Raw genomic sequence first — 115,343 nt, forward strand, 5'->3', positions numbered from 1 at the left:
GGCGTGGTGACGAAGACACAGCCCACGGACTCGAGCAGCTCCGCGGGCAGGTCGTCGGCGTGCAGCGGATCCTCCTCCAGGGGCACCAGACCCAGGCGGTTGCCGCGCAACAGGTCGGCGATGTTGTCGAAGGTGGGGTGGACCAGCGCCACGGAGTCCGTGACCGACGCCAGGGCGCGGGAGAGGATCTCCATGGCCACCGACGAGGAGTAGCAGCTCAGCACACGGCCGGGTGCGGACGGGTAGCGGTGCTGGCCGAGGGCCTTGAAGAAGGCCGCGTGGGCCTCGCGTTCGAGCTGCTCGACGGGGCGCTTCTCGCCGTCCTCGAAAAGCAGCGGGAGATCATTGACGATCTTGCTCTGGCCGGGAGTGAGCGGCTGCCGGGCATGCCCGTCGGCGATGTTGAACTCGCTGTTGAGTGCGAGGAATTCCAGTTGGGTGAGGTTCTCCGCGCCTGATCCGGCGTGCGCAGCGTGGGCCTTGCTTTGCAGTGTTCCGGACACAGGTATGCCTCTCTGGGATGTGAGGGTTTCCAGAAGCGGAGCGGACGTAAATGAGCGGCCCACTCTACGGCCTTCGCCCTCCGGCTGAAATGCCTCTTCTTTTCGGCACCGTGTTCAACTGCGGTGGTGCGGCAGTCGAACGAGCCGTCTCGCCCGCCGTATCGGCCGGACATCGCGTTCCGACGGTGACGCGCGTGCGGTTCCCGTGTCCAACTGACCTGAGGGCGCAGTTGGACGGGCCACCGGCACACGGCCGCCCGATCCTTGTCGGACGGGCCCGGGCACGCGAAAGTGGACGTGCGGGATCTGTGTTCCGCCGCCGGTGTCTCTTCGTAAGCCGTGAAGTGGGGCCTTGATGGAATTGTCGCTCGATGAATTCGCGTCGCTCGCCCGGGAACGGCTGGACCCGGCCGTCTGGGATTTCATCGAAGGCGGCGCCGGAGAGGAACGCACGCTCGCCGCGAACACCGCGGCATTCGACCGCGTCCCGCTGCGGCCGTCGGTGCTGCGCGGCGCGGGCAGCCCGCACACCGGCACCACGATCCTCGGGCGGACGTGGGACGCGCCCCTCGCGGTCGCCCCGGTGGCCTACCACACGCTCGCGGACCCGGCCGGTGAGGTCGCCACCGTCCGGGGAACGGCGGCCGCCGCCGGACTCCCGGTCGTCGTCAGCACCTTCGCGGGCCGCACGTTCGAGGACATCGCCGCCGAGGCCACCGTCCCGCTCTGGCTCCAGGTGTACTGCCTGCGGGACCGCTCCCTCACCCGAGGCCTCATCGAACGCGCCGAGAACGCGGGCTTCGAGGCCCTGGTCCTCACGGTCGACGCGCCGCACCTCGGCCGCCGGCTGCGGGACCTGCGCAACGGCTTCCGGCTGCCCGCCGGCACGGTCCCCGCCAACCTCCCGGTGGACGGATTCGCGGACCCCGCGGCGCACTCCCGCGCCGACTTCGACCCCGGCCTGGACTGGTCGGTGGTGGAGTGGCTGCGCTCGGTCTCCGAACTGCCGTTGCTCGTCAAGGGGATCCTCACCGGCGCCGACGCGGTGCGCGCGGCCGAGGCCGGGGTGGACGGCGTCATGGTCTCCAACCACGGGGGCCGCCAGCTCGACGGAGTGCCGGCCACCCTCGACGTCCTGCCCGAGGTCGCCGAGGCGGTCGGCGGACGCCTCCCCGTCCTCCTCGACGGCGGGGTCCGCCGGGGGCGGGACATCCTGGCGGCGCTCGCGCTCGGCGCCGACGCGGCCCTCGTCGGCCGCCCGGTGCTGCACGGCCTCGCGGCCGGCGGGGCCGGCGGGGTGACCGGCGTCCTCTCCGTCCTCCTGGAGGAGCTGACGGACGCGATGTCCCTTGCGGGCCTGAGGACCCTCGCCGACATCGGCCCCTCACTCGTCGGCCGGGCTCCTGACCACCCCCGCCGAAGCACCGTGGACGCCGGGAAGGGCGCGGGGAGCGACCGGCGCACCGCCGCCGGGGGAGGGGCCGGGCTGCGCCTCGCGGACCTGCACCCGAGTGTCGCCGACCCGGTCATGGACACCATGAACTTCCTCAACGAGGTGACACTGCGCTACCCCGAGGCGGTGTCCTTCGCCCCCGGACGGCCCTACGCGGAGTTCTTCGAGACCGAGCAGGTCTTCCGCCATCTGCGCCGCTACCTCGACCACCTGGCCGAGCAGGGCCGTTCGCCCGCGCAGGTGCGCGACGCGCTGTTCCAGTACGGTCCGTCCGCCGGTGTGATCCGCGAGCTGATCGCCCACTCGCTGCGGGTGGACGAGGGCATCGACGTGTCGCCCGAGTCGATCGTGGTGACGGTCGGCTGCCAGGAGGCGATGTTCCTGACGCTGCGCGCGCTCATGTCCGGCCCGGACGACGTGCTGCTCGTCTCCAGCCCCTGCTACGTGGGGATCACCGGGGCCGCCCGGCTGCTGGACGTCGCGGTGACCGCCGTCGAGGAGGGCGAGGACGGCCTGTCGTGCGACGCCCTCGAGGCCGCCGTCTCGGCGGAGCGGGCGCGCGGCAGGCGGCCGCGGGCCGTCTACGTGGTCCCGGACCACTCGAACCCGTCCGGCGCGACCATGCCGCTCGAGGCCCGGAAGTCCCTCCTGGAGCTGGCGCAGCGGCTCGACGTCCTCGTCCTGGAGGACAGCCCGTACCGGCACGTCAGCCCGGGCACGCAGGTGGCGTCCCTGAAGGCCCTCGACCGGACACGGCGAGTGATCCACCTCGGTTCCTACGCCAAGACCGTCTTCCCCGGGGCACGCCTCGGGTTCGCGGTCGCCGACCAGCCGGTGCTGGCGCCGGACGGCGGCACGAGTCTGCTGGCGGACGAACTCGCCAAGATCAAGAGCATGGTCACGGTCAACACCTCGCCGCTCAGCCAGGCCGCGGTGGCGGGCGCGCTGCTGGAGTCGGGCGGCCGTGTCTCGGAGCTCAACGCCCGCAACGCCGCCCACTACGGGGAGGCCATGCGCTTCACCCTGCAGTGCCTGGAGCGGGAGTTCCCGGCCGCGCGGCGGACCCGGCTCGGCGTCCGCTGGAACGCGCCCAGCGGCGGGTTCTTCCTCACCCTCCAGGTGCCGTTCCGCGCGGACAACTCCGCGCTGGCCCGGTCCGCGCAGGACTTCGGGGTCATCTGGACGCCGATGTCGTACTTCTATCCGCAGGGCGGCGGCCTGCACACCCTCAGGCTCTCCACCAGCTACCTGACCCACGCCGACATCGAGAAGGGCATCTCCCGGCTGGCCGGGTTCATCGAGTTCGAGTGCGGGGACCCGGTGGCCTGAACCGCCGCGACGACGAAGGGCCCCGCCGCGCCGGCGGGGCCCTTCGTCGTCGCGACGCTCAGGACGGATGCGGCTCCTCCCAGAACATGCTGTCGGACGAGGCGACGAGACCGCCGTCGAAGAGCGGGACGTCCTCGCCGGCGTACTCTCCCAGCTGCGCCCGGGTCTGCACCTGCGAGCCCTCCTGCATCGCCCGGCTCACCGCCGACGACCGGAACAGCGGGGCCATGTTCTCCTCCTGCCGCCCGGCCATGTCGTCGACGGCGTCGGCGAACTCCGCCGACTGCTGCTTGAGCCGCAGGACGCTCGACTCGGCGTCGGAGAGGTCGAAGTCCGTGCTGGACATGCCCGCCACCAGCTCCACGAACGACTCCAGCTCGGCGTGGCTGCTCCGGGTGACCTTCTTCGCCGTCCAGAAGTAGGAGTCCTCGTCGACGTGCATGTCGTAGAACGAGGTCAGGAACTCGTAGAAGACGCCGTACTCCCGCCGGTACCGGGCCTCGAACTCGTCGAAGGCCCGCCGCTCGTCGATCCGCCCCGCCAGCACGCTGTTGAGGGAGCGGGCGGCCAGCAGCGCGCTGTAGGTGGCCAGATGGACCCCGGAGGAGAAGACGGGGTCGACGAAGCACGCCGCGTCACCGACGAGCACCATCCCCGGCCGCCAGAAGGTCGTGTGGTGGTACGAGTAGTCCTTGCGCACCCGCAGCTGCCCGTACTGACCGGTCGTGACCCGGGTGGCGTCCGCCAGGTACTCCTTGATCATCGGGCATTCGTCGATGAGGCCGCGCAGCGCGCTCTCCGGGTCGCCCTGCACCTTGGCCGCGTCCTCCCGGCGGACGACCGCGCCGACGCTGGTCAGCGTGGAGCTGAGCGGGATGTACCAGAACCAGCCGCTGCCGAACGCCACACAGAGGATGTTGCCGGCGTAGGGCGCCGGCATCCGCTTGCCGTTCTCGAAGTAGCCGAACAGCGCCAGGCTCTTGAAGAAGTCCGAGTACGTGCGCGAGCCGCCGACCCGCTTGTGGATGCGGCTGGTGTTGCCCGAGGCGTCCACCACGTACCGGGCCGACACCTCGTGCTCCGTGCCGTCCGGGTCGGTGTACCGCAGCCCGCGGGCCCGCCCGTCGGCGTCGTCCACGACATCGGTGACCGTGCGGTCCTGGCGGACCACGACACCCTTGCGGGCCGCGTTGTCCAGCAGGATCTTGTCGAATTTGCTCCGCTCCACCTGATAGGCGAACGAGGTCGGTCCGGAGACCTTGGACGAGACGGAGAAGGAGAAATTCCACGGCTTGGGGCTCGCACCCCACCGGAACGTCCCACCGCGCTTGTGCGGAAAACCGGCGGCGGCGAGTTCGTCGGTGACACCGAGCAGATGGCAGATGCCGTGAATGGTCGACGGCAGAAGCGACTCGCCTATCTGGTACCTGGGGAAGGTCTCCTTTTCGAGCAGCAGCACACTGTGCCCCTGCATGGCCACCAGGGTCGAGAGCGTCGACCCCGAAGGGCCGCCGCCCACGACCACGACGTCGAATTCCTCGTGCTGTCCTGTACTCATTCGGCCTCCCGGCACGCACTGATGCGGTCATCGCGCTGGTGACTCTTTTGTCAGGGTTCCACAGGACTCAAAGGGGCCAAAGGGTGGACGACATTCCGTGAATGGACAGCCGGGCCCGGGCGCGCGCACGCAAAGGCGCCGCCGGGGAATTCCCGGCGGCGCCCGGACCGGCGTCGGGTGAGACGGGGGTCAACTCACCCGGCGCCGGATCCGCCACACCCCGAACACCGTGAGGATTCCGCTGAGTGCCACATAGATCGCGGTCTCCAGCCACTGGAACGCCCAGTAGCGGCTGCTGGGGTGGTACAGGACGTCGACGTGCAGGTCGTGTTCGGCGAGGCACACCGCGGTGTCGCCGAACGTGCCCCCCGCGCCGGTCTTGGGCGGGTCGTCGAGGCAGCCGTTGAACTCGCTGGAGGCGAGGGTCCTGCCGTCCGCGGTGCGCAGCGGACTGGTCTCGGCGATCCACGCGTCCGGCGCGTCCGGGATCCGCACCCCGCCGATGACGGATCCGCCGCCGATACTGCCCAGGTTCTGCGCCGAGTTGATCGCCTCGGCCGTCATCGCCAGCGTCGTCCTGTCCGGCGGCATCAGGCTGGGCCGCACCACGTTCGGGAAGAAGAACTGGAAGGCGATGAAGACCACCAGCGTCACCGCCATCGCGGGCAGGGTCCGCCGCAGCAGGAGCCCGACGACGGTGCCGAACGTGAAGGCCAGCGCGGCGTAGCCGATCGGGGCGATGTTGCGCGCACCGAACACGAAGGTGTCGAACTGCTCCTTGACGACGTCGTCGAAGGGCCGGGCCGCCCAGGTGAGCAGGGCCGCGGCCGCACCGGTCACGATCACCGAGGCCGCGCCGATGAGCAGGATCTTGCTGAGCAGCCAGCGCGGCCGGGTGACGCTCTGGTTCCACACCAGCCGATGGGTGCCGTTCTCGAGTTCCCTGGCGATCAGGGGAGCGCCCCAGAAGGTGCCGATGAGCGCGGGGATCAGGGCCAGGCCGGTCGCCAGGAACAGCAGGGTGTTCTGGAAGGTGCTGCGGAACTGGCTCCTGGCCTGGGCGCAGTTGGCCGAGTTGTCGCAGTTGGCCTGGTAGACGTCATGGGCGTCACGGATGTCCCCGCCCAGGTAGAGCAGGTAGACGGCGATCACGGCCAGCGCGCCGGCGCCGAACAGGGCCTGGACGCGGAACTGCCGCCAGCTGAGCCACATCATCGGGTGGCCCCCCAGGCTGCGGCCTCGGTGCGGGCGGCGGGAACGGCGGCCGCCCGGGTCATGTAGGCGAGCACGAGTTCCTCGAGGGTGACCGGCTCGGACCGGTAGGGCAGTGCCTCGGTCGCGGCGCCGGTGCGGACGACCGCGCTGCTGTGCTTGCCGCTGTGCTCGACCGAGATCACCTCGATCCCGGCGGGCGGCTGGTCGAACTCGCCGCGGGCCGCGACCAGCCGGGCGTGCCCGGCCAGCAGCTCCCGGGTGTCGCCGGCGACCTGCACCCGGGCGTCGCACAGCACGATGAGATAGTCGCAGACCTGCTCCACGTCACCGAGGAGGTGCGAGGAGAGGACGGCGCTGGCGCCGAGCTCCAGCACGAACTCCATCAGGTTCTGCAGGAACCCCCGGCGCGCCAGGGGGTCCAGGGCCGCCGCCGGCTCGTCGAAGATCAGCAGCTCCGGCCGCTTGGCCGCCGCGATGGTCAGCGCAAGCTGCGCGCGCTGGCCACCCGAGAGCTGCCCGGCCTTCTGCCCGGCGCTGAGCCCCACCTGGCTGATGCGCCGCTCTGCCAGGACCGGGTCCCAGCCCGGGTTCATCTTCGCGCCGAACTTCAGGTGCTCCGCCACGGTGAACGCGCCGTACACCGGCGTGTTCTGCGCGACGAACCCCACCCGGGCCAGGTGCGACGCGTTGGCCGCCGGACGCGAGCCGAGGACGCTCAGTGAGCCGGACGTCGGTTCGGTCAGCCCGCAGGCCAGGTGCAGGAGGGTCGATTTGCCGGCCCCGTTCGGGCCGACCAGTCCGATGACACGGCCGGCGGGGACGCTGAGGTGCACGTCGCTCAGGGCGAGCTTGCCGCGGCGGCCGTACTTCTTCGTCAAGCCCTCCGCGTGAAGCACGGGAGGGGAGTCTGCGTGTGGCATGACTCCATCCTCGAATTCCGCCCCGTTCACGGCATCAGTCCAAAGCACGGTTCCCGTTGCCGGCGGCCGTACTTTCGGCCGGTCGGCCACGGCCCTGCTGGTGGGCGAACTGGGTGCGGTACAGCTCGGAGTAGAGACCGCCGCCGGCCAGCAGCTGGTCGTGGGTGCCCCGCTCCTGGATCCGCCCGTCGTCGATGACGAGGATCTGGTCGGCGTCCTGGATGGTGGACAGCCGGTGCGCGATGACGAGCGAGGTGCGCCCGGTCAGGGCGGTCTTGAGGGCCCGCTGGATGGCCAGCTCGGACTCGGAGTCCAGGTGCGCCGTCGCCTCGTCCAGGACGACGATCGGAGGCGACTTGAGCAGGAGCCGGGCGATGGCCAGCCGCTGCTTCTCACCGCCGGACAGCCGGTAGCCGCGGTCGCCGACGACCGTGTCGAGACCGTCCGGGAGCTGGGAGATCGTCGGCCAGATCCGCGCCGCCTCGCACGCCTGGACGATCTCGGGCTCGGAGGCGTCCGGGCGGGCGTACAGCAGGTTGGCCCGGATGGTGTCGTGGAACAGGTGCGCGTCCTGGGTGACCACGCCGACCGTGTTCTGCAGCGAGCCGAGGGTCAGGTCGCGGACGTCGTGGCCGCCGATCCGCACCGTTCCCGAGGTGGCGTCGTAGAGCCGTGGCACCAGGTGGGTGATCGTGGTCTTGCCCGCGCCGGACGGGCCGACCAGCGCCGTGAGCCGGCCGGCCGGGGCGTGGAAGCTCACGTCGTTGAGGACCAGCGCGCCGGGGCCCTGCTCGCTCTTGCGCTGCGGCATCAACTCCAGTGAGGGCAGGGACACTTCCTCGGCGCTGGGGTAGCGGAAGGCGACCTGGTCGAACTCGACGGGGGGAGCGGTGCCGTCGCCGTTCGCCGAGGCGCGGGCCGGCAGGGGGCGGGCGCCGGGACGCTCGGTGATCAGCGGCTTCAGGTCCAGCACCTCGAAGACGCGGTCGAAGCTGACCAGCGCGGTCATGACGTCGCTCTGGATGTTCGTCAGCTGGTTGACGGGGCCGTACAGCATCAGCAGCAGGGCGACCATGGCCACCAGCGTGCCGATCTGCAGCGAGCCGTCGATGACGAACCAGCCGCCGAAGCCGTACACCATCGCCGTGGTGACGGTGGTGAGCAGGGTGACGAGGATGAACAGCAGCCGTGCGTGCACGTCCATCGAGATCGCGATGTCCCGGACGAGGCCCGCCTTCTTGGAGAACTCGGCGGACTCGTCCTCCGGACGGCCGTAGAGCTTGACGAGCATCGCGCCGGAGATGTTGAACCGCTCGGTCATCATCGAGCCCAGCTTGGCGTCGTTCTGCATGCCGGCGCGGGCCAGCTTCTCCAGCCGCTGGGCGATGATCTTCCCGGGGATGAAGAACAGCGGGATCATGATCAGCGCCGCCACGGTGATCGGCCACGAGAGGTAGAGCATCGCCGCGAGCACCAGGACCAGCGTCAGCAGCGTCGACAGCGACTGCGACAGCAGCGAGGTGAGGGCCTGTTGGGCGCCCACGATGTCGGTGTTGATCCGGCTGACCAGCGACCCGGTCTGGGTGCGGGTGAAGAACGCCACCGGCTGCCGCTGGATGTGGGAGAACACCGCGGTCCGCAGGTCGAAGATGAGGCCCTGGCCGACCCTTCCGGAGAACCACGTCTGCGTGTAGACCGCCACGACGTTCAGCAGGGCCAGTCCGGCGACGAGCCCGGCGAGGCCGAACACGACGGACGTCTTCCCGGGGATGATGCCGTCATCGATGATCATTTTGAGGGTCAGCGGGATCGACACCGTGATCAGGGAGTCGACGATCGTCGCCACCATGACCATCGCCATGGCCCGGCGGTAGCGCATGGCGTAGGGAATGATCCGCTTGAACGTGCCGGACCTGACCGGCTGCGGGTCCACCAGTCCTTCGACCCGCAGTCCGATCGTGCCCATCGTCGGGTCGTGTCCCACGGTCACGGAGACTCTCCTCAGTGTGTGTCGCGTCGCTATGTGTCGCGTCGCTGTGTGGCGCGTCGCTGTGTGTCGTCGGGGCGTCGCGTCAGTGCTTGTCGAGGAACTCGACGATCGCCGCGTTGACCGCGTCGGGCCGCTCGAAGTACCCGAGGTGCCCGCAGTCCGGGATCTCCACGAGATCGCAGTCGGGAACGGCCTCGGCGACCTCCACGCCCAGGTGCGGCGGGGTGATGAGGTCGTCGGCGAAGGTCACGACGCGACAGGGGGCGGCCACCCGGCGCAGCGCCGGGCGGCGGTCGTCCATGATGTCGGCCCAGGCGTGCCGGGCCTGCGCCTCCCCGCCCCCGGACAGCTCGAAGACGTCCAGCCAGGCGGTCACCGCCTGGTCGTCGTTGAGCGTCGCGGGCGAGAACATCCGGAACACCGTCGACGCGGCGTCGTACGCGGCCGGCAGCCGCACCCCGCTCTCCACCAGTGCCGTCTCCGCCCGCGTCTGGGCCCGCCGCGCGGCGTCCGCACGGGCCCGGGTGGCGATGAGCACCGCGCACCGCACGAGTTCGGGATGCCCGATCGCCAGCTCCTGCGCGATCATCGCCCCCAGGGAGGTGCCCACGATCCGGCACGGCGCCAGATCCAGGGCCTCGATCAGGCCCTTGGCGTCGGCGGTCATGTCCAGCAGCGAGTACCTGCCCGGCGGCGCGTCGGACGGCGGGACACCCCGGTGGTCGAAGACGACCGTGGAGTAGCCCGCCGTGTGCAGCGCCGGCGTCTGGTGCAGGGTCCAGGCATGGCCGGCCGAGCCCGAGCCCATGATCATGAGCACCGGTTCGCCCCGGCCCGCACGCTGGTAGGCGATGCGGACGCCCCCCACGGTGACGAAGTGCGGGGCGCGCCGGCCCGCGGTGTGGTCCATGCCGCCTCTCCCTCCTCGTCGTCGCGGGGGCCGCCCGGTGGTACCGGCCGGCCCCGGGGGCGGCTCACTATCGCACGCGGCCACGGGGCGGGGCAGTGTGCGCGGGGCACGTCCATGGACACCCCCCGGCCCGCGTCCAACTGCGGTGATGCCCTCAGTTGGACACCGGCCGGCCGCGTCCAAGCAGGCCCGGCCGACGGTTGATCCGCTGTGTGGAGCTGAGCCATATTGGGCCGCCGTGAGCCACTGACGCCCACCAAGTCCCCGCGCTTCTTCCGCACCGGCCGCCTGGCGCGCCCGTCGCGCCGAGGGAGGGACCACCTTGTCAGCTTCCGACCTTCCAGCCACCCGGCTGACACCCGAGAAGATCCGGTCCTGGCTCGTCGACCGGGTCGCCTACTACGCCAGGCTGCCCGCCGAGGAGATCGGCGCCGACGTCCCGCTCGCGCACTACGGACTGGACTCGGTGTACGCCTTCGCCCTGTGCGGAGACATCGAGGACGGCCTCGGCCTCGTCGTCGAGCCCGTCCTGCTCTGGGACGTCGACACCATCACCGAGCTCACCGACCATCTCGCCGAACTGACAGCCGACTGAGGGCCTTCGAGGGGGAGGACGATGCGTCGAAAGGACCTGGAGAGGCTGACGTCCGGTCAGCTCGGCGTCTGGTACGCGCAGCAGCTCGAACCCCTGAGCCCCGTGTACAACATCGCCGAGTACGTGGAGATCCGCGGCGACGTGGACGTCGGGCTTCTGGTGTCGGCGCTGCGGTCTGCCCTCGACGAGGCCCAGACCTACCGGCTCCGCTTCCGGCAGGAGGACGCCGGCCCCGGACAGTACGTCGACGACTCGCTGGAGCTTCCCGTCCACGTCGCCGACCTCGGCTCCGCAGGGGACCCGCGCGCCGCGGCCGTGGAGTGGATGACCGCCGACCTGGACCGCCCCGCGGACCCCCTCACCGGCCCGCTGGCCGCCCACGCCGTGTTCCGGCTGGGACCCGGCCATGTCCTCTGGTACCAGCGTGCCCACCACCTCGTCCTCGACGGGACCAGCCTCTCCGTGTTCGCCGCCCGGGTGGCGGACCTCTACACGGCGTCGGCGTCGGGGCGCCCGCCCGCCGGCGGCGCACCGGGGCCGCTGTCCGTACTGCTGGACGCGGACCGCTCCTACCTCCGGTCCGAGGAGTACGCACGCGACCGGCGGTTCTGGCGCGAGTACCTGGCGGACCTGCCCGGCCAGGGCGCCGCACGCGGGGACCGCACCCGGTCCCTGCCCGGCCGGCCCCTGCTGCACACGCACCCGAACGACGCGTCCGCCGCCACCGAACTGAGGGAAGCGGCACGCCGGTTGCGCACCAGCCCCGCCGTCCTGTCCCTGACGGCCGCCGCCCTGTACCGGCACCGTACGACCGGGACACGCGATGTCGTCCTCGGCGTTCCCGTCACCGGGCGGACCACCGGACGGGAACTCGGCATCCCCGGCATGACCTCCAACGTGGTGCCGCTCCGGCTCTCCCTCGACCGGGGCGTCACGGTCGCCGAACTCCTGCGGCGCACCTCCCGCACCCTGCGCGACTGCCTGCGCCACCAGCGGTACCCGTACGGCGACATCCTCGCCGACCAGGGGCTCGTCGGCCGTGGCGCGCTGCGCGATCTGAGCGTCAACCTGATGTTCCTGAACCGGCCGCTGCGGTTCGGGGACGCCGTCGCCACCCGCACCGGCCTGTCGAGCGGCCCCATCGACGACGTGGCGATCGGCGTGTACGACCGGGGGGACGACGGCTTCCGGACGGTCGTGCAGACCAACCCCGGCCTGCACGACCCCGGGGCGGGAGCGGAGATCTCCCGCGCGTTCCGCACGGTGCTCGGCCGCCTGGCGGCGGCACCGGCCGACGCGTTCGCCGACCGGATCGACGCCCTCGACGAGGACCAGCGGCGGCGCGTGCTCGTCACCTGGAACCGCACCGTGACGAGCGGCGTCGCCCCCAGCGTCCTGAGCCGGTTCGAGGAGCACGCCGCCCGCACCCCGGACGCGGTCGCCGTGGTCTGCGGCGCGTCGGAGACCACCTACCGCGAGCTGGACGAGCGGGCCGAACGGCTGGCCGGAGTACTGCGCGGGCACGGCGTCGGACCCGAAGCGGTGGTCGCGGTGTGCCTGCCGCCCGGACCCGCCCTGCTGACCGCGTTCCTGGCGGCCTGGAAGGCCGGCGCCGCGTACCTGCCGATGGACCCGGGGCATCCCGCGGAGCGGGCCCGCCTCACCCTCGCCGAGAGCCGGGCGACCGCGCTGATCGCCACCGGCGAGCCGCTGCGCGACCTGGCAGGGAGCGGCATCGCCGCCCTCGACCCGGACGACCTGCCGGTCACCGCCCCGGCGGCCCCGGCGGCACCGGCCCCGCTGCCCGCCCAACTGGCCTACCTGATCTTCACCTCGGGCTCGACGGGCGTCCCCAAGGGAGTCGCCGTCACCCACGGCGCCCTGGCCAACTACACGGTCTGGGCGGCCGAGTTCTTCCGGATGCGCCCCGGCGACCACTCACCCATGCATTCGTCGACGGCCTTCGACCTGGCGGTCACCGGCGTCCTGGTGCCGCTGGTGTGCGGCGGAGCCGTGGACATCAGCCCCGAGGGCGGCGCGGCGGGGCTGGCCGCACTGACCAGGGCCCGAGCCGGAGAACCGTTCGGCCTGGTCAAGGTGGTGCCCGGACATCTGCCGCTGCTCACCGAAACCCTCACCGTCCCGGAACGGGCCTCGGCGACACGGCGCCTGGTGGTGGGCGGCGAGGCGCTGCCCGGGGCCCATGTACGGGCATGGCTGCGCGACGCGCCGGACACGGTGGTGGTCAACCACTACGGTCCCACCGAGACGACCGTCGGCTGCTGCGTGTTCGAGGTGCCCTCCGGACGACCGGTCGGCGACCGGGTGCCGATCGGCCGTCCGATCGCCAACACCCGTCTCTACGCGCTGGACGACGCGCTCAACCCCGTACCCGTCGGCGCACTGGGGGAGCTGTACGTCGCGGGCGCCGGACTGGCCCGCGGCTACGCCCGGCGCGCGGGACCGACCGCGGAACGGTTCGTGGCCTGCCCCTTCGGGCCGCCCGGACAGCGCATGTACCGCACCGGCGACCTGGTGCGCTGGACCGCCGGCGGCCAGCTCGAGTTCGCGGGCCGGGCCGACGACCAGATCAAGATCAACGGATACCGGGTCGAGCCCGCGGAGATCGAGGCCGTACTGTCCCGGCACCCGGCGGTCGCCCGTGCCGTGGTGGTGCCCCGCACCACCGACCGCGACGGCCCCCCGCAACTGGTCGCCTACGTGGTGCCCGCCGGGGGGAAGGAAGCCGACACCCGGGAAGTGCGCCGCTTCGCCGCACACGCGTTGCCCGCCCACATGGTCCCCGCGACGGTGGTGGCGCTCGACACCCTGCCGCTGACGGCGAACGGGAAGGCCGACCGGAGCGCCCTGCCGGCACCCGACCCCGGCACCTCGGACCGCGCGCCGCGCAGCCCCCGGCAGACGATCCTGTGCGAGCTGTTCGCCGAGGTCCTCGGCCTGCCACGGGTGGGCACCGACGACGACTTCTTCGCCCTCGGCGGCCACTCCCTGCCCGCCACCCGGCTCATCGCCCGCATCCGGGCCGGCCTCGGCGTCGAGGTGCCGATGAAGGCACTGTTCGCGGCGCCGACGGTGGCGGCCCTTGACACCTGGCTTGACGACGACGGCCCGACCCGGCCCCCCGTCCGGCCGGCGCCGCGCCCCGACCCCCTCCCGCTGTCCCCGGCACAGCACCGTCTGTGGTTCCTGCACCGCATGCGGGGCCAGTCGGCGACGTACAACGTCCCCCTGGGACTGCGCCTGACCGGGCCACTGGACCGGGAGGCGCTCCAGGCGGCACTGTGCGACCTGGTGGAGCGGCACCAGACACTGCGCACCGTCTACCCGGACACCGACGGGGTGCCCCGCCAGCGGATCCTCGCCCCCGAGGAGGCCCGCCCCCGTCTGGAGACGTCCGAGTGGGACGGACCCGGGGGACTGGAGCGCGCCGCGCGGTACGCCTTCGACCTCCGCCACGAGCTGCCCCTGCGCGCCGAACTCCTCACGGTGGGGCCGCGGGAGCACGTCCTGCTGCTGATCGTCCACCACATCGCCGCCGACGCCTGGTCGATGTCCCCGCTGGCGCGCGACCTGGCCACCGCCTACGCCGCCCGCAGCCGGGGCAGGGCACCCGATTGGCCGCGACTGCCGGCGCAGTACGCGGACTACACCCTGTGGCAGCGCCAGTTGCTCGGCGCGGCAGACGACCCGGGCAGCCTGCTCGGCAGCCAGATCCGCTACTGGCGCGAACAACTCGACGGGCTTCCGGCCCGGTTGGAACTTCCGGCCGACCGCCCCCGCCCCGCCGTGGCCTCCCACCGGGGCGCCAGGCTCCCGATCCGGCTGGAACAGGACCTGCACCAGGCCCTGACCCGACTCGCCCGACAGCAGGGCGCCACCCTTTTCATGGTGCTGCACGCCGCCGTGGCCGCACTGCTGACCCGGCTTGGCGCCGGCACCGACATCCCGCTGGGCGCGCCGATCGCGGGGCGTACCGACGAGGCCCTCGACGACCTCGCGGGCTGCTTCGTCAACACGCTGGTACTGCGCGCCGACACCTCCGGCAATCCCGCCTTCGACGACCTCCTCCAACAGGTCCGGAACACCGACCTGGCCGCCTACGAGCACCAGGACGTCCCCTTCGAGCACCTCGTCGAGGTGCTCAACCCCGAACGGTCCCAGGCCCACCATCCCCTGTTCCAGGTCGGACTCGGCCTGCAGAACGTCTCGCCCCCCACCCTTGGACTCCCCGGCCTCGACACCCGCCCGGAGCCGGTCGACACCGGCACCGCACGGTTCGACCTGATGCTCAACCTCACCGACACCCACACCGACGACGCGACCCCGGCCGGCGTGACCGGAACGGTCGAGTACGCGACCGACCTCTTCGACGCCGGCACCGTCCGCACCCTCGTCGACCGGCTCGTACGACTGTTGGAGCAGGTGGCGGACGACCCCCGGCGGCGCCTGGGCGACCTGGACCTGCTGACCGCCGAGGAGCGGCGCGGGCTGGTGGCCGAGACCACCGCCGCCGAGGGGTCCGAGGCGACGCTTCCTGAGTTGTTCGCGGTGCAGGCGGCGAGGACGCCTGATGCGACGGCGGTGACGGCGGGCGGGGTGGAGTTGTCGTACGCGGAGCTGGACGCGCGGGCGGAGGGGTTGGCGCGGGGTCTGGTGGGGCGTGGTGTGGGTCCTGAGTCGGTGGTGGGGGTGCTGCTGGGGCGGTCCGCCGATGTGGTGGTGGCCGTACTGGCGGTGGCGAAGGCGGGCGGTGCGTATCTGCCGGTGGATCCGGACTATCCGGCGGATCGTGTGGCGTTCGTGCTGTCCGACGCGGGGGCGGAGTGGGTGGTGACGTCGGCGGAGTTCGCGCCGGTCCTCCCCGCTGGTGTGGCGGCCGTGACGGTCGACGGGGCCGGTTCGGGGCCGGTGTTCGACTCGGTGCCGTTGCCGACGGTACGCCCGGACCATCCGGCGTATGTGATCTATACGTCGGGGTCGACGGGGCGGCCGAAGGGTGTGGTGGTGCCACACCGCAGTGTGGTGGCGCTGTTTGCTGCCACCCGGGGGGTGTTCGAGTTCGGTGCTGGGGATGTGTGGAGCTGGTTCCATTCGCTGGCGTTCGATTTTTCGGTGTGGGAGGTGTGGGGTGCGCTGCTGCATGGTGGGCGGGTTGTGGTGGTTCCGTTCGATGTGTCGCGGTCGCCGCGTGAGTTCGTGGAGTTGTTGGAGCGCGAGCGTGTGACGGTTTTGAGTCAGACGCCGTCGGCGTTCTATCAGCTGATGGGTGTGGGGGGTGGGCTGCCGGCTCTGCGCACGGTGGTCTTCGGCGGTGAGGCGTTGGAGCCGGGGCGGCTCGACGGCTGGTGGGAGCGGTTCGGGGAGGCGGGGCCGCGGTTGGTGAACATGTACGGGATCACGGAGACGACGGTGCATGTGACGCACCAGGATCTGCGCCCGGACACCGCCGCCGACGGCAGCGTGATCGGGCGGGGTCTGCCGGGGTTGTCGGTGTTCCTGCTGGATGAGTGGCTGCGGCCGGTGCCGGTGGGTGCGGTGGGTGAGATGTATGTGGCCGGGGCGCAGGTGGCGCGGGGCTATCGGGGTCGTGCCGGGTTGACGGGTGAGCGGTTCGTGGCGTGTCCGTTCGGTGCGGCGGGTGGCCGGATGTATCGGACGGGTGATCGGGCCCGGTGGTCGCGGGATGGCCGGCTGGTGTTCGCGGGGCGTGCGGATGAGCAGGTGAAGATCCGGGGGTTCCGGATCGAGCCGGGTGAGGTCGAGGCGGTGGTGGCGGGCCACCGCGACGTAGCGCAGGTGGCGGTGGTGGCGCGTGAGGGCGGTCCGGGTGGGCTGCGGCTGGTCGCCTACATCGTTGCTGCCGAAGGCACTGACGGACTCGCGGACCGGGTGCGCGTGTTTGCGGGGGAGCGGTTGCCGTCGTACATGGTGCCGTCCGCGTTCGTGGTTCTGGGCGGCCTGCCGTTGACGGTCAACGGCAAACTCGACCGCACCGCACTGCCGGAGCCCACGTACACCGCCGGTGGCGGCCGTGCCGCGGCGACGGCCGAGGAAGAACTGCTCTGCCAGGCGTTCGCCGAGGTGCTCGGCCTGCCGACCGTCGGCGTCGACGACGACTTCTTCGCCCTCGGCGGCCACTCCCTGCTCGCGACCCGGCTCATCGCCCGCGTCCGCGCCTCGCTGCGAGAAGAACTGCCGATCGAGGAACTGTTCGCGACTCCTACACCGGCCGCGCTCGCGGCCTGGCTTGCCGAGCACGGCGGCGGGACGCGGAGCACCAGGCCCGCGCTGCGCCCGATGCGCTGAAGGAAAGGGGTTCCACATGATTCCCGCGTCGTTCGCCCAGCGGCGGCTGTGGCTGCAGTGGCGGATCGAGGGGCCCAGCGCCACGTACAACAGCCCCACCATCCTGAGGCTGACCGGACGACTGGACCGGCAGGCACTCGCCTCCGCGCTCCGTGACGTCATCACCCGGCACGAAGCGCTGCGCACCGTCTTCCGGGAAGCCGACGGCGAGCCCCACCAGCGGATCGTCCCTCTCGCGGAACTGGACTGGGCACTGCACGTGGTCGAGGTGATCGGCGGCGCCCACCTCCCGTCGCACCAACGCCTGTACACCCACGAGGAGTTGCGCTGGGACGAGCCGGTCCTGGACCTGCCGACCGTCGAGCCGGCGAGCGACCTGCCGGCCGAACGGATCGACGCGGCGCAGCTGACCGGCGCCGTCGCGCGCGTGGCCGCCCACACCTTCGACCTCTCCACGGAAATCCCGATACGGGCATGGCTGTTCGCCATGGCTCCCGACGAACACGTACTGGTGACGGTCGTCCACCACATCGCCACCGACGGATGGTCGGCCGGACCCTTCACGCGTGACCTGTCGACGGCGTACACCGCCCGCAATCACGGCCGGGCACCGCAGTGGTCTCCGCTGCCGGTGCAGTACGGCGACTACACCCTGTGGCAACGAGAGCTCCTCGGCGACCGGGACGACCCCGGCAGCGTCCTCTCCCGCCAGATCGCCTACTGGCGGGAGAACCTGGAGGGAGCTCCCGAGGAGCTGACCCTGCCGTTCGACCGTCCTCGCCCCGTGGAACCTTCCCACCGCGGGCACGCGGTCACGATCGGACTGCCTGCCCAAACCCACGCCGCACTGGCCGCGGTGGCCCGACGGCACCGGGCCACTCTGCCCATGCTGTTCCAGGCCGGACTCGCGGTGACGCTGTCACGGCTCGGCGCCGGCCACGACATCCCCCTCGGGACGCCGACCGCGGGACGCTCCGACGAGGCGCTCGACGACCTGATCGGGTTCTTCGTCAACACCCTGGTGATCCGGGCGGACCTGGCCGGCGACCCGACGCTCGCCGAGGTGATCGACCGGGTGCGCACCACCGCCGTACGCGCCTTCGGCCACCAGGACGTGCCGTTCGAGCGGCTCGTCGAGGAGTTCGCCCCCACCCGCTCCCTCGCCCGGCACCCCCTGTTCCAGGTCGTCCTCGCCCCGCTCGACGACGGTGCCCGGCTGGACATCCCCGGCCTGCGCGGCGAGGTGCTCTCCATCGGCCGCTCCACCGCCAAGTTCGACCTCGAGGCGACGCTGGGCGAGGCCTTCGACGACGACGGCGAGGCTGCCGGGATACGCGGTGTGGTCACGGGCTCGGCGGACCTGTTCGACCAGAGCACGGTCGAGCGGATCGCGGGCTGTCTGGTACGGGTGCTCACGGCGTTCGCCGCCGACCCGGAGCAGCACGTCGGCTCGGTCGACATCCTGGGCGCGGACGAACGCTCGCGGCTGGTGGAGGGGTTCAACGCCACGGCGGTTCCCGTGCGGGACGCCTCGCTGCCGGAGATGTTCGCGCGACAGTTGGCGGCCTGCCCGGACGCACCGGCCGTGGTGTGCGGCGCGACCGAGCTGTCGTACGCCGAGCTGGACACGCGCTCGGACCGGCTGGCACGCGCTCTGGTGGCCGAGGGAGTCGGTCAGGAGTCGGCCGTCGCGGTCCTGATGGAACGCTCGATCGACCTCGTGGTGGCGCTGCTGGCGGTGGTGAAGGCCGGCGGAGCCTTCGTGCCGCTGGACACGGGGTGGCCCGAGGCGCGCAAGCGCGCGGTGATCGAGGACGCGGGCGCCTCCGTGATGGTCGTGGACGACAAGGCGGCCGGGCATGAGCAGTTCGGGGCCTCGTTGGTTGCGGTCGGGTCCGGGGCGGACTCCGACGTGGTGCTGCCCGCTTCGGTGGCTCCGGGTGCTGCGGCGTATGTGATGTATACGTCGGGTTCGACGGGGGTGCCGAAGGGTGTGGTGGCGACGCACCGGGACGTGGTGCGGCTTGCGAAGGACCGGTGCTGGGGTGCGCCCGCGCGGGTGTTGTTCCATGCCCCGCATGCGTTCGACGCGTCGTCGTACGAGTTGTGGGTGCCGTTGCTGTCGGGCGGCACGGTGGTTGTCGCCCCGGACGAGGCGATGGACGGGGCGGTGTTGCGGCGTCTGGTTTCGGACCACGGGGTGTCGCATGTGCATGTGACCGCAGGCTTGTTGAGGGTGCTGGCGGATCAGGACCCGGGCTCTTTCTCGGGCGTGCGTGAGGTGCTGACCGGTGGTGACGTGGTCCCGGCCGAGTCGGTGCGGCGGGTGCTGGACGCCAACCCCGGCGTGACGGTGCGGCAGTTGTACGGCCCGACCGAGGTGACCCTGTGCGCGACGCAGTACGAGGTCGCGGACGCCGCCGAGGTCGACGGTGTGCTGCCGATCGGGCGCCCCCTCGACAACACGCGCGTCTATGTGTTGGACGGTGCGCTGAGCCCGGTGCCGGTCGGTGTCGCCGGTGAGTTGTACGTAGCCGGTGCCGGCGTCGCGCGCGGTTACCTGGGTCGCCCGGTGTTGACGGGTGAGCGTTTCGTGGCCTGCCCCTTCGGGGCCACCGGTGAGCGGATGTACCGCACGGGCGACTTGGTGCGCTGGGACGCCGAGGGCCGGCTCGTCTTCATGGGCCGGGCCGACGACCAGGTGAAGATCCGCGGTTTCCGGGTGGAGCCGGGCGAGGTCGAGACGGTGGTGGCCGCCCATCCGGCGGTCGGCCAGGCGGCCGTCGTCGTACGGGAGGACACCCCGGGCGACAAGCGGCTGGTCGCCTATCTGGTGCCGGCCGGGACCGAGACGTCGCTCGCCGACGCGGTGCGCGCCCACACGGCCGAACGGCTCCCGGAGTACCTGGTCCCCTCGGCCTTCGTGGAGCTGGAGAACCTGCCGCTGACGCCCAGCGGCAAGCTCGACCGCAAGGTCCTGCCCGCACCGCTGTACGCCTCCGGTGCCGGCCGTGAACCGGCCACCGTACGCGAGGAGTTGGTGTGCCGGGCGTTCGCCGAGGTGTTGGGGCTGGCGTCGGTCGGGGTGGAGGACGATTTCTTCGCTCTCGGGGGTCATTCCCTGTTGGCGGTGTCGTTGGTGGAGTGGTTGCGTCGGCGTGGGGTGTCGGTGTCGGTGCGGGCGTTGTTCGTGACGCCGACGCCTGCCGCGCTGGCGGCGGTGGCGGGGCCGGAGTTGGTGGAGGTGCCCCCGAACCTGATCCCGGAGGGCGCGTCGGAGCTCCGTCCGGAGATGCTGCCGTTGGTGGAGCTGTCCGAGGCGGAGGTCGCCCGGGTGGTGGCCGCGGTGCCGGGCGGCGCGGCCAATGTCCAGGACGTGTATCCGCTGGCGCCGCTCCAGGAGGGCATCTTCTTCCACCACTTGATGGCGGAGCGGGACGGTGAGGACGTCTACGCGATGCCCTTCACCCTCCGGTTCGCGGAGCGGTCGGGTCTGGATGCGTTCCTGGGGGCGTTGCAGCGGGTGGTGGACCGGCACGACGTGTACCGCACGTCGATCGTCTGGGAGGGGCTGCGGGAGCCGGTTCAGGTGGTGTGGCGCCGCGCCGAGCTACCGGTCACCGAGGTGGTTCCGGACGCCAGCGGTGAGAGCGACGCGGCCGGGCGCCCCGCCACGCTGATGACGGCTGTGGGCGGCCGTATGGAGCTGGACCGCGCCCCTCTGCTGACGGTGCACATCGCGGCCGAACCGGACGGCGACGGATGGCAGGCCCTGGTACGGATGCACCACCTGGTGCAGGACCACACCGCCCTGGAAGTGGTGCTGGACGAGGTCCGGGCGATTCTGGCAGGGCGGGCGGACGAACTGCCCGCGCCGGTGCCGTTCCGGGACTTCGTCGCGCAGGCCAGGCTGGGCGTCTCCGAGGAGGCGCACCGGGAGTACTTCACCCGGCTGCTCGGCGACGTCACCGAGACCACGGCCCCCTACGGGCTGCTCGACGTGCACGGCGACGGCACCGGGATCGCGCAGGGCCGGCTGACCGTGGAGAGCGGCCTGGCCGCACGTGTGCGGAGGGCGGCCCAGTCGCTCGCGGTCAGCCCTGCGACGGTGTTCCACGTCGCATGGGGACGTGTGCTGGCGGCGGTGTCCGGGCGCGACGACGTCGTCTTCGGCACGGTGCTGCTGGGCCGGGCGACCGTCGGGGCCGACCGTGTGCCGGGGCTGTTCATGAACACCCTCCCCGTCAGGGTGAGGACCGCCGGCCGGACCGTGCGTGACGCGCTGGACGACATGCGCGAGCAGCTCGCCGAGCTGCAGGTCCACGAGCACGCGCCGCTGACACTGGCGCAGGAGGCCGCCGACCTGCCCACCGGCAGTCCCCTCTTCACCTCGATCTTCAACTACCGGCACCTCCAGGCCGACGTTCCCCGGTCCGGTACCGGCATCGAAGGCGTCGACGCCACTGCGACGAGGGACGCCACGAACTACCCCCTCGACCTCTCCGTCAACCAGAGCGGCTCCGGCTTCGAACTGGTCGTGGAGGCGACGGCACCGGTGGATCCGGCGGCGGTGTGCGGGCTGCTGCACGCCTCGGTGGCGAACCTCGTCACGGCGCTGGAGGACACCCCGGATCTGATCCTCGGGGCGCTGGACGTCCTCGATGCCGAGTACACCGCCTTGCTGCGGCAGGTCAACGACACGGCCGCGCCCGCTCCGGCCGGCCTTGTTCCGGCGCTGTTCACCGCGCAGGCGGCACGGCTGCCCGAGGCGGTGGCGCTGGTCGGCGCCGGCGTCGAGCTGAGCTACGGCGAGGTCGAGGCCCGTTCGAACCAGTGGGCCAGGCATCTGATCGCCGCGGGGGTGGGCCCGGAGTCGGTGGTCGCCCTGGTGCTGGAACGTTCACCGGATCTGCTGGTGGCGATTCTCGCGGTGCTGAAGGCCGGTGGAGCCTATCTGCCCATCGATCCCGATCAGCCTGCCGAACGCGTGGCGTTCATGATCGAGGACGCCGCACCGGTGCTCGTGCTCGACGAGTCCGCCCTGCAGGCGGGGGCCGGCGACCGTGCCGACTCCGCGGTGTCCGACGCCGACCGGCTCGCCCCGCTGCTGCCCACTCACCCGGCCTACGTGATCTACACATCGGGCTCGACGGGGCGGCCCAAGGGCGTCGTCGTCACCCACGAGGGGTTCGCCAATCTCTCGCTGAGCCACCGCCGGTTCGAGGTCGGACCGGGCAGCCGGGTGGCGCAGTTCGCCTCGGCGGGCTTCGACATGTTCTGCGAGGAGTGGCTGCTGGCGTTGCTGTCGGGGGCGGCCCTGGTGACCGTCCCCGCCGACCGGCGGCTCGGCGCGGACTTCGCGGAGTTCCTGGCCGAATCTGGGGTGACCCATGCGACGTTGCCACCCGCCGCGGTGGCCACGCTTCCGGAGGGCGCCCTCGACGACGGCTTCGTCCTGGACGTGGGCGGAGAGGCGCTGCCGGCCGAGACGGTCTCCCGCTGGGCGGCCGGCCGGAAGATGTTCAACAGCTACGGGCCCACGGAGACCACGGTGAACGCCGCCGTATGGCGCTGCCGTTCAGGTCTGGCAGCCGGGGCGGAGGTGCCCATCGGACGCCCGATCGTCAACACCCGGGTCCATGTGCTCGACGACGCGCTGCGGCCCGTACCGGCGGGCGTGCTGGGCGAGTTGTACGTGACCGGCACGGGCCTGGCACGCGGCTACCTGGGTCGCGCCGGCCTCACCGCCGAACGGTTCGTGGCCTGCCCGTTCGAGCCGGGACAGCGGATGTACCGCACCGGCGACCGGGTGAAGTGGAACGCCGACGGCGACCTGGTCTTCGCCGGGCGTGCGGACGACCAGGTGAAGATCCGCGGGTTCCGGATCGAGCCGGGTGAGGTCGAGGCCGTACTCGCGGCCCATCCGTGGGTGGACCGGGCCGCGGTCGTCGTGCGCGAGGACACCCCCGGCGACCCACGGCTGGTCGGCTACGTGATCCCCGCCGAAGACATCGATACCCATGAACTGCCCTCCCTGCTGACCGAGTTCGCGGCGCAGCGGCTGCCGGCGCACATGGTGCCGTCGGCCGTGACGACGCTCGACGCGTTCCCGCTGACACCGAACGCCAAGCTGGACCGCAAGGCCCTGCCCCGGCCCCGGTACACGGCTGCCGCCGGGGCGGGCCGCGCCCCGGCCGACGTGCGCGAGGAGACCATCTGCGCCGCCTTCGCGGAGGTCCTCGGACTGGACCGGGTGGGGGTCGACGACGACTTCTTCGCCCTCGGCGGGCACTCGCTGCTGGTCGTCTCACTCGTGGAACGGCTGCGCCGGCGCGGGGTGTCGGTCTCCGTGCGGGCCCTGTTCACGACACCGACGCCCGCCGGACTCGCGGCGGCCGCGGGCCCGGAGGCGGTCGACGTGCCGCCCAACCTGATTCCGCACGCGGCGAACGAGATCACCCCCGAGATGCTGCCGCTGGTCCCGCTCACCACGGCCGAGATCGAACGGGTGACGGCCGCGGTGCCCGGCGGCGCGCCCAACATCCAGGACGTGTACCCCCTGGCACCGCTCCAGGAAGGCATCTTCTTCCACCACCTGACGGCGGACCGGGACGGCACGGACGTGTACGTCACGCCGTCGACCCTTCGCTTCGACTCCCGCAGCCGACTCGACTCCTTCCTCGCCGCCCTCCAGAAAGTCGTCGACCGCAACGACGTGTACCGCACGGCGATCCTGTGGGAAGGGCTGCGCGAGCCGGTCCAGGTCGTCGTACGCCACGCGGAACTGCCGGTCACCGAGGAGCCGGCGGAGCGGCTGCTCGCGGCCGGCGGCGGCTGGATGGACATCGGACGGGCTCCGCTGCTCGACGTACGGACAGCGGCCGAACCGGACACCGGACGGTGGCTGGCCCTCGTACGCGTCCACCACCTGGTGCAGGACCACACGGCATCGGACGTGCTCCTCGACGAGGTGCGCGCCTTCATGGCCGGGCAGGCCGACCGCCTGCAACCAGCCGTGCCGTTCCGCGAGTTCGTGGCACAGGCACGGCTCGGCATGCCGAGGGAGGAGCACGAGCGGTACTTCACCGGGCTTCTCGGTGACATCACCGAACCCACCGCGCCCTACGGCCTCATGGACGTGCTCGGAGACGGCGGCGCCGCCCGGACGGGCCGACTGCCCGTCGAACCCGGCCTGGCCCGGCGCGTACGGGAGGTGGCGCGTGCTCGGGGCGTCAGCCCGGCGACCGTGCTCCACCTTGCCTGGGCGCGTGTGCTGGCGGCCGTGGCCGGCCGCCAGGATGTCGTCTTCGGCACGGTGATGTTCGGCCGGATGCACTCGGGCGAGTCCGCCGACCGGGTCGCCGGCCTCCTCATCAACACCCTGCCGGTACGGGTGAACACGGCGGGAGCGGGCGTCGGCGAGGCCCTGACCGGGCTGCGTGACCAACTCGCGGACCTCCTCGTCCACGAGCACGCCTCACTGGCACTGGCGCAGTCGGCCTCCGGCCTGCCCGGAGGCGGGCCGCTGTTCACCTCGCTCTTCAACTACCGGCATCTCCAGGGCACGGACGCCGGCGGGACGGAACTGGACGGCATCGAGGTGCTGTCCGTCCACGACCACACCAACTATCCGCTCACCGTCTCGGTGGACCAGAGCGCCACCGGCCTGGAGCTGGTGGTGGAGTCCGTGGCACAGGTGGACGCGACGGAGGTGTGCGGGCTGCTGCACACCTGCCTGGCGAACCTGGTCACCGCTCTGACCGATTCCCCGGACGTCCCCCTCGGCGCGATCGACGTCCTCGACGCCGCGTACGCCGCCCGCCTGTGCCGGAGCGACGAGGACACGGCGGGACCGGTGCCGGGGGCGTCGGTGCCGGAGCTGTTCGCCGCGCGGGCCCGGTTGTCACCGGATGCGGTGGCGTTGGTGGGCGGCGGTGTTCAGCTGAGTTACGGGGAGGTGGAGGAGCGGGCGAACCGTCTGGCGCGGAAGCTGATCGCGCGGGGTGTAGGCCCGGAGTCGGTGGTGGCTCTGGTGCTGGAGCGTTCACCGGAAGTGGTCATCGCCGCGTTGGCGGTGCTGAAGGCGGGCGGCGCCTACCTGCCCGTCGATCCCGGGCAGCCCGCCGAGCGCATCCGGTCCGTGATCGAGGACGCCGCCCCGGTCCTGGTGCTGGACCACCCGGACTTCCTGGCGGAGACCGCCGACTACGACGCGGCACCGGTCACGGACGCCGACCGCGTCTCCCCGCTGCTTCCCTCCCACCCCGCCTACGTGATCTATACGTCGGGGTCGACTGGGCGGCCGAAGGGTGTGGTGGTGTCGCACCGCAGTGTGGTGGCGCTGTTCGTTGCCGCGGGTGGGGTGTTCGAGTTCGGTGCCGGGGATGTGTGGAGCTGGTTCCATTCGCTGGCGTTCGATTTTTCGGTGTGGGAGGTGTGGGGTGCGCTGCTGCATGGTGGGCGGGTTGTGGTGGTTCCGTTCGATGTGTCGCGGTCGCCGCGTGAGTTCGTGGAGTTGTTGGAGCGCGAGCGTGTGACGGTTTTGAGTCAGACGCCGTCGGCGTTCTATCAGCTGATGGGTGTGGGGGGTGGGCTGCCGGCTCTGCGCACGGTGGTCTTCGGCGGTGAGGCGTTGGAGCCGGGGCGGCTCGACGGCTGGTGGGAGCGGTTCGGGGAGGCGGGGCCGCGGTTGGTGAACATGTACGGGATCACGGAGACGACGGTGCATGTGACGCACCAGGATCTGCGCCCGGACACCGCCGCCGACGGCAGCGTGATCGGGCGGGGTCTGCCGGGGTTGTCGGTGTTCCTGCTGGATGAGTGGCTGCGGCCGGTGCCGGTGGGTGCGGTGGGTGAGATGTATGTGGCCGGGGCACAGGTGGCGCGGGGCTATCGGGGTCGTGCCGGGTTGACGGGTGAGCGGTTCGTGGCGTGTCCGTTCGGTGTGGCCGGTGGGCGGATGTATCGGACGGGGGATCGGGCCCGCTGGTCGCGGGAGGGCCGGCTGGTGTTCGCGGGGCGTGCGGATGAGCAGGTGAAGATCCGGGGGTTCCGGATCGAGCCGGGTGAGGTCGAGGCGGTGGTGGCGGGCCACCCCGACGTGGCGCAGGTGGCGGTGGTGGCGCGTGAGGGCGGTCCGGGCGGGCTGCGGCTGGTCGCTTACATCGTGCCGGAACCGGCCGAGCAGGCTGAGGGTTTCTCGGAGCGGGTGCGGGTGTATGCGGGGGAGCGGTTGCCGTCGTACATGGTGCCGTCCGCGTTCGTGGTCCTGGACGGCCTGCCGTTGACGGTCAACGGCAAACTCGACCGCACCGCACTGCCCGAACCGGACAACGCGGTCGTGAGCGCCGGACGCGCCCCGGTGACCGCCCAGGAAGAGCTGCTGTGCGCCGCGTTCGCCGAAGTGCTCGGCTTGGACCAGGTCGGCGTCGACGACGACTTCTTCGCCCTCGGTGGCCACTCCCTGCTGGCCGTGTCGCTGGTCGAATGGTTGCGACAGCGCGGCGTCTCGGTGTCCGTGCGGGCCCTCTTCGCCTCCGCGACCCCGGCCCGCCTGGCCGAAGTGGCCGGGCCCGACCGGATCGAGGTGCCGCCCCGCCGCATCCCCGACGGTGCCACCCGGATCACACCGGACATGCTCCCCCTGGCCGAGCTGACGGAGGAGGAGCTGGCCCGCGTCGAGGCGGCCGTCCCCGGCGGCGCGTCCAACATCCAGGACGTGTATCCCCTGGCGCCCCTGCAGGAGGGGCTCTTCTTCCACCATCTGATGGCCGACCGGGACGGCACGGACGTCTACGCGACTCCGATGGTGCTCACGATCGCGACCCGGGAGAGGCTCGAGGACTTCCTCACGGCGCTGCGGCGGATGGTGGTCCGCAACGACATCTACCGCACCGCGATCGTGTGGGAGGGTCTGCGCGAACCGGTGCAGGTGGTCGTGCGTCACGCGGAGCTGCCGGTGGAGGAGATCGCGCCCGCCCCGGACGGATCGGACGCCGTCGACCGGCTGCTCTCGACGGGCGAGTCCGCCATGGACCTGACGCGGGCGCCCCTGCTGCGGGTGCGGGTGATGGAGGCCCCCGACGGTGGCTGGACGGTTCTCCTGCGCATCCACCACCTGGTCCAGGACCACACCACCTTCGACGTGGTGCTCGACGAACTCCGCGCGTTCATGAACGGGCGGGGCGGGACGCTGCCCGCCCCGGTGCCGTTCCGCGAGTTCGTTGCCCGGGCACGGTTCGGGGTGTCGCGGGAGGAGCACGAGCGGTACTTCACCGACCTGCTGGGCGACGTCACCGACACCACCGCCCCGTACGGCCTGACGGACGTCTACGGTGACGGAACGGAGGCCACGCAGGTCCGGCTCACGGTGGACGACACCCTGACCGGCCGGGTCCGGAGCCTGGCGCGGTCGCACGGCGTGAGCCCGGCGACGCTGTTCCACGTGGCGTGGGCACGGGTGCTCGGCACACTGTCGGGACGCGACGACGTCGTGTTCGGCACGATCCTGTTCGGACGGATGAACGCGGGCGCCGGCGCCGACCGCGCTCCCGGCCTCTTCATCAACACCCTCCCGGTGCGCATGCGTCCGGCGGGAAGGAGCGTGGCCGAGGCCCTCACGGACATGCGCGGCCAGCTGGCCCAGCTGATGGTCCACGAACACGCCTCGCTCACCCTGGCGCAGCGTGCCGGCGGCGTGCCGGCGAGCAGCCCGTTGTTCACCTCGGTGTTCAACTACCGGCACAACCTGCCGACCGAGCGGCACCCCGGTGCCGACCTCGACGGCGTCGACCTCCTCCTGCACCGGGACTACTCGAACTACCCGATGGTCGTGTCCGTCGACGACGACGGCACAGGCTTCGAGGTGGAGATCGAGGCCGTCGCCCCCGTCGATCCCGAGGGGGCGGGCGGACTGCTTCTCACCTGCCTGGAGGGCCTGGCGGCCGCGCTGGAAGACGCACCGGCCACACCACTCACCGGGATCGACGTACTCGGCTCGACCGAGCGCACACGGATTCTGACCGGATGGAACGACACGACGGCACCCGTGTCGGGTGTGTCGGTCCCCCGGGCCTTCGCCGCACGCGTGGCGGCGCATCCGGACGCGGTGGCCGTGGTGAGCGACGGCGTACGGCTCACCTACCGCGAACTGGACCTGCGATCCGACCGGTTGGCGCGGGCGCTGATCAGGTCGGACGCCGGGCCGGAGCCGGTTTTCGCCGTGCTGATGGAGCGCTCCGCCGATCTGGTGGTCGCCCTGCTCGCCGTGCTGAAGGCCGGCGGTGCCTTTCTGCCACTGGACGCGACATGGCCACAGGCCAGGATGCGGTCGGTCATCGAGGACGCGGCCGCGTGCCTCGTCGTGGTGAGCGAGACGTGGGCCGGGCATGACCTCGGGATCACCGAGGTCGCCGTGGACGCCGGCTCCGACGAGGGGCACCTCCCCGTCGTACCGGAGGCGGCGACCGCGTACGTGATGTACACATCGGGTTCGGCGGGCGTGCCGAAGGGTGTGGTAGCGGCACACCGGGATGTGGTGGCGCTCGCCGGGGATCGTTGCTGGGGTGCGCCCGCGCGGGTGTTGTTCCACGCGCCGCACGCCTTCGACGCGTCGTCGTACGAGTTGTGGGTGCCGCTGCTGTCCGGCGGCACGGTGGTGGTGGCGCCGGACGGGCGTATGGACACCACGGTGTTGCGTCGTCTGGTTCTCGACCACGACGTGTCGCATGTGCATGTGACGGCGGGACTGTTGCGGGTGCTGGCGGATCAGGACCCGGGTTGCTTCGCGGGCGTGCGTGAGGTGCTGACGGGCGGGGATGTGGTTCCGGCCGAGTCGGTGAGACGGGTACTGGACGCCAATCCCGATGTCAGGGTTCGGCAGTTGTACGGGCCGACCGAGGTGACCCTGTGCGCGACGCAGTACGAGGTCGCGGACGCCGCCGAGGTCGACGGTGTGCTGCCGATCGGGCGTCCGCTCGACAACACGCGTGTGTACGTCCTGGACGGTGCGCTGAACCCCGTACCGGTCGGTGTCGCCGGTGAGCTGTACGTGGCCGGTGCCGGTGTCGCGCGAGGCTATCTGGGACGGCCGGTGCTGACCGGTGAGCGTTTCGTGGCGTGCCCGTTCGGGGGTGCCGGTGAACGGATGTACCGCACCGGTGACCTGGTGCGCTGGGACGCCGAGGGCCGGCTGGTGTTCGTGGGGCGTGCGGACGAGCAGGTGAAGATCCGCGGGTTCCGGGTCGAGCCCGCCGAAGTGGAGGCGGTCCTCGGTGCCCATCCCGCCGTCGGGCAGGCGGCCGTCGTGGCGCGGGAGGACACCCCGGGGGACAAGCGGCTGATCGCCTACCTGGTCCCGCAGAACGAGGGCGAGACCCTCGACGGCCCGGTCCGGGAGTACGCGGCCGAGCGGCTGCCGGAGTACATGCTCCCGGCGGCCTTCGTGGAGCTGGATACCCTGCCGCTGACGGTCAACGGCAAGCTCGACCGGAAGGCGCTGCCCGCACCGCGGTACTCCCCGGACACGGGCCGGGCGCCCGCGACCGCTCGGGAAGAGCTGCTGTGTCACCTGTTCGCCGACACCCTCGGGCTGCCCCGGGTCGGCGTGGACGACGACTTCTTTCTGCTCGGCGGGCACTCACTGCTGGCCATGCGACTGGTGAGCCGGGTGCGCGAGGTACTGGGCGTGGAGATGCCGCTCCGGGCGCTGTTCGAGGCCCGTACACCGGCGGGGGCGGCCGCCCGGTCGGTCAGGGCGACACCTGGCCGGACGGCGCTGAAGGCCGGCGCCCGGCCGGAGCGGATTCCGCTGTCGTACGCCCAGCGACGGCTGTGGTTCCTGGGGCAGTTGGAGGGGCCGAGCCCGGCTTACAACATCCCGCTGGCCCTGCGCCTGACGGGGACGCTGGACCGGGACGCCTTCGCCGCCGCCCTGCGCGACGTGGTCGAGCGCCACGAGGTGGTGCGCACAGTCATCCGGACGGCCGACGGAGAACCGTTCCAGCGGGTGCTGTCGCCGGAGGAGGCGGCGTTCGAGCTGGAGATCGTCGAGGTGGCGACCGGCGAACTGGCCGGCCGGGTGGCGGGGGCTGCCCGGTACGCGTTCGATCTCGCCGCAGAACCCCCGCTGCGCGCGACCTTGTTCACGGCGGCACCGGACGAGCATGTGCTGGTCCTGGTGCTTCACCACATCGCCGGCGACGCCTGGTCGATGGAGCCGCTGGCGCGTGACGTGTCGGCGGCGTACACGGCGCGGCTGGCGGGCGACGCCCCGGTGTGGGAGCCGCTGCCGGTGCAGTACGCCGACTACGCGCTGTGGCAACGAGAGCTGCTCGGCGACGAGGCGGACCCGCGGAGCCTGCTGTCACGCCAGGTCGCCCACTGGCGGGAGACCCTGGCCGGCATACCCGAGGAACTGAACCTGCCGACCGACCGGCCCCGTCCCGCGGAGATCTCCCTCCTCGGCCGACGCGCCCGGGTCGAGATTCCCGCCGAACTGCACGGCGGACTGCTGGAAGTGGCACGCGCGGAGGGCGTCACCGTCTTCATGGCCCTGCAGGCCGCGCTGGCCGTGACGTTGTCGCGCCTGGGAGCGGGCACGGACATCCCGGTCGGCGTGGCCGTGGCGGGCCGTACCGACGGGGCGGTGGAGGACCTGGTCGGGTTCTTCGTGAACACCCTCGTCCTGCGGACGGACCTCTCCGGCGACCCCACCCTCACCGAGGTGCTGCGGAGGGTCCGCGAGACGTCCCTGAGCGCGTTGACGCACCAGGACGTCCCGTTCGAGAAACTGGTGGAGGAGCTGGCCCCGGCCCGCTCCCTCGCCCGCCATCCGCTGTTCCAGGTCATGATGACCCTGCAGAACACCGGCAACCCCGCCGACGCGGCCCTGCCGGGCCTGACGGCGACCCCTCTGGCCACGGACGGCACGGCGCTCAGGTTCGACCTCGACCTGAATCTCGGTGAGGCCTTCGACGAGGCCGGCGATCCCGCGGGCATCAACGGCTCGCTCATCGCCTCCGCCGACCTGTTCGACCAGAGCACCGTGGAACGGCTGACGGAGCAACTGCTTCGCGTACTGCGGACGATGACGGCGCACCCCGCCACCCGGATCGCCGACGTCGACGTACTCGGCCCGCAGGACCGCCGACGGGTGCTGACGGAGTGGAACGGCACGGCGGTGGCCGTGGCGGACGTGTCGGTGCCCGAGGCGTTCGCGCGCTCCGCGGCGGCCGATCCCGGAGCCCTCGCCGTTCAGTGTGATGACTTCCGGCTGCAGTACGACGAGGTGGACGCGCGGTCCGATGAGCTTGCTCGACGGCTGATGGCCGCGGGAGTGCGACCGGAGTCGGTCGTCGCGGTGGCCATGGAGCGGTCGGCCGACCTGGTGGTGGTCTTCCTCGCCGTGCTGAAGGCGGGCGGCACCTATCTGCCGCTGGACCTCGGCTGGCCGACGGCCCGGATGCGCGCGGTGGCCGAGGACGCCGACGCGCGGTGCATCGTCACCCATCAGGCCACCGCCGGACACGAGTTCGTCCGTACGACCGCGCTGAGCGAGGTACGGGTCGACGTCATCGCGGGGCCCGCCGCCGAGGTGACGCTGCCCTTGGTCGATCCGGGTGCCGCGGCGTATGTGATGTATACGTCCGGGTCGACGGGTGTGCCGAAGGGTGTAGTGGCGACGCACCGGGACGTGGTGCGGCTTGCGAAGGACCGTTGCTGGGGTGACCCCGCGCGGGTGTTGTTCCACGCGCCGCATGCGTTCGACGCGTCGACGTACGAGTTGTGGGTGCCGTTGCTGTCCGGCGGCACGGTGGTGGTGGCGCCCGGCGAGGCGATCGACGGAGCGGTGTTGAGGCGTCTGGTCTCGGTTCACGGGTTGTCGCATGTGCATGTGACGGCAGGCTTGTTGAGGGTGCTGGCGGATCAGGATCCCGGATGCTTTGCCGGTGTGCGTGAGGTGCTGACCGGTGGTGACGTCGTCGCGGCCGAGTCGGTGCGGCGGGTGCTGGAGGCCAACCCCGGTGTCGGCGTACGGCAGTTGTACGGCCCGACCGAGGTGACGCTGTGTGCGACGCAGTACGAGGTGGCCGATGCCGCCGAGGTCGACGGTGTGCTGCCGATCGGGCGTCCGCTCGACAACACGCGCGTCTACGTGTTGGACGGGTCGCTGAGCCCGGTGCCGGTCGGTGTGGCCGGTGAGTTGTACGTCGCCGGTGCCGGTGTCGCGCGGGGCTATCTCGGTCGCCCTGTCCTGACCGGTGAGCGTTTCGTGGCCTGCCCCTTCGCCGGTGCCGGTGAGCGGATGTACCGCACTGGCGACTTGGTGCGCTGGGACGTCGAGGGCCGGCTCGTCTTCTTGGGCCGTGCCGACGAGCAGGTGAAGATCCGCGGTTTCCGGGTCGAGCCGGGCGAGGTCGAGACGGTGGTGGCCGCCCATCCGGCGGTGGCGCAGGCGACCGTACTGGTCCGGGAGGACGTCCCCGGTGACAAGCGGCTGGTCGCCTACCTGGTGCTCGCCGGGGCGGAGACAGCGGCTGTCGATGCGGTCCACACCCATGTGGCCGAGCAGTTGCCGTCGTACCTGGTCCCCTCCGCGTTCGTGGAGCTGGAGACCCTGCCCCTGACGCCCACCGGGAAGGTGGACCGTGCGGCGCTCCCCGCCCCTCGGTACACCGCAGGCACGGGCCGGGCTCCCGCCGACGCCCGCGAGGAGTTGGTGTGCCGGGCGTTCGCCGAGGTGCTGGGGCTGGCGGCGGTCGGGGTGGAGGACGATTTCTTCGCTCTCGGCGGCCACTCGCTGCTGGCCGTGTCGCTTGTCGAATGGTTACGCCGGCGTGGGGTGTCGGTGTCGGTGCGGGCGTTGTTCGTGACGCCGACGCCTGCCGCGCTGGCGGCGGTGGCGGGGCCGGAGTTGGTGGAGGTGCCCCCGAACCTCATCCCGCCCGGAGCGGACGAGATCACACCGGAGATGCTGCCGCTGGTCCCGCTCACCACGGCCGAGATCGAGCGGGTGACCGCCGCCGTGCCCGGCGGCGCGCCCAATATCCAGGACGTGTACCCCCTGGCGCCGCTCCAGGAGGGCATCTTCTTCCACCACTTGATGGCGGAGCGGGACGGTGAGGACGTCTACGCGATGCCCTTCACCCTCCGTTTCGCCGACCGGTCGGGCCTGGATGCGTTTCTGGGCGCGTTGCAGCGGGTGGTGGACCGGCACGACGTGTACCGCACCTCGATCGTGTGGGAGGAACTGCCGCAACCCGTCCAGGTGGTGTGGCGCGACGCCGAGCTTCCGGTCACCGAGATCATCCTCGACCCCGAAGGCGGTGAGGACGCCGTCCGGCAGCTGCTGGCGGCGGCCGGAAGCTGGATGGAGGTCCACCGTGCGCCTCTGCTGACGGTGCACACCGCGGCCGAGCCGGACGGCGACGGATGGCTGGCCCTGGTACGGATGCACCACCTGGTCCAGGACCACACCGCACTCGACATCGTCCTCGACGAGATCAAGGCGATCCTCGCCGGACGGGCGGACGAGCTGCCCGCGCCGGTGCCGTTCCGGGACTTCGTCGCGCAGGCCAGGCTGGGCGTCTCCGAGGAGGCGCACCGGGAGTACTTCACCAGGCTGCTCGGCGACATCACCGAGACCACCGCCCCCTACGGGCTGCTCGACGTCCGCGGCGACGGCACGGACCTCGCCCAGGCCAGGCGCAGGGTGGACGAAGCGCTGACACGGCGCGTCCAGGCCCTCGCCCGCTCCCGGGGGGTCAGCCCCGCGACGGTCTTCCACCTGGCGTGGGCCCGGATGCTGTCGGCGGTGTCGGCCCGCGACGACATCGTCTTCGGCACGGTACTGCTGGGGCGTGCGACCGTCGGAGCCGACCGTGTGCCGGGACTGTTCATGAACACCCTTCCCGTCAGGGTCGATCCGGCCGGACGGACGGTCGGACAGGCGCTGGCCGGCCTGCGCGACCAGCTCGCCGAACTGCTGGCGCACGAGCACGCGCCGCTGACCCTCGCTCAGGCGGCCGCCGGCCTGCCGGCCGGCAGCCCCCTCTTCACCGCGCTGTTCAACTACCGGCACAGCAAGCCGCCCGTCCACGAGCCGGACGGCGTACTCGCCGACGTCACGACTCTCTTCACGCAGGAACGCAACAACTACCCGCTGGGCGTCTCCGTCGACGACGACGGCCAGTCGTTCGGCATCACCGTGGACGTCGCGTATCCGGTCGACGCCGGCAAGGTCGCCGCGCTGCTGGAGACGACACTCGCCCACCTCACCACGGCGCTGGAGGACACTCCCGACCTCCCGCTGCTGTCGGTCGACGTTCCCGGAGCCGCGCGCCCGGCGACCCCCGACGGAAACAGGGCCGGACGGCGGGCCGTGCTCGTACCCGAGGCCGGAAACCGGACGACGGGGGGCTCCGGACGCGCCCCCGCCACCGCCCAGGAGGAACTGCTCTGCCAGGCGTTCGCCCATGTGCTGGACGTGCGGCAGGTCGGCCCCGACGACGACTTCTTCGCCCTCGGAGGGAACTCCCTGGTGGCGACACGGCTGGTCAGCCGGTTGCGTACGGTGCTCGGAAGGGAAGTGTCCATCCGGGCGCTGTTCGAGGCGCTGACGCCGGCCCGTCTCGCCGAACGGCTGAGCCCGGTCGCCCCCGACCGCCCCGCCCTCACTCCGCGGAAACGCCCGGAGCGGGTGCCGCTGTCCTTCGCTCAGCGCCGGCTGTGGTTCATCGGGCAGCTCGAGGGCTCCAGCGCCAGCTACAGCAACACCACCGCCCTCCGGCTGCGCGGCACGCTGGACCGGGAGGCGATGGACGCCGCCCTGCGGGATGTGATCGGCCGCCACGAGGTGCTGCGGACCGTGCTCCCGGCCGAGGACGGCGAGCCCCACCAGCGGATCCTCGAGGTCGAGGAGACGGCCTTCGGGCTGACCGTCGTGGACACCGCGGCCGCGGAGGTCGCCGCCACGATCGACCGCCTGGCGGGCCACGACTTCGACCTCGCCACGGAGATCCCCCTCCGGGCATGGCTGCTGGCCCTGTCGCCGGACGAGCACGTCCTCGTACTGGCGGTGCATCACATCGCGACCGACGGCTGGTCGACCGCGGCCCTCGCACACGACATGTCCACCGCCTACGCGGCGCGCCTGGAGGGCCGGGCACCCGACTGGGCGCCGCTGCCGGTGCAGTACGCCGACTACGCGCTGTGGCAGCACGAACTGCTCGGCGACGCGGACGACCCGGACAGCGTCCGCTCCCGGCAACTGGCGTTCTGGCGGGAGACGCTCGCGGGTGCCCCAGACGAGACGGCGCTGCCGACCGACCGCCCGCGCCCCCCGGTGGCGACCCACCGGGGAGACGAGATCGCGGTGGAACTCCCCGCGGAGCTGCACCGGCGGATCGCGGAGCTGGCGGCCACCGAACAGGTCACCGTCTTCATGGTGCTCCAGGCGGGCCTCGCGGCGCTGCTGAGCAGGCTGGGCGCGGGCACCGACATCCCGATCGGCACCGCACTGGCCGGCCGCACCGACGACGCGATGGACGACCTGATCGGCTTCTTCGTCAACATGCTCGTCCTGCGGACCGACGTGTCGGGCGACCCGACGTTCGCCGAGCTGCTGCGGCGGGTGCGCGAGACCGACCTGGCGGCGTACGCACACCAGGACCTGCCCTTCGACCAGGTGGTGGAGGAACTCGTCCCGGACCGCTCCCTGGCCCGGCAGCCGCTCTTCCAGGTGGCGCTCGACGTGCAGAACGTCCCCGAAGGCGCGCTGCGGCTGCCCGGTCTCGACGTGGCCGGCGAGCCCTTCGCCCACGGCACGGCCAGGTACGACCTCGCGCTGAGCCTGTCGGAACGCCACGACGACCAGGGCGCACCGGACGGCATGTACGGCACGCTGACGACGGCGGCCGACCTGTTCGAGCGGGCGACGGCCGAACGCATCGCCGGCTACCTGGTCCGCGTCCTCACGGCGGCGGTCGCCGAGCCCGAAGCGCCGCTCGCCGCACTGGAGTTGCTCACCGGGGACGAGCACCGGCGGATCGTGGAGGACTGGAACGACACGGCGGGGCCGGTGCCGGACGGGCTGGTGCCGGAACTGTTCGCCGCGCAGGCCCGGTTGTCGCCGGAGACGGTGGCGTTGGCGGGCGCGGGCGTCGAGTTGAGCTATCGGGAGGTGGAGGAGCGGGCGAACCGTCTGGCGCGGAAGCTGATCGCGCGGGATGTGGGCCCGGAGTCGGTGGTGGCTCTGGTGCTGGAGCGTTCGCCCGAGTTGGTCATCGCGGTGCTGGCGGTGCTGAAGGCGGGCGGCGCCTACCTGCCCATCGATCCCGGGCAGCCCGCCGAGCGCATCCGGTCCGTGATCGAGGACGCCGCCCCGGTGCTGGTCATCGACGACCCCGACTTCCTCGCGGAGACCGCCGACCACACCGCGGCACCGGTCACGGACGCCGACCGCGTCTCCCCGCTGCTGCCCTCCCACCCCGCCTACGTGATCTACACCTCGGGGTCCACCGGACGGCCGAAGGGTGTGGTCGTCACCCACGAGGGGTGCGCGAACCTTTCGGCGAGCCACGACTGGTACGGAGTGGCGGCCGGGAGCCGGGTGGCGCAGTTCGCGTCCGTCGGCTTCGACATGTTCTGTGAGGAGTGGCTGCTCGCACTGCTGCGCGGCGCGACGCTGGTGACCGTGCCCGCGGACCGGCGGCTCGGACCGGACCTCGGCCACTTCCTGGTGGACCAGGGAGTGACCCACGCGGCACTGCCGCCCGCGGTGGCGGCGACGATCCCCGACGGCCTGCTGGACCCGTCATTCGTGCTCGACGTCGGCGGCGAGGCGTGCCCGCCCGAGCTGGTCGAACGCTGGACGGCGGACGGCCGCACCATGTTCAACGCCTACGGCCCCACCGAGGCGACCGTGGACGCCACGGTGTGGCGGTGCGCCCCCGGCCTGGACGCGGGAGCGGCCGTGCCGATCGGCAGACCCGTCCTCAACACCCGCGCCTATGTGCTGGACGACGCGCTGCGGCCCGTGCCGGTGGGCGTCGTGGGCGAACTCCACCTCGCCGGCTCGGGCCTGGCGCGCGGCTACCTGGGCCGGACCGGACTGACGGCGGAACGCTTCGTGGCGTGCCCGTTCCAGCCGGGCCGGCGGATGTACCGTACGGGCGACCGGGTCAAGTGGGACGCCGACGGGCAGTTGGTGTTCGCGGGCCGGGCGGACGACCAGGTGAAGATCCGGGGGTTCCGGATCGAACCCGGCGAGGTCGAGGCCGTACTCGCGTCACATCCCGACGTGGCCCGGGCCGCGGTGACCGTACGGGAGGACTCACCCGGCGACCTGCGGCTCGTGGGGTACGTGGTCCCCGCCGAAGACGTCGACGCCGGGGAACTTCCGCGCACGGTGCGCGGGTTCGCCGGGGAGCGGCTGCCGTCGTACATGGTGCCGTCGGCCGTCGTGCCGCTGGACGCCCTGCCGCTCACCCCCAACGGCAAGCTGGACCGCAGGGCGCTGCCCGCACCCGACTACGGCGCGGCAGCTACCGGCCGCGCGCCCGCCACCCCGCAGGAAGAACTGGTGTGCCGGGCCTTCGCCGACATCCTCGGCCTTCCCGCGGTCGGGGCCGACGACCACTTCTTCGCGCTCGGCGGGCACTCCCTGCTGGCCACCCGGTTGCTCAGCCGCGTACGGACGGCGGCTGGCGTCGACGTACCGCTCCGGGTGCTCTTCGCGAACCCCACCCCCGCCGGCGTCGCCGAGTGGCTGACGGCGCACACCGGCACACCGAAGAAGACCAGGCCGACGCTGCGGCCGATGCGTACGCAGAAGAAGGAGTTCTCATGATTCCGTTGTCGTTCGCGCAGCGCCGCCTGTGGTTCCTCTGGAAGCTGGAGGGAGCCGCCACCACCTTCAACATCCCGCTGACCCTCCGGCTGCGCGGCACGCTGGACCGGGAGGCGATGGACGCCGCACTGCGCGACGTGATCGGCCGCCACGAGGTGCTGCGCACCGTCCTCCCCGCCGTCGACGGGGAGCCGTACCAGCGGATACTGCCCCTGCGGGAGACGGGCTTCGAACTGGGAGTCGTCCAGGTGCCGCCGGAGGACGCCGAGGCCGCGGTGCGGCGCGCGAGCACGTACGCCTTCGACCTGGCGGAGGAGATCCCGGTACGCGCCGACCTGTTCGAAGTGGGTCCGGACGAGCACGTGCTGGCCCTGGTGGTGCACCACATCGCCGCCGACGGCTGGTCCATCGGGCCGCTGATGCGCGATCTCTCCACCGCCTACACGGCCCGGCTGGCGGGCCGCGCGCCGCGGTGGGAGCCGCTGCCCGTGCAGTACGCCGACTACGCCCTGTGGCAGCGGGAGCTCCTCGGCACCGGCGACGACCCGGAGAGCACGCTGTCGGAGCAGGTGGCGTACTGGCGGCGCACCCTGGCCGGCGCACCGGAGGAACTGGAACTGCCCACCGACCGGCCGCGTCCGGCGCAGACCACCCCCCGAGGGCACACCGCCGAACTGGAGCTCCCCGCGGACACCCACCGGCGGCTGCGGGAACTGGCCGGGGACCACGGGGCCAGCCTGCTCATGGTGGCGCAGTCCGCGTTGGCGGTACTGCTGTCCCGGACCGGTGCGGGCGAGGACCTCCCGATGGGCACCCTGGTCGCGGGACGGAACGACGAAGGGCTCAACGACCTCGTCGGCTTCTTCGTCAACAACCTGGTGATCCGTGCCGACCTGTCGGGCGACCCGACCTTCACCGAGGTGCTCGAGCGGGTCCGTGAGGCATCCCTGGACGCCTACGAATACCAGGACGTGCCCTTCGAGAAGCTGGTCGAGGAACTGTCACCCACCCGGTCGCTGGCCCGGCACCCCCTGTTCCAGGTGATGGCGGCCGTGGAGACCGGGGACCCGATGTCCACCGGACCGGGCGGTGGCCCCGCCCTGGAACTCCCCGGGCTCCGCGTCGAGATGCTCTCCGACGACCAGCAGGCCCGCGACCTCGACCTCGACCTGGTGCTGCGCGAGACGCACGACGGCGACGGGCGGCCCGCGGGACTGCGCGGCGCCCTCATCGGCGCGGCCGACCTGTTCGACGCCGGTACGGTCCAGCGGATCGCCGACATGCTGGCACGCGTCCTCGAACAGGTCGCCACCACTCCGACGGCCCACGTCCGCTCCCTGGACGTACTCGATCCGGAGGAGCAGCGGCGGCTTCTCGGGGTGGGGAGTGGTGCGGTGGTGGAGGTGCCGGGGGGTTCGCTCCCGGAGTTGTTCGCTGCGCAGGCTCGGTTGTCGCCGGATGCGGTGGCGTTGGTGGGCAGCGGTGTCGAGTTGAGTTATCGGGAGGTTGACGCGCGGGCGAATCGTCTGGCGCGGAAGTTGATCGGGCGGGGTGTGGGTCCGGAGTCGGTGGTGGCTCTGGTGTTGGAGCGTTCGCCGGAGTTGGTGATCGCTGTGCTGGCGGTGTTGAAGGCGGGCGGCGCGTATGTGGCCGTTGACCCGGGACAACCCGCCGATCGGATCCGCTTCGTGATCGAGGACGCCTCACCTGTCTTGGTGATCGACGACCTGAATTTCCTCGCCGAGACCGAGGACTTCGACGACTTTCCGGTCACGGATGCCGACCGTATCTCCCCCCTCCTCCCCTCCCATCCGGCGTACGTGATTTACACGTCGGGTTCGACGGGTCGGCCGAAGGGGGTGCTGATCTCTCATGCGGCGTGTGTGAGTTATGTGGCGAGTCATGTCCGGTATGGGGTGAGTGAGAGCAGTCGGGTGGCGCAGTTCGCGTCGGCGGGGTTCGACGCGTTCTGCGAGGAGTGGTGGCTGGCGTTGCTGGGGGGCGGGGCGCTGGTGGTGGTGCCGTCGGAGCGGCGGCTGGGTGAGGAGCTGGTGCGGTTCCTGCTGGAGGAGCGCGTGACGCACGCGACGCTGCCGCCGGCGGTGGCGGTGCTGATGCGGGAGGAGGCACTGGCCCCGGGGTTCGTGCTGGATGTGGGGGGTGAGGTGTGCCCGCCGGATCTGGTGGACCGCTGGGTGGCGGCCGGCCGGACGCTGTTCAACAGTTACGGGCCCAGTGAGGCGACGGTGAATGTCACCGTCTGGCAGGCAGTGGACGGGAGTCTGGGCGCCGGGGTGCCGATCGGTCGTCCGGTGGGCAACACGCGGCTGTACGTGCTGGACGACGGGTTGCGTCCGGTCCCGGTCGGTGTGCTCGGCGAGTTGTACGTCTCGGGCGTGCAGCTGGGGCGGGGCTATCTCGGACGTGCGGGCCTGACCGCGGAGCGGTTCGTGGCCTGTCCGTATGCCTCCGGCGAGCGGATGTACCGCACCGGTGACCGGGTGAAGTGGAATGCCGAGGGCGAGTTGGTGTTCGCGGGGCGTGCGGACGACCAGGTGAAGGTCCGGGGTTTCCGGATCGAGCCGGGTGAGGTCGAGACCGTACTCGCGGCGCACCCTGCCGTCGCCCATGCCGCCGTCGTCGTACGCGAGGACACCCCGGGCGACAAGCGCCTCACCGCCTACGTCGTCCCCCGTACGCCGGGAACGGGCGTCGGTGCTGCCGCGGTCGCCCGTGTGGCGGAGCGCCTTCCGGCGTACATGGTGCCGTCGGCGGTCGTGGAGCTGGACGCGTTGCCGCTCACCGCGAACGGCAAACTGGACCGCGAGGCCCTGCCCGTCCCCGAGTACCAGGGCGCCGGTGGCGGGCGGGCGCCCGAGAACGCCCAGGAAGAGCTGGTGTGCCAGGCGTTCGCCGAGGTTTTCGGAGTGGACCGGGCCGCGGTCGGGGTGGAGGACGACTTCTTCGCACTCGGCGGCCACTCCCTGCTGGCCGTGTCGCTGGTCGAGTGGTTACGCCGGCGCGGCGTCTCGGTGTCCGTGCGGGCGCTGTTCGTGTCCGCGACCCCCGCCGCGCTGGCGGCGGCGGCCGGACCGGAACCGGTGACGGTGCCGCCGAACCTGATCCCGGACGGCGCGACCGAGATCACGCCGGACATGCTGACCCTGGTCGAGCTCACCGAGGAGGAGATCGCCCGGGTGGCGGCGGCGGTGCCGGGAGGCGCCGCCAACATCGCGGACATCTACCCCCTGGCGCCGCTCCAGGAGGGTCTCCTCTTCCACCACCTCATGACCGACGGCGACGGCACGGACGTCTACATCACTCCCGCCGTCGTCGAGTTCGACTCGCGTGACCGCCTCGACGACTTCTTCGCCGCGCTGCGCTGGATGGTGGACCGCCACGACATCTACCGCACCGCCGTGGTCTCCGACGGGCTGCGGGAGCCGGTGCAGGTCGTGGTGCGGCACGCCGAACTGACCGTCGAGGAAACGGTTCTGGACGCCGACGGGCCGGACCCCGTCGAACAGATGCTGGCCCTCGGCGGACGCCGAATGGAGCTGAACCGGGTACCGCTGATGTCCGCGCACATCGCCGCCGACCCGGGCGGCGACCGGTGGCTGGCCCTGCTCCGCATCCACCACCTGCTGCAGGACCACACCACCCAGGACGTCCTCTTCGACGATCTGTGGGCCTTCCTGGCCGGCCGGGCCGACGCGTTGCCGCCGCCGCTCCCGTTCCGCGACTTCGTCGCGCAGTCGCGCCTCGGCACCCCCAGGGAGGAGCACGAGCGGTACTTCGCCGAGCTGCTCGGGGACGTCACCGAGACCACCGCACCGTACGGCCTGACCGATGTGCACGGTGACGGCAGCGGATCGGAACAGGCCCGGCTCCGGCTCGACGACGCCCTGGCCGCACGCGTCCGCCGGGCCGCGCGTACCCTCGGAGCCAGTCCTGCGACCCTGTTCCACCTCGCCTGGGCGCGTGTGCTGGGCGCCGTCTCCGGCCGCGACGACGTCGTCTTCGGCACCGTGCTGTTCGGGCGGATGAACGCCGGTGAGGGCGCGGACCGCGTACCGGGCCTGTTCATCAACACCCTCCCGGTGCGCGTGCGGCTCGACCGGCAGAGCGTGGCGGAGGCGCTGACCGGTCTCCGGCGCGACCTCGCCGATCTGCTCGTGCACGAACACGCGCCGCTGACCCTCGCCCAGGCCGCCTGCGGACTGCCCGGCGGCAGCCCGCTGTTCACCTCCATCCTCAACTACCGGCACAACACGAACGGGCCGCACGAGTCCCGCGCCGAACTGGACGGCATGCAGGTGCTGTCCGCCCGCGACCTCACCAACTACCCGCTCGCCGTGGCGGTCGACGCGGACACGGCCGGCTTCACGGTCACCGTGGACGCGGTGACGCCCGCCGACCCGGCACGGGTCGGCGCGCTGCTGACCACCTGCCTGGAGTCCCTCACCTCCGCCATCCAGGACGAACCGGCCACGCCGCTCCGTATGGTGGAGGTCCTGGACGGGGCCGAGCTGACCGCGCTGCTGGACGGCTGGAACGACACCGCGGTGCCCGCGCCGGACGCGTCGCTGCCCGAGGCGTTCGCCGCCACGGTCGCGGCCGCCCCGGACGCCGTGGCGCTGGTGTGCGGCGACGACCGGATCACCTACGCCGAACTGGACGCCCGGGCCGACCGGTTGGCCCGGACGCTGGTCGCGTCCGGAGTGCGTCCGGAGTCGGCCGTCGCCGTGGCCATGGAACGCTCGGCCGACCTCGTCGTGGCGCTGCTGGCCGTCTCCAAGGCCGGCGGCGTGTTCGTACCGCTGGACGCGGGATGGCCCGCCGCCCGGACGCGCGCCGTGATCGAGGACGCGGACGCCTGCCTGGTGCTGGTGGACGGGACGACGGCCGGGCTGGAGGCCGGGGTCGCGCTGCTGCGGGTCGACGCCACGACGGACACCGTGGTGGACCTGCCGGGTCCGGTCCCGCCCGACGGGGCCGCGTACGTGATGTACACCTCGGGCTCGACGGGCGTACCGAAGGGTGTGGTGACCACACACAAGGACCTGGTGCGCCTGGCCACGGACCGGTGCTGGGGGACCACCCCGCGGGTGCTGTTCCACGCCCCGCACGCGTTCGACGCCTCCTGCTACGAGCTGTGGGTGCCGCTGCTGTCGGGCGGCACCGTGGTGATCGCGCCGCGGGAGCGCGTCGACGCGGCGCTGATGCGGCGGTTGACCACCGCGCACCGGCTGACGCACGTCCATGTCACCGCCGGACTGCTGCGGGTGCTGGCCGACGACGACCCCGGCTGCTTCGACGGCGTGCGCGAAGTGCTGACGGGCGGCGACGTGGTGCCCGCCGACGCCGTGCGCCGCATCCTGGACGCCAACCCGCGGGCCGTCGTGCGGCACATGTACGGACCCACCGAGGTGACGCTGTGCGCCACCCAGCACGAGGTCGCCGACGCCGCCGAGGTGGACGGCGTGCTGCCGATCGGCCGGCCGCTCGACAACACCCGCGTGTACGTCCTGGACGACGGTCTCAACGTGGTGCCCGTGGGCGTCACCGGGGAACTCTACGTGGCCGGGTCCGGCCTCGCCCGCGGCTACGCCAACCGCGCCGAGTCGACGGCGGAGCGGTTCGTGGCATGCCCGTTCGGGCCGGGCGAACGGATGTACCGCACCGGTGACCTGGCCCGGTGGACACCGGACGGGCGGCTCGTCTTCGCGGGCCGGGCGGACGACCAGGTGAAGATCCGCGGGTTCCGGGTGGAGCCGGGCGAGGTCGAGGCGGTGCTCGCCGCGCACCCGGCCGTGGCGCAGGCCACCGTCGCCGTACGCGAGGACACCCCCGGGGACAAACGGCTGATCGGCTACCTGGTGCCGGTGGAACAGGGCAGTGCGCTCACCGCCGCGGTACGCGCGTACGCGGCCGAGCGCCTCCCCGAGTACCTGGTTCCGGCGGCGTTCGTGGAGCTCGACGCCTTCCCGCTGACGGTCAACGGGAAGGTGGACCGGGCGGCGCTGCCCGCGCCCCGGTACCTGACGGGAGCCGGGCGTCTGCCGGCCGACGCCCGCGAGGAACTGCTGTGCCAGGTGTTCGCCGAGGTCCTCGGGCTGCCCGCGGTCGGTGTGGACGACGACTTCTTCACCCTCGGCGGGCACTCCCTGCTGGTGACCCGCCTGGTGAGCCGGGTACGCGCGACCCTGGACGTGGAACTCCAGATCCGTACGGTCTTCGAAGCGCCGACGCCCGGCCGGCTGGCCGCCCGGCTGACCGAGACCGCCGTACCCGGACGCAAGGCGCTGGTGGCCCGGACCCGGCCGCAGCGGACACCCCTGTCCTTCGCCCAGCAACGCCTGTGGTTCCTCGCGCAGTTGGAGGGGCCGAGCCCGACGTACAACCTTCCGCTGGCGCTGCGCCTGACCGGGACGCTGGACCGGGAGGCGTTCCTGGCCGCGCTGGGCGACACGGTCGCACGCCACGAGGTGCTGCGCACCGTGTTCGAGGTGGCCGACGACGGCACCCCTTACCAGCGGGTCCTCCCCGCCGACGCGACCGGGTTCGCGCCCGAGGTCGTGGAGGTGCCGTCCGACGGGCTCGCCGACGCGCTCGCGCGTGCGGCGGCGTACGCGTTCGATCTGGCCGTGGAGACCCCGCTGCGCGCCACGCTGTTCGCGGTGGCGCCGGACGAGCATGTGCTGGTCCTGGTGGTCCACCACATCGCCGGTGACGCCTGGTCGATGGAGCCGCTGGCGCGCGACGTGTCGACGGCGTACGCGGCCCGGCTCGTCGGGGACGCCCCACGCTGGGAGCCGCTGCCGGTGCAGTACGCCGACTACACCCTGTGGCAACGGGAACTGCTCGGCGACGAGGACGACCCGGACAGCCTGCTCTCACGGCAGGTGAGCCACTGGCGGGACGCCCTCTCGGGAGCGCCCGAGGAACTGGACCTGCCGGCCGACCGGCCGCGACCCGCCGAGTTCTCCCACCGCGGCCGCACCGCCGGGCTCGAGTTCCCCGCCGAGCTGCATCGACGACTGCGGGAGGTGGCACGCGCCGAGGGCGTGACGGTCTTCATGGTGCTCCAGGCCGCGCTGGCGGTGACGCTGTCACGGCTCGGCGGCGGCACCGACATCCCCATCGGCACGGCCGTCGCCGGCCGTACCGACCAGGCACTGGACGAACTGGCCGGCTTCTTCGTCAACACCCTGGTCCTGCGCACCGACCTCTCCGGGAACCCGACGTTCGCCGAGACGCTCCACCGGGTGCGCGACGACCTCCTGACGGCCCTGGCCCACCAGGACGTGCCGTTCGAGCGACTGGTGGAGGAACTGGCCCCGGTCAGGTCACTGACCAGGCACCCGCTGTTCCAGGTCATGCTGACCTTGCAGAACACCGCGCGGGCCGGCGGCGGAGCGTCCGCCGCGCTGCCGGGCCTGGAGACGGCCGTGCTGCCGACGGGGGCGACGGCCGCCAAGTTCGACCTCGACCTGGCCCTCGCCGAGACCTTCGACCCGGAGGGCGCCCCCACCGGGATGCACGGCACGCTCGTCGCCGCCGCCGATCTGTTCGACCAGGAAACGGCCGACCGGCTCGTCGCCTGCTTCACTCGGGCGCTCGAAGCACTGACCCACCGCACGGACCTGCGGCTTGGCGAGGTCGACCTGCTGGACGAGGCGGAGCTGTCCACCCTCGTCGAGGACTGGAACGGCCCGGCGCTCCCGACGTCCGAGGCGACGCTTCCTGAACTGTTCGCGGTGCAGGCGGCGAGGACGCCGGACGCGACGGCGGTGACGGCGGGCGGGGTCGAGTTGTCGTACGCGGAGCTGGACGCACGCGCCGACCGGTTGGCGCGTGGTCTGGTGGGGCGCGGTGTGGGCCCTGAGTCGGTGGTGGGGGTGCTGCTGGGGCGGTCCGCCGATGTGGTGGTGGCGGTGCTGGCGGTGGCGAAGGCGGGGGGTGCGTATCTTCCCGTGGACCCGGACTATCCGGCGGATCGTGTGGCGTTCGTGCTGTCCGACGCGGGGGCCGAGTGGGTGGTGACGTCGGCGGAGTTCGCGCCGGTCCTCCCCGCTGGTGTGGCGGCCGTGCCGGTCGACGGGGCCGGTTCGGGGCCGGTATTCGACTCGGTGCCGTTGCCGACGGTACGCCCGGACCACCCCGCCTACGTGATCTACACCTCCGGGTCGACGGGACGGCCGAAGGGTGTGGTGGTGCCACACCGCAGCGTGGTGGCGCTGTTCGCCGCCGCCCGGGAGATGTTCGCCTTCGGAGCAGACGACGTGTGGAGCGGCTTCCACTCGTTCGCGTTCGACGTCTCCGTATGGGAGATGTGGGGTGCGCTGCTGCACGGCGGACGCCTGGTGGTGGTGCCGTTCGACGTCTCGCGGTCGCCGCGCGAGTTCGTGGAACTGCTGGAACGCGAGCGTGTGACCGTCCTGAGCCAGACGCCGTCGGCGTTCTACCAGCTGATGGGCGCGGGGGGCGCGCTGCCCGACCTGCACACCGTGGTCTTCGCCGGTGAGGCACTGGAGCCGGCGCGGCTCGACGGCTGGTGGGAGCGGCACGGCGGGACCGGGCCGCGGCTGGTCAACATGTACGGGATCACGGAGACGACGGTGCACGTCACGCACCACGACCTCCGCCCGGACACCGCCGCGGACGGCAGCGTGATCGGGCGGGGTCTGCCCGGACTGTCGGTGTTCCTGCTGGACGAGTGGCTGCGGCCCGTCCCGGTGGGCGTGACGGGTGAGTTGTATGTGGCCGGCGCGCAGGCCGCGCGCGGCTATCTGGGGCGTGCCGGGCTCACCGGCGAACGGTTCGTCGCCTGCCCGTTCGGTGAGGCCGGGGGCCGGATGTACCGGTCGGGTGACCGGGCCCGCTGGTCGCGCGACGGACGGCTGGTGTTCGCGGGGCGTGCGGACGAACAGGTGAAGATCCGCGGGTTCCGGATCGAGCCGGGTGAGGTCGAGGCGGTGCTGGCGGGCCACCCCGACGTGGCACAGGCCGCGGTCCTCGTGGGCGACGACACCCTCGGCGGCAGGCGGCTGATCGGCTATGTGACCCCCGGTGGGACCACCGAGGACGCCGACGGCCTGGCGGATGCGGTGCGCGTGTACGCGGGGGAGCGGCTGCCGTCGTACATGGTGCCGTCCGCGTTCGTGGTCCTGGACGGCCTGCCGTTGACGGTCAACGGCAAACTCGACCGCAGGGCGCTGCCGGCCCCCGCCCACACCGCCGGTGGCGGGCGGGCCGCGGCGACGGTGGAGGAGGAACTGCTCTGCCAGGGGTTCGCCGAGGTGCTGGGCCTGCCGGCCGTCGGCGTCGACGACGACTTCTTCGCCCTCGGCGGCCACTCCCTGCTCGCCGTGTCGCTCGTGGAATGGCTGCGGCAGCGCGGGGTGTCCGTCTCGGTGCGCGCCCTGTTCGTGACGCCGACCCCCGCGGGGCTGGCCGCCGTCGCGGCCGCGCCGGCGGTGGTGGTGCCGCCGCCCGGCATGATTCCCGAGGGCGCCACGGAGATCACCCCGGAGATGCTGCCCCTGGTCGACCTGACCGAGGACGAGATCGCCCGGGTGACGGAGACGGTGCCGGGCGGCGCGGCCAACGTCCAGGACGTCTACCCGCTCGCCCCGCTCCAGGAAGGGATCTTCTTCCACCACCTGGTGGCCGACCGGGACGGCACGGACGTCTATGTGACCCCGACCGTGCTCGACTTCGACACCCGGGAGAGGCTCGACGACTTCCTCGCGGGGCTCCAGTGGGTGATGGACCGGCACGACATCTACCGCACCGCGATCGTGTGGGAAGGACTGCGCGAGCCGGTGCAGGTCGTGTGGCGCCGCGCCGGGCTGCCGGTCCAGGAGAGGGAGCTCGACCCGGCCGGTCCGGAGGCGGTCGAGCAGCTGCGCACGGCGGCCGGCGGCCGGATCGAACTGGACGGCGCGCCCCTGCTGCGGGTGGACGTCGCCGCCGCCCCCGAAGGCGGCTGGCTGATGCTGCTGCGCATCCACCACCTGGTCCAGGACCACACCTCCGTGGAGGTGTTGCTCGACGATCTGCGGGCGTTCCTGGACGGCGACGCCGACCGGCTGCCCGCGCCGGTGCCGTTCCGCGACTTCGTCGCCCAGGCACGGCTCGGGACGCCCAGGGAGGAGCACGAGCGGTACTTCGCCGAGCTCCTCGGCGACGTCACGGAACCCACCGCGCCCTACGGTCTGACGGACGTGCGCGGCGACGGCGAGGGGTCCCGGCACGCCCGGCTGCGGGTCGACGACGCCCTGACGGGGCGGATGCGGGAGGTGGCGCGGTCGCTCGGGGTGAGCCCGGCGTCCCTGTTCCATCTGGCGTGGGCGCGCGTCCTCGGCGCGGTGTCGGGCCGCGACGACGTGGTGTTCGGCACGCTGCTCTTCGGACGCATGAACGCGGGCGCGGGCGCCGACCGTGCCCCGGGCCTCTTCCTCAACACCCTGCCGGTGCGCGTGCGCATGGCCGGGAAGAGTGTGACCGAGGCCCTGACCGAACTGCGCCACCAGCTCGCCGACCTCATGGTCCACGAGCACGCGCCGCTGACGCTGGCCCAGTCCGCCACCGGACTGACCGGTGGCGGCCCGCTGTTCACCGCGCTCTTCAACTACCGGCACAACCGGGAGGCACCCGAGCCCGGTGAGGGCATCGAGGGCGTCCGGACCGTCTACACCCGGGAGCACACCAACTACCCGCTGCACGTGGCCGTCGACAACGACGGATCGAGCTTCGACATCACCGTCAACGCGGTGGCGCCCGCCGACCCCGACGAGGTCTGCGCGCTCCTGCACACCGGCCTCGCCAACCTGGTCACCGCCCTTGCGGAAGCCCCCGGGACCCCGCTGGCGGGACTCGGCGTGCTGGACGAGCGCACCCGCACCCGGATGCGGACCGAGTGGAACGACACAGCCGTCGACGTGCCGGACGTGACCGTTCCGGCGGCGTTCTCCGCGCAGGCGGCACGCGTACCGCAGGCCACCGCGCTGGTCTGCGGGGACGTGGAGATCGGCTACGCCGAGCTGGACGCCCGCGCGGACCGGCTGGCGCGGGTCCTCGTCGAGGCGGGTGTGGCGGCGGAGTCGACCGTCGCGGTGGTGATGGAACGATCGGTCGACCTGGTGGTGACCCTGCTGGCCGTGCTCAAGGCCGGCGCCGTGTACGTGCCGCTGGACGCGGGCTGGCCGGTGGCCAGGATGCGGACGGTGGTGGAGGACTCCGGCGCCCGGTGGGTGGTGGTGCATGAGCCGACGTCCGGGCACGAGTTCCTGCGCGGCCTCGGCATTCCGACACTCTCGGCCGACACGGACGCCGACGCGGAGGAGTGCGTTCTTCCCCAGAGGTGGTCCCCGCGCCAGGCGGCGTACGTGATGTACACATCGGGCTCGACGGGCGTGCCGAAGGGTGTGGTGGCGACACATGGGGACGTGGTGCGCCTGGCCACGGACCGGTGCTGGGGAGCCACCCCGCGGGTGCTGTTCCACGCCCCGCACGCGTTCGACGCCTCGACGTACGAGCTGTGGGCCCCGCTGCTGTCCGGCGGCACGGTCGTCATCGCCCCGAACGAGCGGGTGGACCCGGTGGTGCTGCGGCGCCTGGTCACCGGCCACGGGCTGACCCATGTGCACGCCACCGCAGGGTTGTTGAGGGTGCTGGCCGATCAGGACCCGGGCTGCTTCACCGGAGTACGGGAAGTGCTGACCGGTGGTGACGTGGTCCCGGCCGAGTCGGTACGGCGCGTCCTGGACGCCAACCCCGGTGTGGTCGTACGGCAGTTGTACGGCCCCACTGAGGTGACCCTGTGCGCGACACAGTACGAGGTCGCAGACGCCGCCGAGGTCGACGGCGTACTGCCGATCGGACGCCCCCTCGACAACACGCGCGTCTACGTCCTGGACGGGGCTCTGAACCCGGTGCCCGTCGGTGTCGCCGGTGAGCTGTACGTAGCCGGTGCCGGCGTCGCGCGAGGCTATCTCGGCCGCCCCGTCCTGACGGGCGAGCGTTTCGTGGCCTGCCCGTTCGAGACCTCCGGGGAACGGATGTACCGCACCGGCGACTTGGTGCGCTGGGACACCGAGGGCCGGCTCGTCTTCTTGGGCCGTGCCGACGAGCAGGTGAAGATCCGCGGTTTCCGGGTCGAGCCGGGCGAGGTCGAGACCGTGGTGACGGCCCACCCCGCGGTGGCGCAGGCGACCGTACTGGTCCGGGAGGACGTCCCCGGTGACAAGCGGCTGGTCGCCTACCTGGTGCCCGCCGACCCGGGGGCCGCCGTGGGCCTCACCGTCCGGGCGTACGCCGCCGAACGGCTGCCCGAGTACATGCTGCCCTCGGCCATGGTGGAACTGGACGCCCTGCCCCTGACCCCCAACGGAAAGGTGGACCGGGCCGCCCTGCCCGCCCCCGACTACGCGGCCGGCGCCGGACGAGTGCCCGCCGACGCCCGTGAGGAACTGCTCTGCCAGGCGTTCGCCGCCGTGCTCGGACTGCCGGCGTTCGGCGTGGACGACGACTTCTTCGCCAAGGGCGGGCACTCCCTGCTGGCCACCGTCCTGGTCGGCCGGATCCGCGCCACGTTCCACGTGGAGATGACGATCGTCGCGCTGTTCGACGCCCCCACCCCGGCGAGTCTCGCGCGCTGGCTCGTCCAGGCCCGGCCCGGCCGGATCGAACTGGCCGCGCGGGAACGGCCGGAGCGGGTGCCGCTCTCCTTCGCGCAACGCCGTCTGTGGTTCCTGGGACAACTGGAGGGCCCCGGCGCCACGTACAACATCCCGCTGCTGACGCGGATCACCGGACCGCTGGACCGGACCGCGGTGGACGCCGCCCTGCGCGACGTCCTCGACCGCCACGAGGTGCTGCGCACGGTCTACGCGGTGCACGGCGGCGAACCCCACCAGCGGAGCCGCCCCGTCGACACCTCCGGCTTCGCACTGCCCGTCGTCGACGTGGCCCCCGGCGGCCTGACCGATGCGCTGGAACGGGCCGCGGGGCACGAGTTCGACCTCTCCACGGACATCCCCGTGCGGGCCTGGCTGTTCGCCACGGCCCCCGAGGAGCACGTACTGGCGCTGGTGGTCCACCACATCGCCGCGGACGCCTGGTCGATGGCGCCCCTCACCCGCGACTTCGCGGCGGCCTACGCCGCGCGCCGCGCGGGCGAGGAACCGGACTGGACGCCACTGCCCGTGCAGTACGCCGACTACGCGCTCTGGCAGCGAGACTTGCTCGGCGACGAGGGCGACCCGGACAGCCTGATCTCCCAGCAGGTCGCCTACTGGCGGGACACCCTGGACGGCGCACCGGAGGAACTGCGCCTGCCGGCCGACCGGCCGCGCCCCGCGACGGTGTCCTACCGCGGCCACCTGGCCCCCGTCGAGATCCCCGCCGACGTGCACGGACGCCTGCAGCAGGTGGCGCGCGAGCACGGAGTGACCCTGTTCATGACGGTGCAGACCGCGCTGGCGGTGACGCTCTCACGGCTGGGCGCCGGCACCGACATCCCCATCGGCACCACGGTCGCCGGGCGCACCGACCAGGCGCTCGACGACCTGATCGGCTTCTTCGTCAACACCCTCGTCCTCCGCACCCGCCTGGGCGGCGACCCCACGGTCACCGACGTCCTGCGCCGGGTGCGGGAGACCTCGCTCGCGGCCTTCACCCACCAGGACGTGCCGTTCGAGAAACTCGTGGAGGAACTCGCCCCGAGCCGCTCGCTGGCCCGGCACCCCCTGTTCCAGGTCATGCTCACCCTGCAGAACGCCGGGACGCCCGGCGGAGGCCCGTCCGCGGTGCTCCCGGGCCTGCGGACCGAGTCGCTGCCCACCGACGACGTGGCGGCCAAGTTCGACCTGGACATCACCATGGGCGAGACCTTCGACGCCGTGGGCGCCCCGGCGGGCATCCAGGGCATGCTGGTCGCCGCCGCCGACCTGTTCGACCCGGCGACGGCCGAACGGATCGCCGACTCCCTGGTCCGGGTGCTGAAGCTGATCGCCGAGGACACCGGCACCCGCCTGAGCGCCGTGGACCTGCTCGACGCCGGCGAGCGGCGACGGGTCGTCGAGGAGTGGAACGACACCGACGCCCCGCCACCCGCCCTGTCCGTCCCCGCCGCGTTCGAGGCGCAGGCGGCGCTGACCCCCGACGCCGTCGCCGTACTGGGCGGCGACACCCGGCTGACCTACGCCGAGCTGAACGCGCGGGCCAACCGGCTGGCCCGGCTGCTCGTCCGGCACGGCGTCGGACCGGAGTCGTCCGTCGCCGTGTGCCTGCGGCGCTCGGCCGAACTGCCCGTGGCCCTGCTGGCGGTGCTCAAGGCCGGCGGCGCGTACCTGCCCGTCGACCCCGGCCATCCGGCCGAGCGCGTCGGACACGTCCTCGACGACGCCCGCCCCGCCCTGCTGCTCACCGACCGGGCAACCGCGGCCGACCTGCCGGGACCGGAACACCTCGTCGTGGACGACCCCCGTACGGCGGCGGAACTCCAGGCGCTGGACACCCACGACCTGACCGCTCGGGAGCGCCTCGGCGCGCTCCTGCCCGGGCACCCCGCCTACGTGATCCACACCTCGGGGTCCACCGGTCGGCCCAAGGGGGTGGTCGTCCCGCACGGCGCCATGGCGAACTTCGTCGCGGCGATGCGGGAGCGCTTCCCGATGAGCTCCGCCGACCGTCTGCTGGCCGTGACCACCGTGTCCTTCGACATCCATGTCCTGGAGCTCTATGTGCCGCTGCTCGCCGGCGCCGGGGTCGTGGTCGCCGAGGACGCGGACGTGCGGGACCCGGCCGCGGTGGCCGCGCTGATCGAACGGTTCGGCGTGACCGTGATGCAGGCGACCCCGGCACTGTGGCAGGCACTGCTCACCGAGCACGCCGGGTCCGCGAGCGGGCTGCGCCTGCTCGTGGGCGGCGAGGCACTGCCCGCCGCCCTGGCCGCCCGTATGGCGGCCGTCGGGGACACTGTCACCAACCTGTACGGCCCGACCGAGGTGACGGTCTGGGCGACCGCGGCCGGCCTGACCGCGGACGACCCGGACTCCCGGGTGCCGATCGGCCGGCCGCTGCCCAACACCCGGGCGTACGTCCTCGACGACGCGCTGCGTCCGGTGCCGCCGGGCTCCCCGGGCGAGCTGTACCTCGCCGGAGTCCAGCTGGCACGCGGGTACCTGGGGCGTCCGGCGCTGTCGGCGGAACGGTTCACGGCCTGCCCGTTCGCCTCCGGCGAGCGGATGTACCGCACCGGTGACCTGGTCCGGTGGCGCACGGACGGCGCACTGGAATTCCTGGAGCGCGCGGACGACCAGGTCAAGATCCGCGGGTTCCGCATCGAGCTCGGTGAGGTCGAGGCCGTACTCGGCGCCCACCCGGCGGTCCAACGGGCCGCGGCAGCGGTGCGGGAGGACACGCCGGGCGACCGGCGGCTCGTCGGCTACGCGGTGGCGGACACCCCGGACCCGCGGGCCCTGGCCGAAGCGGTACGGGCCCACGCCGCCGAACGGCTGCCCTCCTACATGGTGCCCTCGGCGGTCGTGGTGCTGGACGCGCTGCCGCTGACCGCGAACGGCAAACTCGACCGCAAGGCACTGCCCGCACCCGACTTCGAGGCGGCCGCCGGCTCGGGCCGGGCACCGGCGGGCCCGCGCGAAGAACTGCTGTGCGCGGCCTTCGAGCGGGTGCTGGGCCTCGAACGCGTCGGCGTGGACGACGACTTCTTCGCCCTGGGCGGCCACTCGCTGCTGGCGGTCTCCCTCGTCGAGCACCTGCGCGAGCGCGGGGTGTCGGTGTCGGTGCGGGCGCTGTTCCAGAGCGCCACCCCCGCCGGACTGGCGGCCGCTTCCGGAGCGGCGGACCAGGTGACCGTGCCGCCGAACCTCATCCCGCCCGGCGCGACCGTGATCACACCGGACATGCTCACCCTGGCCGACCTCACCGAGGCGGAGATCGCCCGGGTCGTCGACACGGTGCCCGGCGGCGCGGCCAACATCGCGGACGTGTACCCGCTGGCCCCGCTCCAGGAAGGCATGTTCTTCCACCACTTGATGGCCGGCGGCGACGACGGCGACGTCTACGTGCTGCCGACCGTGCTGGGGTTCGACTCGCGGGACCGCCTCGACGCCTTCCTCTCGGCGCTGCAGCAGGTCGTCGACCGGCACGACACCTACCGGACCGCGTTCGTGTGGGAAGGACTGCGCGAGCCGGTGCAGGTCGTGTGGCGAAACGCCGCACTGCCCGTCGACGAGGTCGTCCTCGACACCGCGGAGGACCCGGCCGGACAACTGCTGAGCGGAGCGGGAGCCTGGCGGACACTGAACCGGGCACCCCTGATGCGCGTCCGGATCGCCGCCGAACCGGGCACCGGCCGATGGGTGGCACTGCTGCTCATCCACCACCTGGTACAGGACCACACCGCCCTGGACGTGCTCCTCCACGAGGTGAGCGCGTTCCTTTCCGGCGACGCCGCCGACCTGCCGGAACCCGTGCCGTTCCGCGGGTACGTGGCGCAGGCGCGGCTGGGCACGGCGCGCGAGGAGCACGAGGCCTACTTCTCCGGCCTGCTCGGCGACGTGACCGAACCCACCGCCCCCTACGGACTCCTGGACGTGCACGGTGACGGCGGCCCGGAGACACGCGCCCAGCACTGGGTCGACGATGCACTGGCCGCACGGGTGCGCGGGCTGGCCCGGTCGAAGGGGGTCAGCGCGGCCACCGTCTTCCACCTGGCGTGGGCCAGGGTGCTCGGCGCGCTGGCCGGCCGCGACGACGTGGTGTTCGGCACGATCGTCTTCGGCCGGATGAACTCGGGCACGGGATCCGCCAGGGTGCCGGGCCTGTTCATGAACACCCTGCCGGTACGCGTCCGCCTCGGCGCCGGCGCCGCCGACGCCGCGCTCACGGACATGCGGGACCAGCTCGCCGAGCTGATGGCGCACGAGCACGCACCGCTCACGCTGGCTCAGTCGGTCAGCGGCGTGCAGGGCGGCACCCCGCTGTTCACCTCGCTCTTCAACTACCGCTTCACCGCGGCTCCGGACACCGAACCCGCCGCCGGGGAGGCAGGCCCCCTGGACGGCATCGGTCTGCTGGCGTACCGGGAACAGAGCGAGTACCCGCTGACCATGTCCGTGGACGACGCCGGGGAGCGGTTCCTGCTGACCGCCGACGCCCACGCCCCGGCCGACCCCGACCAGGCCTGCCGACTGCTCCACACCTGCCTGGAGAGCCTGGTCACCACTCTCGAGGGCGCTCCGCACACGGGGCTCGCCGCGGTGGACGTACTCGACCCGGATGAGCACCGGCGGCTTCTCGGGGTGGGGAGTGGTGCGGTGGTGGAGGTGCCGGGGGTGTCGTTCCCGGAGCTGTTCGCCGCGCAGGCTCGGTTGTCGCCGGATGCGGTGGCGTTGGTGGGCAGCGGTGTCGAGTTGAGTTATGCGGAGGTCGAGGCCCGGGCGAATCGCCTGGCGCGGAAGTTGATCGGGCTGGGTGTGGGTCCGGAGTCGGTGGTGGCTCTGGTGCTGGAGCGTTCGCCGGAACTGGTCATTGCTGTGCTGGCGGTGTTGAAGGCGGGCGGCGCGTATGTGGCCGTTGATCCGGGGCAGCCCGCCGATCGGATCCGTTTCGTGGTCGAGGACGCCTCACCGGTGTTGGTGATCGACGACGTGGACTTCCTGACGGAGACCGCCGATTTCGACGCGGCTCCGGTGTCGGACGCCGACAGGCTGTCCCCGCTTCTGCCGTCCCATCCGGCGTACGTGATCTATACGTCGGGGTCGACGGGTCGGCCGAAGGGGGTGCTGATCTCTCATGCGGCGTGTGTGAGTTATGTGGCGAGTCATGTCCGGTATGGGGTGGGTGAGGGCAGTCGGGTGGCGCAGTTCGCGTCGGCGGGGTTCGACGCGTTCTGTGAGGAGTGGTGGCTGGCGTTGCTCGGGGGTGGGGCGCTGGTGGTGGTGCCGTCGGAGCGGCGGCTGGGTGAGGAGCTGGTGCGGTTCCTGCTGGAGGAGCGCGTGACGCACGCGACGCTGCCGCCGGCGGTGGCGGTGCTGATGCGGGAGGAGGCACTGGCCCCGGGGTTCGTGCTGGATGTGGGGGGTGAGGTGTGCCCGCCGGATCTGGTGGACCGCTGGGTGGCGGGTGGCCGGACGCTGTTCAACAGTTATGGGCCCAGTGAGGCGACGGTGAATGTCACCGTCTGGCAGGCAGTGGACGGGAGTGTGGGCGCCGGGGTGCCGATCGGGCGTCCGGTGGGGAACACGCGGGTGTTCGTGCTGGACGACGGGTTGCGTCCGGTCCCGGTCGGTGTGCTGGGCGAGTTGTACGTCTCGGGCGTGCAGCTGGGGCGGGGCTATCTCGGGCGTCCGGGCCTGACCGCGGAGCGGTTCGTGGCATGTCCCTTCGACCCGGGGCAGCGGATGTACCGCACCGGTGACCGGGTGAAGTGGAGCGCCGACGGTGAGTTGGTGTTCGCGGGTCGTGCGGACGACCAGGTGAAGATCCGGGGTTTCCGGATCGAGCCGGGTGAGGTCGAGACCGTACTCGCGGCGCACCCCGCCGTCGCCCATGCGGCCGTGGTCGTACGCGAGGACACCCCCGGCGACAAGCGCCTCACCGCCTACGTCGTCCCCGCGCACGACACGGACTTCGCCGACGTGCCCGAGACGCTGCGTGCGTACGCCGCCGAGCAGTTGCCCGCGTACATGCTGCCCTCGGCGATCGTGGAGCTGGACGTCCTCCCGCTCACCACCAACGGCAAACTGGACCGCAAGGCGCTCCCCGCCCCCGAGTACGCGGCCGGCGCGGGCAGGGCTGCCGCCGACGCCCGCGAGGAACTGCTGTGCGGGGCCTTCGCCCAGGTGCTGGGCCTCGAACGCGTCGGCGTGGACGACGACTTCTTCGCACTCGGCGGCCACTCCCTCCTCGCCACCCGGCTGGTGAGCCGGGTGCGCGCCGTGCTGGACGTGGAGCTGCCGATCCGGGCGCTGTTCGAGACGCCCACCCCGGCGGCCCTGGCCCGCGGACTCGCTCACGCCGCGCCGGGACGTGCGGCGCTGGAGCCGCGGGAGCGGCCGGCGCGGGCGCCGTTGTCCTTCGCGCAGCGGCGGTTGTGGTTCCTCGGCCGGCTGGACGGGCCGAACGCCACCTACAACATCCCCCTCGCCCTGCGGCTCACCGGGGAGCTCGACCGGGAGGCGCTGGCCGGCGCGTTCCGGGACGTGATGGAGCGGCACGAGGTGCTGCGGACGGTGTTCGCCACGGCCGACGGTGAGCCGTACCAGCAGGTGCTGCCGGTCGACGCGGCCGGGTTCGCACTGCGGGTCGCCGACGTCGACGTGGACGGACTCGACGGGGCGGTGACGGAGGCGGCCGGCCACGCGTTCGACCTCTCCGCCGAAATCCCCCTCCGAGCCTGGCTGTTCGCGACCGCGCCCGAGGAGCACGTGCTCCTCATGGTGGTCCATCACATCGCCGGAGACGCCTGGTCCATGGAGCCGCTGGCCCGTGACATGGCCGCCGCCTACGCGGCCCGCCGTGAGGGCCGTGAGCCGGGCTGGGCGCCGCTGCCGGTCCAGTACGTCGACTACGCCCTCTGGCAGCGTGACGTGCTGGACCACGAGGGCGACTCCGGCAGTGTGCTGTCCCGCCAGGTGGCGTACTGGCGGGACGCCCTCGCCGGGGCGCCCGAGGAACTGGAGCTGCCCGCGGACCGGCCGCGGCCCGCCGAGGTGTCCACCCGCGGACACCAGGCCCCCGTGCTGGTGCCCGCCGAGGTCCACGAACGGCTGCTGGAGGTGGCGCGGGGAGAGGGCGTGACCGTCTTCATGGTGCTCCAGGCCGCGTTCGCGACACTGTTGCACCGCCTCGGTGCGGGCGACGACGTCCCCGTCGGCGCGTCCGTCGCGGGCCGGACGGACGAGGGCCTCAACGACCTGGTCGGCTTCTTCGTCAACACGCTCGTGATCCGCACCGACCTGTCCGGAGACCCGACCTTCCGCGAACTGCTCGGCCGGGTCCGGGCGGTGAGCCTGTCGGCGTACGAGAACCAGGACGTGCCGTTCGAGCGGCTGGTGGAGGAGCTCGCACCGGCCAGGTCACTGGCCCGGCACCCCCTGTTCCAGGTCATGCTCACACTGCAGAACACGGGCGGACCGGGCGGTGGTCCCGCCGTGGACCTGCCGGGTCTGCGGACCGACTCGCTGTCCGCCGGAAGCGTGGCGGCCAAGTTCGACCTGGACCTGTCCGTCGGCGAGACGCTCGACGCCACCGGTGCTCCGGCGGGCATCGAGGGCGTGCTCGTCGCCGCCGCCGACCTGTTCGACCCGGCGACCGTCGAGCGCATCGCGGGCCGCCTGGTACGGCTCCTGGAACTGGTCGCCGGGGACACCGACATGCCCCTGAGCGCGGTGGACGTCCTCGACGCGGACGAACGGCGCCAGGTCGTCGAGGAGTGGAACGGCACCGACGCCCCCCTGCCCGCCCGGTCCGTCTCCGACATGTTCCGGGCGCAGGCGGCCGTGACGCCCGACGCGGTGGCCGTGCTGTGCGGCGACGACCGGCTGACCTACGCCGAGCTGGACGCGCGGGTGAACAGGCTGGCCCGGCTGCTGATACGGCGCGGTGTCGGCCCGGAGGCCCGGGTGGCGGTCTGCATGGAACGCTCGGCCGACCTGCTCGTGGCGCTGCTCGCGGTGCTGAGGACCGGAGCCGCCTATCTGCCGGTCGACCCGGGCCACCCGGCCGAACGCGTCGCCTTCATGCTCGACGAGGCCCGGCCCGCGCTGCTCCTCACCGGTCGCGGTACCGCCGTCGAGGCGTTCGGGCCGGAACGCGTCGTCGTGGACGACCCCCGTACCGTCGCCGAACTCGCGGATCTGGACGCCGGCGCCGTCACCGACGCGGAACGCGTCACCCCGCCCCTCCCGGACCACCCGGCCTACGTGATCTACACATCGGGCTCCACGGGGCGGCCCAAGGGAGTGGTCGTCACGCACGGCGCCATGGCGAACCTCGTCGCCACGATGGGCCGGCGGTTCCCGATGGACACCGAGGACCGCCTGCTGGCCGTGACGACGGTGACCTTCGACATCCACGTCTTCGAGCTGTACGTTCCGCTGCTCGCGGGCGCCGCCGTCGTGATCGCCGTGGACGGGGACGTGCGGGACCCGGCGGCCGTCGCCGGACTCGTCGAACGGTTCGGGGCGAGCCTGATGCAGGGCACCCCGGCCCTCTGGCACGGGCTGCTGACCGCACACGCCGAGGCGGCACGGGGACTGCGGCTGCTCGTCGCGGGCGAGGCGCTGTCCGGCTCCCTGGCCGCCCGCATGGCGGCCGTCGGGAGCACGGTGACCAACCTGTACGGCCCGACCGAGGCGACCGTCTACGCGACCGCCGCCGGCGTGGAGGCGGGGACGACGGCTTCCCAGGTGCCGATCGGACGCCCCATCGACAACACGCGTGCCTATGTGCTCGACGGACGGCTCCAGCCGGTGCCCCCGGGTGTCTCCGGAGAGCTGTACCTGGCCGGGGCGCAGCTCGCCCGCGGATACCTGGAACGGCCCGGGCTGTCCGCGGAGCGCTTCGTGGCCTGCCCCTTCGGGGCGGCGGGCGAACGGATGTACCGCACCGGTGACGTGGTGCGCCGGCGGACCGACGGGCAGCTGGAGTTCCGGGGCCGGGCGGACGACCAGGTGAAGATCCGGGGATTCCGGATCGAGCCGGGCGAGGTGGAGGCCGTACTCGGCGCCCACCCGGCGGTCGGCCGGGCCGCCGCGGTGGTGCGCGAGGACGTACCGGGCGACAAGCGGCTCGTCGCCTACGTCGTGGCCGCCGGCCCCGACGACGGCGGCCCCGACGACGGCGGCCCCGACGACGGCGGCCTCGCCGCCGTGGCGCACGACCACGCGGCCGAGCACCTGCCGTCGTACATGGTGCCCTCGGCGGTGGTGGTCGTGGACGCGCTGCCGCTGACCTCGACCGGGAAACTCGACCGCAGGGCGCTGCCGGCCCCGGCGTACACCGCCGGTGGCGGGCGCGCCGCGGCGACGGTGGAGGAGGAACTGCTCTGCCAGGGGTTCGCCGAGGTGCTGGGCCTGCCGGCCGTCGGCGTCGACGACGACTTCTTCGCCCTCGGCGGCCACTCCCTGCTCGCCGTCTCCCTGGTGGAGTGGCTGCGGCAGCGCGGACTCCCGGTGTCGGTCCGCGCGCTGTTCACGACGCCCACCCCGGCCGGACTGGCGGCGGCCGCGGGACCGGAGACGGTGGTGGTGCCGCCGAACCTGATCCCCGACGACGCCACGGAGATCACCCCGGAGATACTGACCCTGGTCGACCTGACCGAGGACGAGATCGCCCGGGTGACGGAGACGGTGCCGGGCGGCGCGGCCAACATCCAGGACGTCTACCCGCTGGCCCCGCTCCAGGAAGGCATCCTCTTCCACCACCTGATGCTCGACCGGGACGCCACGGACGTGTACGTGACACCCACGGTGATCGGGTTCGACTCACGGCGGCGCCTGGACGGCTTCCTGGAAGCGATGCGGTGGGTGCTGGAGCGGCACGACGTGTACCGCACGGCGTTCGTCTCCGACGGGCTCCCGGAACCCGTCCAGGTGGTGCTCCGCCACGCCGGGCTGCCGGTCGAGGAGGTGGTGCTGGACCCCGCGGGCCCGGACGCCGAACAGCAGCTGGCGGCCGCCGTGCGCGGCAGGCTGGACCTGCACCGGGCGCCGCTGATCACGACGCACGTCGCCGCCGACCCGCGGACCGGCGGCCGGTGGCTGTGCCTGCTCCGCGTCCACCACCTGCTCCAGGACCACACGGGCCTCCAGATCATGCTCGACGAGCTGCGGGCACACCTGGCGGGACGGACGGAGCACCTGCCGGAGCCGCTGCCGTTCCGCGACTTCGTGGCGCAGGCACGGCTCGGGGTGCCCAGGGAGCAGCACCGGCGCCACTTCACCGGCCTGCTCGGCGACGTCACCGAGCCGACCGCGCCGTACGGGCTGGTCGAGGTGCACGGCGACGGCACGGCGGTGGCACAGGCAAGGCTCCGGGTCGACGGCGAACTGACCGTCCGGCTCAAGGGGGTCGCGCGGTCGCTGGGGGTGAGCCCGGCGACGCTCTTCCACCTGGCGTGGGCGCGTGTGCTCGGGGCCGTGTCGGGCCGCGACGACGTGGTGTTCGGCACCATCGTCTTCGGCCGGATGAACTCCGGGGCCGGCGCCGACCGCGTACCCGGACTGTTCATCAACACCCTGCCCGTGCGGGTGCGGCTGGCCGGCGCCTCCGTCGGGGAGGCGCTGACCGGGCTGCGGCACCAGCTCGCCGACCTGATGGTCCACGAGCACGCGCCCCTGGCCCTCGCCCAGGCGGCCAGCGGCATGCCCGGCGGCCCGCTGTTCACCTCCCTCTTCAACTACCGGCACAACCAGGACGTGCCCCAGGAGACCGCCGGGGCGATGGACGGCATGGGGCTGCTGTCCGACCGGGACATCACCGACTACCCGCTCGCCGTGGCTATCGACGTCGGCGGGGGAGGCTTCACCATCGCCGTGGACGCGGTGGCCCCCGCCGACCCCGACCAGGTCTGCACGCTGCTGCGCACCTGCCTGGACAACCTGGTCACGGCCCTCGAGGAGGCCCCCGACACGCCGCTGCGGAGCCTGGACGTACTGGGCGGCGCCGAACTCTCCGAGCTGGTCGAGGGACACAACGCCACCTCGGTCGCGAGAGCGGACGTCTCGGTGCCGGAGGCGTTCGCGCGGCGGACGGCGGCCGATCGGGACGCCGTGGCGCTGGTCTCGGACTCCGGCGAAGTGACGTACGGCGAACTGGACGCACGTGCCGATGAGTTGGCGCGGGCGCTGGTCGCCTCGGGCGTGGGGCCGGAGTCGGTGGTCGCCGTGCTGATGGAACGCTCGGCCGATCTGGTGGTGGCGTTGCTGGCGGTGTTGAAGGCCGGCGGCGCGTATCTGCCGCTGGACGTGAGGTGGCCGGTGGCACGGATGCGCGCGGTGATCGAGGACGCCGGGGCCACGTCGGTCGTCGTGCACGACGCGACGGCCGGACACGACCTCGGCCGTACCACCGGTCTCGACGTGATCCCGGTCGCCGCCGGGGCGGACTCCGCCGTGGTGCTGCCCGCCGCTGTGGCTCCGGGTGCTGCGGCCTACGTGATGTACACGTCCGGGTCGACGGGGGTGCCGAAGGGTGTGGTGGCGACGCACCGGGACGTGGTGGCGCTCGCCGGGGACCGGTGCTGGGGAGCCACCCCGCGGGTGCTGTTCCACGCCCCGCACGCGTTCGACGCCTCGACGTACGAGCTGTGGGTGCCGTTGCTGTCGGGCGGCACGGTGGTCCTCGCCCCCGACGAGGCGGTGGACGGATCGGTGCTGCGGACGCTGGTCACCGGCCACGACCTGTCCCATGTGCATGTGACGGCAGGCTTGTTGAGGGTGCTGGCCGATCAGGACCCGGGCTGCTTCACCGGCGTGCGTGAGGTGCTGACCGGTGGTGACGTGGTCCCGGCCGAGTCGGTACGGCGCGTCTTGGACGCCAACCCCGGCGTTGTCGTACGGCAGTTGTACGGCCCCACCGAGGTGACGCTGTGCGCGACGCAGTACGAGGTCGCCGATGCCGCCGAGGTCGATAGCGTGCTGCCGATCGGACGCCCCCTCGACAACACCCGCGTCTACGTCCTGGACGGGTCGCTGAACCCGGTGCCGGTCGGTGTCGCCGGTGAGTTGTACGTAGCCGGTGCCGGTGTCGCGCGGGGCTATCTCGGTCGCCCCGTCCTGACCAGTGAGCGTTTCGTGGCCTGCCCGTTCGGGGTCACCGGTGAACGGATGTACCGCACCGGCGACTTGGTGCGCTGGGACGCCGAGGGCCGGCTCGTCTTCATGGGCCGGGCCGACGACCAGGTCAAGATCCGCGGTTTCCGGGTCGAGCCGGGCGAGGTCGAGACGGTGGTGGCCGCCCATCCGGCGGTCGGCCAGGCGGCCGTCGTCGTACGGGAGGACACCCCGGGCGACAAGCGGCTGGTCGCCTATCTGGTGCCGGCCGGGACCGAGACGTCGTTCGCCGACGCGGTGCGCGCCCACACGGCCGACCGGCTCCCGGAGTACCTGGTCCCCTCGGCCTTCGTGGAACTGGAGAACCTGCCGCTGACGGTCAACGGCAAACTCGACCGCGAGGCACTGCCCGCTCCCGGCTTCCCGCACGGGGCCGGGGACACGGTGGCCCACGGGCCGGTGGCGGCGCTCGAACAGGCCATGTGCGAGGCGTTCGCCGAGGTGCTGGGCCTGCCGTCCGTCGGCGTCGACGACGACTTCTTCGCCCTCGGCGGACACTCGCTGCTGGCGGTCAGACTGGTGCACCGCCTTCGGGACCGGGGCGTCACCACATCCGTCCGGGACCTGATGGCCGCCCCCACCGTCACCGCCCTGCGCGGCACGCTGGGCCTGTCGTCAGTGCGGGACTCGCTCGGCGTGCTGCTGACGATCCGCGGCGACGGCGGCCGGCCGCCCCTGTTCTGCGTCCACCCGGCAGGCGGACTCAGCTGGTGCTACACGCCGTTCGCCCAGCACGCGCCGGACGACCAGCCCGTCTACGGGCTGCAGGCCCGCGGAGTCGACGGCGGCGCCCCGTTCGCCGGCAGCCTGGCGGAGATGGCCGCCGACTACATCGAGCAGCTGCGCCAGGTGCAGCCGGCCGGCCCCTACCACCTCGTCGGATACTCCTTCGGCGCGGCCCCGGCCCACGAGATCGCCGTCCAGCTGCGCGAACAGGGCGAGGAGGTGGCCGCCCTGGTCATCATGGACTCGTTCCCGCTCGACCGGGAGATCGCGGCCACCGGCGCCGAGGACGGCGCGGCCCCCGGCGGGGACCTGTCGTGGGAGGGCGCGATCCGGGCGGAGTTCGGTCATCTGCTCGGCGGGTTCACCGACGAGGAGATCGCCGTCGTCGCGCGGACCTTCGAGAACAACACCCGGATCAGGGCGGCGCACACCACCGGCCGGTTCGACGGCGACGCGCTGATCCTCACCTCGGCGGACAGCACGACGGAGGACGGGCCGCTCACCGCGAAATGGGCGCCCCACGTCTTGGGCGAGCTGACCGAGGTGTCCATCCCGTGCGGACACGTGGACATGGTCCGCCCCGACATGATGGGCCTGGCGTGGCAGGCCATCTCGGCCTGGCTGAAGTCCCGTTGACCAGAGGAACGGAGAGAACAGACATGCGACGGACGTCTCTGCTGTGCGTCCCCTTCGCGGGCGCCGGGGCCTCGTTCTTCCACCCGTGGGCGGCGCTGACGGACGGGAACCCGCGGATCGTGGCCCTCCAGCTGCCGGGCCGGGAGTGGCGGCTCTCCGAGGAGCCGTACCGGGACGTGGCGCGGGCCGCGGCCGAACTGCTTCCCGTGGTGACCGAGGAGATCGGCCCGGACGACCGGGTCGTGATCTTCGGGCACAGCCTCGGCGCGGTGCTCGCCTACGAACTCGCGCACCTGCTGGTCGACCGCACCGGGGTCGACGTGGCCCGGCTCTTCGCGAGCGGCTCACCGGGCCCCTGGACCCGGCGGACCCGCCGGGCCACCGGCCTGCCCGACGAGGAGTTCCTGCTGCGCGTCAAGGAGTTCGCCGGCTACGACCACGAGGCACTGTCCCATCCGGACATGCGCGAGCTGATCCTGCCGACCCTGCGGGCGGACGTCGAGATGCACGAGAACTACGTCCCCGCCGGCGACCGGCCGCTCCCGGTCCCCGTCACCGCGGTGCGCGGCACCCGCGACGACCTGGTCACGGCCGAGCAGACCGGCGAATGGGCCAGGGCGACCAGCGCCGGGTTCACCCGGGCCGAGGTGGAGGGCGGACACATGTACATCGCCGAGGACCCCGGCAGCCTGCTGCGTCTCGTCGACGACGCGCTCGCCCGGTAGGAGCCGCCATGCAGCTCGCCGGCAAGACCGCGATCGTCACCGGGGCCGCACGCGGGCTGGGGCGCGCCTGCGCGGTCGCCTTCGCCCGTGAGGGCGCCGACCTCGTCCTCCTCGACCTCTGCGCGGACCTGCCCGGCGTTCCGTACCCGCTCGGCGGCCCCGGCCAGCTCGCCCACACCGCCGACCTGTGCCGCGGGCACGGCGCGGCCGTCCTCGTCCGGCAGGCCGACGTACGGGACCTCGGCGCGCTGCGGCACGCCGTGGACGACGCCCACGGCCGGTTCGGACGCATCGACGTGCTGCTCAACAACGCCGGGATCGCCGCGCCCTCCGGCAAACCCGTCGACGAGATCGACGAGGACGAGTGGCAGCTGATGATCGACGTGGACCTGTCCGGCGCGTGGCGCGCGACGAAGGCGGTCGGCAAGATCATGACCGCCCAGCGGGCCGGCAGCATCATCAACGTCGCCTCCACCGCCGGGCAGGTCGGATACCGCAACTTCGCGGGCTACGTGGCGGCCAAACACGGTGTCATCGGGCTCACCAGGGCCACGGCGCTCGACTTCGCGCCGATGAGGGTCCGCGCCAACGCCCTGTGCCCGGGCTCGGTCCGGGACGACCCTGCCGTCGAGGGCCGGATGCTCTCCGAGATCGCCAGGTCCCTCCAGGTGCCGGTCGCCGAACACGAGGAGGCCTTCGTCCAGTCGCAGCCCATGAACGCCCTGATCGAGCCCGATGACGTCGCCTCGGCCGCCGTCTGGCTCGCCTCCGACGGATCCCGGCAGGTCACGGGGTCGGTCATCACCGTCGACGGCGGGTTCACCACTCGCTGAACCACAGGGAGAGGGACGTGGTCACTGTCCAGTCAGCCGAGGACGCCCGGCACTGCCACGCGCTGCGCGTCCGCCTCGGGGCCTCCGACCGCGTGGACGCGCCCTGGGTGGAACGGGTGCCCTTCGCGAGCGACGAGCCGGGCGCCGCACGGCACCGCGCCCGCGAACTGGCCCGGCCGGTCGACGCGGGCCGCGGATCGCGCGCCGTGCTGCTCGTCTACACCGACGGCCGGGCCGACCTGGTCGTCGTCGCCCACCGGTCCGCGTACGGCCAGCGGGCGCTGCGCCGCCTGGCGGCCGCGCTGCTCGACCCCGCGCGGCCCGCGCCGGCCCGCGGACAGGGCGCCGTGCCGAGCGGCTCCGGCCACACGCCCGACTGGGGGCTGGGCGGCCCCGCACAGGGGGACGCGCGGGACGGCCACCGGGTCGCGCTGCCCGAGGGCACGTCCCGTGAACCCGAGGGCTGGCTCGCCGCGCTCGCCCAGGTGCTCTCCCGGTACGAGCCGGAGCGCACGCCGGAGGCCACGGCCCTGGACGCCGGGGACCGGGCCGCGTCCCCGCCGGCCACGCCGGTGAGCGCCGGGCTGGTCTTCGACCTCGGGGGCGAAGGCGAGTACGTGCCCTGCCTGGCGCCCGTCTTCCCGCTCACGGTCACCGTCGGCGAGGACGGTCTCCGCTGCGACCACCGGCTCGGCGACGTCAGCACGCCGATCGCCGAACAGTTCGTGCGCCACCTCGTCGAGGCCCACCGCCGCCTCACCGGCCCGCCCGGCATCCTCGACCCGGCGGAGCACGAACGGATCCTCCGGCTGGGGCGGGCGGCACAGCCGCTGAAGAGCACACCGCGCCGGATACCGGACGTGTTCGCCGAGCGGGCCGCGGAACGCCCCGACGCGCTGGCCCTCGTGGACGGGGACCGCACGGTGACCTACCGCCGGCTCGACGAGTGGTCCGACCGGCTCGCGCACGGCCTGCGCGCCGCCGGAGCGGGCGACGGCACCCTGGTCGGTGTCTGCCTGGAGCGCTCGGCGCAACTCGTCGCGGTCCTGCTCGCCGTCCTCAAGGCCGGGGCGGTCTACGTGCCGCTGGACCCGGCCTACCCGGCGGACCGGCTCGCGTACACGGTGGAGGACTCCGGCACGGACGTCGTGGTCACCGAGTCGGCCGGGTTCCCCGGCTCCCCGGGCGTCCGGGTGCTCACCCCCGCCCAGGTGCTGGAGTCGGGCGGCGCCGCGCCGGACGGTCCCCCCGCGACCGGCGCAGGCCCGCAGGAGGCCGCGTACGTGATCTACACGTCGGGCTCCACCGGAAGGCCCAAGGGGGTGCTGGTCCCGCACGCCCACGTCGTCGCCCTGATGGACGCCACCCGCGACGACTTCACGCTCGGCGCCGCCGACGTGTGGACGTTCTTCCACTCCGTCGCGTTCGACTTCTCGGTCTGGGAGATCTGGGGCTGCCTGCTGACCGGCGGCCGGCTCGTCGTCGTCCCGTACTGGGTGTCGCGGTCGCCCGAGCAGTTCCACGGCCTCGTCGCCGCCCGGGGGGTCACCGTGCTCAGCCAGACGCCGTCCGCCTTCACCCAGTTCGCGGCCGCCGACCGCGACACGGCGGAGCCGCTCGCGGTGCGGCTGGTGGTCTTCGGCGGTGAGCCGCTGGACACCCGGAGCCTGCTGCCCTGGCTGGACCGGCACCCCGGGGACCGCTGCCGGCTGGTCAACATGTACGGGATCACCGAGACCACCGTGCACGTCACCGCGGAGACCGTCACCCGGCGGCTCGCCCTGGCCGGATCCCGGTCCGTGGGCCGGGCGCTCCCCGGCTGGCGGGTGTACGTCCTGGACGCGCGGGGGCGGCTCGCGCCACCCGGAGTGGCGGGGGAGATCCACGTCGGCGGCGCCGGAGTGGCGCTCGGCTATCTGCGCCGCCCCGACCTCACACGGGAGCGGTTCCGCCCCGATCCGTTCGGCGGCGGGCGGATGTACCGGACCGGCGACCGGGGCCGGCTGCGCCCGGACGGCGCCCTGGAGCACCTGGGACGCCTCGACAACCAGGTCAAGCTGCGCGGGTTCCGCATCGAGCTGGACGAGATCCGCACGGTGCTGGCCGAATGCCCCGGCGTGACCGCCGCCGCCGTGACGTTCCGTCAGACCGACCCGGGGGACGCGGCGACCGGCCGGCTCGACGCGTACGTGGTCCTCTCCGAGGGCTCCACGGCGGACGTGAGGGAGCGGGCCGCGCGCGTCCTGCCCGCCCACATGCTGCCCTCCACCCTGACGGCGCTGCCCGCGCTGCCGGTGACGGCGAACGGGAAGACCGACCTGGCCGCCCTGCCGGAACCGGCCGTGGCCGCGTCCGGCGGGGGAGCGGTCCCCGCGGGCGGCGAGGACGGTCTGTCCGGCGAGTTGCTGAGCGTGTGGCGGCAGCTGTTCGGCTTCACCGTGGGCCTGTCCGACAGCTTCTGGGAACTGGGCGGGAACTCGCTGCTCGCCGTGCGGATGGCGTCGCTGATGCGGGAACGGGGCCTGCCGTCACTGCACCCGCGCCTGCTCTACCTCAACCCGACGGTGCGGCAACTCGCGGTCGCGCTCAAGGGATAGCCGCTCGCGCGCGGCGCGGCCCGCTACTCGGAGGTGCTCTCGACGACGCGGTTCTCCCAGGCCCAGACGGCGATCTCGGTCCGGTTGCGCACCCCGAGCTTGGTCTGGATCCCCGACAGATGGCTCTTGACCGTGCTGAGCGAGATGAACAGCTCGGCGGCGATCTCCTGGTTGGTGCGGCCGCGCGCGATGGCCCGCACGACCTCCAGCGCGCGCCCGGACAGCTCCGACGACCGCGCGGCACCCCCGCGGGGCATCGCCTGCGACTCGTTGAGGTGTTTGAGCAGGCGCAGCGTGACCGACGGCGAGACCAGCGCCTCGCCGTTGTAGGCGGCGCGGACCGCCTCGATGAGCAGGGCGGGCCCCGCGTCCTTGAGGACGAACCCGGCCGCCCCGCCCCGCAGTGCCCCGTACACGTATTCGTCGAGGTCGAAGGTGGTGACCACGATCACCCGCATCGGGTCGGCCGCCTTCGGGCCGGCCAGCGCGCGGGTGACCTCGATGCCGTCGAGCTTGGGCATCCGGATGTCCACCAGGCACACGTCGGGACGGAGCCTTCGGGCCATCGCGATCGCCTCGGCGCCGTCCTCGGCCTCCCCGACGACGGTGATGTCCGGCTGGTCCTCCAGGATGAGCCGCAGGCCGCGGCGGATCATCGCCTGGTCGTCGGCGAGCAGGACCTTGATCGTCATCCGGGCTCCCTGGTGGGTACGGGCAGGGTCGCCCGCACGGACCAGCCGGCGCCGGGCCGGGGGCCGGCGTGCAGTGAGCCGCCGAGCGTTTCGACGCGTTCGCGCATGCCGACCAAACCGTACCCTCCACGATGGTGCGACCGGGCGGAGTTCGGCGGGGCGTCGTCGCGGACCTCGACCGTGACGGCGTCGGCGTCGCGGCCGACGGTGACGTCGATGGAGTGCGCGTGCCGCGCGTGCCGCAGGACGTTCGTCAGCGACTCCTGGACGATGCGGTACACGGTGCTGGTCACCTCGGGCGGCCAGCGCGTGTCGTCGTCGGGCACGCTCAGGCGCACCTTCGGACCCTGCCGGCTGAAGCGCTCGACCAGGGCGCCCAGTCCCTCCGGCCCGGGCGAGGCGGGTGCCGCGTCGTCCGTGTCGCGCAGCAGCCCGACGACCCGGCGCATCGCGGCCATGGCCTCGAACCCCGCGGTCTCGATCTCGGTCAGCGAGTCCGACACGTCCTCCGGGTTCCGGCGCGCCACCACCTGGGCGGCCTGTGCCTGGATCAGCATCCCCGTGATGTGGTGGGCCACGATGTCGTGCAGTTCCCGGGCGAGTTCGAGCCGTTCGGTCCGGCGGACCTGCTGGGCGGTGGCCTTCGCGTGCTCGTCGAGCCGGCGCAGCGACAGCCCCACTCCCACGGCGGCCAGCCAGGCCACCGCGGCGATGGCCGGAACGGCCGTCACCGGCCGGGTGGCGAACTGGGCGGCGACCAGCAGGAGTCCCGCGCCCGCGATGGTCCCCGCCCGCACCGGGGGCAGTGCCCGGACCGCGGACCCGATGAGCACCGCCAGGCCCAGCGCCGTGGAGGGGCCGAGTCCCGCGGGCAGCCGGGTGCCGGGCAGCAGCGGCACGAGCACCGACAGCGCGGCCACGACGAGACCCACGACCGAGGTCCAGGTCCGCTCGCGGTGGCGCAGCAGCGCCAGCCCGCACACCACCACGGAGGCGGCGGCGCCCGGCACCCAGGACGCCGCTCCCCAGGTCTGCGCGAGGGCGACGGCCTGCACGGCGATCGCGGTGAGGAAGGCGACGGCGAGCCCGACGGTGGAGAAGACGCTCACCCATCGCTTCGGAATCGCCACGTCGATCAGGCTACCGAACCCCCGCCCGCGGTCCGCGCCGTCCGGCGGGGCCGCGGGCGGGGCGCCCGGCGGTTCGGAGGTACCGGTCGCGGACCGGGCGGTGCTCATGGTGTCGAGGTCTCCGGTCATGCTAGGAGTGCGGCGGGTGGGCCCAGGATTCCTGCGGTTCCCGGGGAGTGGCCAGCGCGCGCCGGTCGAGGAGCCGCAGCACCGGCCCCAGGACGAGGGCCGCGGTCATCGCGAGCGTGGCCGCGCTCGCCACGCCGCTCAGCCCCTCCAGCCAGAAGGCCACGGTCACCGCGACACCGCCCACCGCGATCGCGGCGGCCCCGCCCGCGGGCAGCGTCCGGATCGCCGAGCCGACGAGCACCGACAGCGCGAGCGCCGTGGCCGGCGCGGGCTCCTGCGGCAGGTCGTCCCCGGCGATCCGGGACACGGTGACGGCGCCGGCCGTGAGGACCAGCCCCGCGACCGCCGTCAGCGCCTTGAACCGCGCACGGAACAGCGCCACGGCGCTCACGACGACGGAGACGGCGGTGCCGAACAGCCACGCGGTCCCGCCCCAGCTGGTCATGAACATGAACGCCGTGAAGACGATCCCCAGGGCCAGCACGACGGCCAGCCCGACGTCGAACATCCTTCCAGGTGGCCTCGTGGGCCCCTCCGCTGTATTCATGCTCCTCAGGCTAGGAAGCCGGGGCGTCCGGCGTACCGGCCGAAAGTACGGAACAGTGTGGACGGAGCCGTGCTTTGGGCCGGTTCCGGCGGCGGTCCGCTCAGCCGGGCACGTGCCGCGCGGACAGGTCCAGGAGACGCCCGTCGTGACAGCGCGCGACCGCGAGACCGAACAGCTCCCGCTCCACGTCCTTGCGTTCGGCCGCGGTGAGCACCGGCGGGCCGCCCAGCCGTCCGGTCAGCCGGTCCAGGGCGCCCAGCAGCGCCGCGTCGGGGTAACGGCCGGCGCACCGCCGCCACACCGCCAGCACCGAGGCGGCGGCGAGGACCACCGTGTAGCGGTCGGCGAGCGCGAACGCCGCCGGCGGGGCGTCGATCGTGATGTCACCGGGGCCGAGCGCCGCGCACCCGTCCCGCAGCGTCCGCAGCTCGTCCCGGAGCCGGGCGGCGAACCGGCGGACCGGGTCGCGGTCGTCCGCCGGCACGCCGTCCGCCAGTTCGGTGAGCGCGCCGACTACGCCGTCGTGGCGGGGCATGCCGGTGCTCAGCCGGTCCGGGGCGAGCGCGGGCAGCTCACCGCCCGGGTCGAACAGCGAGGCCGGGGCGGACGGATCGGCCAGCCAGGACCTGCGGGCCAGCCGGGGCAGCTGCGGAAGCAGTGTCACCAGGGCGGCGGTGAGCGACACATGGGCGAAGGTCGCGGGGGCGACGTCCCGGGCCAGCTTCTGGAACATCGCGTACGGGCCCCGCCGCAGATAGGACCGTGAGCCGAGCACCGCCCGCAGGTCCTCGAACGCGTCGAGCAGCATCCGCGCGGTCAGGTACTTCGCCGCGGGGGCGTAGACCGCCATCGCCTCCGGCCGCAGGTGCAGCGCCCGGAGGACCACCGCGGAGAACGCGTCCATGGCCAGCAGATCGGCGTAGGAGCGGGCGATCACCGCGCGCACGTACGGCAGGTCGGCGACCGTACCGCCGTAGAGGCGGCGCTCGAGGGAGCAGCGCAGGGCGAGGCGCAGCGCGGTCTCCAGCGGTCCGACGAGCACCGCGGGGCCCACCGAGCGGGTGATCTGGTACGAGCGCAGCGCCACCTCGATCCCCTGGCCCGGGGAGCCGATCAGCGCGTCGGCGGGGACGGGGCAGTCGGCGAACTCCACGCCGCCGAGCTCGATGCCGCGCATCCCGGAGCTGTGGAAGCGCGGCAGGTCCCGGACCGCCGCGGCGGGCAGGTCGTCCCGGGTGAGGAGGAACTGGCTGTGGCCGCGGCTGCCCGCGCCCGTGCCGGTCCGTGCGAACAGCACCATGGCCTGCGCGCGGCGCACGTTCGTCACGATCTCCTTGCGGCCGGTCAGCCGCCAGCCGGCGCCGTCCGGCCGGGCGGCGCACTCGGCGTGCGCGAAGTCGTTGCCGTGCGCCAGCTCGTGGAACGCGGCGGCGACCCGGCCGTTCGCCAGGAGCAGGTCCGCCACCCGGCGCCGCTGCTCCTCGTCGCCGGTGGTCCAGACGTTGACGGAGGCGATGAGCGAGCTGAAGCCGTAGCCGAGACCGAGGCACGGATCCCGCCGCCACACCGTCCGCAGCACCTCGGCGAGCCGGTCGGCGCGCTCCAGACGGCCGCCGTGGACCACCGGGACGAACTCGGCGTTCAGGCGGTACTCGTCCAGCACCCGCTCGCCCTCGGCGGGCATCTCCTGTCTCTCGTCGGCGGCCAGCACCGCCGCGTGACCCACCGGGTTGCGGTCGTCCCAGGGGTCGCCGAGCAGGACGTCCAGCTCCGCGGCGCCCATCAGCGGCCGTCCTGGGAGCCGGTCAGCGGCGCACCGAACGGGGTCACCGGGGCCCCGTCCCGCGCCGCCCGCGCCACGTGCTCCGCCAGCAGTCCGTCGAGCCCGTCGTCCCCCGGGGCCGCCGACGGCGCCGGTGTCCGCAGCGTCGTCGCGAGCCTGGCCCGCAGGGCGCGCAGCGCCGCCCTCGCCCACAGTCCGTCCTCCCACAACGGCTCTCCTCGACGGCTGTGCCGTCCGGCCGACCAGGTGTGCAGGCACGCCGCGGCCGCGTAGCAGAGTTCGTACGCGGCGGCCGTCTCGTAGGCGGACATCGGAGGGTGCGCGGCCGGGGCGACCGCCGCCATCCGCGCGTGGACCTCTCCGGCGGCCGCGGCGACCGCGACGGCGTGCGCCACGAGCCCCTCCGGGGCCGCTTCCCCGGCGAGTGCCCGGGACAAAGCGGGGAGGGACTGCACCACCGAACAGCCCCGCCGGGACAGCAGCGTGAGTGCCCCGCGGTCCAGCGGCCCGGCGGGCTCGCCCACCGCCGCCGCCCCGGCCAGCCCCTTCTCGTCGACCGTGCCCGCCCGGTACTCCCGCACCAGCCGCGGGAACTGCTGGACGAGCGCCGCGCGGTTCACCGGGGTGCTGCCGTCGAACACCGACACGATCTGGTGGTCGCGCCAGATCTTCTGGAACGCGCCGTGCGCGTACACCCCGGTGAGGAAGGACCGCGCGCCGAGCAGTTCGGCGAGTTCGGCGATCACCGCGTCGGTCAGTGCCGGTGCGACGGACTTGACCACCGCGGACACCACGCTCATCTCGCCGGTGAGGGTGTGGATCGCGCGGCTGCCGACCAGCGCCGCCGACTCGGCGGCGGCCGTCAGCGCCGCGCACCGGCCGAGGATCGCCCGGGGATGGGCGCGGTCGAGGAGCGGACGCCGCTGGATGATCCGTTCGGCGGCGAACGCGGCGGTGATCCGCAGCGCGTGCTCGCCCGCCCCCAGCGACAGGGCGGCGCACATGGTCCGGGTGAGCTGCAGCGCGCGCAGCACCGTCTCGGCTCCGCCGCCCTCACGGCCGAGCAGCGCGCCGGGAGCCGGCACCGCCCCCTCGAACGCGATGCCGGAGATGTCGATGCCGCGGATCCCATGGGTGGGTTCCTTGGGCAGCACATGCCAGGAGCCGGGGGCGAGCGCGGACTTGTCCACCAGGAAGAGACTCTGCCCCCGCCCGGATCCGGCGGCTCCGGTGCGGGCCAGGACGGTCAGCAGACGGGCCCGGGTGGCGTTGTTGACGGGCCACTTGACGCCGTCAAGGCGGCGGCCGCCGTCCTGGGCGGTCGCGGTCAGCTCCCCGTTGAGCAGGTCGGCGCCGTGGTCCGGTTCGGACAGCGCCCAGGCGACCGGTTCGCCCGCCAGGACCGCGTCCGCCGTGGCGGTGGCCTGCGCGGCGTCGCCTGCGCACCAGACCGACGCGGCGCCGAGGTAGGTCTTGCCGTGCGCGACGGCGGCGCTCAGGTCACGGCGGGCCACCGTGCGCCACAGCCGCAGCAGCACCTCGTGGTCGGCGCCGGCGCCGCCCCACTCGGCCGGAACGTAGTACGCGGGCAGCCCGAACGCGTCGAGCCGCGCGACGAGCGTGGCGGGGAACTCCTCGGCGGCGTCCTCCCCGGCGACGCGGCGGGCGACATCGCCCCCCGCCCCGTCCGGTCCGGCGTCCGTCAGGAACGCGTCGAGCGCGGCCTCCCGCCCGGCGCCCGTGCCGGTGTGCACCGGCGCCCTCACCGCGGCCCCGCCGCCGGTGCGCGCAGCGCGGGCTCCAGCTCGGCGTGCAGCACGGTCATGTCGCCCGCGAGGAACCGTTCCCGCATGGCGGTGCGCCGGATCTTCCCGCTGGTGGTGCGGCGTACGGTGCCGCGCCGCACCAGCACGACGTTGCGCAGGGGGAGACCGAACGAGCGGTTGAGCCTGCGGGTGACCGCGGTGACGACCTCCGGCAGCTCGGTCCTCGGGGTCCGGGGGTGCACCTCGTGCACGAGCACCACACGCTCGTCCGGCGAGCCGACCCCGAACGCGGCCCCGAGCTGGCCGCCCAGTGCCTGGTGCGCGGCACGCGCCTCGTGCTCCACGTCCTGCGGGAAGATGTTCCGGCCGTGCACGATCAGCAGTTCCTTGAGGCGGCCCGTGACGAACAGTTCGCCGTCGACGAGCGCGCCCAGGTCCCCGGTGCGCAGCCAGCCCGGTCCCTCGGCGGAGTCCGCGAGGCGGGCGTCGAAGACCTCCGCGCTCAGCTCCGGTCTGCCCCAGTAGCCCCGGCCGATGCTCTCCCCGCGCAGCCAGATCTCGCCGATCCTGCCCTCGGGCAGCGGCACCCGCTCCCGCGGGTCGACGATCCGCAGGTCGAACGCGTGCGGCCGGCCCAGACCCATCACCGGCCTGCCCGCCCCCTCGGCCACCGGCCGCAGCTCCGGCCGCTCGCCGGACTCCAGCCGCAGCGGGTCCACCGTGAGCACGGTGGGACTGGTCTCCTCGGGGACGCAGGTCACGTACGCCGTGGACTCGGCGAGGCCGTAGCCGCTGGAGTGGACGTGGGAACGCAGCCCGAGGTGCGCGAACCGTTCCATGAAGGCCCGCACGGTCGGCGCGTGGATCGGCTCGGCCCCGTTGCCGAGGTAGCGCAGGGCGGACAGGTCCAGTCCCCGCGTCATCTCGTCGGTGATGACGCGGGTGCAGAGTTCGTACGCGAAGTTGGGGGCGACGGTGTAGGTGATCCGGAACCGGTCCAGCATGCGGAACCACTCGGCCGGCCGCCGGATGAACTGGGCCGGCGTCATCAGCGTGAGGTGCGCGCCGCACAGCAGCGCCGCGGTGAGCTGGGTGAACAGGCCCATGTCGTGGTGCAGCGGCAGCCAGCTGCCGAACCGGTCCTCCGGGACGAGGCCCACATAGGTGCAGACCGCCGAGACGTTCGCCAGGACCGCGCCGTGCGTGAGGATCACACCCTTCGGCGACCCGGTGGACCCGGAGCTGTACTGCAGGACCGCGTCCGTGCCGCGGCCGACGTCCCGGCCGTCCGCCCCCTCCCCAGGCGCGGACCGCCCGCCCACCGGGAGCACGGCCTCGACGGCGAGCCCCTCCGGGCCGTGGCCCCTCAGGTGCTCGGCGACCTCGGCGCGGGCTGCGTCGGTGGTGAGGACCAGGCCGGGCGAGCAGTCGGCCGCGATCGCCGCGATCCGTTCACCGGCGCTCGCCGACCCGCCCGGCATCGGTGAGGGCACGGCGACAAGACCGGCGGTCAGACAGGCCAGATAGACCTCCGCGAACTCGATGCCCGTCGGCAGGGCGACGAGCACCCTTTCCCCGGGGGCCAGCCGCCGGGCCAGCTCCCGCGCGCGCACCCGGGACCGGCGGGCCAGCTCCCCGTAGGTGACGCTCTCGGGGTCCGCCCCGGTGGAGCCGTGCCAGAGGGTCAGTGCGGTCCGCCCGGGATGAGCGTCCGCCCGCGCGGCGAAGGCCGCGCCCAGACTCGGATATCCGCTGAGGTCGACGGTCATGGCGTCAGCGCTGGTTTTCCATCGCCTCGATGAGGCTCTTCGGCCGCATGTCCGTCCAGTTCTTCTCGATGTAGTCGAGGCAGTCCTGGCGGCCGGCCTCTCCGAACACGGACGTCCATCCGTCCGGAACCTTGGCGAAGACGGGCCAGAGGGAATGCTGGCCCTCGTCGTTGACCAGGACGAGATAGCTGGCGTCGGGATCCTCGAAGGGGTTCGGCACGGCGTTGCCCTCTCTCGGTGAAGGAAGGGGGTGCGCGGACGACTTGACCGCGTTTCACTATGCCCGCGCCGCTCGCTGACCATCAACGGCGGCGAACACCCCGGCGTCCAACCGCTCCCGTGGCATCACTTGGACGAACCCGCCCCGGCACCGCGCCGTCCCGGCGCCCTCACCAGTCCGGCCGGGCGCGCCTGCCGAACAGGATTCCGCGCGGCTCCGGCGGCGGGGGAGTGCCCGGGCGCAGCGGCCAGGCGATCAGCATGCCCGCCACGAAGCCGAACACGTGCGCCAGGTACGCCACCGTCCCGGCGTCGGTGACGCCCTGCCCGGACGAGTACACCGCCTGCAGCACGAACCACATGCCCAGCACGATCCACGCGGGCAGCCGCAGCGGCAGGAAGATCAGGAACGGCACCAGCACCCAGACCCGCGCCCTCGGATACAGCACCAGATAGGCGCCCAGCACCCCGGCGACCGCCCCGGAGGCGCCGATCAGGGGCTCGCCCGAGCCGGCGTTCAGCACGGCGAAGCCGTACGCGGCGGCGTAACCGCAGACCAGGTAGAAGAGCAGGAAGCGGACGTGCCCCATGCGGTCCGCGACGTTGTTGCCGAAGATCCACAGGAAGAGCATGTTGCCGAGCAGGTGCAGCCAGCCGCCGTGCAGGAACATCGCCGTCAGGACGCTCAGCTCGGGGGACTTCTCGTAGCCCGGCCGGTCCACCACGCACCCCGGGCCCTGCGGGCCCACCCCGGTGGCGCCGGTGGGCACCAGGTTCGGCATCCGGTGGTGGATCAGCTCCTGCGGGACCACGGCGTAGCGGTCCAGGAACGCCTGCAGATGGCACAGGTCGGCCAGACTGCTCCCGCCGGTCAGTGAGCCGATCACGCCGGGGGTGAAGGCCAGGAAGACGACGAAGTTGGCGGCGAGGAGCGCGTACGTCACCCAGGGGGTGCGCCGCGTGGGGTTCACGTCATGGACGGGCATGACCACGTCCCACTAGTGCCCGGACGGCCGGCGGTGAATCCGCGGCGGCGCTGAACACCGCCGTACGGACGCGCGTATGACTCGGCAACCGCCCGGGGCGCGGGGAAGGCGCCGCGGGGCCGACGTGAGGAACAGGCGATGAACGACCGAGTGCCCCCCGCGATGCACGCGCTGCCCGACGGCGAGGCCGAGCTCACGCTCGTGGTGCGCCTCCCCTGGGAGGACGTCGCCCGGCTCGGCCAGGAGGCGGGGCGGCTCGCCTCCCAGATGCGGCGGCCGGTGACGCTGGAGGAGGCGGTGAGCCATCGGCTGCGGTCCGCGCGGAGCGCGGCGCACGCCAAGCCGGCGGTGCCCGCGCCCGCGTCGGCGCCGGATGCCGGCACCCCGGGTGCGTCGGTGGCGTCGCTGCCCGCGCGGCCGCCCGCCGAGCAGGCGCGGCAGGCGATCGAGAGGATCAACGGGACGGCGTGAGGTGCCCCGGGAGGTGCCGCGCGTGCGCGGTCGTGCCGCGGGGTGCCGGTCCGTCGTGGCCGGTCGCGCGGTTCCCGCGCCCCTTGCGGGGCGCCGCACCACCCGGGGTCAGGAACCTGCCCGGATCTTCGACGCCGCCTTGCGGGCCGCCACCAGGACCGGGTCCCAGACGGGGGAGAAGGGCGGGGCGTAGCCCAGGTCCAGGGCCGTCATCTGTTCCACCGTCATGCCGGCCGTCAGGGCGACCGCGGCGATGTCGACGCGCTTGCCCGCACCCTCGCGGCCGACGATCTGGACGCCGAGGAGCCGGCCGGTGCGCAGTTCGGCGAGCATCTTCACCGTCATGGCGGAGGCGTTCGGGTAGTAGCCGGCGCGGCTGGTCGACTCGATGGTGACCTTCTCGAACCGCAGCCCCACACGGTGCGCGTCCTTCTCGCGCAGCCCGGTGCGCGCGATCTCCAGGTCGCACACCTTGCTGACCGCCGTACCGACCACGCCCGGGAACGTCGCGTAGTCGCCGCCGACGTTGGCCCCGATGATTTGGCCGTGCTTGTTGGCGTGCGTGCCGAGCGGGATGTGCCGCTGCTGCCCGGAGACCAGGTCGAGGACCTCCACGCAGTCGCCGCCGGCCCAGATGTTCTCGTGCCCGCGCACCCGCATCGACCGGTCGGTGAGCAGCCCGCCGTGCTCGCCCAGGGGGAGTCCGGCGGCCCGCGCCAGCGAGGTCTCCGGGCGGACCCCGATGCCGAGCACCACGACGTCCGCCGGGTACTCGGCGTCCGCGGTGACGACCGCGCGCACCCGGCCGTCGTCGCCCGTGAGCAGCTCGGTGACCTCGGCGTCGTTCACCATGGTGATGCCCATGCCCTCCATCGCCCGGTGCACCAGGCGTCCCATGTCGGGGTCGAGGGTGGCCATCGGCTCCCTGCCGCGGTTGACGACCGTCACCCGGTAGCCGCGGTTGATCAGCGCCTCGGCCATCTCCACGCCGATGTAGCCGGCGCCGACGACCACCGCGCGGCGCCCGCGGGTGCGGGCCAGCGTGTCCAGGAGGGCCTGCCCGTCGTCCAGGGTCTGCACGCCGTGCACCCCGGGGGCGTCCACGCCGGGCAGCCGCGGACGGATGGGCCGCGCGCCGGTCGCGATCACGAGCTTGTCGTACGACGTCCAGGACTCGGCCCCCGTGTCGAGGTCACGCGCGCGCACCCGCCCCCGGCCGGGATCGAGCTCGGTGACCTCGGTGCGCATCCGCAGGTCGATGTCGCGCGCCCGGTGCTCCTCGGCGGTGCGCGCGATCAGCCGGTCCCGCTCGGGGACGTCGCCGCCCACCCAGTAGGGGATGCCGCACGCGGAGAAGGAGGTGAAGTGGCCGCGTTCGAACGCCACGATCTCCAGCTCGTCCGGACCCCTCAGCCGGCGGGCCTGGGACGCCGCGGACATTCCCGCGGCGTCACCGCCGATCACGACCAGGCGTTCCCTCGCACCGCGCGCGTCACTCATGCTCATGAGGAACACGCTACGGGGGCGGGGGATTTCAGGCCCGCACGAGGGTGCGTCAGTCCTTCCCGTTCCCGTTCCCGTTGCCGTCCGCGCCGTCGGGTGCCCGGCGGGGCGCCGGGGCGGTCAGCGGCGGGGCCGCGGGCAGCGGGCCCGGGGCGCCCGCCGCGGGCGCCGGCTCCGGCCGCCGCAGCCGGGGGCGTACGGCCTTCAGCCACAGCAGGACGAGCAGCGCCGCCACCGCCGCGAACGGCAGCACCGCGCCGATCGCCACGGCCAGCCAGCGCAGCATGGTCAGGAACGCGTCCCAGCCGCCCGCGAGCGCGTCGAGGAAGCCGGGGTCGTCGTCCTCCGCCGCCTTCCGCACCGGGGACTCGGTCAGGGTCAGGGTGATGGTGGCCAGGCTCGTACGGTCCTTCAGGGACGCCTGCCGGGCGAGCAGGGCCTCCAGGTCGGCCTGGCGGCTGCTCAGCTCGCCCTCCAGGGTGACCACGTCGCTGAGCTTGGTGGCCCGGTCCATCAGCTCGCGGATCCGGGCCACGCTGGCCCGCTGCGAGGTGATCCGGCTCTCCACGTCGACCACCTGGTCGGTGACGTCCTGCGCCTTCGCGGTGCGTGCGAGCAGCTTGCCCGTGCCCTCGAGGCCGGTGAGGACCTCCTCGTACTTCTCGACGGGCACGCGCAGCACCACGCGCGTGTGCTCGTGGCCGTCCTCGTCCCGGTCGGTGCTCTCATTGCCGATGTAGCCGCCCGCGTTCTCCGTCGTCGTGCGGGCCTCGTCCAGCGCCCCGGGCACGTCCTTCACCCGCACGGTCAGGGAGGCGGTGCGGATGATGCGGTTCGCGGTGGCCTTCGGCGGCGCGGTCTCCCTCGCGCCGTCCGCCGCGCCGCCGGGAGCGCCCTGTTTCGCGTCCTCCTGCAGGGACTGCCCCTCCGCCCGCGCCGCCTTGTCGGCGGCCCCGGCCGAGGCGGAGTCGGCCCCCGCGCTGCACCCGCCGGCGGCGAGCGCCGCCGCCAGCAGGAGCCCGGCGAGGGCGTGGGTGGATCGTACGGATCGTCGTGAGCGCATATGGGGCTCCCCCGCGTGGTGATGGCTGACGTTCCTTCGACGCGGCAGCGGGCCGGGACGTTGGGGCGGAAGGGTCCCGATGCGGTCACGGTAGGGACTCGGCAGGGCCACATGGCCCTGGCGGGACCGCCGGCGGAGTCTGAGAAGGTGGGGGCATGAGCGGATCACATGCGGGCTCCGGACGGCACGTAGTCGTCGTCGGGGCGGGAATCGCCGGGCTGGCCGCCGCGCACCGGCTGCTCGCGCACGGGGCGCGGGTGACCGTGCTGGAGGCCTCCGGCCGGGTCGGCGGCAAGCTGCTGCCGGGCGAGATCGCCGGCGCGCGCGTCGACCTCGGCGCGGAGTCGATGCTGGCCCGCCGCCCCGAGGCGGTGGGCCTCGCCCGCGAGGTGGGTCTCGCCGACCGCCTCCAGCCGCCGGCCACCGCCACGGCCTCGCTCTGGACCCGCGGCGCCCTGCGCCCCATGCCCAAGGGGCACGTCATGGGCGTCCCCGGCACCGCCGACGCCCTCGCCGGCGTGCTGTCCGACGAGGGGCTGGCCCGGATCGGGCGGGACGCCGAGCTGCCCCGCACGGAGGTCGGCGACGACGTGGCCGTCGGCGAGTACGTGGCGGCGCGCGTCGGCCGCGAGGTCGTCGACCGCCTGGTGGAGCCCCTGCTCGGCGGGGTGTACGCGGGCGACGCGTACCGCATCTCGATGCGCTCGGCGGTCCCGCAGCTCTTCGAGGCCGCGCGGACCCACACCTCCCTGACCGAGGCGGTCCGCGGGATCCAGGCGAGGTCCGCGGCCTCGGCGCCGGCCGGGCCCGTCTTCATGGGCCTGGCGGGCGGAGTGGGCACCCTGCCGCTCGCGGTCGCCGACTCCCTGCGGGCACGCGGGGCGGAGATCCTCACCGGTGCGCCGGTCACGGAGCTGCGCCGCGCACCGGAGGACGGCTGGCGGATCCTCGCCGGCGACCGGGTCCTGCACGCCGATGCGGTCGTCGTCGCCGTGCCCGCACCGGCCGCCGCCGCACTGCTGCGCTCCGAGGCCCCCGGCGCCGCCGCCGAGCTCGCCGGGGTCGAGTACGCCTCCATGGCGCTGATCACCCTCGCCTTCCGCCGCGCGGAGACCGCTCTGCCCGAGGGCAGCGGATTCCTGGTGCCGCCCGTCGACGGCCGCACCATCAAGGCGTCCACCTTCGCCTCCGCCAAGTGGGGGTGGATCGCCGAGGAGAACCCCGGACTGGTGGTCCTGCGCACCTCCGTCGGCCGGCACGGCGAGACGGAGATCCTCCGCCGTGACGACGCCGGCCTGGTGGAGGTCTCCCGGCACGACCTGAAGGCCGCCGTCGGACTGGACGCCACCCCGGTCGCGACCCGCGTCACCCGCTGGCAGGACGGCCTGCCCCAGTACCCCGTCGGCCACCACGCGCGCGTGGCCCGCGTCCGCGGGCACCTCGCCTCTCTCGCCGGTCTCGCGGTGTGCGGCGCGGCCTACGACGGTGTCGGCATCCCCGCGTGCGTCGCGAGCGCGTACGCCGCGGCCGACCAGATCCACGGTGACCTGCACGGTGTGCAGGAACTCACCGCCCACCCGGTGCAGAGCCTCCACGGAGCAGCAGGAGAATGAGGGACATGAGTGACGACGCCACCACCCCCGCAGCCGACCGGATCCCGAACAAGGGCAAGCTGGCCAAGGACCTCAACGAGGTCATCCGCTACACCCTCTGGTCGGTCTTCAGGCTGAAGGACGTGCTGCCCGAGGACCGGGCCGGGTACGCCGACGAGGTACAGGAGCTGTTCGACCAGCTCGCCGCCAAGGACGTCACGATCCGCGGCACCTACGACGTGTCGGGCCTGCGCGCGGACGCCGACCTCATGATCTGGTGGCACGCCGAGACCGCCGACCAGCTGCAGGAGGCGTACAACCTCTTCCGCCGCACCAGGCTGGGCCGCGCGCTGGAGCCCGTCTGGTCGAACATGGCGCTGCACCGCCCCGCCGAGTTCAACCGGTCGCACATCCCGGCGTTCCTCGCCGACGAGACGCCCCGCAACTACGTGAGCGTCTACCCCTTCGTGCGCTCCTACGACTGGTACCTGCTGCCCGACGAGGACCGCCGCCGCATGCTCGCCGACCACGGCAAGATGGCCCGCGGCTACCCGGACGTGCGCGCCAACACGGTCGCCTCGTTCTCCCTCGGCGACTACGAGTGGATCCTCGCCTTCGAGGCCGACGAGCTGGACCGCATCGTCGACCTCATGCGTCACCTGCGCGGCTCGGAGGCCCGGATGCACGTCCGCGAGGAGGTCCCGTTCTACACGGGCCGCCGCAAGAACGTGGCGGAACTGGTCGCCGGCCTCGCCTGATCAGACGCCGGGCCGGTCCTTCCCGGCCCGTCCGCCCGCCGGCTGCGGCTCGGGTTCCGGGTGCGGTGCGCAGGAGGCGCGCCGCCCCGGGACCCTGCCTTCCAGCAGGTACGCCTCCAGATGGCGGTTCACACAGGCGTTGGGTCCGCCCGCGAGGCCGTGGCTGCCGGCGTCCCGCTCGGTCACCAGCACCGACCCCGCCAGCCGCCGGTGCAGCTCCAGGGCGCCGTCGTAGGGGGTGGCCGCGTCCCGCTCGGCCGCCAGGATCAGCGTCGGCGGCAGCTCCCCGCGGCCGGCGCGCACGTCCAGCGGCCGCTGCCGGGGGCCCTGCCAGTAGGCGCAGGGCAGGTTGGTCCACACATTGCCCCAGGTCTCGAAGGGCGCCCTGCGCGCCAGCCGGGTGTTGTCCCGGTCCCACACCGCCCACTCGGCCGGCCAGGGCGCGTCGTTGCACTCCACGGCGAGATACACCGCCCGCGCGTTCTCCGCCTCCGCCGCCGCCTCCGGATATTCCTGGGCCTGCTCGACCAACGGCCCGGAGTCGCCCCTCAGATACGCCGACAGCGCGTGCGCGCGCTGCGGCCAGTGGTCGTCGTAGTACCCGGCCTTGAGGAACGCCGCCTGCAGCTGCGCGGGGCCGACCCTGCCGCCCGCCGGCTCCGCAGCCAGCCGCGCGCTCGCCCTCTCGTAGCTGCGCCGCACCTCTTCGGCCGTGCCGCCCAGCCCGTAGACGTCGTCGTGCTCGGCGGTCCAGGCCCGGAAGTCCGCCCAGCGGTCCTCGAACGCCGCCGACTGGGCGAGGTTGTTGCGGTACCAGATCCGCTCTGGGTCCGGGTTCACCGCCGAGTCGAACACCATCCGCCGTACGTGGGAGGGGAACATCGTGGCGTACAGCGCCCCGAAGTAGGTGCCGTACGACGAGCCGAGGTACGTCAGCCGGTTCTCCCCGAGCGCGGCCCGCAGGACGTCCAGGTCACGGGCGTTGTTGAGCGAGTGGTAGTGCCGCAGCGAGCCGCCCGTCCGCTCGGCGCACCCCCGCGCGTACGCCCGGGCCCGCGCGACGCGCTCCCGCTTGTACGCCGCCGACGGGTGGACCGGCGCCTTCGCCGGGCCCTCGAAGAAGGTCCCCGGGTCCGTGCAGGACAGCGGCGCGGAGCGGCCCACCCCGCGCGGGGAGTAGCCGACGAGGTCGTACGCCGCCGCGACGCGCTTCCACTCGGGGAGCGCGCCCGTCATCGGGAAGTACATGCCGCTCGCGCCCGGCCCGCCCGGGTTGTGGACCAGGGAACCCTGCCGGGGCACCTTGCGCTTGCTGTTGTCGGGGTCCTTCCCGGTGGCGCGTGCGCGGCTGACGGTGAGCAGGATCCGTTCGCCGTCCGGGCGGGCGTAGTCGAGCGGGACGGCGACGGTGCCGCACCGCACGGTGGGCGGGAGTTCCTGCTCCGGGGGACAGGCGCCGAAGTCGATGCCCTCCGCGGCGGCGCGTGCGGCGGCCACGGCGGTGCCGCGCAGTTCGGCGGAGGGGGAGGCGGGGGTTCCGGCGCCGGCCGGGGCGGCGGCCAGGGCGGTGAGCAGCAAGGACCCTGTGGCCACATGGACGGCGGCGGTTCTCATCGACGGTCCCTTCGGTACACACGTAAGCGACAAAAGGGATATTTCTTTTGAGTGGTGGTCCGATGCAAGGACCCTCCGCCGGGGTGTCGGCGCCCGTGACCCGAAGCGGTGGCCCGGTGCGGCGACCGCGGCGGCCGCTAGTGACGCGGCTCCCGGTGCGCGAAGGCCGCGCGCAGCTCCGGCTCGCCCACCGCTCGGATGCCGCGCACCGCGACGGAGGTGAGACAGGTGCGGTCGTCTCCGGCCTCGCCTGCGCTGCGCGGGAGCGCGCCCAGCAGGCGCTGGCCCGCCGGTGAGGCCCAGCGCGAGTACGGGTGGACCTCGAACCGCGCGATGGCCAGACAGCCCAGTGTGAGGATCAGCGGCAGCGTGAACCACAGGGCGACCAGATGGCGCGGCATGTCCGACGGGACGGGCATCAGCAGGGCGGCCGCCGCCAGCCCCGCCACCGCCGTCCCGGCGAGCCGCACCTGCCGTACCGCGTCCGCGACGGTCGTCCCCGCGCCGTCGGGCACCGCGAGTCCCGCGCCGACCAGCCGTTCGGAGATCCCGCGCACGGCGTCGGCGGTCGCCGCGGCGGTCCGCACCGGCGCGAGGGGCGACTGTCCCTGCGGGCCTATCGCCCCTATCACCGAGCGCTCCATCTCGTCCCGCCCGCGCGGGTCGACCACCGTCGCCCAGCCGGTGTGCGCCAGCAGCAGCCTCCGCTGGCGGGCCATGGCGACCAGCGTGACGTCGGCGACCCTCGCCGGTCCGCCGGACAGGAACGCGGCCTCGTACAGCGTCAGATCGCGCCCCGCTCCCGTGTCGTGGCCGGCCACGGCGCCGCGCACGGCGGTCAGGCACAGCCGCAGGCACGCCGCACCGGCGACGGCCCAGGCCAGGAGCAGGAGAGGGACCCAGAACATGAGTTGTTTGTAAAGGACATGGTCGCGGGAACGCCATGCCCTGTTCACGATCCGGGACGGAGTGTTGCCGGTATGTGATGTTCCGCGCGGTTTGGGCGACCGTCACCGGTCAGCGCCGCAGCAGCACCCGCCGGGTGGCCCGCGCCAGCCGCACCGCCGGCCTGTCCGACCGCGGCCTCGGCCCCGACCGCTCCAGCCACCACCGGCGCAGCTCGCGCCGCGCCCGCGCGTCCTCGGGCCCCCCGCCGCCCAGCAGTTCCTCGGCGAAGTCCAGCGCGTCCCGCCGGTAGCCGCCGGTCATCGGCAGCGTCTGCGCGTACGCGAGGAAGGCGGACCGGTATCCCTGCCCGAGGATCACCGGGAGCTCGGGCGCGACCTTGGCGACCACGTCGGCCCGCTTGGCGGCCAGCGCCCGCGCCTGCACTCCCATGCGCGTCCGGTCGAACCCCTCCGGCACCGGGGTTCCGGCGACCAGCGAGGACAGCACCGCGGTCTGCGCGAGCGCGAGCCGCTGCCGGGCGGCCCCGAGCGAGCCCTCCCGCGGCCCGGGGCGGACGCCCGTGACCGCGGGAGTGCTCGCCCTCCGGCCCTCCGTCCCCTTCCCGACCGCGTGCCGGATCGCGTCCAGCTCCCGCTCCATCTCGTCCGCCTCGGGGAAGTTCTCGTCCCGCTCCAGCAGCACGCCGGGAGGGGAGACCCGCGACGCGAGATCGGTGAGGACGTCCAGCACCGGCTCGGGGACGGGGTGGGCATGGCTGTCGTGCCATACGCCGTCCCGCTCGAACCCGCCCGCGACATGGACGTACGCGAGGGCCTCCAGGGGCAGTTCGGCGAGCGCCTCGGCCGGGTCCTCGCCCAGGTTGACGTGGTTGGTGTGCAGGTTGGCGACGTCGATGAGGAGCCGTACGCCGGTCCGGTCGGCCAGCTCGTACAGGAACTGCCCCTCGGTCATCTCCTCGCCGGGCCAGGCGATCAGCGCGGCGATGTTCTCGACGGCGAGCGGCACGGGCAGCGCCTCCTGGGCGATGCGGACGTTCTCGCAGAGCACGTCGAGGGCGTCACGGGTGCGCGGCACGGGCAGCAGGTGCCCGGCCTCGATGGCCGGGGACGCGGTCATCGCCCCGCCGGCCCGCACGAACGCGATGTGCTCGGTGACGAGCGGCGACCCGAGCGTCTCCGCCCGCTCGGCGAGGGCGGCGAGCCGTCCCTCGTCGGGCCGCTCGGCCCCGCCCAGCCCCAGCGAGACGCCGTGCGGCACGACGGTCACCCCGCGCCCGCGCAGCCGCAGCAGCGACTCGGGCAGATGCCCGGGACAGACGTTCTCGGCCACGACCTCGACCCAGTCGATCCCCGGCATCCCCTCCACGGCCTCCGCGATCTCCGGCCGCCACCCGATCCCCGTCCCCAGTCGCACCATCGTCCCGTCCCCCTCCTCCGCCCGGCGTGTCCGGCCCCCGCGGGTGACATGGATATGGCCGCCGGCCCCGCCCCCGAACCGCCCCGGCTCACCTTCAGAGCAACATTTGAGGTTCGGGGGCGGCGCCGCGGCGGGCCCTTTCGCGGGTCAGCGGACCGTGAAGGCCGGGGTCGTGCCGGTGAACGGGGTGATCGTGCCGGTGAGGCTTCTGGCGTCGCCGTGGTACACGAGACGGTACGTGCCCGCGGGGGTGCCCTGGGGGACGTCCCAGGTGAGGGTGACCTGGGAGGCGGCGACGCCGTCGCGCTTCCAGTGGAAGCGGGTCGGCCAGTCGCCGTCGTCGGCGACGGTGTGCCAGGTCCCGTCGGCCTTCCGGAGCTGGACCTCGAGATAAGTGCCGCCCCGGTGCAGGTCGTTGCCCGGGTGGGCGCCCGCGAAGACGGCCTCGACGCGCTCGCCGGCGCGGTAGTTCTCCCGCGGCGGCACCAGGACGTCCCCGAACTTCCGGAAGGCCGGCGGCGCGTCCAGCACCACCCCCGGCTGCTGGGAGAGGGCCTTGCCGGAGATGTCCGGCGCCTCGGGGCCGAGCGGCAGTTCCGTGCCGTCGCGCAGCGCGGTCGCCAGCGCGGCCGCGGTCTGCTGGAGCGCGGGGAGCTGCCAGCGGCCGAAGAGGGTGCTGCCGCCCTCGTACTGCTGCGCGTCGTACTCCTCGGGCGTGGTCAGGTAGTGGAAGTACGCGTTGGCGTACCCGGCGACCAGGACATCGTCGAGGTCCGCGCCGACGATCCCGGCGACCGTGCGCCGCAGCCGCAGTCCCGCGCAGACGGTGACCTCGCCCGGTATGCCGATGAGGTAGAGGCCGCCGATGCGGACCAGCATCACCGGCACCCGCTCCTGCACCCACGGGTACACGCGGTTCATCTCCCCGATGGGCACGAAGACGTCCTTCGGCGCCTGCGCCTGCTTCAGCTCCGGGGAGACCGTGTAGATCACGGAGTCGGAGATCGCGTCCCAGAAGGGGTTCTCGCCCTCCTCGAAACCGGGGAAGGCCGGCCCGTCCTCCATGCTGCCCGCCGCCATGGAGGCGCCGACGCAGGGCTTGGACGTCCGGTGGGTGCGTCCGTCGCCGGTGAACTCGGGGCGCACCGTGACGTCGGAGAGGTCGACGTAGACCAGCCGGGAGTCGACGGGCCCGGACAGCCTTGCTCCCCGTCCGAGTTGGGCGGCTGCGGCCTCGTACTGCAGCAGTCCGCTCGCGCGGGTGTGCGCGAAGTCCTCCGGTGTGGTGGGCGGCCGCAGATCGAGGTTGGGCGACATGTCGCCGCTGTTGGTCTGCGCGAACGCCGAGACGAACGCCGGGGAGCCGTCGGACAGGTAGTCGACCTCGTTGACCTCCCGCTCCCAGTGGTACGCCGCGTACCCCTTGTTGTCCGCGCTGATGAGCCGGTTGTCGCCGGACATGCTGGTGCTGTGCACCGGGAACCAGTTGACGGCCCCGACCGTCCGGCCGGCCCGCTCCACCCGGAGCAGTGTGGTGTGCGGGTCGACGGCGTCCGGGAAGTGGTCGCGGTCGGCCTTCGGGTTGCGGTCGAAGGCGGAGCGGGAGCGGTTGACGCTGGCCCCGGTCAACGTGCCGTGGCTGAGCACGAGTTCGGACGGCGCGAGGTCGTCGTGGGCGCGCCGCGCGGCCTCCAGGATTCCGTCCGCCACCGCCTCGAAGGTCTTGCGGTGGAAGCCGAACGTGGTCGTGTTGTACAGCAGATGGTGGGAGTAGCCGCCCGGACCGCTGTGGGTGTGGGTGGCGGTGATGAGCACGTTCCGCGCGGTGTAGAGACCGCCGTACGCCTCGGCGAGCCGGCGCAGCACCGCCTGGTGCACGCTCCCGAAGATCATCGGCGAGTCGGCGACGATCAGCATCACCCGCCGCCCGCTCGCCTCGTCGACCACGACGAAGGCGCGGGCCCGCAGCCGGGTGTGGAGTCCCGCGGCCTGCTGGTCGAACCGGCCGTACCCCATCATCCCGACCTCGGCCACCTCACCGGTGGCGTCGGCGAGGCCGCGCCCGACGAGGTAGCCGGTGTCACGGGCGGGGGCGGCGCCGGCCGGGGCGGGGGCGGCCAGCTGGGCGCCCGCCAGCCCCAGACCGGTGAGGGCTCCCGCCCTCAGGACCGTACGGCGACTGCGAACAGGACGTTCCGCGGACATCAGCTGCTCCTCCGGCTCGATCGGCCCCCCGCGGCACAGAACCTGAACGACGTTCAACTTCTGCGTCACCATTGGTACCCCGCATGCCATGAACACGGCAAGAGGTGTGCGCGCCCGCTCCCGCGCGCGGCCGGCGGTCCGGAGGGCCGTGGCGTCAGCCGGCCCGCAGCGCCGGGTGGTCCGCCACCACGGTGCAGGAGCCCGGCGCGATCTCCGTGAAGCCCGCGTCGCGGACCGTGGGCAGGCCGCCGGCCGTCAGGGCGGGCCACCGGGCGGGGGAGGCGGTGCGGACCGCGAGGGGGAAGCCGGTGGCGTGCCAGGCCGCGCGGGCCTCGTCCGGGAGCCGCCACCAGGCCAGCTGGGCGCCGTGACCCGCCTGGGCCATGGCCTTGCCCGCCGACATGTCCAGGTCGGGGTTGAGCCAGAGGGTGGGGACCGCCGGGTCCGCGGGCGGCACGGGATCCGGGTCGTCGAGGTCGGTGCCGGAGACCTGGAGGCGGGCCAGGTCCTTGGGCCAGCCGTCCAGGGGGACGGGCGGGAAGACGCGGACCTCCGCCGACTTGCCGGTGACCGTGATGCCGGGGAGGGCCTCCGCGCGCCGCCACTCCGCGCCGCGCGCCCGGCGCACCACCTTGCGGATGCGGGCGTCCTGCCAGTCGCGCATCGCCCCCGCCCACTCGCCCTCGCCCACCGAGCGTGCGTCGCTCAGCATCACCAGCACCGCGCGGGCCGCGGTCTCCAGGGCGTCCGTGCGGGGCGGGGGCGCCGCGCGCTCGATGCGGACCACCAGGGGCAGCACGAACTGGGGCGCCGCGTCACGGGCGCCGGGGTCGGGGCGGAAGGGGCTGTCGGGGGCGGGTGTCGTCCGGTCGTCGCTCACGGGTTCAGTGTGCCAAGCCGCGACGCGGCCCCGTCAGCCGGAGCAGGCCGTGCGCTCCGCCTCCCGCCATTCGCAGACCGGGCACAGCGTGATCCCCTTGTACGACTCCGGGTACTCCGTCGGCTCCCGGCACAGCACGCACCGCGCGTACGGCGGGCCCTCGGCCCTGGGCGGCCGGGACGCGTCGATCAGGCAGTAGTCGCCGTCGGTGTCGCTCATGCCTCCAGCCTAGGGGCCCGGGGCGGGTCAGTTCCGGCCGGTCGCCGCCGCGATCAGTTCGGAGACCTTCACGAAGCGGTAGCCCTGGCGGCGCAGCTCCGGGACGATCGTCCGCACGGCCCGTTCCGTCGCCGGGGCCGCGCTGCGGGTGCAGTGCAGGACGACCACCGAGCCGGGGCGCACTCCGTCCAGCACCTGCCGGGCCACCGCGTCCGCGTCCGTGGCGAAGGCGTCGCCGCCCACCACGTCCCACTGCACGGCGGTCACCCCGGCCGGGGTCAGCGCCCTGAGCGCCGCCCGGTCGTAGCAGCCGCCGGGGAAGCGGAAGTACGGCTTGGCGTCGGGCACCCCCGCCTCGCGGAACGCCGTGTAGGCCCTTTCCACGTCCGCCCGCATCCGGCCGGCGGGGACGGTCGGCAGGCCGTAGCAGTCGCCGGTGAACGCGTAGTGGCTGTACGAGTGGTTGGCGACCTCGAAGAGCGGGTCCCGGCCGAGGGAGCGGGCCTGGTCCGGGTACTCCTCGGCCCAGCGGCCCGTCATGAACACCGTGGACGGCACCTTCAGCGCACGCAGCGTGCCGATCAGGCGCGGGTGGTCGAAGTGCTCGCCCGCCGCGGCCCGCGGGCCCTGATCGGCGGTCATGTCGGCGTCGAAGGTGAGGGCGACCGTCCGGTCGCCGGTGCGCGGTCCGTGCCGGAAGACCGGGGTCAGGCCGGAAGGGCCCGGGGCGAGGGTGGCAGCGGGGGACGCGGGCGCGGAGGAGGCGGAGGGCGCGGGGCGGGGCGCCTGCCGGGCCGGCTGGGAGGCGGCGCAGGCGCTGAGCGCGGTGGCGAGCACGCTTACGGCGGCTGCGCGGCGTACGAGAGTGATCACCGTATGACAATATGAGTGGTTTCTTGCCCTTTCCGTAGATACGGGGCCGGGCCGGACCGTGCGTCACCCGGGCGGGTGCCGGAGGACTCCGCGCTCCGGCGGCCTCACAGGTCGCGCCGCTCCAGCGGACGGGTCGCCGGGCCCTGGACGACCTTGCCGTCCGTGTCGAAGCGGGAGCCGTGGCAGGGGCACTCCCAGGCGCGTTCGGCGGCGTTGAAGTCGACCAGGCAGCCGAGGTGGGTGCAGCGGGCGGAGACGGCGTGCAGGGCGCCGTCGTCGTCGCGGTACACCGCCAGCCGGCCGCTCTCGGTGCGGACCACCGCCCCCTCCCCCGGCGGCAGCGCCTCCGCCGGGGGCGCGGGGCGCAGCCGGTCGCCGACGAAGTGCCTGGCCACCTGCGCCTGGTGCTTGAGGAAGGACGGCGCCTCACGCACCGCGGAGGCCAGCCGGCGCGGGTCGTACAGTCCGCTCCACTCGCACGGCGCCCCGGTGATCTGCGCGGTGAGCAGCAGGCCCGCCATCATGCCCCCGCTCATCCCCCAGCCGCCGAACCCGGTGGCGACATAGGTGTGCCGGGCGCCCGGGTGCAGCGGGCCGACGAGCGGCACGGTGTCGGTGGGGTCGTTGTCCTGCGTGGCCCAGGAGTGGGTGAGTTCCACACCGGGGAAGTGCGCGCGGGCCCACCCGGAGAGGCGGTCGAACAGGGCGCGGGCGTCACCCGTGCCCGGTGTGAAGTGCTCGCCGGTGACCACGAGGAAGCGGTGGGTGCCGTCCTCGCCGTAGGGGGCGGTGCGGACCGAGCGGGTGTTCTCCTCGGGGGTGATGTACATGCCGCCCGGGTCCTGGGCGGCCGGCAGCGGCCCCGCGACCACCAGTTCCCGGCGCGGGGACAGCCGGGTGAACAGCAGCGCCCGGTCGAACACCGGGTAGTGGGTCGCGACCACGACGTCCCGCGCCGTCACCGTGGCTCCGGACGCCGTCGACAGACGGCACGGCGAGCCCTCCTCCAGGCCCAGCACCGTGGTGTCCTCGTGGACGCGTCCGCCGTGCGCGACGATGTCGTCGGCGAGTGCCAGCAGGTACTTGAGCGGGTGGAACTGGACCTGGTCCGTCACCTCGACGGCGCCCGCCACCGGGAACGGCAGACCGGTCTCCGTCACGAACGACGCCGGCAGGCCCGCCTCCCGCGCAGCCCGGGCCTCCGCGCGCAGTTCGTCCACCCGGTCCGCGTCCCGGACGAAGGTGTACGCGCTGCGCCGTTCCCACTCGCAGTCGACGCCGAGCTCCTCCACGATCCGGGCGGTGTGCTCGATCGCCTCGGACTGCGATCGGGCGTACAGCCGCGCGCCCTCGCTGCCCCGGGTGCGGCGCAGCTTGTCGTAGACCAGCGTGTGCAGGGCGGTGACCTTGGCCGTGGTGTGCCCGGTGACACCGGCCGTGACCCGCCCGGCCTCCAGCACCGCGACGCTCTTCCCGGCCCGCGCCAGCTCCCGGGCCGTGCACAGTCCGGCGATCCCCGCGCCGACCACGGCCACATCGACATCGAGGTCTTCGGTCAGTGCGGCGCGTCGGCCGCCCGGCGCGGTCTGGAGCCAGTACGAGCCGCTGACCTGCTGGTTCTCTGTCATGCCGGCCGAGTACCCCCGAGCGTCGTGTTCAGTGGCACCGCCGACTCCCTGCGGGACGGAGGAGGAAGCTGTGAGCTGTCCGTGTCACGTCCGGCCGCGGCGTGGCCGATGAGCTTCGCCGCGCCGCGGAAACACGTCACGGTGCTGGAGCGGGCCGGTCCGGTCGGCGGGGAGCGGCGCGGGCGGGGAGCGGCCGGCGCGCACCGACCCCCGGAACGGTGGGCCGCGCGCGCCCCGACGGCAGCACTGCGAAAGGACAGGACGGATGACCGTCACCCAGGTGGACGACGACGTCGACAACCTCACCCTCACCCTCGTCGCCGACTTCACGGCCCCCGTGGAGGGGGTGTGGCAGCTGTGGGCCGACCCGCGGCTGCTGGAGCGCTGGTGGGGCCCGCCGAGCTACCCGGCGACCTTCGAGGAGCACGATCTGACGCCCGGGGGCGGGGTGAAGTACCACATGACCGGTCCGGAGGGCGAGAAGTACGGGGGCTGGTGGCGGATCTCCTCGGTCACGCCGCCCACCGCCCTCGAGTTCACCGACGGCTTCTCCGACCAGGAGGGCAGGCCGAACCCCGAGATGCCGACCACCTCGGTACGGATGACGCTCACCGCGCTCGAGGGCGGCACGCGGATGGAACTGCGGTCCGTGTTCGACACCCGCGAGCAGAGGGAACAGCTGGCCGGGATGGGCATGGTGGAGGGGCTGAGTCTGTCCGTCGGGCAGATGGACGCCGTCCTCGCGGGCTGAACCCCCGTCGGGGCGGAGGGCGGCTCACCGGCTCGCCCTCCGCCCCGGTCCCGGCGCGGCTACCCGCGCCAGGGCCCCGTCACGGCGAACGTCGTGCCGGGCGTGTAGCAGTTGACGTACATCGTGCGGCCGTCCGGGGAGAAGGTCACCCCGGCGAACTCGCCCCACTCCGGTTCCTCGGGTGTGCCGATGTTCTGACGGCCGCGGGCCATCGCGTAGACCTCGCCGTGCCGGGTGACGCCGAAGACGTACTGTGCGCCTCCGCCGTCCTCGCAGACCATCAGGCCGCCGCTGGGCGCGAGGCAGATGTTGTCCGGCGACTCGCCGGGCAGCTGGATGTCGGTGTCCGGACCGAAGACGATCACCAGGGTGAGCCGGCGCCGGTCCGGGTCGTAGCGCCAGATCTGGCCGTAGTGGTCGCCCGCCGACCCCTCGGCGCTGTGCGCGAAGGACGAGACGAAGTAGACCGAGCGACCGCCCCAGTAACAGCCCTCGAGCTTCTGCGCGTGGGTGATGCCCTTCGGGCCGAAGTCCTGGTGCCGGATCGGTGTCCGCGCGGCCTGCGGGTCCGGTACGTCCACCCATTCGATGCCGTCGAACCGGGCGCCGATCTCCTGGATGGACGACAGGTCGGGCACCCCGGGCACCCGCATCGCCTGGAGCCGGCCGCCCGCGCGCAGCGAACCGGTGCCGCCCAGCGGCTTCTCCGGCAGGAAGCGGTAGAAGAGTCCGAACGGCCGCTCGAAGGCGTCCTCGGTCTCGTAGACCACGCCCCGCTTCGGGTCCACGGCGATCGCCTCGTGCTGGAAGCGGCCCATCGCGGTCAGCGGCACGGCGCCCGTGCGGTGCGGGTCGGCGCCGTCGACCTCGAAGATGTAGCCGTGGTCCTTGGTGTAGCCGTTGGTGCCGGCCCGGTCCTCGGTCTCCTCGCAGGTCAGCCAGGTGTCCCAGGGGGTCGGGCCGCCCGCGCAGTTCACCGCCGTACCGGCGATCGCCACCCGCTCCGACAGCACCCGGCCGTGGGCGTCCAGGGTCAGCGCCGTGCAGCCGCCCTTGCCCCCCGGGTCGTAGGTCAGGCCGTCGATCACCGGGACGGGGACTCTGCCGTTGGCGCGGTTCTCGTGGTTGCGGACCAGGTGGACTCGGCCGTGGCGGCCGGCGAACGCCGCCATGCCGTCGTGGTTGGACGGCACCGGGCCCTCGCCGGAGCGCAGGGGCTCGCCCTCACGGGAGAGGACCCGGTAGCGGAACCCCTTCGGCAGGTCGAGCAGTCCGTCGGGGTCGGGGACGAGGGGGCCGTAGCCGCCGTGGCCGAGGTTCTGGGCGGCGGCGGTGCCGGTGAAGAGCTCGGAGAGGGCGCCGGAGAAGGCGATGCCGACGCCGAGGGCGCCGGAACGGGCGAGCATCTGACGTCGTGTCGCGGGGGAGCCGGTGGTGGACCCGGTCTCAGGCATGGGGAAACCTTCCTGCTGGCGGACAGGAACTGTGACCCCGCCGTGTCTATCACCTGGTGCGGATCACGGGAACCACGCGTGTCCCTCCAGTCAGCCCGTGTCACGGCGCCCGGGGCGGTGGCCGTCGGTCTCCGGGCCCGCCTCCACGGCCTGGTCCGGCGCCGGCTGCCCGGCCCGCTCCAGGAAGCGCAGGAGCTCGACGGGGAACGGCAGCACGAGGGTGGAGTTCTTCTCGGCGGCGACGGCGACGATGGTCTGGAGCAGACGCAGCTGGAGGGCGGAGGGGGTGTCCGCCATCTGCTGGGCGGCCTCGGCGAGCTTCCTGGACGCCTGCAGCTCGGCGTCGGCGTTGATGACGCGGGCCCGGCGTTCGCGGTCGGCCTCGGCCTGGCGGGCCATGGAGCGCTTCATGGACTCGGGCAGGGAGACGTCCTTGATCTCGACGCGGTCGATCTGCACGCCCCAGCCGATCGCCGGGCTGTCGATCATCAGCTCCAGGCCCTGGTTGAGTTTCTCGCGGTTGGAGAGCAGGTCGTCCAGGTCGCTCTTGCCGATGATCGACCGCAGGGAGGTCTGCGCCATCTGGGAGACGGCGAAGCGGTAGTCCTCGACGTTGATGACGGCGGCGGGCGCGTCGACGACCTTGAAGTAGACGACCGCGTCTACGCGGACGGTCACGTTGTCCCGGGTGATGCCCTCCTGGGCCGGGACCGGCATCGTGACGATCTGCAGGTTGACCTTGCGCAACCGGTCCACGCCGGGGACGACGAGGGTGAAGCCGGGCGGGCGCGCGTCGCCGTACAGCCGGCCCAGGCGGAAGACCACTCCGCGCTCGTACTGCTTCACGACTCGCGCGGCCGCGACGACATAGGTCACGCCCGCCAATCCCACGGCGACGGCTGCGGTGAGCAGTTCCTGGACCATGTGGACCCCCCGGTGCAGAGGTCTGTCGGGCTCTTCTTCGGTCCGCTTCTGTAACGATATGCCCGATGTTCGGTGCGGGGCCATGCCGGGTCGCGGCGGCGGACGGTGTTCCGCCGCCGCAGCCCTCTCTTCCGCCTCTAGGTGGCCGTGACCGGGAGGCCCTTCTCCTCCGCCGGGCGCTCGGTGAGCTTCACCGGGGCCGTGCCCGGTGCGCTGTGGCGTTCGGACCAGTTCCGCAGGGCCGTGAGACAGGCGTGGTCCACGTGGTGGAGGCCGGTGAGGTCCAGTTCGACGGGACGGTCCCGGGGGAGGGACTCCAGGGTGTCCAGGATCCTCGGCAGCCGCAGGAAGGTCGCGTTGCCCGTCAGGTACACCTGGAGCGGGCCCGCGCCCTTGTCTATGACCTCCAGCTTCGCCTGGGAGGCCTCCCAGGCCGTCTTGGCGACCGCCAGGGCCAGACCGATCAGCACGCCTTCGAACATGTTCACCACGACGATCGACACGGCGGTGACCACCAGGATCAGGGCCTCGCCCCGCTGGCCCCGCCAGAGCGTGGCCACGGCCCGGAACGGGATCAGCTTCCAGCCGGCGTGGACCAGGATGCCGGCCAGCGCGGGCAACGGGATCAGCGCCAGCGCGGACGGCAGCAGCGCGGCGAACAGCAGCAGCCACACGCCGTGCAGCACCCGGGACGCCTTGGTCCTGGCGCCCGCCCGGACGTTGGCCGAGCTGCGCACGATGACCGCGGTCAGCGGCAGCGCGCCGAGGATCCCGCAGACCGTGTTGCCCGCGCCCTGCGCCATCAGCTCCTTGTTGTACCGGGTGGGTGGGCCGTCGTGCAGCCGGTCCACCGCGGCGGCGCTGAACAGGCTCTCGGCGGAGGCGATCAGGGTGAAGGCGACGATCGTGCCGAGGACGCCGATCCCCAGCCCGCCGAAGGCGTCGGCGCCGGGCGGCTGGACGGCGTCGAGCAGCCCTTGCACCTCGACCGTGGCGACGGGCACGCCGAACGCGAGGGTGACCGCCGTCGCCAGCAGGACCGCCGCGAGGGCGCCCGGTACGGCCCCGGCCGGCCCCGGCATCCGGCGCCACAGCACCATCACGGCGACGGTGCCGGCGCCGACCGCGAGCGAGGCGAGCGCCTCGGTGCTGCCGAGCGCGTCCGCGACGGCCCCCGGCAGTCCGAGGATCTTGTCGGTGCCGGAGGCGGGCGCCGTCAGTCCGGCTGCCGCGTACAACTGGCCCGCGATGAGTACGAGTCCGATGCCGGCCAGCATGCCCTCGACCACCGAGAGCGATATCGCGCGGAACCAGCGCCCGAGCCGCAGGGCGCCCATGGCCAGCTGGAGGAGTCCGGCGGCCAGCACGATCACGCCGAGCGCGGGCAGCCCGTAGGCGTCGACGGCCTCGAAGACCAGCACGGTCAGCCCGGCGGCCGGACCGGAGACCTGGAGGCTGCTGCCCGGCAGCAGACCGGTGACCAGTCCGCCCACGATGCCGGTGATCAGGCCGAGTTCGGCCGGGACACCGGAGGCGACGGCGACGCCCACGCACAGCGGGAGCGCGACGAGGAACACGACGAGCGAGGCGGCGAAGTCCTGCCGCAGATGGGGGAACCTGGACACGGCCGTGCTCACAGCGCCTCGAAGGAGTCCGTGCCGGCCAGGTGTTCGCGCACGGCTCCGGTGTGCACCTCGTAGTACCAGCCGCGCATCCGGAGCCGGCCCGAGGCCAGCCGCTGCCCGACGCACGGGTAGGAGCGCAGTCGCAGCAGCTGCGCCAGGACGTGGTGCTGGACCGCCTCGGCGCAGGCCGGGTCCGCCGCGTCGGCCGACGCGGGCTCGTCGGCGGCGTGCGCCAGCCAGTCGCGCACGGCGGGCACGGCGTCGAGGTCGTCGCCGCGCACCAGCGCGCCGATGGCCCCGCAGTGGGAGTGGCCGCAGACCACGATGTCCGTGACGCCGAGGACCCCCACCGCGTACTCGACGGTGGCCGCCTCGGCGCTCGGGCGCCCGGGGGCGTACGGCGGGACGATGTTGCCCGCGGTGCGCAGCTCGAAGAGCTCGCCGGGCCGGGCGCCCGTGATCAGGGCCGGTACGACCCTGGAGTCGGAGCAGGTGATGAACAGGACGTCGGGGGATTGCCCCTCGGCGAGGCGGGCGAACTCCTCAGGGCGCTGTCCGAACATGCGGGCGTTGTCGATGAGGGGCTGCATCTTGGTGATTCCTCCTGGCGCGCGTGGGGACGCGTCGGACGGGCAGGAAAAGAACGCGCACTTCGCCGACCCATGGCCTTTGCCTCACGAATCGTCTACGCGAGTGCGAAGGGCGGGGGGAAATGCGGGAAAGTGGAGCGCGGGTAAAGCGACGGTGAGGGGCCGGGGTGCGGCCGCGGTCGCCGGACCTTGGAACATGTGTGCTTCGCAAGGTGGTTCGCACCTCTTCCGCATGCCAACGGCTGGTCAACTGTTGGTCAAGAAACACGTTAACCCTGCAAAGTCCTTTGCAGGGTTAACTCGGTGTTTCGTGGCGGAGAGCGCCTGAAAAGAAAGGGTGTGTTGGCGTGAACCCGCCCTTGATCAGCGGCGATCCGACCGGGTGTTCGACGCGCGGTTCACCGGGCCTCGGTGAGCCGTCCCGCGTCGCGTGCCAGGGCGGTGAGGCGGGAGATCGCCCGGAAGTACTTCTTGCGGTAGCCGCCCTTCAGCATCTCCTCGCTGAACAGCTGGTCGAACGGCAGCCCGGAGGCGAGTACGGGGACCTCGCGGTCGTACAGCCGGTCCGCGAGGACGACGAGCCGGAGCGCCGTCGACTGGTCCGGCACCGGACGCACACCGGTGAGGCACACCGCGCGCAGCCCGTCGGTCAGGGCCCCGTAGCGGCTGGGGTGGACCTTCGCCAGATGGTCCAGCAGGTCGGCGAAGGCGTCGAGTGAGGCGCCCTCCGTGGCGTGTGCCGTCCGCGTCACCAGCTCGTCGGAGTACGGCGCCGGCGCCTCGGGCAGACCGCGGTGGCGGTAGTCCTCGCCGTCGATGCGCAGGGCGCGGAAGTGGGCCGACAGGCCCTGGATCTCGCGCAGGAAGTCGGCGGAGGCGAACCGGCCCTCGCCGAGCTTGCCCGGCAGCGTGTTCGAGGTGGCGGCGAGCGCGACGCCCGCCTCGACCAGCTTGCCGAGCAGGGTGGAGACGAGCACGGTGTCGCCCGGATCGTCCAGCTCGAACTCGTCGATGCACAGCAGCCGGTGCCCGGAGAGGGTCTTCACCGTCTGCTGGAAGCCGAGCGCGCCGACCAGGTTGGTCAGCTCCACGAAGGTGCCGAACGCCTTGAGGTCGGGATCGGCCGGGGTGGCGTGCCACAGGGAGGCCAGGAGGTGGGTCTTGCCGACGCCGTAGCCGCCGTCGAGGTAGACGCCGCGGGGGCCCGCCGGGGCCTTGCTCGCCGCCCTGCCGAAGCCGAACAGCCTGCGCCTGCCCGCGGCGCCGGCCGCCGGGGAGCCGAGGCCGGCCGCGAAGCCGTCGAGGACGCGCACGGCCTCGGTCTGGCTCGGCTGGTCGGGGTCCGGGATGTACGTGCCGAAGCGGACCGAGTCGAAGCGCGGCGGCGGCACCATCTCGGCGACGAGCCGGTCCGCGGGGACGTGCGGCTCACGGGCGCACAGCGACAGCGGGGGCACGTCGGTTATCGGACCGGGACGGGCGGCGGGGGAGGAGGACGACACGGTCCACCATGGTACGGCGCGTGGAAGACTGCCCGGCATGCGACGCCTGTTCCCCGTGACCGACGTGACCGACGCGACCGGCGAGGCGGCGGCCCGCGAGTGGAGTCCCGCCGAGCTGGCCGCCGCGTACGCCTACCCCGAGCCGGGACCGGAGGGGCGGGAGCCGTGGCTGCGGGCCAACATGGTGTCCACCCTCGACGGCGCCGCCCAGCACGACGGCCGCTCCCAGCCCATCTCCTGCCCGGCCGACATGCGGATCTTCGGCGTGCTGCGGGCCCTCGCGGACGTGGTGCTGGTCGGCGCGGAGACGGCCCGGCAGGAGGGCTACCGCCCGGCCCGCGCCCGTGCGGACTTCGCGGCCGCGCGGGAGGCGGCCGGGCAGGGCCCCGCGCCGGTGATCGCGGTGGTGACGGCCGGCCTCGACCTGGACTTCTCCCTGCCGCTGTTCACCTCCCCCCTGGTGCCCACGCTGGTGCTGACCGGCGCCGGGGCCGCCCCGGACCGCGTCGCCGCCGCCGAGGCGGCGGGCACCCGCGTGGTGCGGGCCGGGGAGGGCGCCGGAGTGGACCCCGCGCGGGTGGTGCCGGCGCTCGCGGAGCTGGGGCACACCCGGCTGCTGACCGAGGGCGGGCCGCGGCTGCTCGGCCAGCTGGTGGCGGCCGGGGTGCTGGACGAGCTCTGTCTGACCGTCTCGCCGATGCTCGCCGCCGGTGACGCCCAGCGCATCGCCGGTGGACCGTCGGTGACACTTCCGCGGCGTTTCGCGCTGGAGTCGATGCTGGAGGAGGACGGTTTCCTGTTCACGCGGTACCGGCGATCCTGACCGGAAGCGGCCGGGAGGGCCGGCCGGGGACCGCCGGTCCGGTGATCGGCGCGGCCCGTCCGTCCGCACGCCACGACGACGGGCAACACTGAATCCGGCAGTACCCGTGCGAACACGGGGCAGGATGGTTTCCGCAGGGCCGGATCCGGCCACGGAGCAGAGAGGGGCCCGAGGGTCCTCGGAGGAGAAGGGGCGCCTGGTGTTCACAAGCGTACTGATGATCGAGAAGGCCCTGACGTCCGCCGACGTGGAGTTCGTCACCACCTTGCACGGCGACGAACCGGTCTCCTTCCATGTGCTGCTCCAGCCACGCGGCGAACAGGCCGACCGGCTGCTGAGGGCCATCGACGACGTCGCGCTCGGCGAGCTGGACGAGGCCGTCCGCGAGCACGAGACCCCCGAGGGCGAGGAGGCCCAGAGCATGGGGGAGCGGGCCCTGGAGGTGTCCCTGCAGGCCCTGCGCACCACCGGTGACACGGCGGAGGGCCGGCTGGTCGATAACCACCCGCTGGACGCGCTGAAGGCCGTGGTGGCGGAGGTGGAGGCGGACGAGGTGATCGTCCTGACCGACCCGCACTACGTGGAGGAGTTCTTCCACCGGGACTGGGCCTCCCGGGCCCGGCACAAGGTCGGGGTGCCGGTGCTGAAACTGTTCTCGCACAGCAAGGCATAGGCTGGGGCGGCGCTCTCCCGGCTCCGCGGGTGAGGGCGCGGAGACCGTCGTCCCGCTCGTCGCACCACTGGGAGAACACGCATGGCACCCGGCCTTCCTACCGCCATGGACCGACCGCACTTCATCGGCATCGGCGGCGCCGGGATGTCGGGCATCGCCAAGATCCTGGCGCAGCGCGGCGCGAAGGTGGCCGGCAGCGACGCGAAGGACTCGGCGACGGCGGACGCGCTGCGCGCGCTCGGCGCCACCGTGCACATCGGGCACGCCGCCGGGCACCTCGCGGACGACGCGAGCTGCGTGGTCGTCTCCTCCGCGATCCGCGAGGACAACCCCGAACTGGTCCGCGCGGCCGAGCTGGGCATCCCGGTGGTGCACCGCTCCGACGCCCTCGCCGCCCTGATGGACGGCCTGCGCCCGATCGCGGTGGCCGGCACCCACGGCAAGACCACCACCACCTCGATGCTGGCCGTCTCGCTGACCGCGCTGGGCCGGGAGCCGTCGTACGCGATCGGCGGCGACCTGGACGCCCCCGGCTCCAACGCGCTGCACGGCGGGGGCGAGATCTTCGTCGCCGAGGCGGACGAGTCGGACCGCAGCTTCCACAAGTACGCTCCCGAGGTCGCGATCATCCTCAACGTGGAACTGGACCACCACGCCAACTACGCCTCCATGGAGGAGATCCACCAGTCCTTCGAGACGTTCGTCGGCCGGGTCGTGCCGGGCGGCACGCTGGTGATCTCCGCGGACCACGAGGGCGCCCGCGAGCTGACCCGCCGGCTGGACGGCTCGGTGCGCACGGTGACGTACGGCGAGTCGGCGGACGCCGACGTGCGGGTGCTGTCGGTGGTCCCGCAGGGGCTGAGGAGCGAGGTGACCGTCGAGCTGGACGGCGCCCCGCTCACCTTCACCGTGTCGGTCCCCGGCCGGCACTACGCCCACAACGCGGTGGCCGCGCTCGCCGCCGGCGCGGCCCTGGGCATCCCGGCCGCCGAGCTGGCCCCGGCGCTGGCCGCGTACACCGGGGTGAAGCGGCGCCTCCAGCTCAAGGGCGAGGCGGCGGGCGTGCAGGTGATCGACTCCTACGCGCACCACCCCACGGAGATGACCGCCGACCTGGAGGCGATGCGCGCCGCCGCGGGTGACGCCCGCATCCTCGTCGTCTTCCAGCCTCACCTGTTCTCCCGCACCCGTGAGCTGGGCAAGGAGATGGGCCAGTCCCTGTCGCTGGCCGACGCCTCGGTGGTGCTGGACATCTACCCGGCGCGCGAGGACCCGATCCCCGGCGTCACCAGCGAGCTGATCATCGAGGCGGCCCGGGCGGCCGGCGCGGACGTCACCGCCGTGCACGACCAGGCGGAGATCCCCGAGGTGGTCGCGGGAATGGCGAAGCCCGGTGATCTCGTTCTCACCATGGGAGCGGGCGACGTCACCGACCTCGGCCCGCGCATCCTGGACCGTCTGCCGAAGTAAGGGGCCTGAGTCTCATGCCGTACGACGTGGAGAAGCCGGACGAGGAGTGGCGCGCGGAACTGTCCCCGTCCGAGTACGCCGTCCTGCGCCAGGCGGCCACGGAACCCGCCTTCACCGGCGAGTACACCGACACCAAGACCGAGGGTGTCTACTCGTGCCGCGCCTGCGGCGCCGAGCTGTTCACCTCGGGCACCAAGTTCGAGTCGCACTGCGGCTGGCCGTCCTTCTACGACCCGAAGGACACCGACGCCGTGGAGCTGATCGAGGACCGGTCGCACGGAATGGTGCGCACCGAGGTCCGCTGCTCCCGCTGCGGATCCCACCTCGGTCACGTGTTCGAGGGTGAGGGATACCCGACCCCCACGGACCAGCGGTACTGCATCAACAGCGTCTCGCTGCGACTGCAGCCCGCCGGGGACTGACCCGTGCCTGCTGCTCACCAGCCGGTGAGCAGCAGGTGGTTCAGGAGCAGCGCCAGGACGGCCTGCCCGGCCAGCCAGGCGCGCGCGCCCGGCAGGAAGGCGGCGGCGGGGAGCAGCCAGAAGGCGAAGGGCAGCCAGATGCGCTCCGTCTCCGCCTTGCTCATCCCGGACAGATCGGCGATCAGCAGCGCGACCAGGGCGGCCCCCGCGAGCAGCGCCAGACGGGGAGCGGCCGCACGGGGCGGCAGGCCGCGGACCCCGGTCAGCAGGCCCCCCGCCCTGCGCAGCCCGGCCACCGTCGCCGGGCCGGTGATCAGCACCGTGCACGCGAGATTGGCCCACACCCAGTACCCGTACGGGCGTACCCCGCCCGCCCCCTGGTGGTAGCGGGTGACCAGCAGCCGGTAGGCCTCCCACCAGTCGAACCCCAGCGCGGTGAACACGGCCGGCACCACCAGGAACCCGGCGGCCGCGTACGGCAGCGCCGGCAGCCGCCGAGTCCCCAGCAGCAGGACCGCCGCGCCGATCACCGCGAACAGGGTGAGCCCGTACGACAGATACACGGTGAGCCCGGACAGCAGTCCCGCGCCGAGGCCCGTCCGGGCCGGGTGGCGCCCGGTCACGGCGAGGGCGAACAGGGCGATCGCCCAGGCGGCCACCGCGGTGAAGAAGCCGTCGGCCGACGTGCCCACCCACACCGCCGCCGGGGCCAGGACCAGGAAGGGCGCGGCGCGGCGGGCGAGGGATTCGTCGGCCAGCCGGCGTACGGCGATCAGGACCGCGACCGCCGCCGTGGTGCCCGTGGTGATGACGAAGGCGCCCGCCCACCCCCCGCCGCCCAGGCCGGCCCGGTCGAGGAGGACGAAGACCAGGGTGGCGCCCGGCGGATGCCCGGCGACGTGGGCGGGCCAGTTGTCGGGGCTGTCGAGCAGGATGTGGGCGTCGAAGGTGCGGAGGGCGGCGGGGACGTCCCGGAAGCGGTCGACGGCCCGCAGATACTCGTGCGGGGTGGTCAGCTGCCCCGCGACACCCCGGTGCCAGCCGTCGACCAGGGCGAGCGACCAGGTCCACGCCAGGGACGCGGCCCACACCGCGAGCAGCAGCGGCCGCCAGGACAGCCGCGCCGCCAGGGACGGGCCGTACGCCACCACGGCGGCGGCGACGACCAGCGCGGCCGGAGTGCCCGGGCCGGTGTGCGGCGCCCAGTCGGCCAGCAGCGGCGGCCAGTTCACCCGGAGCGTCCCGTGGCGGTCCTGGATCCTGGCGCCGGCCAGCACGGCGGCCCCGACGAGCAGCGCGGCCGCCACTACCGCCGAGAGGTCACGGGCAGTGGCACGGGGAAGATCGCGGTTCACGCCGTCACGCTAGGCCGGAGGAGCGGCGGGATGCCGCCGACAAGGGCGGATGTCAGCGTTTCGTCATCGCTCCAGGACCCGTTCACGGGGTGGTGCGGCCCTACGGTCGGCACATGGCTCGGTCCTTCCTCCCCACCCGCCCCGGGCGCGGCCCGTTCGCACCGGACTTCTGGCGCAGCCCGCTGCGCGGCCCCCGGTTCACCTCCGTGCTCGGGGTCGTCCTCCTGACCGGCGTCACCCTCGTGTTCGTGACCGGACTGCTGTCGTACGCCGCGTACAACCCCGGCCTCGCGCCGGTGAACGACAAGACGCCCGGCAAGGGGATCCTCGGCTTCTACCTCTTCCCCTGGCCCACCGACCCGCCGTGGCTGTACCGGCTCACCCAGGGGGTGCACGTCACCCTCGGCCTGGTGCTCGTCCCGGTGCTGCTGGCCAAGCTGTGGTCGGTGGTGCCCAGGCTGTTCACCCTGCCGCCGGCCCGCTCGCTCACCCACGCGCTGGAGCGGATCTCCCTGCTCCTCCTGGTCGGCGGCGCGCTGTTCGAGTTCACCACCGGCATCCTCAACATCCAGCTCGACTACGTCTTCCCCGGCTCCTTCTACCCGCTGCACTTCTACGGCGCCTGGGTCTTCTTCGGCGCGTTCCTCGCCCACGTGGCGCTGAAGGCGCCGGTGGCGTTCCGTAACCTGCGGAGGATGCGGGAAGGGACCGGCGAACGGCCCGACGACCTGGTGGCTCCCCGTCCCGGCCCGCCGACCGTGTCACGGCGCGGGGCGCTCGGGCTGGTCGGCGGCGGCTCGCTGCTCCTCTTCGCCACCTCCGCCGGGCGCAGCTTCGACGGACCACTGCGCGCGACGGCCGTCCTCACCCCGCACGGCGGCCCCGAACCCGGAGGCGGACCGGCGGGCTTCCAGATCAACAAGACGGCCGCGTACGCCGGGATCCGCGCCGCGGAGACGACCGAGGAGGCCTGGCGGCTGACCGTCACCGGGCCCGCCGGCACCGTACGGCTCAGCAGGGCCGGTCTGCTCGGCATGCCGCTGCACAGCGCCGCCCTGCCCATCGCCTGTGTGGAGGGCTGGTCCACCTCCGACCAGTGGTGGCGGGGCGTACGCCTGCGGGACCTCGCGGCGCTCGCCGGCCACGACGACCCGGTGGACGTGTACGTGGAGTCGCTGCAGCGGCACGGTGCCTTCCGGCGCGGCGCGCTGCGCGCCAACCAGGTCGCCGACCCGCGCTCGCTGCTCGCCCTGTACGTCAACGGCGAGGAACTGACCGCCGATCACGGCTATCCGGCCCGGATCATCGTCCCCGCCGCGCCCGGCGTGCTCAACACCAAGTGGGTGGCCCGGCTGACCTTCGGCGACCTGTGAGGCCGACCATGAAAATGCCTGTGGGGCGACCGTTCCCCCTGCTCGTGCTGCTCGTCTCGTTCGTCCTCTGCGGATATGCGGGTGTGCGGCTGCTCGACGGCGACTGGTTCCTGGTCGCGCTGTGGTTCGTCGGCGCGGCGTTGATCCATGACCTGGTGCTGCTGCCGCTGTACTCGGCGGCCGACCGTGCGCTGGTGAAGGGCGCCGCGCGGCGGAGGGGGTGGGTCACCTACGTGCGGGTGCCGGCGGCCCTCTCCGGGCTGCTGCTGCTCGTGTGGTTCCCGCTGATCAGCGGGCGGGTGTCGGAGCGTTACGCCGGGGTGGCGGGGCAGTCCGCGGACGGCTACGCGACGCGTTGGCTGCTGGTCACCGCCGTGCTGTTCGGCGGCTCGGCGGTGGTGTGCGCGGTGCGGACATGGCGGGGGCGCCCGCCGGCCGACGGCGCCTGAGCCCCCCGCTCCTCAGACGCCGGAGGTGCTGAATCCAGCCTCTCCGGCGTTTGAGGAGCGGGGTCTGGGGCGGAGCCCCAGGTCGGGACGCGGAGGACTCGGTCCTACTTCGCCCGGAGTGACACGAAGGAGCGACCGCCCGTCGACCACTCGGCGTCCGCACGCCAGCCCGCGGCGCTCGCGTGGCCCAGCAGGGCCCGAGTCCCGACGCGGGCCCACGCGAACGGGACTCCGGGGGCCCCGTGGGCGTCGGTGACCTGCACCAGAGCACGTTCGTCGACGTCCGGGTACGGAACCGTCTCCGCGAGCAACCGGCCGCCGGGAGCGAGAAGTTGGGCCATCCGGTCCAACAGGGCGGGTGGATCGCCGCCGATGCCGAGGTTGCCGTCCATGAGCAGGGCGGTCCCCCAGCGGCCGGTGCCGGGCAGCGGGTCGAAGACGGAGCGGAGCAGCGCCTGCCCGCCGCGCCCGGCGGTGTGCGCGACCGCGGCCTCGCTGACGTCGATGCCGAGCGCCCGGTGCCCCAGGGCCCCCAGCGCGGCGACCAGCCGTCCCGGCCCGCAGCCCACGTCCAGCACCGGACCCTCGCAGCGCCGCAGCACCTCCAGGTCCGCCGCGTCGGCCTCCGCGCACCAGCGCTCCACGTCCAGCGGCAGCAGCCATCCGTCGGCGCGCCGTAGGAACAGCGGCCCCCGTCCGGCCCGCAGGGCGTCGGCGTAGGGGTCGGCGGACCAGGCGTGTCCGGCGGCGGCAGCCGTCCGCTGCCGCCCGACGCGTGCCGTCGTGGCCGCCGCCGTACCCCCGCTCACGGGCGGGCCGCCGTCAGCCGGGCCAGCCGCGCGGCGAACCGTCCGCCGGGAGCCTCCCCGGCGACCAGCGTGGCGTCGTACGCCGTGTCCACGTCCCGCAGCCGCGGCAGCTCGCGCACCCGCAGCGACGCGAGCCGCCGCCGCTGCGCGGCTCCCGTGCCCGGGGTCGACATGGGCACCCCGCGCAGCAGCCCCGGGTCGGGTTCGGCCAGGCCGAGCGCCCAGAAGCCGCCGTCCTCGGCGGGCCCGAAGTACGCGTCGCAGTCGCCGAAGTCCACGGTGAGCAGCTCCGGGGTCACCTGCGGTGTGTCCATGCCGATGAGCAGGGACGGCCCGTCGCAGCCGGCGAACGCGGCGGCCAGCCGCTCGTCCAGCCCGCCCGCGCACTGCGGCACGACCTCGAAACCGGCCGGCAGCCAGTGTCCCGGCGCCCCGTCGAGTACCAGCACCCGGCGCCGTGCGGGCGTCCGCGCCACCACCTCCAGCGTGTCCGCGAGCGCCGCCTCGGCGAGCCCCGCCGCCTCCTCGGGGGTGAACGGAGGGGTCAGCCGGGTCTTCACCCGGCCCGGACGGGGCTCCTTGGCGATCACCAGCAGCGTGACGGACGAGGACGTCATGACGCCGCTCCCGCTCGCGCCGGAGCCTCCTGGAGGACGCGGCTCATGTCCCGTACCGCCTGGAAGGTGCCGCGCCAGGTGCCGGTCACCTTGGAGGCGCCGGTGCGCGGGGAGTACGGGACGTCGTGCTCGACGACGCGCCAGCCGGCGTCGGCGGCGCGCACCACCATCTGCAGCGGATAGCCGCTGCGCCGGTCCGTCAGGTCCAGGGCGAGCAACTCCTCACGCCGTGCCGCCCGCAGCGGGCCGAGGTCGCGCAGCCGCAGCCCCGTGCGGCGGCGCAGCAGCCGGGCCAGCGCGAGGTTGCCCGCGCGGGCGTGCGCCGGCCAGGCGCCCCGCGTCCGCGGCCGCCGCCGGCCCAGCACCAGGTCGGCCCGGCCGGCCCGCACCTCACGCACGAACGGCACCAGGTCCGCCGGGTCGAGCGAGGCGTCGCAGTCGCAGAAGCAGACGATGTCGGCCGTGGCGGCGGTCAGCCCGGCATGGCAGGCGGCGCCGAAACCGCGCCGCTCCTCGTGCACGACGGTCGCGCCGAGCGCGCGGGCGACGCCGCCGGAGCCGTCCGTCGAGCCGTTGTCCACGACGAGGGCGCGCCAGCCGGGCGGGACGCGTTCCAGCACCCACGGCAGCGCCGCGGCCTCGTCGAGGCAAGGGAGGACGACGTCCACGGACGGCGGGGCCGGTTCCGGGGCGGGGGAGGAAGTGGTCACGGCTCTCACCCTACGAACCCGAAACGGGCATAACGGGCAGCGGCTCCTTACGAAACGCGGACGCCGGCGGCCGGACCGCGCCGCTCGCGCGCGCGTGGTGCGAGGCTGACCGCATGGAGCAGCGAACACCGGACGCCGAGGCCGGGGCCCGGGTCCTCGTCGTCGACGACGACCCCACCGTCGCCGAGATCGTCACGGGCTACCTCGACCGCGCCGGATACGTCGTCGACCGGGCCGGCGACGGCCCCGGCGCGCTCGCCCGGGCGGCGGCCCACTGGCCGGACCTCGTCGTCCTCGACCTGATGCTGCCCGGCATGGACGGCCTGGAGGTGTGCCGCAGGATGCGCGGGCGCGGGCCCGTGCCGGTCATCATGCTCACCGCGCGGGGCGACGAGGACGACCGCATCCTCGGCCTGGAGGTCGGCGCGGACGACTACGTCACCAAGCCGTTCAGCCCGCGTGAGCTGGTGCTGCGCGTGGAGTCCGTGCTGCGCCGCAGCCGCCCGGCGTCGGCCGCCGCGTCCGGGCCGCTGCGGGCCGCCGGTCTCGCCGTCGACCCCGCCGCCCGGCGGGCCACCAAGCGGGGAGCCGAACTCGCGCTCACGGTGCGCGAGTTCGACCTCCTCGCGTTCTTCCTGCGGCACCCCGGGCGGGCCTTCGCGCGCGAGGAGCTGATGCGTGAGGTGTGGGGCTGGGACTTCGGCGACCTGTCCACCGTGACCGTCCATGTGCGGCGGCTGCGCGGCAAGGTCGAGGACGATCCCGCGCGGCCCCGGCTGGTCCAGACCGTCTGGGGCGTCGGCTACCGCTTCGACGCCGCCGCCGTTTCCGGGGAGGAGTGACCGGTGCGGGACACCCTGCTCATCGCCCTGTTCGCCTTCCTCGGCGCCGCCGCGGCCGGACTGCTCGGGGCGTGCGTGCTGCTGCTGATCCGGCGGTGGTCGCTGACCGCCCACCTCGCGGTGGTCGCCGGGGTCGGGGTGGCGGCGATGCTCGCGGGCACCCTGGCCGTGGCCCGGGCCATGTTCCTGTCGGCGCACGACCTCAGCGTGGTGACCACGGTCGTCGCCATGGCCGCCGTGGTCTCCACGGTCACCGCGCTGCTGCTGGGCCGCTGGGTCGTCGCCCGCAGCCGCGAACTGGCACTCGCCGCACGGTCGTTCGGAGACGGCGGGAGCTTCGCCGCACCCGCCCGGGCGTCCACCGCCGAACTCGCCGCGCTCAGCCGCGAACTGGAGGCGACCAGCGCCAGGCTGGCCGAGTCACGGGACCGCGAACGCGCCCTGGAGTCCTCCCGCCGCGAACTCGTCGCCTGGATCTCCCACGACCTGCGCACCCCGCTCGCCGGACTGCGTGCGATGGCCGAGGCGCTGGAGGACGGCGTCGCCGCCGAACCGGACCGCTATCTCGGACAGATCCGCACCGAGGTGGAACGCCTCAACGACATGGTCGGCGACCTCTTCGAACTGTCCCGCATCCACGCCGGCGCGCTGACCCTCTCGCTCTCCCGGATATCCCTGTCCGACCTGATCGGCGACGCGCTCGCCGGCGCCGACCCGCTCGCCCGTGAGCACGGCGTCCGGCTGGTCGGCGACCGGGGGGAGCCGCTGCCCGTGGAGGCGGACGGCCGGGAGATGAGCAGGGTGCTGGGCAACCTGCTGGTCAACGCGATCCGCCGGACCCCGGCCGACGGCACGGTCGCCGTCGCCGCGCGGCGCTCCGACGAGGGCGTGGTGGTGTCCGTGACCGACGGCTGCGGCGGCATCCCCGAGGAGGACCTGCCGCGCGTCTTCGACACCGGCTGGCGCGGCACGCACGCCCGCACCCCGCCGGCCGGCGCGGGCCTCGGCCTCGCCATCGTCCGCGGCATCGTCGAGGCCCACCGCGGACACGCCACCGTCCGCAACGTCACCGGCGGCTGCCGCTTCGAGGTGACGCTCCCGGCGACGGAGGGCTGACTCAGCCGTCCCGCAGCCCCGCCGACGCGAACTCCCGCATGCCCTCCTCGAAGCCGACCTCCGGCTTCCAGCCGAGCGCGGCGCGCAGCCGCGAGGAGTCCGCCGTGATGTGGCGGACGTCGCCCAGGCGGTACTCCCCGGTGACGACCGGGTCGGGACCGCCGTACGCCGAGGCCAGGGCACCGGCCATCTCGCCGACCGTGTGAGGCGTACCGCTGCCGGTGTTGTACGCGGTGAAGGACCCGGCGGCGGAGTCCGCCGTCAGCGCGGCGACGTTCGCCGTCGCCACGTCCCGTACGTGGACGAAGTCCCGGCGCTGACGGCCGTCCTCGAAGACGCGCGGGGCCTCGCCGCGGGCCAGCGCCGAGCGGAAGAAGGAGGCGACGCCCGCGTACGGGGTGTCCCGGGGCATACCGGGGCCGTAGACGTTGTGGTAGCGCAGTGACACCGCCGAACCGCCCGTCGACCGGGCCCAGGCGGCGGCCAGGTGTTCCTGCGTCAGCTTGGTCGCGGCGTAGACGTTGCGCGGGTCGGCCGGGGCGTCCTCGTCCACCACACCGGGCGCGAGGTCGGCCCCGCACGCCGGGCAGGCGGGCTCGAAGCGCCCCGCCGCCAGATCGGCGACGGCCCGCGGTCCGGGACGCACCGCCCCGTGCCGGGCACAGGCGTAACGGCCCTCGCCGTACACCACCATCGACCCGGCCAGCACCAGCCGCCGCACCCCCGCCTCCGCCATCGCGGCCAGCAGCACCGCCGTACCCAGGCCGTTGCGGGAGACGTACTCCGGCGCGTCGGCGAACCCCGTGCCGAGGCCGACCATCGCCGCCTGGTGGCAGACCGCGTCCACACCGGACAGGGCGTCGCGGACCGCGCCCGGGGAGCGCACGTCCGCCACCGGATCGGTGCGGACGTCGAGGACGACGGGCTCGTGCCCGCGCGTCCGGAGCGCCTCGACGACATGGGACCCGATGAACCCGGCACCGCCGGTGACCAGTACACGCATGCGCCCACGCTAGGCCCGCCCCGGGCCGGACGGCGGGGCCGCGCCGGGCACGTCACCGCTCCGTAAGACCGCCCGGCCCGGTCCGGCGCCCGGCCGTCAGGGTCCGCCGTCCAGCGGCAGCCGTACGGTGAAGACCGTGGCGCCGGGGCCGCCGCTCAGTTCGACGTCCCCGCCGTGGGCCCGCACCAGTGACCGGGCGACGGCGAGGCCCAGCCCGCTGCCGCCCCGGTCCCGGCTGCGGGCCTTGTCGACCCGGTAGAACCGGTCGAAGACCCGCTCCCGGTCCTCCGCAGGGATGCCGGGCCCCTCGTCGCCGACCCGCACCAGCGCCCAGCCGCCGGAGACCTCGACGCCGGCCGACACCCGGGTGCCTGCCGGGGTGTGCACGGCGGCGTTGGTCAGCAGGTTGTCCAGCACCTGCCGGACCCGCTGCGGATCCAGCCGCAGCCGCGGTGCGGCGCCGGGCCCCGCCGTCACCGTCAGCGGATGACCCGGATGGCTCGCGCGGAACGCGTCGGCGGCCTGCTGGACCAGCTCCACCAGGTCCGTGTCGGCCGTCCGCAGCGGCGCCTCCACCTCCGCCGCGTCCAGCCGGGCGAGCAGCAGCAGATCGTCCAGCAGCACCCCCATCCGGGCGGCCTCCGCGCGCAGCCGGGCCAGATGCCGGTCCCGTTCGGCGGGTTCGTTGGCGGCGGCGTACTGGAACAGGTCCGCGTAGCCGCGTACCGACATCAGCGGGGTGCGCAGCTCGTGCGAGGCGTCCGCGACGAACCGGCGCAGCCGCTGCTCCGCCTCCGCGCGCACCGCGAGGGAGTCGTCGATGTGCTCCAGCATCGTGTTGAACGCGGTCCGCAGCTCCGCCACCTCCGAACCGCCGTCCCGCCCGTCCGCGCGCAGCGGCAGCCGGGCCGCCGACTCGGTCAGGTCGTGCGAGGCGATGCCGTGCGCGGTGTGCGCCATGTCGCCCAGCGGCTTCAGCCCGCGCCGCAGCATCCGCCGCCCGAACACCACGAGGGCCAGCAGCGCGAGGGCGAACACCACGACCTGCACCGTGATCAACTGCTCGACGGTCTCCTCCACGTCCTCCACCGGCGCGGCGCTCACCAGCACCACCCCCGGTTCGACCTCGCAGCCGCGCAGCCGGTACGTGCCCTCCCCCTCGATGCGCGCGGTGCGCGTCAGCTCGCTGTCGGAGTGCGCCATCGCCCGCGCGAGGTCCGCCAGGGCGCGGGTGTCGTCGGGCACGTCCGAGGGCCTGCGCAGGGTGACCGCGTCGCCGGAGACGTCGTACACCGCCGTGTACCAGCCGTAGTACGGCTTGCGCCGGACCGTGCCGTGCGCCGCCGCGTCCTTGGCCTGCACGGCCTGGATCAGCTTCAGCTGGTCGCCCAGCTGGAGCTCCAGATAGTCGCGCATGTACGTGGTGAGCACCGTGCCGACGACCCCGAACACCGCCAGCGACAGCACCCCGAGGCCCAGCGCCAGCCGGGTGCCGAGCCGGGTCCGCCGGTAGGTGCCGCGCAGCCGCCGGACGAACGCGGTCACTCCGCGGCCTGCCGGATCACGTACCCGAAGCCCCGCACGGTCTGGATCAGCGGCTCGCCGGTGTCGTCCAGCTTCCGCCGCAGCCGGCTCACCACCAGCTCCACCACGTTGGAGCGGCCCCCGAAGCCGTACTCCCACACGTGGTCCAGGATCTGAGCCTTCGTCAGCACCGTCGGCGAGCGGCGCATCAGATAGCGCAGCACCTCGTACTCGGTCGGCGTCAGCGACAGCGTCCGACCGCCGCGCCGCACCTCACGGGTGTCCTCGTCCATCGTCAGGTCCCCGACCCGCAGCACCGACCGCTGGAACCCCGGCCCCGCGCTGCGCCGCAGCACCGTGCGCAGCCGGGCCATCAGCTCCTCCACGGCGAACGGCTTGACCAGGTAGTCGTCCCCGCCCCGGGTCAGCCCCGCGACCCGGTCCGCCACCCCGTCCCGTGCGGTGAGGAACACCACCGGCACCATCGTCCCGGAGCGCCGCAGCCGGTCCAGCACGCCGAAGCCGTCGACGTCCGGCAGCATCAGGTCGAGCACCACGATGTCCGGGCGGAACTCGGCGGCGCGGCGCAGCGCGTCCTCACCCGTGTTGGCGGTGACCGCCTCCCAGCCCTCGTAGCGGGCGACCGTCGCCACCAGGTCGGCTATCGGCGGGTCGTCGTCCACGACGAGGAGTCGTACTTTTTCCACCCGCCCATACTGCGGCACGCCGCTCCCGGCGCCAGAGGCGGTGCGCGACCGCGGCCCGATCGACAACCACTTGAAAGCCGGCCGACAGGAGATCGACAGCGCCTGTGACCAAGCTCGGTGTCCCAGGACCCGACCAAGGAGTTTCCGGCGTGACAGCTGTCCACTCGCCTCCCTCACCCCCCACCGCGAGGCGACGCCCCGAGACGGTGGCGCGCACCGGTCTGTACGCCCTGCTCGCCGCGAACGCGCTCGTGGTGGCCGTCCTCTTCGTCCGGGCGGGCTTCGGCGCGAACGCCCTCGTCGTACTGGGCCGCCTCACCGGCCTGTACGCCGGCCTGCTGATGGCGTTCCAGCTGCTGCTGGTGGCCCGGCTGCCCTGGCTGGACCGCCGCATCGGCATGGACCGGCTGACCCTGTGGCACCGCTGGACCGGCTTCGGACTGCTGTGGGCGCTCCTCGCCCACGTCGTCTTCATCACCTTCGGCTATGCCGGGATGTCCTCCCTGGACCCCGTGGACCAGCTCGTCGACCTCGCGGGGACCGTGGAGGGGGTGCTGCGCGCCGTCGTCGCGCTGGCCCTGATCCTCGTCGTCGGCGCGGTCTCGGCCCGCCGCGCCCGGCGCCGACTCGCCTACGAGACCTGGCACTTCATCCATCTGTACAGCTATGCCGCCGTGGTGCTGGCCTTCACCCACCAGGTCGCCGTCGGCTCCACCTTCACCGCCTCGCCCGCCGCCACCGCCTACTGGTGGGGACTGTGGGGCGCCGCCCTCACCGCGGTGCTCACCGGCCGGCTGGTCCTGCCGCTGTGGCGGAACCGGCGCCACCGCCTGCGTGTCACGGCCGTCGTCCCCGAGAACGACCAGGTGGTGTCCGTCCACATCACCGGCCGCGACCTGCACCGGCTCCCCGCCCGCGCCGGCCAGTTCTTCCTCTGGCGGTTCCTGACCAGGGACCGCTGGTGGCAGGCCCATCCGTTCTCCCTGTCCGCCGCGCCGGACGGCCGCACCCTGCGGCTCACCGTGAAGGCGGCCGGCGACGGCAGCGCCGCCCTGCGCCGGCTGAGGCCCGGCACCCGCGTCTTCGCCGAGGGCCCCTACGGCGCCTTCACCACCCTGCGCCGCACCCGCCCGGACACCCTGCTCATCGCGGGCGGAGTCGGAGTCACCCCGATCCGGGCCCTGCTGGAGGAACTGGACGGCCACGCCGTCGTCCTCTACCGCGTGCGGACCGAGGCCGACGCCGTGCTCCTCGGCGAACTGCGCGCACTGGCCCTCGCCAAGGGCGCCGAGCTGCACCTGGTCACCGGCCCGGCCGCACCGGACCGGCTCGCCCCCGCCGAGCTCTCCCGCCTCGTGCCCGACCTCACCGGCCGCGACGTCTACGTCTGCGGCCCGCCCGGCATGACGACCGCGGTGCTGCGAAGCCTGCGCGCACTGGGCGTACCGAAGCGGCAGATCCACCACGAGCGCTTCAGCCTGGCCGGATGACCTGCGCGGGGCGAAGCAGGGGAACGAGGAGAACACCGTGAAACGAGCACTGCCCGTCCTGGTCCTGACCGTCGCCGGACTGGTCCCGGTCTGGCGCTACGCCCCGTCGGCCCCGGAGCCGGCGGTCGCCGAACCCGCGCCCGTCCCCTCGGTGTCCGCCTCCCCGGGCGGCACCACCCGGGTCGTCGCGGGCCCCACCGTCGACACCGAGAAGGGCCCCGTCCAGGTCGAGGTCACCCTCGACGGCGACCGCATCGGCGCGGTGCGGATGCTCCGGCAGCCGGACCATCCGCAGACCACGGCCGCCGTGCCGGTCCTGATCGAGGAGACCCTGCGGGCCCAGAGCGCCGACGTCGACACGGTCTCCGGCGCCACCGTCACCAGCGACGGCTACCGGGAGTCCCTGCAGGCCGCCCTCGACGCGGGGGACTCCTGACGTGCGGCGCGTGGAACACGTCATGGGCTTCCCGGTGTCCCTGCGGATCGACGACGAGGGGTTCGCCGGGGCGGACGCCGTGGACGCGCTCTTCGCCTGGCTGCGCGAGGCCGACGCCCGCTTCAGCCCGTTCCGCGAGGACAGCGAGGTCTCCCGCCTGGACCGGGGGGAGCCGGACCCGGACCCGCCGACTCCCGAGCTGACCGAGATCCTCGCCCTCGCCGAGCGGTACCGGATCGCCACCGGGGGCGCCTTCGACGTAAGGCCGCCGGGCCGGCGCCTCGATCCGTGCGCGGTGGTCAAGGGCTGGGCGGTGCAGAGGGGCGCCGACCTGTTGCGGGCGGCGGGCGCGCGCCGGTTCTGCCTCAACGCGGGCGGGGACGTGGTCGCCGCCGGCGGCCCGTGGCGGGTGGGCGTACGGCACCCGGAACACGCCGGCCGGCTGTGCACCGTACTGGAGCTCACCGACGGCGCGGTCGCGACGTCCGCGCG

Annotated in this window: 59 protein-coding genes (2 of these 59 cut by a window edge); 23 read left to right on the forward strand and 36 right to left on the reverse strand. The window is 73.3% G+C overall.

Going from position 1 to position 115,343, the window contains the following annotated elements:
- Positions 1 to 503 carry the start of an enduracididine biosynthesis enzyme MppP gene (gene mppP, locus CNQ36_RS25680; RefSeq protein ID WP_228313081.1) on the reverse strand. Its footprint begins 658 nt before the window's first position, so 503 of the gene's 1,161 nt are visible here — the first part of the coding sequence; the start codon lies at positions 501 to 503; its stop codon lies off the left edge, out of view.
- A gap of 355 nt (positions 504 to 858) precedes the next feature.
- Between mppP and CNQ36_RS25685 the strand changes: the two genes are divergently transcribed.
- Positions 859 to 3,285 (forward strand): aminotransferase class I/II-fold pyridoxal phosphate-dependent enzyme, encoded by a 2,427-nt coding sequence (locus CNQ36_RS25685; protein WP_121547701.1) that lies wholly within the window; start codon positions 859 to 861, stop codon positions 3,283 to 3,285.
- 58 nt (positions 3,286 to 3,343) lie between these two features.
- Here the strand turns inward: CNQ36_RS25685 and CNQ36_RS25690 are convergent, their stop codons facing one another.
- From CNQ36_RS25690 to CNQ36_RS25710, 5 genes are all read right to left on the reverse strand, one after another.
- Positions 3,344 to 4,843, reverse strand: a complete 1,500-nt coding sequence (locus CNQ36_RS25690; protein ID WP_121547702.1) for a tryptophan 7-halogenase — start codon at positions 4,841 to 4,843, stop codon at positions 3,344 to 3,346.
- Between the two features lie 189 nt (positions 4,844 to 5,032).
- Positions 5,033 to 6,058 (reverse strand): ABC transporter permease subunit, encoded by a 1,026-nt coding sequence (locus CNQ36_RS25695; protein ID WP_121547703.1) that lies wholly within the window; start codon positions 6,056 to 6,058, stop codon positions 5,033 to 5,035.
- Positions 6,055 to 6,936: an ABC transporter ATP-binding protein gene (locus tag CNQ36_RS25700; RefSeq protein WP_206278506.1), complete on the reverse strand. Its 882-nt coding sequence runs from the start codon at positions 6,934 to 6,936 to the stop codon at positions 6,055 to 6,057. The genes CNQ36_RS25695 and CNQ36_RS25700 overlap by 4 nt, the downstream gene beginning before the upstream one ends.
- Before the next feature lie 76 nt (positions 6,937 to 7,012).
- Entirely contained in the window at positions 7,013 to 8,944 is a 1,932-nt protein-coding gene (locus tag CNQ36_RS25705; protein ID WP_121548594.1) for an ABC transporter ATP-binding protein, read from the reverse strand.
- A 106-nt stretch (positions 8,945 to 9,050) separates the two neighbouring features.
- Positions 9,051 to 9,878, reverse strand: coding sequence for an alpha/beta fold hydrolase (locus CNQ36_RS25710; protein ID WP_121547705.1), 828 nt, complete (start codon positions 9,876 to 9,878; stop codon positions 9,051 to 9,053).
- 322 nt (positions 9,879 to 10,200) lie between these two features.
- Here CNQ36_RS25710 and CNQ36_RS25715 point away from each other — a divergent pair, with 322 nt between their 5' ends.
- The 7 genes from CNQ36_RS25715 to CNQ36_RS25745 are packed head-to-tail and all read left to right on the forward strand — an operon-like array spanning position 10,201 to position 68,034.
- Complete coding sequence (locus CNQ36_RS25715; protein ID WP_121547706.1) at positions 10,201 to 10,473, forward strand: acyl carrier protein; 273 nt, start codon at positions 10,201 to 10,203, stop codon at positions 10,471 to 10,473.
- Positions 10,474 to 10,494: 21 nt separating this feature from the next.
- Positions 10,495 to 16,800: a non-ribosomal peptide synthetase gene (locus CNQ36_RS25720; protein WP_121547707.1), complete on the forward strand. Its 6,306-nt coding sequence runs from the start codon at positions 10,495 to 10,497 to the stop codon at positions 16,798 to 16,800.
- Positions 16,801 to 16,816: 16 nt separating this feature from the next.
- Positions 16,817 to 37,648, forward strand: coding sequence for a non-ribosomal peptide synthase/polyketide synthase (locus CNQ36_RS25725; RefSeq protein ID WP_121547708.1), 20,832 nt, complete (start codon positions 16,817 to 16,819; stop codon positions 37,646 to 37,648).
- Positions 37,645 to 63,879, forward strand: a complete 26,235-nt coding sequence (locus CNQ36_RS25730; protein ID WP_121547709.1) for a non-ribosomal peptide synthetase — start codon at positions 37,645 to 37,647, stop codon at positions 63,877 to 63,879. The genes CNQ36_RS25725 and CNQ36_RS25730 overlap by 4 nt, the downstream gene beginning before the upstream one ends.
- 23 nt (positions 63,880 to 63,902) lie before the next feature.
- Positions 63,903 to 64,604, forward strand: a complete 702-nt coding sequence (locus CNQ36_RS25735; protein ID WP_121547710.1) for a thioesterase II family protein — start codon at positions 63,903 to 63,905, stop codon at positions 64,602 to 64,604.
- A gap of 8 nt (positions 64,605 to 64,612) precedes the next feature.
- Positions 64,613 to 65,437, forward strand: coding sequence for an SDR family oxidoreductase (locus CNQ36_RS25740; RefSeq protein WP_121547711.1), 825 nt, complete (start codon positions 64,613 to 64,615; stop codon positions 65,435 to 65,437).
- Positions 65,438 to 65,454: 17 nt separating this feature from the next.
- Entirely contained in the window at positions 65,455 to 68,034 is a 2,580-nt protein-coding gene (locus CNQ36_RS25745; protein ID WP_206278509.1) for an amino acid adenylation domain-containing protein, read from the forward strand.
- 23 nt (positions 68,035 to 68,057) lie between these two features.
- Here CNQ36_RS25745 and CNQ36_RS25750 read toward each other — a convergent pair whose 3' ends face one another.
- The 8 genes from CNQ36_RS25750 to CNQ36_RS25785 all read right to left on the reverse strand — a co-directional run bounded on the left by CNQ36_RS25750 (position 68,058) and on the right by CNQ36_RS25785 (position 77,061).
- Complete coding sequence (locus tag CNQ36_RS25750) at positions 68,058 to 68,726, reverse strand: response regulator transcription factor (RefSeq protein ID WP_121547712.1); 669 nt, start codon at positions 68,724 to 68,726, stop codon at positions 68,058 to 68,060.
- The gene (locus CNQ36_RS25755) at positions 68,723 to 69,985 is read right to left on the reverse strand and encodes a sensor histidine kinase (RefSeq protein ID WP_228313083.1); all 1,263 of its coding nucleotides are present in this window, start codon (positions 69,983 to 69,985) and stop codon (positions 68,723 to 68,725) included. The genes CNQ36_RS25750 and CNQ36_RS25755 overlap by 4 nt, the downstream gene beginning before the upstream one ends.
- A gap of 1 nt (position 69,986) precedes the next feature.
- Positions 69,987 to 70,532 (reverse strand): metal transporter, encoded by a 546-nt coding sequence (locus CNQ36_RS25760; RefSeq protein WP_121547713.1) that lies wholly within the window; start codon positions 70,530 to 70,532, stop codon positions 69,987 to 69,989.
- A 100-nt stretch (positions 70,533 to 70,632) separates the two neighbouring features.
- A complete protein-coding gene (locus tag CNQ36_RS25765; protein ID WP_121547714.1) occupies positions 70,633 to 72,315 on the reverse strand; it encodes an acyl-CoA dehydrogenase family protein in 1,683 nt (560 codons plus the stop codon).
- A complete protein-coding gene (locus CNQ36_RS25770) occupies positions 72,315 to 74,069 on the reverse strand; it encodes an acyl-CoA dehydrogenase family protein (protein ID WP_163013368.1) in 1,755 nt (584 codons plus the stop codon). Before CNQ36_RS25770 ends, CNQ36_RS25765 begins: the two co-directional genes overlap by 1 nt.
- An 8-nt stretch (positions 74,070 to 74,077) precedes the next feature.
- A complete protein-coding gene (locus CNQ36_RS25775) occupies positions 74,078 to 75,850 on the reverse strand; it encodes a fatty acyl-AMP ligase (protein ID WP_121547716.1) in 1,773 nt (590 codons plus the stop codon).
- Positions 75,851 to 75,854: 4 nt separating this feature from the next.
- On the reverse strand, positions 75,855 to 76,070 hold the full coding sequence (locus tag CNQ36_RS25780) for an MbtH family protein (protein WP_121547717.1): 216 nt from the start codon (positions 76,068 to 76,070) through the stop codon (positions 75,855 to 75,857).
- Between the two features lie 169 nt (positions 76,071 to 76,239).
- On the reverse strand, positions 76,240 to 77,061 hold the full coding sequence (locus tag CNQ36_RS25785; protein WP_121547718.1) for a rhomboid family intramembrane serine protease: 822 nt from the start codon (positions 77,059 to 77,061) through the stop codon (positions 76,240 to 76,242).
- Between the two features lie 132 nt (positions 77,062 to 77,193).
- Here CNQ36_RS25785 and CNQ36_RS25790 point away from each other — a divergent pair, with 132 nt between their 5' ends.
- Positions 77,194 to 77,526: a hypothetical protein gene (locus CNQ36_RS25790; protein WP_121547719.1), complete on the forward strand. Its 333-nt coding sequence runs from the start codon at positions 77,194 to 77,196 to the stop codon at positions 77,524 to 77,526.
- 108 nt (positions 77,527 to 77,634) lie between these two features.
- Here CNQ36_RS25790 and CNQ36_RS25795 read toward each other — a convergent pair whose 3' ends face one another.
- Together CNQ36_RS25795 and CNQ36_RS25800 are read right to left on the reverse strand one after the other, a co-directional pair.
- Complete coding sequence (locus tag CNQ36_RS25795) at positions 77,635 to 79,032, reverse strand: FAD-dependent oxidoreductase (RefSeq protein ID WP_121548597.1); 1,398 nt, start codon at positions 79,030 to 79,032, stop codon at positions 77,635 to 77,637.
- Between the two features lie 49 nt (positions 79,033 to 79,081).
- Positions 79,082 to 80,092 (reverse strand): DUF4349 domain-containing protein, encoded by a 1,011-nt coding sequence (locus CNQ36_RS25800; protein ID WP_121547720.1) that lies wholly within the window; start codon positions 80,090 to 80,092, stop codon positions 79,082 to 79,084.
- Positions 80,093 to 80,247: 155 nt separating this feature from the next.
- Between CNQ36_RS25800 and hemG the strand changes: the two genes are divergently transcribed.
- Positions 80,248 to 81,705, forward strand: coding sequence for a protoporphyrinogen oxidase (gene hemG, locus CNQ36_RS25805; protein WP_121547721.1), 1,458 nt, complete (start codon positions 80,248 to 80,250; stop codon positions 81,703 to 81,705).
- A gap of 5 nt (positions 81,706 to 81,710) precedes the next feature.
- Entirely contained in the window at positions 81,711 to 82,442 is a 732-nt protein-coding gene (gene hemQ, locus CNQ36_RS25810; protein ID WP_004923619.1) for a hydrogen peroxide-dependent heme synthase, read from the forward strand.
- Here hemQ and CNQ36_RS25815 read toward each other — a convergent pair whose 3' ends face one another.
- From CNQ36_RS25815 to CNQ36_RS25850, 8 genes are all read right to left on the reverse strand, one after another.
- Positions 82,443 to 84,056, reverse strand: a complete 1,614-nt coding sequence (locus tag CNQ36_RS25815) for an alpha/beta hydrolase (RefSeq protein WP_121547722.1) — start codon at positions 84,054 to 84,056, stop codon at positions 82,443 to 82,445.
- A gap of 137 nt (positions 84,057 to 84,193) precedes the next feature.
- Positions 84,194 to 84,964 carry a TIGR04222 domain-containing membrane protein gene (locus CNQ36_RS25820; protein ID WP_121547723.1) on the reverse strand — a complete coding sequence of 257 codons (771 nt, stop codon included), beginning with the start codon at positions 84,962 to 84,964 and terminating at the stop codon, positions 84,194 to 84,196.
- A gap of 109 nt (positions 84,965 to 85,073) precedes the next feature.
- On the reverse strand, positions 85,074 to 86,381 hold the full coding sequence (locus tag CNQ36_RS25825) for an MbnB/TglH/ChrH family RiPP precursor modification enzyme (RefSeq protein ID WP_121547724.1): 1,308 nt from the start codon (positions 86,379 to 86,381) through the stop codon (positions 85,074 to 85,076).
- Positions 86,382 to 86,528: 147 nt separating this feature from the next.
- Positions 86,529 to 88,586, reverse strand: a complete 2,058-nt coding sequence (locus CNQ36_RS25830; RefSeq protein ID WP_121548598.1) for a neutral/alkaline ceramidase — start codon at positions 88,584 to 88,586, stop codon at positions 86,529 to 86,531.
- Between the two features lie 154 nt (positions 88,587 to 88,740).
- Positions 88,741 to 89,466, reverse strand: a complete 726-nt coding sequence (locus tag CNQ36_RS25835) for a peptidyl-tRNA hydrolase (protein ID WP_004923604.1) — start codon at positions 89,464 to 89,466, stop codon at positions 88,741 to 88,743.
- 33 nt (positions 89,467 to 89,499) lie between these two features.
- Positions 89,500 to 89,685 (reverse strand): hypothetical protein, encoded by a 186-nt coding sequence (locus tag CNQ36_RS25840; protein WP_004923600.1) that lies wholly within the window; start codon positions 89,683 to 89,685, stop codon positions 89,500 to 89,502.
- 27 nt (positions 89,686 to 89,712) lie between these two features.
- Positions 89,713 to 90,558, reverse strand: a complete 846-nt coding sequence (locus CNQ36_RS25845; protein ID WP_121547725.1) for a polysaccharide deacetylase family protein — start codon at positions 90,556 to 90,558, stop codon at positions 89,713 to 89,715.
- Between the two features lie 104 nt (positions 90,559 to 90,662).
- Complete coding sequence (locus CNQ36_RS25850) at positions 90,663 to 92,186, reverse strand: FAD-dependent oxidoreductase (protein WP_121547726.1); 1,524 nt, start codon at positions 92,184 to 92,186, stop codon at positions 90,663 to 90,665.
- A 265-nt stretch (positions 92,187 to 92,451) separates the two neighbouring features.
- Here CNQ36_RS25850 and CNQ36_RS25855 point away from each other — a divergent pair, with 265 nt between their 5' ends.
- On the forward strand, positions 92,452 to 92,937 hold the full coding sequence (locus CNQ36_RS25855; protein ID WP_004923591.1) for an SRPBCC family protein: 486 nt from the start codon (positions 92,452 to 92,454) through the stop codon (positions 92,935 to 92,937).
- A 59-nt stretch (positions 92,938 to 92,996) separates the two neighbouring features.
- Here the strand turns inward: CNQ36_RS25855 and CNQ36_RS25860 are convergent, their stop codons facing one another.
- The 5 genes from CNQ36_RS25860 to zapE all read right to left on the reverse strand — a co-directional run bounded on the left by CNQ36_RS25860 (position 92,997) and on the right by zapE (position 99,032).
- The gene (locus tag CNQ36_RS25860) at positions 92,997 to 94,391 is read right to left on the reverse strand and encodes a PhoX family protein (protein WP_121547727.1); all 1,395 of its coding nucleotides are present in this window, start codon (positions 94,389 to 94,391) and stop codon (positions 92,997 to 92,999) included.
- A 90-nt stretch (positions 94,392 to 94,481) separates the two neighbouring features.
- Positions 94,482 to 95,315: a slipin family protein gene (locus CNQ36_RS25865; protein ID WP_121547728.1), complete on the reverse strand. Its 834-nt coding sequence runs from the start codon at positions 95,313 to 95,315 to the stop codon at positions 94,482 to 94,484.
- Between the two features lie 137 nt (positions 95,316 to 95,452).
- Positions 95,453 to 96,940: a SulP family inorganic anion transporter gene (locus CNQ36_RS25870; protein WP_228313084.1), complete on the reverse strand. Its 1,488-nt coding sequence runs from the start codon at positions 96,938 to 96,940 to the stop codon at positions 95,453 to 95,455.
- Between the two features lie 8 nt (positions 96,941 to 96,948).
- A complete protein-coding gene (locus CNQ36_RS25875) occupies positions 96,949 to 97,530 on the reverse strand; it encodes a carbonic anhydrase (protein WP_121547730.1) in 582 nt (193 codons plus the stop codon).
- Between the two features lie 398 nt (positions 97,531 to 97,928).
- On the reverse strand, positions 97,929 to 99,032 hold the full coding sequence (gene zapE, locus CNQ36_RS25880; protein WP_121547731.1) for a cell division protein ZapE: 1,104 nt from the start codon (positions 99,030 to 99,032) through the stop codon (positions 97,929 to 97,931).
- Between the two features lie 37 nt (positions 99,033 to 99,069).
- On the opposite strand from zapE, the gene CNQ36_RS25885 reads away from it, so the two are divergent.
- From CNQ36_RS25885 to msrB, 4 genes are all read left to right on the forward strand, one after another.
- Positions 99,070 to 99,855 carry a pyrimidine reductase family protein gene (locus CNQ36_RS25885; RefSeq protein ID WP_121547732.1) on the forward strand — a complete coding sequence of 262 codons (786 nt, stop codon included), beginning with the start codon at positions 99,070 to 99,072 and terminating at the stop codon, positions 99,853 to 99,855.
- A gap of 199 nt (positions 99,856 to 100,054) precedes the next feature.
- Positions 100,055 to 100,528 carry an indole-3-glycerol phosphate synthase gene (locus CNQ36_RS25890; RefSeq protein WP_206278511.1) on the forward strand — a complete coding sequence of 158 codons (474 nt, stop codon included), beginning with the start codon at positions 100,055 to 100,057 and terminating at the stop codon, positions 100,526 to 100,528.
- Positions 100,529 to 100,609: 81 nt separating this feature from the next.
- Positions 100,610 to 101,998, forward strand: coding sequence for a UDP-N-acetylmuramate--L-alanine ligase (murC, locus tag CNQ36_RS25895; protein WP_121547734.1), 1,389 nt, complete (start codon positions 100,610 to 100,612; stop codon positions 101,996 to 101,998).
- Positions 101,999 to 102,012: 14 nt separating this feature from the next.
- A complete protein-coding gene (gene msrB, locus CNQ36_RS25900; RefSeq protein WP_004923561.1) occupies positions 102,013 to 102,420 on the forward strand; it encodes a peptide-methionine (R)-S-oxide reductase MsrB in 408 nt (135 codons plus the stop codon).
- Between the two features lie 14 nt (positions 102,421 to 102,434).
- Here the strand turns inward: msrB and CNQ36_RS25905 are convergent, their stop codons facing one another.
- Positions 102,435 to 103,775 (reverse strand): hypothetical protein, encoded by a 1,341-nt coding sequence (locus CNQ36_RS25905; RefSeq protein WP_121547735.1) that lies wholly within the window; start codon positions 103,773 to 103,775, stop codon positions 102,435 to 102,437.
- A gap of 113 nt (positions 103,776 to 103,888) precedes the next feature.
- Here CNQ36_RS25905 and CNQ36_RS25910 point away from each other — a divergent pair, with 113 nt between their 5' ends.
- Together CNQ36_RS25910 and CNQ36_RS25915 are read left to right on the forward strand one after the other, a co-directional pair.
- Positions 103,889 to 105,148, forward strand: a complete 1,260-nt coding sequence (locus CNQ36_RS25910) for a molybdopterin-dependent oxidoreductase (RefSeq protein ID WP_121548600.1) — start codon at positions 103,889 to 103,891, stop codon at positions 105,146 to 105,148.
- A 14-nt stretch (positions 105,149 to 105,162) separates the two neighbouring features.
- A complete protein-coding gene (locus tag CNQ36_RS25915) occupies positions 105,163 to 105,597 on the forward strand; it encodes a hypothetical protein (protein ID WP_228313085.1) in 435 nt (144 codons plus the stop codon).
- Between the two features lie 104 nt (positions 105,598 to 105,701).
- Here CNQ36_RS25915 and CNQ36_RS25920 read toward each other — a convergent pair whose 3' ends face one another.
- The 3 genes from CNQ36_RS25920 to CNQ36_RS25925 are packed head-to-tail and all read right to left on the reverse strand — an operon-like array spanning position 105,702 to position 107,742.
- On the reverse strand, positions 105,702 to 106,406 hold the full coding sequence (locus CNQ36_RS25920) for a class I SAM-dependent methyltransferase (RefSeq protein ID WP_228313086.1): 705 nt from the start codon (positions 106,404 to 106,406) through the stop codon (positions 105,702 to 105,704).
- Positions 106,403 to 107,023, reverse strand: coding sequence for a TIGR04282 family arsenosugar biosynthesis glycosyltransferase (locus tag CNQ36_RS35385; RefSeq protein WP_228313087.1), 621 nt, complete (start codon positions 107,021 to 107,023; stop codon positions 106,403 to 106,405). The genes CNQ36_RS25920 and CNQ36_RS35385 overlap by 4 nt, the downstream gene beginning before the upstream one ends.
- Positions 107,020 to 107,742: a glycosyltransferase family 2 protein gene (locus CNQ36_RS25925; RefSeq protein WP_121547737.1), complete on the reverse strand. Its 723-nt coding sequence runs from the start codon at positions 107,740 to 107,742 to the stop codon at positions 107,020 to 107,022. Before CNQ36_RS25925 ends, CNQ36_RS35385 begins: the two co-directional genes overlap by 4 nt.
- Positions 107,743 to 107,846: 104 nt before the next feature.
- Here CNQ36_RS25925 and CNQ36_RS25930 point away from each other — a divergent pair, with 104 nt between their 5' ends.
- Positions 107,847 to 108,575 carry a response regulator transcription factor gene (locus CNQ36_RS25930; RefSeq protein WP_121547738.1) on the forward strand — a complete coding sequence of 243 codons (729 nt, stop codon included), beginning with the start codon at positions 107,847 to 107,849 and terminating at the stop codon, positions 108,573 to 108,575.
- 3 nt (positions 108,576 to 108,578) lie between these two features.
- Entirely contained in the window at positions 108,579 to 109,691 is a 1,113-nt protein-coding gene (locus tag CNQ36_RS25935) for a sensor histidine kinase (protein ID WP_121547739.1), read from the forward strand.
- A 1-nt stretch (position 109,692) separates the two neighbouring features.
- Here the strand turns inward: CNQ36_RS25935 and CNQ36_RS25940 are convergent, their stop codons facing one another.
- The 3 genes from CNQ36_RS25940 to CNQ36_RS25950 form a co-directional block, all read right to left on the reverse strand.
- On the reverse strand, positions 109,693 to 110,694 hold the full coding sequence (locus CNQ36_RS25940; protein WP_121547740.1) for an NAD-dependent epimerase/dehydratase family protein: 1,002 nt from the start codon (positions 110,692 to 110,694) through the stop codon (positions 109,693 to 109,695).
- A 96-nt stretch (positions 110,695 to 110,790) separates the two neighbouring features.
- Complete coding sequence (locus tag CNQ36_RS25945; protein WP_121547741.1) at positions 110,791 to 112,239, reverse strand: sensor histidine kinase; 1,449 nt, start codon at positions 112,237 to 112,239, stop codon at positions 110,791 to 110,793.
- Positions 112,236 to 112,925, reverse strand: coding sequence for a response regulator transcription factor (locus CNQ36_RS25950; protein ID WP_084828105.1), 690 nt, complete (start codon positions 112,923 to 112,925; stop codon positions 112,236 to 112,238). Before CNQ36_RS25950 ends, CNQ36_RS25945 begins: the two co-directional genes overlap by 4 nt.
- 149 nt (positions 112,926 to 113,074) lie before the next feature.
- Between CNQ36_RS25950 and CNQ36_RS25955 the strand changes: the two genes are divergently transcribed.
- The 3 genes in view from CNQ36_RS25955 to CNQ36_RS25965 are tightly spaced (at most 37 nt apart) and all read left to right on the forward strand, a layout consistent with a single transcriptional unit that may run on beyond the window.
- Positions 113,075 to 114,415: a ferredoxin reductase family protein gene (locus tag CNQ36_RS25955; protein ID WP_121547742.1), complete on the forward strand. Its 1,341-nt coding sequence runs from the start codon at positions 113,075 to 113,077 to the stop codon at positions 114,413 to 114,415.
- 37 nt (positions 114,416 to 114,452) lie between these two features.
- On the forward strand, positions 114,453 to 114,851 hold the full coding sequence (locus CNQ36_RS25960; RefSeq protein ID WP_121547743.1) for an FMN-binding protein: 399 nt from the start codon (positions 114,453 to 114,455) through the stop codon (positions 114,849 to 114,851).
- A gap of 1 nt (position 114,852) precedes the next feature.
- On the forward strand, positions 114,853 to 115,343 hold the 5' portion of the coding sequence (locus CNQ36_RS25965; RefSeq protein ID WP_121547744.1) for an FAD:protein FMN transferase. The gene runs 256 nt beyond the window's last position; only the first 491 of its 747 coding nucleotides appear in the window; its start codon is at positions 114,853 to 114,855; the stop codon falls past the right edge of the window.

Origin of the sequence: Streptomyces fungicidicus, from assembly GCF_003665435.1 — a bacterium.
GTDB lineage: Bacteria > Actinomycetota > Actinomycetes > Streptomycetales > Streptomycetaceae > Streptomyces > Streptomyces fungicidicus.

Excerpts from the sequence above, each read along its gene's own strand:
- CNQ36_RS25735 (WP_121547710.1), top strand. The coding sequence starts at position 63,903 with ATGCGACGGACGTCTCTGCTGTGCGTCCCCTTCGCGGGCGCCGGGGCC.
- CNQ36_RS25850 (WP_121547726.1), bottom strand. The coding sequence starts at position 92,186 with ATGACAGAGAACCAGCAGGTCAGCGGCTCGTACTGGCTCCAGACCGCG.
- CNQ36_RS25755 (WP_228313083.1), bottom strand. The coding sequence starts at position 69,985 with ATGACCGGAGACCTCGACACCATGAGCACCGCCCGGTCCGCGACCGGT.
- CNQ36_RS25740 (WP_121547711.1), top strand. The coding sequence starts at position 64,613 with ATGCAGCTCGCCGGCAAGACCGCGATCGTCACCGGGGCCGCACGCGGG.
- CNQ36_RS25795 (WP_121548597.1), bottom strand. The coding sequence starts at position 79,032 with ATGAGCATGAGTGACGCGCGCGGTGCGAGGGAACGCCTGGTCGTGATC.
- CNQ36_RS25855 (WP_004923591.1), top strand. The coding sequence starts at position 92,452 with ATGACCGTCACCCAGGTGGACGACGACGTCGACAACCTCACCCTCACC.
- CNQ36_RS25775 (WP_121547716.1), bottom strand. The coding sequence starts at position 75,850 with ATGACCGTCGACCTCAGCGGATATCCGAGTCTGGGCGCGGCCTTCGCC.
- CNQ36_RS25885 (WP_121547732.1), top strand. The coding sequence starts at position 99,070 with ATGCGACGCCTGTTCCCCGTGACCGACGTGACCGACGCGACCGGCGAG.
- CNQ36_RS25790 (WP_121547719.1), top strand. The coding sequence starts at position 77,194 with ATGAACGACCGAGTGCCCCCCGCGATGCACGCGCTGCCCGACGGCGAG.
- CNQ36_RS25865 (WP_121547728.1), bottom strand. The coding sequence starts at position 95,315 with ATGGTCCAGGAACTGCTCACCGCAGCCGTCGCCGTGGGATTGGCGGGC.
- CNQ36_RS25820 (WP_121547723.1), bottom strand. The coding sequence starts at position 84,964 with ATGTTCTGGGTCCCTCTCCTGCTCCTGGCCTGGGCCGTCGCCGGTGCG.
- msrB (WP_004923561.1), top strand. The coding sequence starts at position 102,013 with ATGCCGTACGACGTGGAGAAGCCGGACGAGGAGTGGCGCGCGGAACTG.
- CNQ36_RS25910 (WP_121548600.1), top strand. The coding sequence starts at position 103,889 with ATGGCTCGGTCCTTCCTCCCCACCCGCCCCGGGCGCGGCCCGTTCGCA.
- CNQ36_RS25760 (WP_121547713.1), bottom strand. The coding sequence starts at position 70,532 with ATGAATACAGCGGAGGGGCCCACGAGGCCACCTGGAAGGATGTTCGAC.
- CNQ36_RS25685 (WP_121547701.1), top strand. The coding sequence starts at position 859 with ATGGAATTGTCGCTCGATGAATTCGCGTCGCTCGCCCGGGAACGGCTG.
- CNQ36_RS25705 (WP_121548594.1), bottom strand. The coding sequence starts at position 8,944 with ATGGGCACGATCGGACTGCGGGTCGAAGGACTGGTGGACCCGCAGCCG.
- CNQ36_RS25830 (WP_121548598.1), bottom strand. The coding sequence starts at position 88,586 with ATGTCCGCGGAACGTCCTGTTCGCAGTCGCCGTACGGTCCTGAGGGCG.
- CNQ36_RS25695 (WP_121547703.1), bottom strand. The coding sequence starts at position 6,058 with ATGATGTGGCTCAGCTGGCGGCAGTTCCGCGTCCAGGCCCTGTTCGGC.
- CNQ36_RS25750 (WP_121547712.1), bottom strand. The coding sequence starts at position 68,726 with ATGACGATCAAGGTCCTGCTCGCCGACGACCAGGCGATGATCCGCCGC.
- CNQ36_RS25690 (WP_121547702.1), bottom strand. The coding sequence starts at position 4,843 with ATGAGTACAGGACAGCACGAGGAATTCGACGTCGTGGTCGTGGGCGGC.
- CNQ36_RS25720 (WP_121547707.1), top strand. The coding sequence starts at position 10,495 with ATGCGTCGAAAGGACCTGGAGAGGCTGACGTCCGGTCAGCTCGGCGTC.
- CNQ36_RS25825 (WP_121547724.1), bottom strand. The coding sequence starts at position 86,381 with ATGGTGCGACTGGGGACGGGGATCGGGTGGCGGCCGGAGATCGCGGAG.
- CNQ36_RS25725 (WP_121547708.1), top strand. The coding sequence starts at position 16,817 with ATGATTCCCGCGTCGTTCGCCCAGCGGCGGCTGTGGCTGCAGTGGCGG.
- CNQ36_RS25800 (WP_121547720.1), bottom strand. The coding sequence starts at position 80,092 with ATGCGCTCACGACGATCCGTACGATCCACCCACGCCCTCGCCGGGCTC.
- CNQ36_RS25730 (WP_121547709.1), top strand. The coding sequence starts at position 37,645 with ATGATTCCGTTGTCGTTCGCGCAGCGCCGCCTGTGGTTCCTCTGGAAG.
- hemQ (WP_004923619.1), top strand. The coding sequence starts at position 81,711 with ATGAGTGACGACGCCACCACCCCCGCAGCCGACCGGATCCCGAACAAG.
- CNQ36_RS25860 (WP_121547727.1), bottom strand. The coding sequence starts at position 94,391 with ATGCCTGAGACCGGGTCCACCACCGGCTCCCCCGCGACACGACGTCAG.
- hemG (WP_121547721.1), top strand. The coding sequence starts at position 80,248 with ATGAGCGGATCACATGCGGGCTCCGGACGGCACGTAGTCGTCGTCGGG.
- CNQ36_RS25765 (WP_121547714.1), bottom strand. The coding sequence starts at position 72,315 with ATGGGCGCCGCGGAGCTGGACGTCCTGCTCGGCGACCCCTGGGACGAC.
- CNQ36_RS25930 (WP_121547738.1), top strand. The coding sequence starts at position 107,847 with ATGGAGCAGCGAACACCGGACGCCGAGGCCGGGGCCCGGGTCCTCGTC.
- CNQ36_RS25710 (WP_121547705.1), bottom strand. The coding sequence starts at position 9,878 with ATGGACCACACCGCGGGCCGGCGCGCCCCGCACTTCGTCACCGTGGGG.
- CNQ36_RS35385 (WP_228313087.1), bottom strand. The coding sequence starts at position 107,023 with ATGACGTCCTCGTCCGTCACGCTGCTGGTGATCGCCAAGGAGCCCCGT.
- CNQ36_RS25940 (WP_121547740.1), bottom strand. The coding sequence starts at position 110,694 with ATGCGTGTACTGGTCACCGGCGGTGCCGGGTTCATCGGGTCCCATGTC.
- CNQ36_RS25815 (WP_121547722.1), bottom strand. The coding sequence starts at position 84,056 with ATGAGAACCGCCGCCGTCCATGTGGCCACAGGGTCCTTGCTGCTCACC.
- CNQ36_RS25840 (WP_004923600.1), bottom strand. The coding sequence starts at position 89,685 with ATGAGCGACACCGACGGCGACTACTGCCTGATCGACGCGTCCCGGCCG.
- murC (WP_121547734.1), top strand. The coding sequence starts at position 100,610 with ATGGCACCCGGCCTTCCTACCGCCATGGACCGACCGCACTTCATCGGC.
- CNQ36_RS25915 (WP_228313085.1), top strand. The coding sequence starts at position 105,163 with ATGCCTGTGGGGCGACCGTTCCCCCTGCTCGTGCTGCTCGTCTCGTTC.
- CNQ36_RS25875 (WP_121547730.1), bottom strand. The coding sequence starts at position 97,530 with ATGCAGCCCCTCATCGACAACGCCCGCATGTTCGGACAGCGCCCTGAG.